Origin of the sequence: Tunturiibacter gelidiferens (assembly GCF_051013345.1) — a bacterium.
Taxonomy (GTDB): domain Bacteria; phylum Acidobacteriota; class Terriglobia; order Terriglobales; family Acidobacteriaceae; genus Edaphobacter; species Edaphobacter gelidiferens_A.
In genome coordinates this window covers 57,672-173,014 of the sequence record NZ_CP132940.1, presented here as the reverse complement: position 1 = coordinate 173,014, position 115,343 = coordinate 57,672, and the positions used below count along the sequence as shown (strand labels likewise).

The 115,343-nt window shown below is 55.4% G+C and carries 87 protein-coding genes and 27 pseudogenes (1 of these 114 only partly in view); 62 read left to right on the top strand and 52 right to left on the bottom strand.

The window, feature by feature from the left end:
• The 4 genes and pseudogenes from RBB80_RS34255 to RBB80_RS34240 all read left to right on the top strand — a co-directional run.
• Nucleotides 1-258, top strand: the 3' portion of a protein-coding gene (locus RBB80_RS34255) for a hypothetical protein (RefSeq protein WP_433970366.1). It extends 27 nt beyond the left edge of the window; 258 of the gene's 285 nt are visible here — the last part of the coding sequence; the start codon falls outside the window, past its left edge; it ends in the stop codon at nucleotides 256-258.
• Nucleotides 259-270: 12 nt separating this feature from the next.
• Nucleotides 271-465: pseudogene (locus RBB80_RS34250) on the top strand (IS6 family transposase); the annotation flags it as partial.
• A 497-nt stretch (nucleotides 466-962) separates the two neighbouring features.
• Nucleotides 963-2,699 (top strand): cytochrome-c peroxidase, encoded by a 1,737-nt coding sequence (locus tag RBB80_RS34245; RefSeq protein ID WP_433970365.1) that lies wholly within the window; start codon nucleotides 963-965, stop codon nucleotides 2,697-2,699.
• Between the two features lie 95 nt (nucleotides 2,700-2,794).
• The gene (locus RBB80_RS34240; protein ID WP_433970363.1) at nucleotides 2,795-3,208 is read left to right on the top strand and encodes a fibronectin type III domain-containing protein; all 414 of its coding nucleotides are present in this window, start codon (nucleotides 2,795-2,797) and stop codon (nucleotides 3,206-3,208) included.
• Between the two features lie 591 nt (nucleotides 3,209-3,799).
• On the opposite strand, the gene RBB80_RS34235 is transcribed toward RBB80_RS34240, so the two are convergent.
• The 11 genes from RBB80_RS34235 to RBB80_RS34185 all read right to left on the bottom strand — a co-directional run bounded on the left by RBB80_RS34235 (nucleotide 3,800) and on the right by RBB80_RS34185 (nucleotide 13,352).
• Nucleotides 3,800-4,000, bottom strand: coding sequence for a hypothetical protein (locus tag RBB80_RS34235; protein ID WP_433970361.1), 201 nt, complete (start codon nucleotides 3,998-4,000; stop codon nucleotides 3,800-3,802).
• The gene (locus tag RBB80_RS34230) at nucleotides 3,988-4,692 is read right to left on the bottom strand and encodes a hypothetical protein (RefSeq protein WP_433970360.1); all 705 of its coding nucleotides are present in this window, start codon (nucleotides 4,690-4,692) and stop codon (nucleotides 3,988-3,990) included. Before RBB80_RS34230 ends, RBB80_RS34235 begins: the two co-directional genes overlap by 13 nt.
• A gap of 14 nt (nucleotides 4,693-4,706) precedes the next feature.
• The gene (locus RBB80_RS34225) at nucleotides 4,707-5,078 is read right to left on the bottom strand and encodes a copper resistance protein CopC (protein ID WP_433970358.1); all 372 of its coding nucleotides are present in this window, start codon (nucleotides 5,076-5,078) and stop codon (nucleotides 4,707-4,709) included.
• Nucleotides 5,079-5,157: 79 nt separating this feature from the next.
• A complete protein-coding gene (locus RBB80_RS34220) occupies nucleotides 5,158-5,847 on the bottom strand; it encodes a hypothetical protein (RefSeq protein WP_433970356.1) in 690 nt (229 codons plus the stop codon).
• 304 nt (nucleotides 5,848-6,151) lie between these two features.
• Entirely contained in the window at nucleotides 6,152-7,195 is a 1,044-nt protein-coding gene (locus RBB80_RS34215) for a TolC family protein (RefSeq protein ID WP_433970355.1), read from the bottom strand.
• Entirely contained in the window at nucleotides 7,192-7,521 is a 330-nt protein-coding gene (locus RBB80_RS34210) for a hypothetical protein (RefSeq protein WP_433970353.1), read from the bottom strand. The genes RBB80_RS34215 and RBB80_RS34210 overlap by 4 nt, the downstream gene beginning before the upstream one ends.
• The gene (locus tag RBB80_RS34205) at nucleotides 7,518-10,562 is read right to left on the bottom strand and encodes an efflux RND transporter permease subunit (RefSeq protein WP_433970430.1); all 3,045 of its coding nucleotides are present in this window, start codon (nucleotides 10,560-10,562) and stop codon (nucleotides 7,518-7,520) included. The genes RBB80_RS34210 and RBB80_RS34205 overlap by 4 nt, the downstream gene beginning before the upstream one ends.
• Before the next feature lie 153 nt (nucleotides 10,563-10,715).
• Nucleotides 10,716-11,966 (bottom strand): efflux RND transporter periplasmic adaptor subunit, encoded by a 1,251-nt coding sequence (locus RBB80_RS34200; protein ID WP_433970351.1) that lies wholly within the window; start codon nucleotides 11,964-11,966, stop codon nucleotides 10,716-10,718.
• 143 nt (nucleotides 11,967-12,109) lie between these two features.
• Nucleotides 12,110-12,304: a hypothetical protein gene (locus RBB80_RS34195; RefSeq protein WP_433970349.1), complete on the bottom strand. Its 195-nt coding sequence runs from the start codon at nucleotides 12,302-12,304 to the stop codon at nucleotides 12,110-12,112.
• 368 nt (nucleotides 12,305-12,672) lie between these two features.
• A complete protein-coding gene (locus RBB80_RS34190; protein WP_433970348.1) occupies nucleotides 12,673-12,834 on the bottom strand; it encodes a hypothetical protein in 162 nt (53 codons plus the stop codon).
• Nucleotides 12,831-13,352 carry an RNA polymerase sigma factor gene (locus tag RBB80_RS34185; protein WP_433970347.1) on the bottom strand — a complete coding sequence of 174 codons (522 nt, stop codon included), beginning with the start codon at nucleotides 13,350-13,352 and terminating at the stop codon, nucleotides 12,831-12,833. Before RBB80_RS34185 ends, RBB80_RS34190 begins: the two co-directional genes overlap by 4 nt.
• Before the next feature lie 761 nt (nucleotides 13,353-14,113).
• Here RBB80_RS34185 and RBB80_RS34180 point away from each other — a divergent pair.
• The 7 genes and pseudogenes from RBB80_RS34180 to RBB80_RS34150 all read left to right on the top strand — a co-directional run bounded on the left by RBB80_RS34180 (nucleotide 14,114) and on the right by RBB80_RS34150 (nucleotide 19,437).
• A pseudogene (locus RBB80_RS34180) lies at nucleotides 14,114-15,510 on the top strand (YncE family protein).
• Nucleotides 15,511-15,619: 109 nt separating this feature from the next.
• The gene (locus RBB80_RS34175) at nucleotides 15,620-16,060 is read left to right on the top strand and encodes a DUF4136 domain-containing protein (protein ID WP_433970346.1); all 441 of its coding nucleotides are present in this window, start codon (nucleotides 15,620-15,622) and stop codon (nucleotides 16,058-16,060) included.
• Nucleotides 16,061-16,124: 64 nt separating this feature from the next.
• Nucleotides 16,125-16,322, top strand: a complete 198-nt coding sequence (locus RBB80_RS34170; RefSeq protein ID WP_433970345.1) for a hypothetical protein — start codon at nucleotides 16,125-16,127, stop codon at nucleotides 16,320-16,322.
• A gap of 240 nt (nucleotides 16,323-16,562) precedes the next feature.
• A pseudogene (locus RBB80_RS34165) lies at nucleotides 16,563-16,898 on the top strand (DUF305 domain-containing protein); the annotation flags it as partial.
• Between the two features lie 51 nt (nucleotides 16,899-16,949).
• Nucleotides 16,950-17,429: a DUF305 domain-containing protein gene (locus tag RBB80_RS34160; RefSeq protein ID WP_433970428.1), complete on the top strand. Its 480-nt coding sequence runs from the start codon at nucleotides 16,950-16,952 to the stop codon at nucleotides 17,427-17,429.
• Between the two features lie 321 nt (nucleotides 17,430-17,750).
• Nucleotides 17,751-18,725, top strand: a complete 975-nt coding sequence (gene msrP / locus RBB80_RS34155) for a protein-methionine-sulfoxide reductase catalytic subunit MsrP (protein WP_433970343.1) — start codon at nucleotides 17,751-17,753, stop codon at nucleotides 18,723-18,725.
• Nucleotides 18,726-18,756: 31 nt separating this feature from the next.
• Entirely contained in the window at nucleotides 18,757-19,437 is a 681-nt protein-coding gene (locus RBB80_RS34150; RefSeq protein WP_433970341.1) for a sulfite oxidase heme-binding subunit YedZ, read from the top strand.
• Nucleotides 19,438-20,070: 633 nt separating this feature from the next.
• On the opposite strand, the gene RBB80_RS34145 is transcribed toward RBB80_RS34150, so the two are convergent.
• The 3 genes and pseudogenes from RBB80_RS34145 to RBB80_RS34135 form a co-directional block, all read right to left on the bottom strand.
• Entirely contained in the window at nucleotides 20,071-20,730 is a 660-nt protein-coding gene (locus tag RBB80_RS34145; protein WP_433970340.1) for a PP2C family protein-serine/threonine phosphatase, read from the bottom strand.
• Nucleotides 20,721-21,767, bottom strand: coding sequence for a HAMP domain-containing protein (locus RBB80_RS34140; protein WP_433970339.1), 1,047 nt, complete (start codon nucleotides 21,765-21,767; stop codon nucleotides 20,721-20,723). The genes RBB80_RS34145 and RBB80_RS34140 overlap by 10 nt, the downstream gene beginning before the upstream one ends.
• Nucleotides 21,768-22,849: 1,082 nt before the next feature.
• Nucleotides 22,850-23,611: pseudogene (locus RBB80_RS34135) on the bottom strand (helix-turn-helix domain-containing protein); the annotation flags it as partial.
• A gap of 83 nt (nucleotides 23,612-23,694) precedes the next feature.
• On the opposite strand from RBB80_RS34135, the gene RBB80_RS34130 reads away from it, so the two are divergent.
• The 6 genes and pseudogenes from RBB80_RS34130 to RBB80_RS34105 all read left to right on the top strand — a co-directional run bounded on the left by RBB80_RS34130 (nucleotide 23,695) and on the right by RBB80_RS34105 (nucleotide 31,164).
• Entirely contained in the window at nucleotides 23,695-26,307 is a 2,613-nt protein-coding gene (locus RBB80_RS34130; protein WP_433970337.1) for an ATP-binding protein, read from the top strand.
• A 134-nt stretch (nucleotides 26,308-26,441) separates the two neighbouring features.
• The gene (locus tag RBB80_RS34125) at nucleotides 26,442-28,640 is read left to right on the top strand and encodes a hypothetical protein (protein WP_433970336.1); all 2,199 of its coding nucleotides are present in this window, start codon (nucleotides 26,442-26,444) and stop codon (nucleotides 28,638-28,640) included.
• A gap of 543 nt (nucleotides 28,641-29,183) precedes the next feature.
• Nucleotides 29,184-29,785: pseudogene (locus tag RBB80_RS34120) on the top strand (recombinase family protein).
• A gap of 67 nt (nucleotides 29,786-29,852) precedes the next feature.
• Entirely contained in the window at nucleotides 29,853-30,095 is a 243-nt protein-coding gene (locus tag RBB80_RS34115) for a hypothetical protein (RefSeq protein ID WP_433970335.1), read from the top strand.
• Between the two features lie 287 nt (nucleotides 30,096-30,382).
• Nucleotides 30,383-30,709: pseudogene (locus tag RBB80_RS34110) on the top strand (SOS response-associated peptidase family protein); the annotation flags it as partial.
• Nucleotides 30,710-30,741: 32 nt separating this feature from the next.
• Entirely contained in the window at nucleotides 30,742-31,164 is a 423-nt protein-coding gene (locus tag RBB80_RS34105) for an NUDIX hydrolase (protein WP_433970333.1), read from the top strand.
• Nucleotides 31,165-31,279: 115 nt separating this feature from the next.
• Here the strand turns inward: RBB80_RS34105 and RBB80_RS34100 are convergent, their stop codons facing one another.
• The 4 genes from RBB80_RS34100 to RBB80_RS34085 all read right to left on the bottom strand — a co-directional run bounded on the left by RBB80_RS34100 (nucleotide 31,280) and on the right by RBB80_RS34085 (nucleotide 36,653).
• Entirely contained in the window at nucleotides 31,280-31,675 is a 396-nt protein-coding gene (locus RBB80_RS34100; protein ID WP_433970332.1) for a hypothetical protein, read from the bottom strand.
• Between the two features lie 153 nt (nucleotides 31,676-31,828).
• Complete coding sequence (dinB, locus tag RBB80_RS34095) at nucleotides 31,829-32,875, bottom strand: DNA polymerase IV (RefSeq protein WP_433970331.1); 1,047 nt, start codon at nucleotides 32,873-32,875, stop codon at nucleotides 31,829-31,831.
• Nucleotides 32,876-32,976: 101 nt separating this feature from the next.
• Nucleotides 32,977-35,535: an alkaline phosphatase family protein gene (locus RBB80_RS34090; protein ID WP_433970330.1), complete on the bottom strand. Its 2,559-nt coding sequence runs from the start codon at nucleotides 35,533-35,535 to the stop codon at nucleotides 32,977-32,979.
• Nucleotides 35,536-35,651: 116 nt separating this feature from the next.
• Nucleotides 35,652-36,653: a hypothetical protein gene (locus RBB80_RS34085; RefSeq protein WP_433970329.1), complete on the bottom strand. Its 1,002-nt coding sequence runs from the start codon at nucleotides 36,651-36,653 to the stop codon at nucleotides 35,652-35,654.
• A 691-nt stretch (nucleotides 36,654-37,344) separates the two neighbouring features.
• On the opposite strand from RBB80_RS34085, the gene RBB80_RS34080 reads away from it, so the two are divergent.
• Nucleotides 37,345-37,551 (top strand): hypothetical protein, encoded by a 207-nt coding sequence (locus tag RBB80_RS34080; RefSeq protein WP_433970328.1) that lies wholly within the window; start codon nucleotides 37,345-37,347, stop codon nucleotides 37,549-37,551.
• A 405-nt stretch (nucleotides 37,552-37,956) separates the two neighbouring features.
• Here RBB80_RS34080 and RBB80_RS34075 read toward each other — a convergent pair whose 3' ends face one another.
• The 12 genes and pseudogenes from RBB80_RS34075 to RBB80_RS34020 form a co-directional block, all read right to left on the bottom strand.
• Nucleotides 37,957-38,340 (bottom strand): FUSC family protein, encoded by a 384-nt coding sequence (locus RBB80_RS34075; protein WP_433970326.1) that lies wholly within the window; start codon nucleotides 38,338-38,340, stop codon nucleotides 37,957-37,959.
• 13 nt (nucleotides 38,341-38,353) lie between these two features.
• Nucleotides 38,354-38,512: a hypothetical protein gene (locus tag RBB80_RS34070; RefSeq protein ID WP_433970324.1), complete on the bottom strand. Its 159-nt coding sequence runs from the start codon at nucleotides 38,510-38,512 to the stop codon at nucleotides 38,354-38,356.
• A gap of 208 nt (nucleotides 38,513-38,720) precedes the next feature.
• Nucleotides 38,721-39,263, bottom strand: a complete 543-nt coding sequence (locus tag RBB80_RS34065) for a DUF4136 domain-containing protein (RefSeq protein ID WP_433970323.1) — start codon at nucleotides 39,261-39,263, stop codon at nucleotides 38,721-38,723.
• Between the two features lie 536 nt (nucleotides 39,264-39,799).
• A complete protein-coding gene (locus tag RBB80_RS34060; protein WP_433970321.1) occupies nucleotides 39,800-40,459 on the bottom strand; it encodes an RNA polymerase sigma factor in 660 nt (219 codons plus the stop codon).
• Nucleotides 40,460-40,601: 142 nt separating this feature from the next.
• On the bottom strand, nucleotides 40,602-41,348 hold the full coding sequence (locus tag RBB80_RS34055) for an alpha/beta hydrolase (protein ID WP_433970426.1): 747 nt from the start codon (nucleotides 41,346-41,348) through the stop codon (nucleotides 40,602-40,604).
• 485 nt (nucleotides 41,349-41,833) lie between these two features.
• A complete protein-coding gene (locus RBB80_RS34050; protein WP_433970424.1) occupies nucleotides 41,834-42,109 on the bottom strand; it encodes a helix-turn-helix domain-containing protein in 276 nt (91 codons plus the stop codon).
• A 168-nt stretch (nucleotides 42,110-42,277) separates the two neighbouring features.
• Nucleotides 42,278-43,504: pseudogene (locus RBB80_RS34045) on the bottom strand (sigma 54-interacting transcriptional regulator); the annotation flags it as partial.
• Between the two features lie 144 nt (nucleotides 43,505-43,648).
• Nucleotides 43,649-44,491 (bottom strand): annotated as a pseudogene (locus RBB80_RS34040) (PAS domain-containing protein); the annotation flags it as partial.
• 198 nt (nucleotides 44,492-44,689) lie between these two features.
• Entirely contained in the window at nucleotides 44,690-45,079 is a 390-nt protein-coding gene (locus RBB80_RS34035; RefSeq protein ID WP_433970319.1) for a hypothetical protein, read from the bottom strand.
• A 72-nt stretch (nucleotides 45,080-45,151) separates the two neighbouring features.
• Nucleotides 45,152-45,784, bottom strand: a complete 633-nt coding sequence (locus RBB80_RS34030) for a response regulator (protein ID WP_433970317.1) — start codon at nucleotides 45,782-45,784, stop codon at nucleotides 45,152-45,154.
• Nucleotides 45,768-47,402: an ATP-binding protein gene (locus RBB80_RS34025; protein ID WP_433970316.1), complete on the bottom strand. Its 1,635-nt coding sequence runs from the start codon at nucleotides 47,400-47,402 to the stop codon at nucleotides 45,768-45,770. Before RBB80_RS34025 ends, RBB80_RS34030 begins: the two co-directional genes overlap by 17 nt.
• Nucleotides 47,303-48,757 (bottom strand): ligand-binding sensor domain-containing protein, encoded by a 1,455-nt coding sequence (locus tag RBB80_RS34020; protein WP_433970314.1) that lies wholly within the window; start codon nucleotides 48,755-48,757, stop codon nucleotides 47,303-47,305. The genes RBB80_RS34025 and RBB80_RS34020 overlap by 100 nt, the downstream gene beginning before the upstream one ends.
• A gap of 1,590 nt (nucleotides 48,758-50,347) precedes the next feature.
• Between RBB80_RS34020 and fumC the strand changes: the two are divergent.
• The 10 genes and pseudogenes from fumC (at nucleotide 50,348) to RBB80_RS33970 (ending at nucleotide 59,484) form a co-directional block, all read left to right on the top strand.
• Nucleotides 50,348-51,776 (top strand): annotated as a pseudogene (gene fumC / locus RBB80_RS34015) (class II fumarate hydratase).
• A 61-nt stretch (nucleotides 51,777-51,837) separates the two neighbouring features.
• Nucleotides 51,838-53,529, top strand: a pseudogene (locus RBB80_RS34010) (NAD-dependent malic enzyme); the annotation flags it as partial.
• A gap of 137 nt (nucleotides 53,530-53,666) precedes the next feature.
• Nucleotides 53,667-54,218: an FUSC family protein gene (locus RBB80_RS34005; RefSeq protein ID WP_433970313.1), complete on the top strand. Its 552-nt coding sequence runs from the start codon at nucleotides 53,667-53,669 to the stop codon at nucleotides 54,216-54,218.
• 2 nt (nucleotides 54,219-54,220) lie between these two features.
• On the top strand, nucleotides 54,221-55,012 hold the full coding sequence (locus tag RBB80_RS34000; protein ID WP_433970311.1) for a (Fe-S)-binding protein: 792 nt from the start codon (nucleotides 54,221-54,223) through the stop codon (nucleotides 55,010-55,012).
• A 14-nt stretch (nucleotides 55,013-55,026) separates the two neighbouring features.
• Nucleotides 55,027-56,426 (top strand): annotated as a pseudogene (locus RBB80_RS33995) (lactate utilization protein B).
• Complete coding sequence (locus tag RBB80_RS33990) at nucleotides 56,413-57,033, top strand: LutC/YkgG family protein (protein WP_433970310.1); 621 nt, start codon at nucleotides 56,413-56,415, stop codon at nucleotides 57,031-57,033. The pseudogene RBB80_RS33995 and the gene RBB80_RS33990 overlap by 14 nt, the downstream one beginning before the upstream one ends.
• A 39-nt stretch (nucleotides 57,034-57,072) precedes the next feature.
• Nucleotides 57,073-57,225, top strand: a pseudogene (locus RBB80_RS33985) (chloride channel protein); the annotation flags it as partial.
• A 155-nt stretch (nucleotides 57,226-57,380) separates the two neighbouring features.
• A pseudogene (locus RBB80_RS33980) lies at nucleotides 57,381-58,703 on the top strand (cytochrome ubiquinol oxidase subunit I).
• Nucleotides 58,700-58,807, top strand: a pseudogene (locus RBB80_RS33975) (hypothetical protein); the annotation flags it as partial. The pseudogenes RBB80_RS33980 and RBB80_RS33975, both read left to right, overlap by 4 nt.
• Nucleotides 58,808-58,860: 53 nt before the next feature.
• Entirely contained in the window at nucleotides 58,861-59,484 is a 624-nt protein-coding gene (locus RBB80_RS33970) for a reverse transcriptase domain-containing protein (protein ID WP_433970309.1), read from the top strand.
• 337 nt (nucleotides 59,485-59,821) lie between these two features.
• Here the strand turns inward: RBB80_RS33970 and RBB80_RS33965 are convergent, their stop codons facing one another.
• From RBB80_RS33965 to RBB80_RS33935, 7 genes and pseudogenes are all read right to left on the bottom strand, one after another.
• Complete coding sequence (locus RBB80_RS33965; protein WP_433970308.1) at nucleotides 59,822-60,883, bottom strand: WD40 repeat domain-containing protein; 1,062 nt, start codon at nucleotides 60,881-60,883, stop codon at nucleotides 59,822-59,824.
• 333 nt (nucleotides 60,884-61,216) lie between these two features.
• The gene (locus RBB80_RS33960; protein ID WP_433970306.1) at nucleotides 61,217-61,891 is read right to left on the bottom strand and encodes a hypothetical protein; all 675 of its coding nucleotides are present in this window, start codon (nucleotides 61,889-61,891) and stop codon (nucleotides 61,217-61,219) included.
• Nucleotides 61,888-62,331 carry an IS30 family transposase gene (locus RBB80_RS33955; protein WP_433970422.1) on the bottom strand — a complete coding sequence of 148 codons (444 nt, stop codon included), beginning with the start codon at nucleotides 62,329-62,331 and terminating at the stop codon, nucleotides 61,888-61,890. Before RBB80_RS33955 ends, RBB80_RS33960 begins: the two co-directional genes overlap by 4 nt.
• Before the next feature lie 215 nt (nucleotides 62,332-62,546).
• A pseudogene (locus RBB80_RS33950) lies at nucleotides 62,547-62,744 on the bottom strand (IS30 family transposase); the annotation flags it as partial.
• Between the two features lie 738 nt (nucleotides 62,745-63,482).
• Nucleotides 63,483-64,283 (bottom strand): DUF3300 domain-containing protein, encoded by an 801-nt coding sequence (locus RBB80_RS33945; RefSeq protein WP_433970305.1) that lies wholly within the window; start codon nucleotides 64,281-64,283, stop codon nucleotides 63,483-63,485.
• A gap of 162 nt (nucleotides 64,284-64,445) precedes the next feature.
• Entirely contained in the window at nucleotides 64,446-64,991 is a 546-nt protein-coding gene (locus tag RBB80_RS33940) for a phosphate-starvation-inducible PsiE family protein (protein WP_433970303.1), read from the bottom strand.
• Between the two features lie 930 nt (nucleotides 64,992-65,921).
• A complete protein-coding gene (locus tag RBB80_RS33935; protein ID WP_433964350.1) occupies nucleotides 65,922-66,953 on the bottom strand; it encodes an IS110 family transposase in 1,032 nt (343 codons plus the stop codon).
• Between the two features lie 689 nt (nucleotides 66,954-67,642).
• On the opposite strand from RBB80_RS33935, the gene RBB80_RS33930 reads away from it, so the two are divergent.
• From RBB80_RS33930 to RBB80_RS33900, 7 genes and pseudogenes are all read left to right on the top strand, one after another.
• A complete protein-coding gene (locus tag RBB80_RS33930; protein WP_433970302.1) occupies nucleotides 67,643-69,256 on the top strand; it encodes a hypothetical protein in 1,614 nt (537 codons plus the stop codon).
• A gap of 74 nt (nucleotides 69,257-69,330) precedes the next feature.
• Nucleotides 69,331-70,239: an aminotransferase class I/II-fold pyridoxal phosphate-dependent enzyme gene (locus RBB80_RS33925; protein ID WP_433970300.1), complete on the top strand. Its 909-nt coding sequence runs from the start codon at nucleotides 69,331-69,333 to the stop codon at nucleotides 70,237-70,239.
• A gap of 461 nt (nucleotides 70,240-70,700) precedes the next feature.
• Nucleotides 70,701-70,943, top strand: a pseudogene (locus RBB80_RS33920) (GlcG/HbpS family heme-binding protein); the annotation flags it as partial.
• A 74-nt stretch (nucleotides 70,944-71,017) separates the two neighbouring features.
• Nucleotides 71,018-71,104, top strand: coding sequence for a hypothetical protein (locus RBB80_RS33915; protein ID WP_433970421.1), 87 nt, complete (start codon nucleotides 71,018-71,020; stop codon nucleotides 71,102-71,104).
• Between the two features lie 26 nt (nucleotides 71,105-71,130).
• Nucleotides 71,131-71,930 (top strand): annotated as a pseudogene (locus RBB80_RS33910) (SDR family oxidoreductase).
• A 72-nt stretch (nucleotides 71,931-72,002) separates the two neighbouring features.
• Entirely contained in the window at nucleotides 72,003-72,656 is a 654-nt protein-coding gene (locus tag RBB80_RS33905; RefSeq protein WP_433970298.1) for an MEDS domain-containing protein, read from the top strand.
• On the top strand, nucleotides 72,604-74,973 hold the full coding sequence (locus tag RBB80_RS33900) for an FAD-dependent oxidoreductase (protein WP_433970296.1): 2,370 nt from the start codon (nucleotides 72,604-72,606) through the stop codon (nucleotides 74,971-74,973). The genes RBB80_RS33905 and RBB80_RS33900 overlap by 53 nt, the downstream gene beginning before the upstream one ends.
• A gap of 182 nt (nucleotides 74,974-75,155) precedes the next feature.
• Here the strand turns inward: RBB80_RS33900 and RBB80_RS33895 are convergent, their stop codons facing one another.
• Together RBB80_RS33895 and RBB80_RS33890 are read right to left on the bottom strand one after the other, a co-directional pair.
• Entirely contained in the window at nucleotides 75,156-75,617 is a 462-nt protein-coding gene (locus RBB80_RS33895; protein WP_433970295.1) for a DUF2127 domain-containing protein, read from the bottom strand.
• A 41-nt stretch (nucleotides 75,618-75,658) separates the two neighbouring features.
• On the bottom strand, nucleotides 75,659-76,639 hold the full coding sequence (locus tag RBB80_RS33890; protein WP_433970293.1) for a LysR family transcriptional regulator: 981 nt from the start codon (nucleotides 76,637-76,639) through the stop codon (nucleotides 75,659-75,661).
• 246 nt (nucleotides 76,640-76,885) lie between these two features.
• On the opposite strand from RBB80_RS33890, the gene RBB80_RS33885 reads away from it, so the two are divergent.
• From RBB80_RS33885 to RBB80_RS33850, 8 genes and pseudogenes are all read left to right on the top strand, one after another.
• Nucleotides 76,886-77,971, top strand: a complete 1,086-nt coding sequence (locus RBB80_RS33885; RefSeq protein ID WP_433970291.1) for an SDR family oxidoreductase — start codon at nucleotides 76,886-76,888, stop codon at nucleotides 77,969-77,971.
• A 191-nt stretch (nucleotides 77,972-78,162) separates the two neighbouring features.
• Nucleotides 78,163-78,902, top strand: a pseudogene (locus RBB80_RS33880) (SDR family NAD(P)-dependent oxidoreductase).
• A gap of 127 nt (nucleotides 78,903-79,029) precedes the next feature.
• Entirely contained in the window at nucleotides 79,030-79,470 is a 441-nt protein-coding gene (locus RBB80_RS33875; RefSeq protein WP_433970290.1) for a GlcG/HbpS family heme-binding protein, read from the top strand.
• A gap of 13 nt (nucleotides 79,471-79,483) precedes the next feature.
• Nucleotides 79,484-80,329, top strand: coding sequence for an alpha/beta fold hydrolase (locus tag RBB80_RS33870; protein ID WP_433970288.1), 846 nt, complete (start codon nucleotides 79,484-79,486; stop codon nucleotides 80,327-80,329).
• A gap of 171 nt (nucleotides 80,330-80,500) precedes the next feature.
• Nucleotides 80,501-81,239, top strand: a pseudogene (locus RBB80_RS33865) (SDR family NAD(P)-dependent oxidoreductase).
• 19 nt (nucleotides 81,240-81,258) lie between these two features.
• Nucleotides 81,259-81,652 (top strand): annotated as a pseudogene (locus RBB80_RS33860) (DUF427 domain-containing protein).
• Nucleotides 81,653-81,711: 59 nt separating this feature from the next.
• Complete coding sequence (locus RBB80_RS33855; RefSeq protein WP_433970286.1) at nucleotides 81,712-82,116, top strand: nuclear transport factor 2 family protein; 405 nt, start codon at nucleotides 81,712-81,714, stop codon at nucleotides 82,114-82,116.
• 305 nt (nucleotides 82,117-82,421) lie between these two features.
• Nucleotides 82,422-82,859: a DHH family phosphoesterase gene (locus tag RBB80_RS33850; protein ID WP_433970285.1), complete on the top strand. Its 438-nt coding sequence runs from the start codon at nucleotides 82,422-82,424 to the stop codon at nucleotides 82,857-82,859.
• A 1,439-nt stretch (nucleotides 82,860-84,298) separates the two neighbouring features.
• On the opposite strand, the gene RBB80_RS33845 is transcribed toward RBB80_RS33850, so the two are convergent.
• Nucleotides 84,299-84,550, bottom strand: coding sequence for a hypothetical protein (locus tag RBB80_RS33845; protein WP_433970283.1), 252 nt, complete (start codon nucleotides 84,548-84,550; stop codon nucleotides 84,299-84,301).
• A 377-nt stretch (nucleotides 84,551-84,927) separates the two neighbouring features.
• On the opposite strand from RBB80_RS33845, the gene RBB80_RS33840 reads away from it, so the two are divergent.
• Entirely contained in the window at nucleotides 84,928-86,019 is a 1,092-nt protein-coding gene (locus RBB80_RS33840; RefSeq protein ID WP_433970282.1) for a PDDEXK nuclease domain-containing protein, read from the top strand.
• A 642-nt stretch (nucleotides 86,020-86,661) separates the two neighbouring features.
• Nucleotides 86,662-87,963, top strand: a complete 1,302-nt coding sequence (locus RBB80_RS33835; RefSeq protein ID WP_433970280.1) for a M23 family metallopeptidase — start codon at nucleotides 86,662-86,664, stop codon at nucleotides 87,961-87,963.
• A 170-nt stretch (nucleotides 87,964-88,133) separates the two neighbouring features.
• Here the strand turns inward: RBB80_RS33835 and hflX are convergent.
• Nucleotides 88,134-89,632, bottom strand: a pseudogene (hflX, locus tag RBB80_RS33830) (GTPase HflX).
• A gap of 638 nt (nucleotides 89,633-90,270) precedes the next feature.
• Here hflX and RBB80_RS33825 point away from each other — a divergent pair.
• Nucleotides 90,271-90,796 (top strand): annotated as a pseudogene (locus tag RBB80_RS33825) (reverse transcriptase domain-containing protein); the annotation flags it as partial.
• Nucleotides 90,797-90,917: 121 nt separating this feature from the next.
• On the opposite strand, the gene RBB80_RS33820 reads toward RBB80_RS33825, so the two are convergent.
• Nucleotides 90,918-92,564 (bottom strand): alpha/beta hydrolase, encoded by a 1,647-nt coding sequence (locus tag RBB80_RS33820; protein WP_433970278.1) that lies wholly within the window; start codon nucleotides 92,562-92,564, stop codon nucleotides 90,918-90,920.
• A gap of 274 nt (nucleotides 92,565-92,838) precedes the next feature.
• On the opposite strand from RBB80_RS33820, the gene RBB80_RS33815 reads away from it, so the two are divergent.
• Complete coding sequence (locus tag RBB80_RS33815) at nucleotides 92,839-92,982, top strand: hypothetical protein (RefSeq protein ID WP_433970277.1); 144 nt, start codon at nucleotides 92,839-92,841, stop codon at nucleotides 92,980-92,982.
• A gap of 109 nt (nucleotides 92,983-93,091) precedes the next feature.
• Here RBB80_RS33815 and RBB80_RS33810 read toward each other — a convergent pair.
• Nucleotides 93,092-93,229: pseudogene (locus RBB80_RS33810) on the bottom strand (MFS transporter); the annotation flags it as partial.
• 543 nt (nucleotides 93,230-93,772) lie between these two features.
• Nucleotides 93,773-94,762, bottom strand: coding sequence for an aldo/keto reductase (locus tag RBB80_RS33805; protein ID WP_433970275.1), 990 nt, complete (start codon nucleotides 94,760-94,762; stop codon nucleotides 93,773-93,775).
• A gap of 167 nt (nucleotides 94,763-94,929) precedes the next feature.
• Between RBB80_RS33805 and RBB80_RS33800 the strand changes: the two genes are divergently transcribed.
• From RBB80_RS33800 to RBB80_RS33790, 3 genes are all read left to right on the top strand, one after another.
• Nucleotides 94,930-95,886, top strand: a complete 957-nt coding sequence (locus RBB80_RS33800) for an AraC family transcriptional regulator N-terminal domain-containing protein (RefSeq protein WP_433970273.1) — start codon at nucleotides 94,930-94,932, stop codon at nucleotides 95,884-95,886.
• Nucleotides 95,887-96,232: 346 nt separating this feature from the next.
• Entirely contained in the window at nucleotides 96,233-96,421 is a 189-nt protein-coding gene (locus RBB80_RS33795; protein WP_433970271.1) for a hypothetical protein, read from the top strand.
• A gap of 232 nt (nucleotides 96,422-96,653) precedes the next feature.
• A complete protein-coding gene (locus RBB80_RS33790; protein WP_433970269.1) occupies nucleotides 96,654-97,745 on the top strand; it encodes a lactate/malate family dehydrogenase in 1,092 nt (363 codons plus the stop codon).
• 303 nt (nucleotides 97,746-98,048) lie between these two features.
• Here the strand turns inward: RBB80_RS33790 and RBB80_RS33785 are convergent, their stop codons facing one another.
• The gene (locus tag RBB80_RS33785) at nucleotides 98,049-98,984 is read right to left on the bottom strand and encodes a LysR family transcriptional regulator (protein WP_433970267.1); all 936 of its coding nucleotides are present in this window, start codon (nucleotides 98,982-98,984) and stop codon (nucleotides 98,049-98,051) included.
• Between the two features lie 206 nt (nucleotides 98,985-99,190).
• Between RBB80_RS33785 and RBB80_RS33780 the strand changes: the two genes are divergently transcribed.
• The 6 genes and pseudogenes from RBB80_RS33780 to RBB80_RS33755 all read left to right on the top strand — a co-directional run bounded on the left by RBB80_RS33780 (nucleotide 99,191) and on the right by RBB80_RS33755 (nucleotide 103,585).
• A complete protein-coding gene (locus RBB80_RS33780; RefSeq protein ID WP_433970265.1) occupies nucleotides 99,191-99,700 on the top strand; it encodes an SRPBCC family protein in 510 nt (169 codons plus the stop codon).
• 157 nt (nucleotides 99,701-99,857) lie between these two features.
• Nucleotides 99,858-100,631, top strand: a complete 774-nt coding sequence (locus tag RBB80_RS33775; RefSeq protein ID WP_433970264.1) for an SDR family NAD(P)-dependent oxidoreductase — start codon at nucleotides 99,858-99,860, stop codon at nucleotides 100,629-100,631.
• An 88-nt stretch (nucleotides 100,632-100,719) separates the two neighbouring features.
• Nucleotides 100,720-101,592, top strand: a complete 873-nt coding sequence (locus RBB80_RS33770) for an NmrA family NAD(P)-binding protein (RefSeq protein ID WP_433970261.1) — start codon at nucleotides 100,720-100,722, stop codon at nucleotides 101,590-101,592.
• 403 nt (nucleotides 101,593-101,995) lie between these two features.
• Nucleotides 101,996-102,793: an aldehyde dehydrogenase family protein gene (locus tag RBB80_RS33765; protein WP_433970260.1), complete on the top strand. Its 798-nt coding sequence runs from the start codon at nucleotides 101,996-101,998 to the stop codon at nucleotides 102,791-102,793.
• Nucleotides 102,687-103,049, top strand: a pseudogene (locus RBB80_RS33760) (aldehyde dehydrogenase family protein); the annotation flags it as partial. The gene RBB80_RS33765 and the pseudogene RBB80_RS33760, both read left to right, overlap by 107 nt.
• A gap of 8 nt (nucleotides 103,050-103,057) precedes the next feature.
• On the top strand, nucleotides 103,058-103,585 hold the full coding sequence (locus RBB80_RS33755) for an aldehyde dehydrogenase family protein (protein ID WP_433970258.1): 528 nt from the start codon (nucleotides 103,058-103,060) through the stop codon (nucleotides 103,583-103,585).
• 117 nt (nucleotides 103,586-103,702) lie between these two features.
• Here the strand turns inward: RBB80_RS33755 and RBB80_RS33750 are convergent, their stop codons facing one another.
• Both RBB80_RS33750 and RBB80_RS33745 read right to left on the bottom strand, forming a co-directional pair.
• A complete protein-coding gene (locus RBB80_RS33750) occupies nucleotides 103,703-104,416 on the bottom strand; it encodes an IS6 family transposase (RefSeq protein WP_433970257.1) in 714 nt (237 codons plus the stop codon).
• Between the two features lie 202 nt (nucleotides 104,417-104,618).
• The gene (locus RBB80_RS33745) at nucleotides 104,619-105,095 is read right to left on the bottom strand and encodes a VanZ family protein (protein ID WP_433970255.1); all 477 of its coding nucleotides are present in this window, start codon (nucleotides 105,093-105,095) and stop codon (nucleotides 104,619-104,621) included.
• Nucleotides 105,096-105,348: 253 nt separating this feature from the next.
• Between RBB80_RS33745 and RBB80_RS33740 the strand changes: the two are divergent.
• A pseudogene (locus RBB80_RS33740) lies at nucleotides 105,349-106,105 on the top strand (IS110 family transposase); the annotation flags it as partial.
• 91 nt (nucleotides 106,106-106,196) lie between these two features.
• Nucleotides 106,197-106,382: pseudogene (locus RBB80_RS33735) on the top strand (hypothetical protein); the annotation flags it as partial.
• A gap of 21 nt (nucleotides 106,383-106,403) precedes the next feature.
• Here RBB80_RS33735 and RBB80_RS33730 read toward each other — a convergent pair.
• Both RBB80_RS33730 and RBB80_RS33725 read right to left on the bottom strand, forming a co-directional pair.
• On the bottom strand, nucleotides 106,404-107,093 hold the full coding sequence (locus RBB80_RS33730) for a DUF2490 domain-containing protein (RefSeq protein WP_433970253.1): 690 nt from the start codon (nucleotides 107,091-107,093) through the stop codon (nucleotides 106,404-106,406).
• 122 nt (nucleotides 107,094-107,215) lie between these two features.
• A complete protein-coding gene (locus RBB80_RS33725) occupies nucleotides 107,216-107,866 on the bottom strand; it encodes a carbonic anhydrase (RefSeq protein ID WP_433970252.1) in 651 nt (216 codons plus the stop codon).
• Nucleotides 107,867-108,016: 150 nt separating this feature from the next.
• Here RBB80_RS33725 and RBB80_RS33720 point away from each other — a divergent pair, with 150 nt between their 5' ends.
• Entirely contained in the window at nucleotides 108,017-108,262 is a 246-nt protein-coding gene (locus RBB80_RS33720) for a hypothetical protein (RefSeq protein ID WP_433970250.1), read from the top strand.
• A gap of 1,004 nt (nucleotides 108,263-109,266) precedes the next feature.
• On the opposite strand, the gene RBB80_RS33715 is transcribed toward RBB80_RS33720, so the two are convergent.
• Both RBB80_RS33715 and RBB80_RS33710 read right to left on the bottom strand, forming a co-directional pair.
• Nucleotides 109,267-111,294 carry a hypothetical protein gene (locus RBB80_RS33715; protein WP_433970248.1) on the bottom strand — a complete coding sequence of 676 codons (2,028 nt, stop codon included), beginning with the start codon at nucleotides 111,292-111,294 and terminating at the stop codon, nucleotides 109,267-109,269.
• Nucleotides 111,295-112,020: 726 nt separating this feature from the next.
• Entirely contained in the window at nucleotides 112,021-113,073 is a 1,053-nt protein-coding gene (locus RBB80_RS33710; protein WP_433968409.1) for an IS110 family transposase, read from the bottom strand.
• A 162-nt stretch (nucleotides 113,074-113,235) separates the two neighbouring features.
• Between RBB80_RS33710 and RBB80_RS33705 the strand changes: the two are divergent.
• Both RBB80_RS33705 and RBB80_RS33700 read left to right on the top strand, forming a co-directional pair.
• Nucleotides 113,236-113,486, top strand: a pseudogene (locus RBB80_RS33705) (IS30 family transposase); the annotation flags it as partial.
• Nucleotides 113,487-113,585: 99 nt separating this feature from the next.
• Nucleotides 113,586-113,819: a hypothetical protein gene (locus tag RBB80_RS33700; RefSeq protein ID WP_433970435.1), complete on the top strand. Its 234-nt coding sequence runs from the start codon at nucleotides 113,586-113,588 to the stop codon at nucleotides 113,817-113,819.
• Nucleotides 113,820-114,182: 363 nt separating this feature from the next.
• On the opposite strand, the gene RBB80_RS33695 is transcribed toward RBB80_RS33700, so the two are convergent.
• Entirely contained in the window at nucleotides 114,183-114,362 is a 180-nt protein-coding gene (locus tag RBB80_RS33695; protein ID WP_433970246.1) for a hypothetical protein, read from the bottom strand.
• 641 nt (nucleotides 114,363-115,003) lie between these two features.
• Between RBB80_RS33695 and RBB80_RS33690 the strand changes: the two genes are divergently transcribed.
• On the top strand, nucleotides 115,004-115,219 hold the full coding sequence (locus RBB80_RS33690) for a hypothetical protein (protein WP_433970244.1): 216 nt from the start codon (nucleotides 115,004-115,006) through the stop codon (nucleotides 115,217-115,219).
• Nucleotides 115,220-115,343 lie beyond the last annotated feature (124 nt).

The following is a 115,343-nucleotide window of genomic DNA, read 5'->3' as shown; positions in this document are numbered from 1 at the left end:
TGCGCGTTGATCCTCGGATGGATTGTGATGAGACGCCTGCGAGTAAAGCGCGACTTCGAGGAGAACAACATTGAGCCTGAGGCGTTGCATTTTCTTCTGAATGCAAAACAGGTTCTACTCTACGACGTGCGCCAGCCGCTCGACTTTCTGGCGTTTCCGCAGATCATTCCGGGAGCTATGAGAATTGCGGGTGCTGTTGCAAAAAAACGATACATGAAATGCGATGATGGAGTCCGTGAGCAGGTCGATTCCGGGTGAGAGGCAAACAGGATGAGTGGTGATTTCAAATGGCGGCATTTTGTGGGCGAGATTATCCTGTGGGCTGTGCGGTGGTATTGCAAATACGGCGTCAGCTATCGCGATCTGGAAGAGATGATGGAAGAGCGTGGCGTTGATCTGGATCACACCACGCTGTATCGCTGGGTTCAACGCTACGCTCCTGAGATGGAGAAACGCCTGCGCTGGGGGTTCGCCTAGTTGAGCGCGCCTTTGGACTCGGGCCATCCATCATGACTGAGGCCATGCAGCAGTTGGAAGCCGCATTCGCTTAAATTCCGCCATCTCTATGCAGACTCTCTCACTCTCATTTTCCCTTCAAATTTTTGCAACAGCGCCGTGCTGTGTTCTTTGTCGTAACGCTGTTCCTCCCTTTCCAGCTCGCTTCGCATTTTCGGAGGGCGTTTCCGTTTATATCGACTCTTATAACCTGGGACGTACAAAATTACCCAAAAAACTCTTGACATTTCGGCAAGACCAGGATCATCCTCTTTGGTAAGTTCGACAGGCCCAACGTTCTTGGTGTGTTGTTCGACGGATCCAATTCTCTCCCAGTGTGCTGAATCGACTCATTCGCCCCAGTTTGGGTAAATATACCAAGGCTCCATGAGATCGTTGAGGTGTTGCCGCGTTTGCAGAGCGAGCCGCCCACCTACCCGACCTTTGCAGTTCAAAGGAGGTTATTCATGAGACAAACAAGATTGATAGCACTAGTCGCCGCCTGTATGACCATCGCGGTCGCCATGTCCATCTCCAGACACATTGTGCACGGACAAACCGTCTACAACCCGTATCCAACTGGGATTCTGCCCTCCAACATCGATCCCGAGATAGCAAGGGTTCTGCGGGAAGTGAATTCCATCGAAGCTGAAGCGATCAGGCAGTGGCATGCACTCCCGCCCCCGGTTGTGACGGGCAACCCGCCAACACTTCAGAACACCGGAGTTGCCTCAATAGAAATACTCGGCAAGCTCATGAATTTCGACAGAACCATCTCGCCAAACGAGAATGAGGCCTGCTCGTCTTGTCACATGCCCTACGCCGGCTATAGCGGACCGATTCCGTCGGTGAATCTGACGATGATCGCGTATCCCGGATCGGTTCACTTCAGGGCCGGCAAGCGGACAGCGCAGAGATACACGTATTCGGCCTACTTCCCTCCGCTCCAGTACGACGCGGTTCAGGGCCTTTTCTTTGGCGGAAATTTCTGGGATTCACGCGCAACCGGGTATTTGCTGAGGAGTCCCGACGCCGAGCAGTCACAGGGGCCTCCTGTCGATCCTAACGAAATGGGCAACCCTGACACTGCCTGTGTCACTTACAAGCTTTCACTGGCTCCGTACAGGCCCCTCTTCGAGCTGGTATGGGGTGCTGGCTCATTCGACATCACCTGGCCTGCAAACATTGCGCAGATCTGCGCCACGCCAAATGGAGCTTCCGTGTTCAACGGGAACCCTACACCAGTTGCGCTAAGTTCGGCTGACCGCACCCGCTCGAATAACGACTACGATCATTGGGCGCAGTCCCTTAACGCATTTGAGCACAGTGAGTCTGTCAGCCCTTTCACCTCGAAGTTTGATGCATATCTGAAGGGAACGTATAAGTTGACAGCGAAGGAAGCGGCCGGATACGCGCTATTCCGGGGCAAAGGAAATTGCAATTCGTGTCACCTGGACGGCAGATCAACGGCGCCGGCCCCAACAAATACCGGCGCCGAAGATACGGGAGTAGCCGCTAATGTCACACCGGTGTTCACCTGCTTCGGCTCTGCCAATGAGGGCCTGCCCAAGAATCCCAGGGATTCCTTTTATTATGAGACCACGCCGGATTCCTTCGGATTTACGCCCAATCCGGGAGGCTTTACCTACACCGATTTCGGATTAGGAACTTTCCTCAGAAGCGGCTTCGGCTCCGCTCCCAATCCAAACTCCAGTTGGCGGCAGTTTGCATCAACCGTCGACGGCCAGATGCAGGTGATGACGGCGCGCAATGTGGGGCTTACGCCGCCATCGTGTCCCACCACAGAGGCTCCCGGCCCCTACTTCCAGAAGGAGTTCTTCCACAATGGCTACATCAAGAGCCTGAAGCAACTCGTCCACTTCTACAACACGCGGGACCTGTACCGGAATGCCGTGTCGTCCGGCAACTGCCCCGCCGGAACAACCGAGAAAGTAAACTGCTGGCCTGAGCCCGAGGTACCTCAAAATATCGATATGACCACCGGCAACCTGGGCTTGACGGGTGCGGAGGAGGATCAGATCGTTGCATTTCTACAAACGCTCAGCGACGGTTTCACAACACCGTACCCCGACGTCAACACGTATACAGGAGCCTGCATGACAGGCGGCACCGCTGCCACCCAGGGGAATTCGACGATCATTCCCGCCGATCTGCTGCGGCAATTCCAACAAATGCAGCGTTAGGACCAATCTATGCGGGGACGGGGTACATGGAGGCGACTCCATGCGCCCTGTCGCTGTTCTTCGCCGGAATATCCAATTCTCTTCGAGGCCTATAAATGAACGGTCTGCATATTCGCAAATTCCTTCTGTCACCGACGATTCTCTTTGTAGCCCTGCTTTTCTCCCTTACGATCTGCGCTCCGCAGCTTTCGCATGCGCAGCTGGTTCCTCCTGCGCCGGCAGCAGCGAGTGTCCATATCACAGAGGGACCGGCGATCGAATCAGATAAAGATGGCCTCGCGATCATCCGGTGGACGAGCAATAACCCGGGCGGATCGGCCGAGCACTTCGGCGTCGTGCATTACGGCATGGATGCCGCGCAGCTGAACCAGACCGCGAAGAACCATATCCAACTGAACCAAAGCCATCCCGAAACGGTCTTCCGGGTGCGCGTGGACGGGCTCAAGCCGAGAACGACGTACTACTACACGGTCGGATCGATGGGGGTACCGGCAGAGTCGATCCCGTGAAAAGCGCGGTCTACCACTTCACTACTCCCTAATGGTCCTGCCGGCGCGTCGCTTCTGTGCGACTGCTGAACGCTCCCATATTGGCGGTTTTTGCATAACGCCCCGAAAAGGTTCAATTCAGATTTCAGGCAGGTGATCGGCACTTGGCCGAGGTCATGCGGCGGCCCTGAGGATAGGGGACACCTCAAGAAAGGGAAATTTATGAATGCTCAGGAGCTCTGGAGGCGGTTCTGGGCTTCGGGGAGCATTGAGAGGACCGCTGCGCGTGAGGATTCAGCTGTCATATGGAACTCCGCTTTGGCGAAATTGTCTTTTGCATTGCTTGACCTCAGGGCAGACAGCACCCGTCAGTAATTGAGTGGGTTTTGAGACCGGAGAAGCCTTTGGTATTGCCGGACACAATCATCGAAAGTGTGATCGCTTATGCGCACTGGCTCTTCCTGAGCTTCCGGAACGCTGTCACTCATAAGAGTGGCGGCATCCGCTGGTTTTATTCCATCTGACGGCGCGATTGATGAACTTTTCCTGAGATTGTGGTGCCTCATTCTGTACTAAGCTCAGAAGTCGAACTGATAGCTCTAACGCTCTTTTTTACATGTCGGCGGGTGGCAAGTTTGCAAGCCATGCTGAACATACAAGAACCAAAAGAATGAAAAGAGCTTCCGCACGAACCCACTTTCGCATGATTGAGGTTCGACTCTGAGTCCAGGGATCCTGTGTCCTTAGCAGAAAACGCACACGCACCCCATGACCCAACGCGAGAAGCACAAAGGACAATTTCAGTAGCAGCATGCGTCCCCAAGCCGAATTTGGTAGCGGCGAAAGCGACCCCCAAGGCCTTCCCACGAGTTGTAGATTCCACTCAGAATAACGACTGCCAATGCGATGGTAACGGTTTCTGAAAGTCGTTTTCCAAACTGCACTATGTCGCCCAGTTCTGCTATGGATGCCAGATAGGGAATAGTGATCAGTCCCGCAACGAGGATTCCTCCTCCCCAAGTGGCAATCGCAGAGAGATGAAGGAACTGAATTCCTTCGCGGAGGGTGAAATCGCCGTTAGAAGCAGCGTGTCCGTGGAGAGCCCGGCAGGCGATGAAGCCGACTTCAAGAGCTATGCCGATGAGGACCGACTTCGTCCGCTTTAGAGAGGTGGGCAAGAATGAAAACAGTAAGAGACACGGAACGAAGCAAAAGCCCATGATTACCGCTCGACCGGAGTGCGTAGCGCCGACATCAAGCACGGCACCCCAGGCATCTCTCCAGGAAGTATCTCCGATCATCGACGCCGAGAGCAAAAGGAATTGAAGCGGAAGGTCCACCAACAGGATGGCGGAGCATGCAATCAGGCTTATCCGCAGCGGTCGGTCACAAATGCTGACTCTCCCCAGCCAGAGGCGATTTAGAAGGGCACCCGCCAAAGCTGTATAAGCGATGTCACAGAGCGCGTCTGCGTAAATTCTCATGGTTGGGAAGAGTGTCAGCATCCTTTGGTTCCGCTCTAACGCACTGTGAATTGGTAGCTGCCTTGCAGGCGATGTCCGTCAACGGAGACATCGACCCAGTGCACGACATAGGTCCCTGCAGGCAAGGAGGGAGCAGCAAGTGTGATCGTCGTTGGATCGCCGGGAACAGGAGCCGAAGTTTCGGGATCTGCCGGCTTACCTTCGATATTCGTTAGCTTGATCGAACTGAATTTCGGCTCAACGGCCTCAGAGAAGGTAATCGAAATCTTGCTGGGGGCAGGCCCCGTTGAATCCGGAGCTGGCACCATTGTTTTGGGGTGAGCGTGCGCGAAAGCCGACGGAACAACCGTCAGCATTAGGCTGAAAATGAAGACGACCGGTCGAAACGTCGCTTTGAGTTGATCCATATTTTCTCCTAAGTTGCAGTGGATTGATCGCATGAAGTTGTTTTTGCAGCTAGATTTAATACTCGTCTCTGCGTCCCTTTCAGAAGTGGAATCGATAGTTGCGGCCGCTGGCCGAATTCTGGACTTCATCGTTTTGAACGGCGACGGCAAGAGAGAGCCGGCTTCCCGCCACCAGCTTCACGTCGTCCTTCTTTGTGGAGACAAGCACGCCGGAGTTTGCGTCCGTGATACTGCTATGCAGATCCACGTCATGAACAGCGCCGATCTCATCTATCTGATAGGTCTGCCCGCTCCATGCCAGCAGATCGTCGCTGCTTTCCATATAGCCAACGTCCTCCGCCGGTCCGGTAATCTCGGCAATCATCGCGTGGATGGGAAAGGTCTTTCCGTCCTTCAGCTTCGCCTCAGTGAATCGCAGTGCCAGGGTTGAGGTGCCACCGGTCTGCATTTGATCGGTGGCCACGGTGCCGACGAGCACCGTTCCGTGCGGTAATTCGGTCCCATCCTTCAAGTGCACGGTGCCATCAACGACAGCTTCGAACTGCGTACCGGATTGTGACTCCTTCGCGTCGAGAGTTTTCACAAGATGGGCGTCCGCAGGAACCATCTGCGAAGCTTCCTGCTGTGCTGCGACGGGGTCTGTGGTTGAGCTCGCGGCCGAGTTGTCAGCTGCCTGCGCCTTCAGACTCTGGGCTCCGACAAGCAGTGGAGTAATGAAGGCAAGACAATTAATTGCCATCGAGAGAGATATTGGTTTTGCAAGCGTCATGGGGGATAAGCTCCTAAGCTTGGGTTAACTTCTGCCTCCCGCCATCATCGATCCGTGGGACAGCTTCCATACGTAAAGTGGCGGGGAGGGAATGAAATATTCCAAGCGCTCAGTGTTTTTTTCAGAGAATACGTGTCGATGCCCATCTTCGCCATGTAGCGCGCATCTCTCGGTCGCTACCGTTGAACAGCAGGACACAGGTCCGCCTTCCGTCAGACCAAAGACTCGCGCTGCCCGACGTCTCGTGCATTGGATGAAATCCATGCTGTTGCATCAAACGGGCATCAACGATCGAAGGTCTCACTCATGGCGCAAGTTGACCTCGGGCGTAGTCGAGTGACCTCAATGCAAGGAGATGATCGAACCGGGCATTGACGGCTTCGACTGTGGCTTGGGTACTTTGTAACTGAGCCTGGCTGAGTTCCACAATCGAGCCCAGGCCTAACTTGTACCGCGTCTGAGCCAGGCTCAGAGCCTGAGTCGTCTGGTTCTGGAATGCCTCGGCGACCCCAATCCGCCGGAAGGCGGTCTGTGCTGACAGTGTTGCGATGCGAACGTCGCGTGCGATGGCGTCTGAAAGTTCCTGGGTTTGCTTCTCCGACGCTCTTTCGCGGAGACGAGCTTCCTGCGTCTGCGCATTGATGCGAAATCCCGTGAAGACAGGCAGTGTCAGATTAACGCCCGCCGCGGCGTACCAGTTGGTTGTAAAGATTCCGCCGTCCGGTCTTACGGGGGTGACGCCACCTATAGCGAGCGCAGAGATGCTGGGCAGGCGTTGCAACTCCTGCGCACGAGCGAACTTCCGGTCGGCCTGGGTATCGAGACGCAGCGCCTGCAGATCCGGCCTCTGCGCCTGAGCCTCTTTGATGAGTGCCGAGGAATTGTCAGGGGGCAGCGGAGGTGCGGTGCTGCCGTCATCGACTGCGCGGTATTGCGTTTCAGGGGGAGCGGCGAGAAGCTCGGCTAACGCGACTCTGGCCGAAGCGACCGAGTTTTCAGCATCGAGCTGGAGCAGCTGTGCCTGCGAAAGATCAGCGGAGGAGATATTCAGATCGAGGTCACTCTTGAGGGCGCTCTTCGTCAGTGCCTGGGTCAGGTTTTGTACGTCGGCTCTTGCTTTCACTGTAGCAACGGCAACGTCGAGGAGGGATTGCGCATCCAGCAAGCGATAAAACGCCTGGTCTGTAGCGATCAGCACATCCTGCTCCGTAGCAAGAGCATTCTGTTGCTGGGCCTTCGCCTGCAAACGACTATTGGCAACGAGGTTTCTCGTGTGGCCGAAGTCGGTGAGCAGTTGCGTCAACGTGCCTCCGGCCCCGGCATGCGTGTAGAGGCGCGAAGAATTCAATTCCCCGAACCAATGCGGCTTCCATCTTCCGCCTTGACCGCGGTCACGTTGCCATTGATCTGCGGTAGTTCGTTCGAGCGTGTCTCCCTTGTTACCTGGCCAGCGGCAAGGGCAAGCAGATGACTCGCCGTGACACGGGGGTTGTTGCTGAGGGCCATGCGCTCGGCGTCGCTGCGGGTAATGGGTGTGATTTGACCATTCGGTTCCAGTGGAGAAGCCTGAGCCTGCGCCGAAGGCGCCTGGGGGATGGGTGCCATAGGGATTGAACTCTGCGCGCATGCCGCAAACGAGCAAGCCAGTGAAAGAATCAGGACTATCTGCTTCACGCCGTTGCCTCCTGAGTGAGCGCCACCTGGCGCGATTCGATGTGGCGGTGGATCAAAAGGTACGCGCTTGGCACCAGAAACACCGTCACGATACCCGAAATCGTGAGACCTCCCAGGATGGCTCGTGCCAGAGGGGCATACTGTTCACTGCCGGCCTCAAGTGCGAGAGCCATAGGGATCAAGCCAAGCACAGTAGCGAGCGTGGTCATCAGGATGGGACGCAAACGTACTTTGCAGGCGGTGATGATGGCTTCCTCAAGCTTGAGTCCCTGCGCGCGAAGCTGGCCGGTGAACTCAACGATCAGAATGCTGTCCGAAACAACGATGCCGGTCATCATCAGCACGCCCATAAGGCTCATGATGTTCAGCGAGGTATGCGTGGTCAGCAGGAAGAGGATCACGCCGGCGATTCCCGGAGGGATGGCCAGCAGGATGATGAAGGGGTCGACGAACGAGGCGAATTGCGCCATCAGGATCAGGAAAACGAGCACGATGGAGAGAACGAGGCCGATAGCGAAAGACTTGAACGAGTCGTGCATGTTATTGACCGAGCCGCGAATCGTCAGAATCGTTCCATGCGGGGGATGGGTGTCGTTGACGATCTGACTGACCTGCTTGCTGATGCTGTTCAGGTCTTCCGCCTTGGGCATCACGTAGACGTCGAACACGCGGCGAAGCTGGTAGTGATCTACCTCAGTCGGCGTATTGATGGCTTTGATCGAGGCGACCGTTTCGAGCGGGGTTGTATTCTTGCCGTCCGCTGATCGAAGCGGGATTTCCTTGAAGTCCTTCAGGGTTTGAACCTGCGTCTCAGGGTATTGGACGGTCAGCAGGTAATTGTTTCCGGTCTTCGGATCGATCCAGTAGCTAGGATCGACCACGCCGTTCGACGTCATGGCCGTGATCACGTTATCGACAATATTCTTGGGCGTCAGACCTTCGAGGCTGGCCTGTTGACGGTTGATGTTGAGGGCAAGACCGGGGTAATCGACGTCCTGCGGAATCAAGACATCGCTGACGCCGTGCACTGCCCGTAAGCGCTCGGCAAGCTGCTGGGCTACCGCGTACCCACCGTCCATATCGTTGCTGCTGACCTGGATGTCAAAGGGCGCCGGCAGACCCTGATTGACGATCGAATCGACGAGACCGCCGGTCTGGAAGTAGGTTTGGATCTCGGGCAGGTCAGCCGCCAGCTTGGCCCGCACACGTTCCATGTAAACAAAACTGCTCAGGCTGTGATCTTCCTTCAAGCTGACCTGCACAAAAGCGGTATGCATGCCCGAGTTCGGCGTGTAGATCGCCGACAGATCGGGCGTTACACCGATGTTTGAAACGATCATGTTCAGGTCTTTCGGTGCGACCACCTTCCGGACATCGTCTTCGACATGAGCGATGTACTGGTCGGTGAGTTCAATCCGGGTGCCACTTGGCGCTTTCACGCTAATGACAAACTGACCTGGATCGGTGCGCGGAAAGTAGGCCTGACCCAGAAAAGGAGACAAGGTAAAGCTGAGGATGACGAAGGCAGAAAATGCGATGACGACCAAGCCGGGTCTGCCTAAGCAGTAATGGATCGCGCTGTCATAGCGCCGTTGCAGCCAGCCGAACCCTTGATTGAAGTGGTAGACAATCTTCGCGAAGATGTTCTTCTGCCCATGCCCTCCGCGCATGTGCTCCGACACAGGATCGTCCTTTTGGGCGGCTTCATGCTCGTTGCCGTGACCGGTATGCTTGATAAAGCGGGAACAGAAGAGCGGTACGACCGTCACCGCCACGAAGTAGGAGCAAAACAATGCGATGACCACCGCGAGGGCGAGCGCGGTAAACAGATACTTGCTCACGCCTGTGAGCAGAGCCACCGGGAAGAACACGATGGCAGTGCTGCAGGTTGCCGCCAGAACGGCCAACTGGACCTCTTTGCCGCCTTTCTCTGCCGCTTCGACGCTGCTTGAACCCATCTCGAAATGTCGAAAGATGTTCTCAAGCACGACGACAGAGTTGTCGATGAGCCGTGACAGCGCCAGCGCCACGCCGCCGAGCACCATCGTATTGATGGAATCTCCAAACGCATTCAGGATCATAAAGGTTGCGATACAGGAGATCGGGATCGACAGCATCACCGCGACCGTCGCCCGGACATTCCCGAGAAAGAGCAAAATCATCAGGCCTGTAAGACAAAGGCCGATGGCGCCCTCGCTGATGACGTTCTTGATCGCCGTCTTAACGAAGACCGATTGGTCGAAGACGACGCTCGCTTTCAGGGCCTCGGGGATGTCGAGCAAATGGGCTGTGGCCTTGCGGACGCCATTGACGATTGTGATCGTATTGGAATCGCCGCCCTGTTTGAGGATCGGGATATAGACCGAATGCTGACCGTCTACGCGGACGATGTTGGTCTGCAACTGGCCTCCGTCCACGGCATGTCCTATGTCTCCGACGAGGATCGAGGAATTGCCTACAGTGCGTAGCGGAATGCCGTTGACATCATTTGGCGTAGGCACCTGGCTGTTTGCGTAAATGTTGTAGTCTTTGGGTCCGATGCGGACGTCGCCGGCCGGCAGAATGAGGTTCGAATCGTTGATGGCATGCACCACATCGGTCACGCTCATCTGCGACGCTTGCAGTTTAATAGGATCGACATAGACCATGATCTGCCGATAGGTTCCGCCATACGGCTGCGGGACAGACGCGCCCGGTACGTTTGCGACCTGGTTGCGCACGCTGAACTGCGCCAGGTCCTTCAACTGGGTTTGGTTCATTCCGGCGCCCTTGAGAGTGATGAGGCACACCGGAAGATTAGCCGCGTCGAAGCTCAGCACGACCGGCGGCAGCGTTCCAGGTGGCAATCGCCGCAGATTGGCTAGCGCGAGGTTCGAGATGCTGCTCACCGCCGCGTTGGGATCCGTGCCGGGATGAAAGTAAATCTTGATCAGGCTGACACCGGCCAGCGACCGTGATTCGATGTGATCGATGTCGCTTCCCAGGGTAAAGAATCTCTCATCACTGTCCGTGATATCGGACTCGATCTGTTGTGGCGGCATGCCCGCGTAGAATGTGGCAACGACAACAACCGGAATCTTGACGGGGGAAGAGATCGACAGGCATCCCGACAATGGCTGCCACACCAACGACCACTACAATCAGGCACGCTATCAGAATGAAAAATGGATATCGAATCGCAAACGACGACATGGCTACTTGTCTCCCTTATGTGTCTGCTGGTGGTAGGTAACGAGGTCGGGTGAGGCGTCCTGTGGCGTAACCCTCTCGCCAGGTTGCAACGTGGACAATTCGCCGATGATGACTCGGTCTCTCTCGCTGAGACCTCCTGTAATCTCCTGCTCGTTTGCGCCAGCAATGCCGAGCACAACGGACCTTCGCAGAACCCGGTTACTGCTATCGACCAGCATCACGGATGGTTCATCGCCCTGGATAATGGCGGACGCCGGCACGATCAGAGCGCCGGTCTTTTGCTGCAATGCGAAGGTGACATCGGCGTACATCCCCGGCGTGAGCGTCAGATCCGGATTTGGGACATCGACCTCGGCAAGCATGGTCCGGGTTGCATTCGAAACATCCCGGCTGAGACGAATCACCGAGCCTGGAAACTGTTGTCCCGTCGCCTGGACATGAATCGTTACCATCGATCCGACATGCACCAGTGGGACGTCCTGCTCCGGGATGGGCATACGCAGCCGGAGCACATCGCTTTGGGCGAGGCGAACGACGGCCTGAGCGTCATTTTCCGACGTTCCTGCCGGGATGAGAGAGCCTGTATCGGCGTAGCGCATGGTCACTTCGCCACTAAAGGGCGCTGTGATCGTTGCGTAATGGACGAGACTGGTCACATGCAAGTTGTTGGCGCGCGAGACGCCGAGCTGCCCCTGCGCGGCAGCTACCGCGGACTTCGCTGCGTCCACTTGCGCCGCGGCCGAGCGGTCACGTGCCAGGGCGTCGTCCACCTCCTGCGCTGCCACCAGTCCCGGTTGCTGATCGGACGCCTGCTTCAGGCGAACATAGTTTGCATGCGTGGCGGCGTAGTTCGCCTCCTCCCCTGCGACCTCGTTCTGCAGCCGCTCGATGTTCTGTTGCGTCTGGGTTATACCGGCTTGTGCGCCCGCGACTTCGGCATCCAGCTCCGGTACCTCCAACACGGCCAGCGTCTGGCCCTCGTGCACACGATCGCCAATATCGACATAGATATGCCGGATATAACCAGAGACCTTGCCGTGGACATCCACGTCCTGAAAGGGCTGGAAGATGCCCGCTACCGAAAGCTGATTTTCAATCGTGCCGACACGCGCTGCAACCACGGCGACGGTTGGCGGTGATGGCTGCTCAGCGGCAACGCTTTCATGTCGACGATGAGCGTGGAGAAAAATGAATACCGAAACGATCGCGATCAGCAGACAAGGCACGAGGATGCTTAGGCGCTTGGAGCGCATGGGATTCCTTTCTTCTAAACAGGGCGATTTTTGGAGGCGCGACCGGCCATTCCGCGGCCCACCTGGTTGTCGTGGGCGCACGAAGTCCGGGGTACCCGATTTCTATCGGCGGGCGCCAGTGTTAACGAATCGAGTCTGCAGTTCTATGTAACGATGCCCATTTGGGTCATATAGGCGTGCATATCCTGCTCGCTCCCTTGAAAGAGGAGCACGTAGGTCCTTCGTCCATCGGACCAGCGACTATCGCTGCCTGCTGTCTCGTGGAAAGATTTGATCTTGTTCTTCGCGGTCAGTCGGGCATCGATAATCAGCAGGCTGGCACGTTGCTCGTTCATCATCTTGAGCAGGACGGCTTTGTGGCTGGCGACCTTGAGTGAACTTGCGGCGCGAAACTCTACTCTACTCAGCTCGGGAGGCAGCTCCGCATCTCCCGACAGAGCGCCTGCGCTCCAGCCGAGAAGCTGCTTTTGATCGGTGCTGTTGATCTCCGCAGAGGGAGGCTGGCTGAGAAGAGTCGCTACCTGTCGGCTCAGACGCGCTTCCTGGAGCCAGGGGCCGAGCCCGAGCGTGACGCCAAGGAGAAGAGACGCCGCAACGGGTAGCAGAAACCAACTCCTCCATGTGGACTTCCGAGGCGCTTTCTGAAGACGCTCATAGGCCAGGCCTGCGAAGATTTTCGCCTCCAGCGAAGGGCTCTCCGGGACCTCTAAAAGGTCTGGCGAATCCTCTCATCGCCCGCGCTGAAGTTCGCGAACCACTGCGCGCATTCGGGGCAGGTTGCAAGATGGTCAAGGAGTGGCTTGGAGTCGGGAAGATCGTCGCCCGGCCGCCACGCGTACATCTCCAATTTGTAAAGTTCGCAACTCATAGGGATTCCGCCTTCTTCATCAGAACCAATTTCGTGGGTGCCTTCATCAACTCGTGTAGTTGTTGTCTTGCGCGGGCGAGTCTGGACATGACCGTTCCTATCGGGAGTTCCAATGCTTCGGCGATCTCCCGATAGGAGAGATCCTGGAAGTAGAACAGGACGACCGGGAGACGATGCCGTTCCTCGAGCTTTTCCAGAGACTGATGAAGGGCAAGAGCATCGGCACTGAGAGTCGGCCGGCTCTCCGGCTCATGCAACATCTCCTCGAAGGAGACTTCCTGTCTCGATTTCGTTCGCCGCCGCATCTGGCTATGACAGTGTCTTAAGATGCCAACAAGCCATCCTTTTACAAGTTCTACATCGCGAAGACTCGAACGAGAACGATAGGCCTGTAGGAAAGCCTCCTGGGTCAATTCTTCCGCGTCCGTCCGCGAGCCAGTCCACCAGTAGGCGATCCCGAAGAGGAGCCTCTGGTGCTGCCTTACCCAATCGTTGAACATCTGGTCAGTGATCTGCACCGTAACCCTCTTTTGACTGCCTGCTCTGCTGTCACCAATAGAGTGTGTTCTGCCTTCCGTTTTATTCCAATATCGTTTACTTTTTCTCGCAAATATTCTTCTCAAGACCTAACTCCATAGTTTCACGTGGGTTGAGTCGCATGAAATCAGAAAATGAGCTAACCACCCCGAAGGTTTCGTAAAGAAAAGCGAAAAGTTTCCGTCCTGGGGAATAAAGCGGCTCTCACTCGACACTTCATTGACAGCAAAGACGAGTCGTATGGAGATCGTCACGGCACGTATAGAAGGAGCAACTCAATGAAGCTCAAATGTACGCTACCCGTTCTACTGGTTACTTTGACGGCGGCTGAGCAAATACCCTCTGCCATGGATCAGTTCATGCAAGTGATGGAAACGAGCATGACAAAGATGGATAAAGCATGGCTGCAGCGCCCATGACCGGAGAGGTCGATCACGATTTCGCCACGATGATGATGCCCGATCATGAAGGCGCCATCGATATGGCCAATGCGGAACTGAGCTACGGGAAAAGACCCCGTGATGCGCCGGCTCGCAGAAGAGATCATCGTCGACCAGCAATCCGAGATCGATTCGATGAACCTTTGGCTCAGCAAGAAACACTAACCCTTACCTACGAAAGAGAGACAACGATGCGCTTCTTAGTGATTCCCGCACTCCTGACCGTTTGTGCGGTGTCCGGTCTTGCCCAAACCGCAGACCGCATCTACACAGCCGACCCGACCTCAAATACGGTCTCGGTTATCGATCCTGCGACAATCAAACAGGCACCCTTCGACCAGCCGGACATCCCGATCAGCTCTCATGACCGCGTCTACACAGCTGATCAGTTCTCCAACACGGTCTCCGTGGTCGATCCGTCTAGCGACACGACGCTCGGCGTCATCCGCCTGGGCAATCCCTCTCCGAACAATTTCAGCCCACTTTACAAAGGCCAGGTCCTGGTCCATGGCATGGGCTTCTCGCCGGACCACCGCACGATCGCTGTTGTTTCGATCGGGTCGAACTCAGTCGCATTCATCGACACCGCGACAAACGTTGTGAAGCACATCACTTACGTCGGCCGCGCTCCGCACGAGGCTTTCTTCACCCCTGACGGTAAGGAAGTCTGGGTCACGGTCCGCGGCGAGAACTATGTCGATGTCCTCGACGGCAAGACCTTCATGGAAAAGACTCGCATCATCACCCCTGCAGGCCCCGGCATGCAGATCTTCTCGCCGGATGACAAGTACGGCTATGTTTGTTCTTCCTTCAACCCCGAGACGGACGTGGTCTCGGTGGCGACGCACAGCATCGTCGCTCGGGTCAAACAAGCGAGCCCGTTCTGCCCCAACATCGCGGCGACGCCGGATGGAACCCAGGTCTGGATCACCCTGAAAGACACCGGCAAGACTGAGGTGTTCGACGCCAAGCCTCCCTTCACCGTCCTCAAGGTGCTCGAGACGGGCGCGATCACCAACCACGTCAACATCGTCCACAACGCGAACGGCACTTTTGCCTATGTGACCATCGGTGGCCTGAACGAAGTGAAAGTGTTCCGGACCAGTGATTTTTCGCAAGTCGCGACAATTCCGGTCGGCGCGCTGCCGCACGGGATCTGGCCGTCTGGCGACGGCAACCGCGTTTATGTCGGACTCGAGAACGGCGACGGCGTCACTGCCATCGATACGCTTACGAACAAGGTGATCGCGACGATTCCCATCGGCCAGGCGCCGCAAGCTATCACCTATGTGCCCGATGCGGTGCCGTCGGGTCCCGGAACGCAGAACCTACAATCACTCGGCGTCTCGGGCCAAGTCGCACATCTTGCCCTCGCGGCTTCCGCTGCGGAGACGAGCAATGCGCCCACCAGCGTCTCTCTGTTCGATCAAGGCCTGATCCAGGTGCTGGAAGCCGCGGTGTCCGGATTGCAGCCGAAGCAGCCTTACGTGCTGGCCCTCGCCGAGAACCCGGATGGCACCGGCGCACTGCAGCCGCTGCAATCCTTCATGACAAACCCGCTGGCGCGGCGATCGTCAATGCTATCGGTCCGATTCGGCAGCTCGTGGAGAGCGATGTGAAAGCACAGCGTCGCTATCTGGCGATCGTGCCAGCAAGCGGTACGGAGCTTGGCGCTCCGGTGCAGGTGCAGGTCCCATGACGAACGGCCGCCCGCCTGCGATCAACGGCTCCACGGCGCTTGGCGGGCGGCTCCCCACACTCATTCGAATCCGGCTAAGTCATCAGGACAAACGATTCAAGGAGGAATCATGAAAATGCAAACGAAAGTGGCTCCTTTTCTGGCGAATGCGTCGTTCGCTCAGCAAGTGAACACGGACTACGATCGCGCCGCAAATTTCAGTCAGTACAAAACCTACAGCTGGGAGAAAGTCCAGACACCTGATCCGTTGTCGGTTGACCGGATCAAAGCCGCGGTGGACGCCGCACTGGCAGCGAAAGGCTGGACCCAGGTGGAATCTAGCGGTGACATCTCAATTATCGCAATCGAGATCAACCGAGACCACCAGACTCTGAACACGTACACAGTTGGCACGCTTGTTGTCGATCTCTTCGATGCAAAGACCAAAAACTTGGTCTGGCGAGGCGTGTCCAGTGGCATGCTTTCCGACAAGTCCGACAAGAACATCGAGAACCTGAACAGGGGAGTGCAGAAGATGTTTCAGCACTTTCCTGCGCTCAAGAACTCTTGAGGTCCAAAATGACCCGCCACTTCAGCACTTCACTCAGCCTGGTCCTTTCTCGGCAGGGAGCCATTTGCGTGCCGCCAACAAGCCGCACGCAAATGGAGCTTTAGAAGGGAAGGGGATATGGACGAACGACGATTCCGAACGGCTGAGTGACCACCGCCCCGTTTCCATCGTCGGCCAGATCACGGAAGAAGTAACCGATGCTGCCGCGGCACCTACGCCACACATCGTCGGTCAGGGGTTGAAGAGTGCGCCGGAGCGCTGAAAACGAGATGCGGATTGTGGCACGAGAGCGACTCCGAGACGGAATATGCTCTTGAACCGAGGAGAACCTATGGAATATTTCGGCCTGGTAGAGCCACTATGACTAATGACAGAGTGTTCCGTTGACGATTCGGCGGCGATGTCTCGCGGTGTCAGAAGGTCGCCCAAGTAAGTTGCTATCGACATCACACAAAGTTTCAGATCCATCGTTAACGTCAGCGCCATTCCGGAAGGAGAAACAATGAGATTCAAATGGCTAGATTCAAAAGCCCTGATTTTGAAAAGCAGAAAGGAATTAGTCACTTCGCTTGTTGCAGCCGCCGTGGTCACAGCCGCGGGGTTCGCTATCGGTTCGGCCTCTCTAGCTTCGGCCCAGGACCTCTCGCGACGGCCCAGCGCTGCGGAAGCCGCGTTCCTGAAAGAGAACGACGCCGCCATGACGAAAATGATGAATGACATGGTCGTGAAGCCCACGGATGATGTCGACCATGACTTTGTAGCGATGATGGCGCCGCATCATCAAGGCGCTATTGACATGTCCGAAGCGGAGCTCCGCTACGGCCACAACGAGCAACTTATCCGCATTGCCCAGAACATTGTTGTTGAGGAGCTCCAGGAGATCGCGGCGATGCGCGGCGCCTCGGGCGAGAAGCTGACACCGACGGAGGCAACGCTTGCAGCGAGCTTCGCGGGCATCGCGGCGGGACCAGGTTCCTCTTCACCCGTACCAGCGGACAATGTGCCCCCGTCCCTTAAGACGGAGCGCCCCTTCCTGGCAGAGAACGACGCCGCCATGGCAAAAATGATGAATGACATGGCCGTGAAGCCCACGGGTGATGTCGACCATGACTTCGTAGCGATGATGGTGCCGCACCATCAGGGTGCGATCGACATGGCCCAGGCGGAATTGCGCTATGGACGCGAGGCGCAGCTGAGGCGCATCGCCCAGGAGATCATCGTCGATCAGATCCAGCAGATTTCCCTGATGCGCCTTGCCGTGGGGGAACCCCTGTCGCCGTCCGTCTCGTCGCCCACTGATCCGCTGCCCCAGCCGCTAGCTGGACGCGGTTCCGCTGCTATGTCTACTGCGCAAGGAGGTGGCTTCTAACGGAGGGAGTTGGCTGCCAGTCGTTTTGGCCTTGAGGGCGATTGCCGCCGTAGCATATGCAGATCATACCTGAAAGAACTGGCGGTGCTGGCTTACGAGATCGGCCAGCTGCCCAAGCACTCGTTTACGTCCCCGAGCCCTGCAGCAACTGAAGCCCAGGGTGATACTTCAGGAGTCCATTCTAGAAACTCCAGAACGTGAGCCGCTGAGTCCACGATTCGGAGTCTCTAGGTGTGACGACTACGAGAGCCTAATTTCCCACGTGATTTTCATCGCGAAGTGCCACAAGAAAGACGGTCTAGGCACTGGCGGAGGACCAAGATGCTGATCAAGAAGAGCGGAAGTCTGGAAGGGAAGATTGCGTCATCGGAGATTACTCCGAAGGATGCATTCTTCAATCGTCGCAACTTTCTGCGAGGCGCGGTGGCTGTGGGCGTGGGCGCGCTGGCGCTGAAGCAGGTGCTGGGGCTGATCCATCCGGAGCCGGTGCATGCGGATCAGCAACTGGTGGTGGTGCCGTCGAAGTACACGGTGCCGGATGCGCAGACACCGTTTGCGAAGGCGACCACCTACAACAACTATTACGAGTTCGGCACGGACAAGTCGGACCCGGCGAAGAACGCGCACACACTGCGCACGCGACCCTGGACCGTGCAGGTCTCGGGGATGGTGAAGAAGCCGCAGACGCTCGATATCAACACCATTATGAAGTACAGGCCAATTGAGAGCCGCGTCTACCGGCATCGCTGCGTGGAGGCGTGGTCGATGGTGATTCCGTGGGACGGGTACTCATTCAGCGAGTTCATCTCCGCGATGGAGCCGTTGCCCAGCGCGAAGTACGTGCAGTTCATTTCCGACAGCAAGAACAGCGATATGCCGGACAAGCCGGGTGGATTCGACTGGCCCTACTCGGAGGGGTTGCGCATGGATGAGGCGATGAATCCGCTGTGCCTGCTTACCTTCGGTTGCTATAGCGAGGTGCTGCCGAACCAGAACGGCGCGCCGATCCGCATCGTGAGTCCGTGGAAGTACGGGTTCAAGAATGGCAAGTCGATCGTGAAGATCGTCTTCACCGATAAGCAGCCGCATACGCTGTGGAACGAGATGGCGGCCAATGAATATGGCTTCTACTCGAACGTGAATCCGCGGGTGGACCATCCGCGGTGGTCGCAGTCGCATGAGCGGCGGATCGATTCCAGCCCGTTCCCGAAGACGATTCCAACGCTGATGTTCAACGGCTACGGCGACCAGGTGGCAAGTATGTACGCTGGGATGGATTTGAAGAAGTACTACTAAGGACGATATGCAGACACGATGGATTCCGTATGTGAAGGTGCTGGTGCATGCGGTGTGTCTGCTGCCTTTTCTCAAGCTGATTATGTTGTACCGGTCCGGCGCGCTGGGTTTGATGGCCGATCCGGTGCTTTACATCACGCTCTTAACCGGGTATTGGACGTTGTACCTGCTGATCACGTCGCTGGCAGTTACTCCAGTGCGGCGGCTGCATCCGAAGCTCGGGAACCTGATCCGGTTTCGCCGGCTGCTGGGGCTGTATGCGTTCTTCTACGCGACGCTGCACCTCTCGACATATCTTTTTCTGTTCTCGGGCTACGATCTGCCGACAGTGTGGGCGGGGTTGCGCGCCGGACATCTAAGCGCCATTTCGGACCAGTGGAGGGCGGTGTGGCCGACCATTCTCGATGACCTGAAGAAGCGCCGGTTCATCCAGGTGGGGCTGTTTGCGTGGACGCTGCTGTTGGCGCTGACCGTGACCTCGCCCGCGTTTGTGATGCGCTGGATGGGCGGTAAGGCCTGGCGGCGCGTGCACTACGCCGTTTACGTGGCTGCGTTAGCCGGCTGCGTCCACTACTGGTGGCTGGTGAAGAAGGGTGTCAGGGAGCCACTGCCGTTTACGCTGGTGCTGGCCGTGCTACTACTCGCGCGCATGATCTTGGCGGCCAACAAACGGCTGCGCAGGCCCACTCCAGTTGCTGGGATACTGGGATAGTTGCGGCCACGGATTGAACAGAGGACGGAGATCAAGGAGGTCCACTCAAACACCGGCTTATCTGTGCCAGTCCGAGGGCCAGCATCCTCACGACGGTCGAATGCAGCTCGCTTTCGGAGTTTGCCAAGCCCTCGACAACCATGAGGTGGTTGGCGCCTGGAACTTTCAGCACATCGGGCTTAAGTTGCGCCCATGTGTTTGCCATCAAATGGCTTTGGCGTTGAAGCTTTGAAGTCTCTAACTCCCCTGCGGCAAATGTCACGGGAACCCTATCGAATTCCGTCGACATTGCCCACTTGGCTCTAAAAACTGCCGAATCTACTCCCGGCATTGATCCCGGATGAGCTTGCCGAGTCCAAGGCGAGCGACAGCACCATCATGTCGATTGCGGGGCACGTCTCGCGCAAGATGCTCGCGCACTACTCGCACGTGCGGCTAGACGCGAAGCGAAACGCTCTGGACGCGCTGACGATGGGAAAAGGGAAAGAGGTCGATTCTGAGCGCACATCGAAGGGTTACGACACAAAGAGTGACACAAAAGTGTCGTCCAGTCTGCCCTCTTCGGCTTCATAGTGTGTGAATCAGCTGGGTCAGCGAGTCGGAGTTGGGAAGCTTAGTCCTATCACTTTCGGATCACTCAACCGTCAGCGCGAGAATGGTCGTGTCATCGAATTGCTCGACACCGGCCGACCATTCGGCGAGTTTGCTGGACAGCAGCGTGCAGATCGCCTCTGCGTTAGCTCCTTTCGGTAACGATGTGCAACAACTCAAAAGTCTGTCTTCGCCAAACTCCTCTCCCTGCGAACTCAGCGCGTCGGTCACTCCATCGGTGTACACAACGATCACACTACCCTTTGACAAAGTGACTTGACGTTCTTGATAAGTGATCTCGGGAAATAGACCTATGGGCAAATCGCCTCCCGGGAGCTTCGTCGCCTCGCCGATCTCGGATATGAGTAATGATGGACAGTGTCCTGCATTGATGTACCGAAGCACGTTATTGTTGGAATCAAATTCGCCGTAGAACATGGTGGCGTATCGATTATTCCCAAAACGGCCTTGAAGATCTCGATTGAGCGCGGCGACAAACGCAGCAGGCGTGGGGCGTATTCCGACCTTGTCCAATGCGAGAAGATGTCCGTGCACGAGCGCCTGCAGATGCGCCATCATCAACGCCGCGGACACGCCTTTTCCACTCACATCGGCGCATAACAGGCCGACTTCACTGTTGTTGAAGGTGAAAAAGTCATAAAGATCTCCACTAACAATGCGAGCTGGTATGTTTACCCCCATACATCGGCCGCCGCCGAGAGAGCCGCGGCTCTGGGATAAAGATGTTGCTGAACCTCGCGAGCAAGTGCAATGTCTCGTTCCAAAACTGCGGCCTGTTTTTCTTGTTCGCGCAGAGTTTCAAGATCGCTTGTCATCTTATTAAATGACGAAATCAACATCCCAATTTGATCCTTCACAGGCACCGCGACTCTGACGGAGAAATCGCCTTTGCCCACCTTAAAAGCAGCGTGGCTCAATCCGTCGACCGCAGCAACAATGCGTTGACTCAGCCTAAGAGACAAAAGCATGCCGCACGCATATACGAGAACAAGTGCAAGTGAAATACTTCCGAGTGGAGCGACCCAGGATGAGGTTCGCAATCCCATGTGACTCAGGTCCGTTACTGTCCGGGTATAGCTGGGCCGTACTTGACAGACTACCCAATCCTCGAATCGCCCGGTTTGCAAATTCCGGGCGACAACGACGACGGGAACCGGCTGTTGCGATCCAGGAATGAAATTCGCCACAATTTCACCTTTCACTCCTTGCTCAGCGCGGTAGGGGAGAAGGCGCGTGGGGCGGGTGTTCACTATCTGCAAACCTGAAGTCCTTGACAAATGCTGCAAAAAAGACCCACTGAAGGGTATCCGTACAAGGATGCTCATAGAACATTTCTCTCGCTCCGAAACGTCAAACGAGCGGATCTCGATAGCGCCGCGGTCTTCAACGATGTCAGCAAAGGAATCAGTGTCTCCCCATGTGGTTCCGTTGCCAAAGGTAACTCCCTTCGGCATAGCTGTAATCGAGAAGTGGCTATCCGGCCACTGGGCGCTCAGATAGTCGGTGATGAGAGGTGAGTTGGTTGCCGGTGCAACGCATCCTGGAACCCCATCGAGCAGCGCGTAAGTAACTTTCCCGGAGTTATAGATGATAGCGTTTAGCTGTTCTTCAACAAGGTAGGCACTTTCACGCCTGATCACAACATTCAGCACTGCAACCGAGAAAGCTCCGATCAAAAGCAAAGAGGCGACGCTGAAAAAGGCGAAGAGAATGAGCATCTTCCCGCGAATCCCTCCCCAGAAATTCGTCAAGTTCCTGAACAATCGCATTGGTCACCATGGAATACGGACAGCAGCGGGCGTCGTTCCTGCAGTTTGTCGAGAGCAGCGCGCCACGCTGGAATCGACGTGGGTCCCTCGATCTGCACGGCCATGGCGAAGTGCACCGTCCGGTGTCGGTCAATGAGGGAGAAGAGGTGCTCCAGCCCGCCAAGCGGTCTGGCAAAATCAATTGGGCATGGTTCAGGCATAGTCGTTGTCATTTCGAGATACTCCTTTGAGACGCTACTTTTTCGTTTTTATGGCGCTAGCGGCTGCCTGCACTATAAGAGTGAACGATGCCGGGAACTTGGATCGATCTCCATTAGCCCTTTTGTGAATCCATCGGTGCGCTTGCCTGGCCAGAGCGCGGATAGATTGACATCTGAAGTTCTCTTCTTAGTCGTTCGTTCTTCACGAGCAGTTCGCACACGACTATCTCCAGATTTGCTACGCGGCACTTCCAATATGCCAGTTCCGACTCGGGTTCACTTTCGAAGGATTCAACTGCCATATGGAACTCCGCTTTGGCGAAATTGTCTTTTGCATTGCTTGACCTCAGGCCAGACAGCACCCGTCAGTAATTGAGTGGGTTCGAGACCGGAGAAGCCTTTGGTATTGCCGGACCCAATCATCGAAAGTGTGATCGCCAATGTGCAATGGCTCTTATGGTGCTCCCGGAACGCTGTCACTAGTAAAGTGGCAGCATCCATCGGCTTTATTCCATCTGACGACGTGATTGACGAACTTTTCCCGAAATTGTGGCGCCTCATTCCGCGCTGAAAGGGTGAAGCTGCAGATGCAAGCCATGCTTGCATAAGGGATTAGCATGGCGCGAACGGCTTCTGGCGATCCACAGAACGTCCAGTCCGGGTGATTGAGCCGGTCTTCGATTCAAAGAGGGTTGGTCTACAACTTTTGCTCCGGTCTTCGATCCTGGACATCGAGAACGGAATACTATTTGAGGTGCCCCCTTGAGAGACCCGAGTTACCAACTTAAGGGCCATCGCATCGGCAGGCGCGCGGGACTTCCAGGGTTTCCAGCGCGGCTGATGAAAGCTTCTTCGCTGCTTGCGCGACAGCCACAACCCATCTTCGACCATCCACCGGCGCAGCGTCTCTCGCGAGACCTTGACTCCGTCCTTCTCGAACAGAACCTCCGCCGCCAGGCTCGGGCCGAAATCGACATAGCGCGACCGAACCAGTTCGATCACATACTCGCGGATGGCAGGAATAAGCCGGTTGTTCGAGCTGCGGCCACGAGCCTTGTGGATCAGCGCTCCGCCGCCACCATCGCGATACGCTGCCAGCAGCCGACGCGTCTGCCTCGTGCTCAACCCCAGAACCCGGTATTTGATCGTAGCGAAGGGATGCTCAACCGTGGATCGACGCATTCTCATCACCGCTGGTGTAACCCGTTCCTGCATTCGGTTCAATGCGTCTTCATACAAATGGCGGGCCAGGCTTCGCTTCGACGCCACCGTGCAACGAGGCTTGAGCGAGCATCCGGCACAGTCGGTCGTCGCGGCTTCATAAACCGTATAACGGTCCTTACGATGAACTTTCTTACGACGCAGGGCCTTGTTTCCGGGACAGACATAAGTATCGGTGGTGGAGTCGTATTGGAAGTCCTTGCGCCCGAATAGGCTGCCATCGCCTTGGTTATTGACAGTGCGCATCACAGGGAGGTACGGCAGCATCCCTGCCGCTTCGCAGTTTGCAGCCTGCTCTCCGTTGGAATATCCGGCGTCGGCTACGATGTTAAAGCTATCGGCGCCCAGCGCCTTCTTTGCTGCCTCAGCCATCGGTTGCAGGCACCGGTTACCCGATGTTGTTCTAAATGATATTGTTCAGATTGAATCTAACGTCATTTACTCCAGGAATTCGAATGTCGAGCTCTGCTTTGCCTGGTCAAGTTGTAGACACTACTTCGTTCGCTAGTTTTTTCCCTTGCGTTGAAGGGGTTGAGATCGCAAGAGACAACATCTTGCAAACTCTAGAGACAATGCTCGATGGGCGAAACGTTCGCTCAGTTCACATCGACGGACCTCCCGGAGCTGGCAAGACTATTCTTCTCAGCCAATTTGCGAAGCGCTATAGGAGCCGTACGATCTCGTTATTCCTCAAGCGTGGAAGTTGGTTCACATTCGACGCAGACTTTCTGCTACGCGATCTAGCGGCCCAAATTTATTGGCTTTTGGAAAATCGCGAATTGCAGCTTGACGGTGACGTGAATGAGCCGTTGATGCGGCGGCTTGTGTATAGCTTGAGATCCTATGCTCTACGTTTTGGCAAACCAATCATTCTGATAGTCGACGGGTTAGGCGAGATTCCCATAGAGCAACGTGATCTAAAGAACGTTCTTCTCAGTCGGTTACCTTTAGGGCTTGACTACATAAAACTGCTAACGTCTGCAAAGAAAGAAGATTTTGACCATCTGACTGGTGCCAAAGAATGGCTCGTTCCAATGTTTTCGTTTGAAGAATCACTTTCCTTTTTCGGAAGCACTCTTACGAGTGAGGGAGTCAGGACTGTTAACGCAACATGTAATGGTGTCCCCGGATACCTCGCCAGCATCAAGAGACTGCTGGAAACAGGCAATAGCGAAGATTCGCTGCTTGCAGACCTCCCTAAGAGTGCCCCTGATCTATTTCGAATGGAATGGCAAGCGGTAGACGAATCATCTGGGACGCTGATCGAGAGCCTCGCGCTGCTAGCCCACGATTCGAACGTTCATACACTGGAAGGCTTGGCCACTCTCCTTGCCACAAACGTAGCGGTTCTTAGAAAAGATCTCAATAGGCTCCGTTTTATAAATCTTCCCTTGGCAGATGATGGATCAGTAGAGTTCGTATCTGAACCCTTTCGCCAATTTGTTGCGAGCAAACTAGCGACCTACAAAGATTCTGTAAACCAACGCATGATCGAGCTGCTCTCGACAAATGAGAACAGCGCTGATGCCATCACACTCTTGCCCGCTTATTTACGGCAGGCCGGTCAAAACGCGAAACTGCTTCAATATCTATCGCCGGAGCGCTTCGCAAAACTACTGGACCGTTCACACCAAATTCGCCCAGTTAAACAAACTGTTTTACTTGGACTCGAGACCGCAATTGAGGTCGGAAGCCACAGTGAGATGCTGCGCTTTGCAATTCAGTCTTCTGCATTAGCGGAATATGCCGGCTTTACAGTTTCCCGCATCGAGATTGCTGCCAGAATGGAGTTGCAGGACTTGCCGTCATGCATTGCTCTTGCTCAAGCTGCCGTGTTGCTAAATGATCGCCTGCGACTTTTTGCGGCGATCGCACGAATCAGATGTGAACGAAAAGAATCTATAGAACCTCAGTTTCTTACCGAACTTCAATCACTATTTGATCGAGCGGAGTGGATGGAGTTTTCTCCTGAGTCCCTAACTCAGCTCGCGTCCGACCTAGTTTTCGTGAAACCGGAACTAGCCACACTTGCTCTCGATAAAGCTCATGTTCATTCCCCTCAAGGCGGAGCCAGACTGGACATCGCGCTGGCAAGTGCTTCACTGCTTGCGGATTCAAGTAGTGACCAAAACGTTCAGGCCAACGCCGAAATGTTTAGGGCAAAGATCAGAAATCCACGTCTATTATCTTTATTTACCGCATTATCCGCTCTAATGAAAGATATCGACGCGGAAGAAGTCATAAGGCGTGTCTCGCAACTCGGTAAGCCGAAGGAGCAGATATTTCTTCTACGGCAATGGTCTTTGCACGCACGAACCAATAAGGATGTCGCGAAAGTTGCATCTTACGCCCTCGACTTGGCTATCAGGACAACGGAATATACCCCTACAGCTACCGACTTTCGAGAGCTGTCAGAGGTATTCCGTCGGATCGAAGATCAAGAAGACGCGTCAGAGCTGATCCAAAGATTGGACGCCCAGCGTGCAGCGATTGAATCTGTTGGGCCAACTAATGATTTCATTTACCTTCAACTGCTGCTTGCTATGGGAGACAGCCTCGGGGATGAAGACGCGGCGGCAAATAGACTCATTGACATCTACGGCACGATTGCACAGCTTCGAGATCTGGCCGTCAAAACCGCATGTTTGGCGCGTTTCATCGATATGTTACCCCTAGTCGACAAGGGCGGAAGAATTCGTGCCAAAGAGGGTATCGAAGAATTAGCGTTAGCAGACTTCAATATTTCCCTAGAAGGGCTATTGAACGCAACGGCCGATCATAAGCATGCGACGCGTGACATCATCGCAGCCCTTGCAACTCGTTTTCAAGAAGTTGCAATCAGAGTAGCTGTCAGTCTCAACACGGCCACGCGTCGCGACGACGCGCTATCCTGGTTGCTTGAGAAAATAATTTCAACCCATGAAGAGGAACTTAACTCGTCGTTCATAAGGCAAATCTGCGAGTCATTTTGGGATCAAGATGATGCCGAGGAAGCTGTAACAAAGGTTCTGGAGAAGCTCAGTGAGATCGCTTCACCCGAGCTGATAAAGGACATCGCGCCGCGGTAATCTATTGTGTTGGCAGAGCTCTCAAATTCGCCGACGGCAAATTGCAGGTGCGCGGGTCATGTGCAGGATTTATCTGTCTGCAGCGGCTTGCAGAAGATGATTTGACGGGTTTGACTGGAGCTGCCTCCCAGAAGATGGAAGAGTCTTGGGCTTTTCTGGACGCAACTATTGAGAAAACAGACCTAGCTTTTCACGTTGCATCGCATCTGGCTAAAGCGGACCGCGAACAGGCCCTAGGATGGCTGAAAAAGGCTGAAGAGTCACGGGCCACACATCTTGTTTCAACATCGTCAGATGCCTACAGACACTGTCTACTCTTGGCATGCAGAGGCTACGCTGGGCTTGTGAAAAGACGCATTGACGATGTTGAGGATCTCCGCGAGCTAGGCGACCGTATCAAGCGTATTCCTTCTGCTCTCGAGAGCCTTTCAGTATGGTCTGATCTAGCCCTGCGAATCCTCAAGTTGGGAAGGACAGAAGAAGCTCGGCAGATTGGAACAGATTACATACAGAAACTAATCGCTCAATTTCGCCCGGCGACGACAGACCGGTACCGTGCAATCGCTTTAGCAATGCCCCTTCTGTTCAACACAACCAGAGCAACAGCACGCGAGCTGCTCTCGGAGCTTCCCATTTACTGGAAAGATATTGCCATTGGACAACTTGTAGAGTTCATATGCAAGAAACTTCCACCGTGGGAGCCTTACGAGGCCTCCTACCAGCAGGCCTATCGTCTCACCATTGATGAGATAACGGACCTCTGCGAGCTCGCCGAGGTAGCGGAAACTGATGTCGTCGCATATTGGATTGTGAGCACGATTTGCACAAGCCTAAAAGCAAGGGGTTCTCGTAAGGTCGTTACCGAAAATCAGCGCGCAGACACAATTGCGAAGTTAAAACGCATCGCAGCAAATAAATTTCCGAATCAATATTTCATCAAACATGACGGATACAAAGTGATGAGCGATGCAGATATTGCACAATTATCCAAGTACATACGAGGTACATGGGAAGAGCTCTTGGTAAAAGCGTTCGCTATTCCAAATGTGGCGGATCGCTGTCTTGTGCTGACTTGCATAGCCGGCAAGATTGCAAAGAACGATGCGGAGTGGGCAGCCGAGATCTTTGATAAGTGTGAAACCGAAGCGCAGACGATTCCGTCAGCTCTAGATAGGGCAGGCCGTTTTCACACAATGGCCAGAGAGGTGTACCCGGTCGATCGTGATAGGGCAACCAGATTTTACAAGCAGGCACTACTGCTTGCCAGAGACGATGCCAATCCAGAGTATGAAGCAGTTAGAAAAGACATCATAGATTCGGCATACCAGATCAGCCCAGAATTGGCGACGAGCTTAGCCTCTGCGACGGACGAAGATGAAGCCAGGAGAGATAAGCGAGGCATATCTAGTCGGATGGAAACACTGCAGCTCAGACGGCAGCTCGCTGCAACACGAGAGGACAATGATGGACTCCCTGAAGCAGCGAAGACTCGGTTGTCTCAAGCTACCTGGGAGTTACTTGGCTCGTTAAATGCAGGGAGGATAGTTCCGATTCGTGTGCAACAAACTAGTTCTTACATCGCTCACGCGGCTGCGCTCCCATTTAGGGCGGCGTTCCCTGTTTATGCATACGTAGTGGAGAATGCTATTGAGCGCATTCAAGACAAGAGCGAGGCGACCCGAACCATACGAGGCGATTACAGAGCTGTTTCGACCGCCGCCGACCTCTTCTATTTTCTGGCTGAGCGCAGCACCTGTGGCGTACCGGGAGAGCGGGGATACGGAGCTATAGAAACTGAGGAGTCCTGCTTTGTTGATGCAGGTGAGCGCGAGCGCGGTATCTCATTCATAGAGCGATGGATTACCACGGCGCCGGGGCCTTCCCTAGATATCAGCGATCCGTTTTTGTCGCCAGTAGACATGGTCGAGATACTAAAAATGGTGTTGTTAGCAAATCCTGCTTTGGAAGTAAATATAATAACAAGTCGACGTGCCCTGCTTGGAGGCCATGTAGCTATTCCGTTCAAAGACAGCTTCTCAAAAGCCTGGGCGGAAGCTTCCTCTCAAAATCCTCCAATTACCCGCATCATTGTCGTTTCTGTGGGCGCAGACGGAGACCCTTTAATCCACGATAGATGGTGGTGCTCAGGCTCGTCTTCAATTGACACGGGTACATCGTTCAATGGGATCGGCATAGGAAAAAGCTCAAAGATCACCCTTATGCCCGCTGAGCAGAGCGCCCAAGCGTCTGAGCGCATGACGGCTTCACTGAAGATGGGTGCTAGGTTTATCGAGGGCCGACGAGTGGTATACGAGAGCTTTGATCTCGAGTGAATTCGTTGTTGCTGATGACCGACAACTTCGGGGGCAGCTTGATGCTTTATTTCGAAATTCCCTGCACTATGCTTTATCACTCTCTAGCGTCACTCTGAGTCTCGGCACAATAAAAAACTTAGGAGAGTTCAAAGACGGCCAAGCTATGCTTTATTTCGGCAATATTATCTTTTATTTCTTATTTTTGTCATTCCGAGCGTAACCTGGCAAGTGGCCACTTTATACTCTGAAATGTAACAACACTGTAGGAGGCTCTGAGGTTGCCGAGGGCTGGAGTGATGTAGCGCCTGACACACTCGGCGAGCAGCTATGGACCGGGGTCTGTCAGGTGAAACCATAGCTGCATCTACAGTACAGCACGTTAAGACAAGGCGCCCTCCAGGATATCGGAAGAGGGCGGGTGTCCAAAGATGCTTGTCGTATTAAGGTATAGCCCAATCCTACGTCCGAGATCCGGTGAAATAATGTCGTAATAGAGTCCGTTTTTGCTTTATCGTACAGGTAATGACGAAGGTCAAAGAGTCTATTCGGACGCGTCGCCCCATGCGGACGCGCAAGCCGTCCAAAGGGCAACAGGTCGGCTACCTGCGCGTCAGCTCCCTGGATCAAAACGAGGTTCGGCAGCTCGAAGGGCTGGCCCTGGACAAAACCTTCACCGACAAAGCCTCCGGCAAGGATGCGAAGCGGCCCCAACTGGAGGCCATGCAGAGTTTCGTCCGTGAGGGAGACACGGTGTTCTGTCACTCGATGGACCGGCTGGCCCGCAACCTCGACGATCTGCGGAGGATCGTGCTGGGTCTTACTGAGCGGGGCATCCATATCGTCTTTGTGAAGGAAAACCTGACCTTCACCGGCGAGGATTCGCCCATGTCGAATCTGCTGCTGAGTGTCATGGGGGCGTTGCTCAGTTCGAAAGAGAATTGATCCGTGAGCGCCAGCGTGAGGGAATTGCGATTGCAAAGCGGGAAGGGAAGTACAGCGGCAGGAAGCCATCTCTGACACCCGCGCGGGCCGCCGAGTTGCGGCGGCGAGTTGCTGATGGCGACTCGAAGGCTGCGCTTGCTCGCGAGTTCGGCATCAGCCGGGATACGCTATATCGGTACGTGCCTGTCAAGAAGCGCCGGGCCGGGAAGCTTGCAAAATGAATCGTGAGCAGGGAAGCTGGGCTGGATCGACGTGGACATAAATGGGAACGATCGGAGGAAGGAAACGATGAGTGAATTGGATATGCAAGCGGAGCTGGAGCGCCTGCGGGCTGAGAATGCCCAGCTCAAGAGCAAAGACAAGGGTGGCCTCACTTTGAAGGTGAGCGAGAAAGGCGGGCTCTCTCTGTACGGCATGGGGCGCTTTCCGGTCACACTCTACAAGGAACAATGGCTCCGTATCCTGGCGAGTGCGCCGGAGATCGAGGCATTCATCCGCGAAAACGACTCCAAGCTGAAGGCGAAGGAGTAGGGCTTTGAAGAAAGTGGGCTCTGTTGCATTAACTAGCTGAGGAACAGGCTCCGTTGCATTAACTCAAAAACCGATCTTCGACATACCAGATGTTGGGTGCAATATGGGCCGCTAACCCCAACATATTGGGGTGCGAAAAGTTAATGCAACAGAGCCCTAAATTTTCACCCCAGTCGGGCCTATGGGCGGAACAATGCAGATTCTCACAGAATCTCAGATCGGCCTTATTCCCAACGTTGGCGACTTTGTGAACATGGCGGTATACGCCGAAGGGTGACAAATACGAGTTCGATAGTCCCGGTCGAGAAGTTTTCGGAATGGCAGGTATATGGAAGCTCTGGAAACATCCAGGGACGGGTCAATGGGAATCGACATTCGCAGTTCTCCCCGGAGAACCCAACGAAGTCATGCAGCCGATTCACAATCGTCTGACGACTGTGTTGGAGCCGAAGGACTATGCAGAGTATCTCGCGTTCTCTGAGAGGCCACCGGTTCATCTGTTACGTATTCTGCCGTCCAATGAATTGCGTGCGATGCGGTTAGAGAAGCCCACGCCAAAGCCACGGGCGAAGCCAAAGGCAGACCCACAGATATCTCTTTTCGGTTCGGAGTGATCACGGATGCCAAAACGCAGTGCGGGCCTATAATGTTTCGTACATCAAATGATCAGTTGGAGGTCTTTCTTGTTCATCCGGGAGGACCGCTCTGGGCAAAAAAAGACAAGGGTGCGTGGACGATACCCAAAGGTGAATATGAGCAGGACGAGAATCCGCTTGTCGCGGCGCGGCGCGAATTCGAAGAAGAAACGGGCTTTCAGGCCGTCGGCGAATTCTTCGATCTAGGCTCGATCAAACAGAAGAGCGGCAAGGTCGTGAACGCATGGGCATTCCAAGGTGATTGCGATCCGGCCAAATTGGCGAGCAATACGTGTGAGATCGAATGGCCTCCTCGTTCCGGACATCGCCTCGAAATACCTGAAGTTGATGGTGGGCGCTGGTTTTCGATGAGCGAGGCAGATGAATATATCCGCGAGGAACAACGTGAGTTCCTGCGCAGCCTCTTGCAATGACTCAACTAGAGTTCAATGCCCTTTGGCAGGCGTCTCCGGGTGTCGACTTCGAACTTTCAGCGTGCGATGAAGGGATGTTTCATCAGTTGCATTGTTGAGTTCGCCTGCTTCGGTGTTACGCTTTTTCTATTGGAGATCGGATGAGCATAATTGGAGCAGTATCTGAATTGGACAAAGAAATATCAGCGTTGAACAAAGAGATTAGTCGTCTAACGCAGATCCGAGAATCTCTCTTAAAGAGCCCTGCTGGAGAAAGTCGATCCGCTCTAAACACAACCGGTGAAACCCAGAAACGAAAGTATGTGCGTTCTGCCGTTACACCTGCAAAGACCTCCTCGCCGGCTAAAAAGTCCAGCACTATGAAGAAGGCTGCGTCGGTGAAGGCATCCGCTTCGGTGAAAGCGACAGCTCCGGCGAAGAAGAGAGTGATATCCGCAGCAACCAGGAAGAAGATGTCTGACGCTGCCAAGGCGCGGGCAGCGGTTAAGTCCGAACCTGCGAAGTAGTTCAATTGAGGTGAGAGAACGCCCTCACCTCAATTGGGTTATAACCTGGCTTGCGGACGCGAGTGCGGCGATCACTTCGTCGTATATCGTGTCCAGAGCGATGCCCCACCCATTGAGTAATGACTCGTACGTGTCGTGAGCATATCTTGGGCCGCGAACTAAGTCGATAACTCGGCACTTGCCGTGCCGTCTTCTACCTCAAAGAGGGGAGATGGCGCATCAAGTTGAAAGTTGCTGAGCCCGACGCCGACTAAGCGGAAGAGCTGTTTTGGCCCGAGTTCGACTCGTTCTCGTAAAGCGAGCGCAATCGTCGTCAGTTCGTCACGCGACGATGGTGGGGCGGGAGGCGTGAGACTTCGCGTGAGCGAGTTGAATTCCTTCGTCTTGAGCTTGAGTACGACTGTCTTCGCTCCACGAGCGTTATCTCGGGACGCCCGCCATACCTTTTCTGCGAGCTGCCGAATCTGGCCCTCGGTTTCCGCGAGAGGTATGTCGACTTGAAACGTATCTTCGGCAGAGATTGATTTGCTCACTCGGTTCGCAACAACAGGATTGTGGTCGATGCCGCGGGCGAGCTGGTAGAGGCGAATGCCATAGCTACCAAAGTGATTTTCGAGATCGGACAACTCCAGACGGTATAGATCATCTACTGTAGCAATACCGACTGCTTTCATGCGGCTCTCCGTAACCTGACCGACCCCAGGAATGCGTCCCACCGGAAGGGGAAGAAGAAAGTCCTGTACTTCGTGGGGTTGGATGACGAAGAGTCCGTCCGGCTTGCGCCAGTCGGATGCAATCTTTGCGAGGAACTTGTTTGGAGCGACGCCCGCCGAAGCGGTCAGATTGAGCTCCTCGCGGATTTGCTCACGGATCGTCTTCGCCACGCGAGTTGCCGTGAGTAGGTTGGTTTTGTTCTCCGTTACGTCCAAATAGGCTTCATCGAGCGATAGCGGTTCAATGAGATCGGTATGGCGATGGAAGATTTCTCGCGCTCCTTGAGATGCCTCTGTTGCTGGAGTCCTTGCTGTGCCGGGATTGCACGTGAAGATCGCCCTTGAACCACACCCCATCGGTAAGGCTGGCGATGGGGGCAGTGGGCCGCCCTCAGTGGGCGCCCAGGGAGGGCTATGGCTTGACTGCCCAACGGTCGAACTGCTGATGCAACCCGCCATGATCAAACCGGCCACGAAAACATGCACACGCATACTCAATTCCTCTCAGAAAATACCAAGGGTGGGATTCTGCCATCCTTTACCTGCGTTGATCACAGCAGGCAAAGGCAGCAGCGAATCATTCGTCGTGGTGATTAATCGTCGTCTTTCACTATCATGTCGCCTGCATCGATGAGAGGACGGAAGCGATGTACCGGCGGCGGCATAGGAGAATCCGCGCCTTTGATGCTCTTCCATATGATCTCGTTCAGGGCGTGCATCGGAGCTCGGTCTAAGTCGGAAAAATCCATCTTCCGACTCTCTTCCGATCCGTAGTCTCCCTTCTTGTTTTTGGCGTTGACGTCAATCCTTGGCCCAATCACATCGAACGGAGTTGCCTGAGCCTCCGTTCCGAAGGACGCATACATCGGCATTGCGGCCGCATCGTATTGGCTCATCGGCGGCATGCCAAGGAGCAGTTCGATGGATCTGACCATCGAGCTGGTCGAGTACAGCGTGCTGTCCACAACGCCGCGCTTTACATAGGGACTCAGCACGAGTCCTACTGTACGGCGGGCGTCCACGTGGTCCGGGCCATCCTGTCCGTCGTCTTCGATGATAAAGATCGCTGTATTCGGCCAGTACCGGCTGTGGCTGACCGCGTCGACAAGTTGGCCGATAGCGTAGTCGTTGTTCGCCACCATCGCCTGCGGCGTAAACGCGCCGGGAGCGGTGCCGCGTGTATGGTCTTCGGGCATGCTCATCACGACAAAGTTCGGGAACCGCTGGTTCGGGTCGGGACTGTCGTAGTTCTTCTCGTACTCCTTGAACTCTCTCAGGAAGACCGCGACATTCGCCGTATCTCGCTGGCGGGATCCGAGATAATCACTGGCGACGTGACCGACGAGTCCTCCCGATCCGGGAGCGGCGTCCATCGTCGTGCCGGTGCTGGCGCGCGAGGCATACTCGCCGTAAGACCGGTATGTGAGCCCTTTCCTCGCGGCCAAGTCCCACAGGTGTCCTGCCGATGGGATATACGCCCGCGTCCGCTCCGCGTCGCTGCGACCCGCATATGTCGGCGGCCAATATCGTTCGTTGAAATCCGTTGCATAGGCCGAGTCCGACCACGAATGGCCATCCACGCTAACCTCACCGTCGCAGTAGAGATTGTCGAGAACCACATATTGCCTGGCGAGTGCGTGTTGGTTGGGTGTTACCTCCTCGCCAAAGATGGTCAGCCTGGGATCGCCGTTGGTTCCTTTGAGGTCGCCGAACTCCTGGTCATAAGTACGGTTCTCCTTGATGATGTAGATCACGTGCTTGATCGGTGTTTCAACGCCGACTTCACGTGGCAGGATCGTCGGCTGCTTAGGAGGCCGCGCCTCCGACAACAGAGAATCGTTGTAGGGCGTATTCTCAATCACCTCGTGCGTCCATTTAGGTAGACTCTGCCGCAGGTTTGTCACGGGCAACGCCTCGATGCTGGTCTTCTGGAGGGTCTTGACGGTTTCGTCGCCATACCACTTGGAGGCAAGCGGACTTCCGACGCCCTTGAGATCCGGATGTCCCTCTTCGCCCTTGCTGTTGCCAATGAAGAGCGTATTGTTGTTTTCCGCGAGCGCCAGCGCCGAGGGATACCACCCTGTTGGGATGAATCCGATAACAGCGCTGTGCCCGCGTACTGCTATCCGGATCACGGCAATCGAGTTGTTGTCGGCGTTGGCCACGTACAGAAGCTTGCGCTTGTTATCGATCTCGATCGCATCCGGCGTCGAGCCTTCAGGCGCGAACGGAGTCAGCGTTGTCGAGAGCCGTTCTACGACTTCGAGCGTGTTCGTGTCGATGACATGAATTGAATTGTCGTTCGAGCAGGCTACAAACAACCGACCATCAGCTGCCAGCTTCATGTCATTCGGATTCATTCCCACATGCAATGTGCGGATGACCCTATTGCCCCCTGTATCGATGACGCTCACGCTCTCGCTCGCCCAATTTGAGACAAACAGCCTGCGTCCGTCCTTGCTCAACACGGTTGCATAGGGATTGATCTCCACAGGAATTCTCGTCACGATCTGTCGTGTTTCGGCATCGAAGACGACCACATTGCTCGGCCCCGTCCCGGTCCCGCGATTTGCGGCGTAGATCCTATGTTTGCCGGGCAGGTAGGCCACACCTGACCACCACACTTTCTTTGCATCGATCGTTTCGACAAGACCACCCGATGGTTTTTCGCTCAGGCGGCCGTCTTTATAGGCGAATTCATAGATAGGTGCCATGCTCCCTGCGATGTTCTTGGCGCCTGTAGCATTGCCTCCCGAAACGTACAGAGTATGACCGTCCGAGGACCACGCAAGGCCAAGCCAGGTTGTCTTCAACGGAATCTGCTGGACGAGCTTCCGTGTCTTCACATCGATCACATCGATGCCGTGCGGCAGGTAGCCGGAATGTGTCGCAACAATAATCTTTCCGTCCGGCGATACGACGGTGTTGAGCACGAGATCTTCGATCGTCGCAATGGCCTTTCCAGCCGGCGTGATGCGCCATCCATTCGGCAAGTCGAAACCGCCCGGGATGTACTTCGGGTTCTGCTGAGTCGCGTCACCGACCGTGCGCGCGGGAACCTGCGCATCCGCAGGCGGAGAAGTTTGACTCCGGGCACACAGGGAGAGGCTTGCAGAGAGCAGGACAATTGAGAGACTACGGTTGATCAGCATACTTCGAACTCCTTCTATCGGTTCGCTTCAGTCTGCGACGCTAGATACGCGGCGGGACAACCTGGGTTTGGAGGCCATGTCGAAGACCAGCTAGCCTCCGACCTATGCCGAATTTTTCAGAAGTTGAACTTCGCGGCGAACTCGATCGTGCGGTTCTCATTGACAACCGATGAGATCACACCGAACGATGCAGGGTTGCTGATGGCCGCGCTGGGAACCCCGAAGTTGGGATGGTTGGCGATGTTGAACACCTCGCCACGAAGCTGCACCTTATAGCGTTCGCCGATGGCCGTGTTCTTCTCCAGGTTCATGTCCCAGTTCTGGAAGTTCGGGCCCCGAAGCATGTCATAGCCGGAGTTTCCGAAGGTGTAGGGCGTTGGTACGGCGAACGCCGCTGGGTTGAACCACTCCGCATTGGTTTTCTTCGCAGGATACAGTGGTATCCCGGGAACGCGGTCTGCGCGCCCACTGGCACCGTACGTCTGGCTACCCGGAGCGGTAAAGGTGACTGAGAACGGCTGCCCAGTTTGGAATGAGGTGAGGCCGGCGATCTGCCAGCCGCTGATGAGCTTGTTCGCGAAGCCGCCGACGGCGCCGAACAGCATCTTGTTGTGCCCGAACGGGAGCTCGTAAGCGTAACTGACCTCGAGCGTCTGCGGAGTAATACTGGAGATAGGACCGTAGGAGTCGCCGATGGTCGTCGGGTTCTGGTGATTTTCGACGCCCAGCACCCGAATCCACTGGTACTCGGCGTTGATCATGAATCCATGTTTGTACTGCTTGTGCAAGCCCACCTGCAGTGAGTTGCCGGTGGTGTGATAGATGGGATCAAATGCCTCGGTGATCGTCGAGAAGGGCTGATAGGGGCGACGCGACTGCTCGACTGTCGCGCCAGGAGCTGCATAGTTGATATCCGGTTCGGTGTTGCCGGGACCGCCGTGGTTGTTCTGATGAATCGTGCGTTGGCCGACGTAGCCGATGCGGAGGTCCACTGCGCCAGGGAGTTGCTGCTCGATCGCGAGGTTGTACTGCTCGGTGTAGGGCGTGATGGTTTTGTGCTGCGCGATGGTCGAGGGGTTGGCCGGAACAGAGGCGGTCGCGGCAAACGGCGCGTTCATCGTGATGGTTGGCGACGCACTGTTCGAATACGTGACGCTGTTGACGAACGGGAGGTTGCCGAACCCTCCATCGACATAGGACGAAGGTAGGAGATTGTAATACTGACCTGTGGCGATCTACTCGTGCTCTTTCGCATTTAGATATGCAGGCATCATGCCAATTGCTAAGGCACTGAAAAGAGACAGCGTCACCATCAGATTCATGCTTCAGGCTCAGCAAAATGACGAACGCTCAGCAGAACGTGCCTGCCTCAAGAACTCAGCAGCAACGTATGGACCCACCTTTCGAGGTGCGTTGGTCTAGTCAGGGAGGGAAAGGGAATTGATGGCAGGGGCCGCTCGTTGGAAGCGAGAGCCGTCCCAATTAGGGGTTGACGTTTCAGACCGTAGCTCTTGATTCTCAAGCGTCTGATTTTCGATTCAGGCATCGCGGTCGGGGAGGAGATGTTCCGTGGGGCGGGCAATCATGAGTAAGCCCCCTGCGCGGATCTCGAACTACTGGCGACCACGGCCGCCTGGGCCATCATCTTCGGGGCAGCACGCAGGTGGTTTCAGACACCTGACCATATTCCGGCTGAGGATATGGCTTCAAAAATCGAAGCGATGCTCAAGCCAATCTTTATTCGCGCCTCTAAGTCTGTGCCCCTTCGGCCCGCTCGCGAATAATCCATTCGCGCACAAAGAGAGGGCAGTGCACAAGTACAATGCCCCCATCCTCGCAGTCACTCAAGAATCGAACAACCTCAACGTCCACAAGAGTGACTTCATCCAAGTCCAGGATTATGCGAATGGCGTCATCGTCCATTTGAGCCCGTATGTCGTCGATATCGGTCGATTGAATTCGGCCACTGAGCCGCAGCCTTGTAGTGTCTCCGGCCGATTCCTTTTCAATCCGTAACATTGATCGACCAGTCCTCTCGGGCGGGGTCTCAAGCCACCAATGCCAGATCGGGATCCTGCTTGCCGAAGTGGGCGGCCATCTGAGACCTAGCCACTATGAGATTGTCCATTTCTCCCCTCGCCTGTTGATGGGCGCATTGCGGCGGCGCGCACTCTTATGCACTAAGGTGTAGCTGGCGTTTCCATGATTGATCTATTGCCGTCGTTTACGTTCGGGCAGCCGACTGCACTGGCGGCAAAAAGAATAGGTTCAAGGAACGAGTCCCTTGGGCACCGTGCACCAGAGTGGCCTCAACATCGGCGGTGGGCGATGGCCCCATCATGAAGCATCCGAATGCCGTTTCATCGAGTCGCACTCTTAGTCTTTTCTGAGTCGAACCGTTTGTCGCTGAGATCGGAGAGGTCAGTTCCATTCTCGCTCCTGTCTGAGAAGGGCAATTCCCACCCGTGAAGCAAGAAGCCCGACCACGATGCCAACGGCAGTGTCAGCAAGTCGGAGAATGGGCTGTATCCAGGCTGGTCCCGGACTTATTCCGGCTACAACGAACACCACAGCGGTCGTAATGGCTGTTGTACCGATGGCCTCGGAATGGCCAATCAGACACAAAATGACGGTGCCGATCCAGATGAGCGCGACCATCCCGAAGACATTGAACGGGAAAATGAGAAAGTATAAGAAGCAGAGTGCGAAACTAAGGAATGTCGCCAGCGTCCGCGATATCGCCGCGCGACCGCTCTGGAGAATTCTGTATCGAAACACAAAGATCGTCGCGATCACTGCCCACATGCCTCCAAGCAGGTCATTCTCGCGAGATACAGAATACTCGCGCAAGGATGTTCGTGATGAGCCAATAGCTGATGAGGCAGGAGATTGCGAGCATGGTTCCAAAGCCTACCTCCCGGCCTATACGCGACAGTCCAGTTCCAGCGACGACAGCCTCATTGTGTGTGGATTCCATCGTTTTACTCCTCATTGGATCCAGATGTAGCGCAGATGGCCACATCTGGCGTAATGGCTAGGCCTCTCACAAATCGTCACCCTTAGTGAGTTCATGGGAAGAGGCCTCTTTCTGCGAGCCAGGAACTGTGTCTCCTGTCATAGGAGGCAGTCGTTTCTACAGCTAGTTCGGCGACGTACTTAGGGCGCCCTCTCGCAAGCACCCTTGCTTATTGGCTCTTGGCGTTCGGAAGAAAGGAATCGAACATTTTGTTTACGCCCTTATCGAGATTCCTGATATTCTTGTCGGATTTATCAGACAAGGTGTCGCTTGCCGATCCTCGCCACATCAGACTTTTTGTTCTTGAGTCGAATAAGTCGACGACCAGGGTTCCGACCTCATAGGTGTTCGTAGTTGTCGTAGCTTCACCGAATTGGTTTCCCCACCCTCTCCAGCGCCAACCGCCTCCGTAGCCGTCGTAGTACGTGTCGAGAGTCTGATGGCTCCGAGTCATTTCCATCCCCACGATGGAAACGCTCCCGCCAGATTCGACCTCGGTCCATCCTTTTGCTGCCAGCGCTGAATTGACCGCTGCTTTGATTCGATCGACCCACAGAGGGTTTTGTGTGTGGACATGTTCCCATGTATAGGTTTTGTATTGCCTGAAATCGACGCTCCGATCGTAGTCAGTCTTTACGTGCTGAGCGAAAGATGCAGTCGCACACAGAAGCGCTATTCCCATCAAAAAGAGGTTCCTGCGTAATACGTTCATAAGTGTCTCCTTGCAGCGTTTGAGTTTGGGTGAGCCGGCGACTCCGGCGAAGTAGAAAATGCCGTGTGGCGGCGATGAAGCGTAGAGCCTTCTGTTGTTCACAGGATGCCGTGTCTGCTTGGGATCGGATTACCGTAACTGCTGAAATGGCTCTGATCGAGCGGTTGCCTATTGCACCTTGCCCGTTCGAAGAGCGCAGCTCCGTCGCCGTTCCCAAGTCAGTTGAATATCTCGCGAACACTGTCTGACGTGATCGCCACCTGAATCGCTCCTTATTCTTGGCGGTTTTTCTCCTGCGTTTTCACAATTGGACATGCAGGCATCATGCCAATGCTAATGTGTTGAAAAGAGACGGCGTCATCATCAGAGGCATGCTTTAGGCTCAGCAAAATGACGAGCACTCAGCAGAACGTACCGAAATCGAAGACCGCCGGCGGCGGATGGACATAGATTTCGAAGTTGCTTGAGCCAAGGAGGAGAACAGGAATCTGATGACACATTCGGTTTTTGAGCAACTCGACATCTCCGTGAAGGTGTTACCCCACTGGGCGCTTACGCTTGCTCTGACACAACTTCAGGTTGTTCTGGTGCAGTGAGGTGCGCAAGGACAGCCTCGCACGGAAGAGTCGCGATTTGAGGGCCGCTAAAGAAATGCCGAGAGAATCCGCTAGCTGGTGCATTGAATGCTCCTGGGCATATCGAAGCTCAACTACATTGCGGAGACACGGGCGCAACCGTCGAATTGCTCCTTTGAGCATTTCCGATCTTTCGTGCCTTGCATAGAAATGCTCAGGGTCTTCCTTGAGGTCCCGTAATTCCCATCTGTCGTCGGATCCGCAATAACATTCGTCATCGTCGATCGATTGGAAGTTCTTGGCGCGTTTCTTTCTCAAAATAATAAGAGACATGTTGATTGCGATTCTTGTGACCCACGACGAAAAGCTGGACCTACCCTCAAAACGATTCAGGTGAGTGAACGCCTTGAGGAAAGAGTCCTGGAGTGCATCCTCAGCGTCTTCCCAGTTTCTGGTGATCCGGTAGGTCGTTCGCAGGATTGCACGGAAATGACGGTCTCTGAGTTCTGCGAATGCGTCGATATTTCCGCCTTGTGCGGCCACAACCAACCACTCGTCGCTCATCTCTTTTAGACTGAGGCCGATTTCGGCATCGCTGTTTGCCTGCATTGGTTGAGTCATTGGGACCGTCCGTTCTCACGAGGCAACCGCAGCGATAGCATCTTGGGCGTGCGGGTTGTGCATGGGTGCCGACTGAAAGCAGTAGCCAAATCAGCCATTCATTCTCTATGCCCCTGGAAGATGTCTCCCTGCCGAGCAGGTGCTACTTCGAGACAGCATGTGCTGCACTTTCGATTACATCTGCAACTTCCTTGGGGTGCGATAGATAGACGCAATGACTGGCGCCGGCCACTTCGACCGTGTGGCTATGAGCTCGCTTGGCGTACCATCGCTCAAGGTCAGGGTTGATGGTTCGATCGCTTCCCGCCACGAGCATCCAGCTCGGTTTAGTTCTCCAGGCAGCCGCGGTGATTGTCGCTGAGAAATTGTTTGCAAAGTTGAGCACCTGCGAGCGCGCCATAAATGCGGCCTGGTTGCTGGGAAGGTCAGCTGCGAATAATTCATGAAATTGCGCCGGGTCGATATATGTGAACCCGTCAGGCGTTTTCTTGATGGCGCCCGATTTGGCGAGGTCGCTGGGAAAGCGCTTCCCGTCGTCTCCTTCGTTTTCCCCAGCGTCTGGCATGTGCGCTGCAATGTAAACCAATCCGGCAACTGATGGATCCGTGCCCGCCTCCGTAATCACTGATCCCCCATAGCTGTGCGCGACAAGAATGCTCGGTCCGTCTTGCAATGCGAGGGTCCGCTTCACTGCGGTCACATCAGCCTGGAAGGACGTCTCTGGCTCTTGGACAATGCTGACGGTGTAGCCGTCCTTGACAAGAATGTTGTAGACGCCTTTCCAGCCCGAACCGTCCGCCCAGGCGCCGTGAACGAGGACGATATTTTTCACTGCTGACTGCTGAGCTTGTAAGTGTGGTGTGCTCGATAATGCGGCAGCACACAACATCGTGGCGAATACTGCACATTTATTGACCATACCTATTTCCGATGTCCTTTTCTGTTCAGCTTTGCAGAGCGTTTCAAATCCCCGGGACTGTCCTTGCGGTGAGGCTTTCGTCCAGCGAGCTCGACTAATGCCTTACCCCATCGCTAAACGCAACTTCATGGCCGCTCTCAACCCCTTGAAGATCTCGCGGACGCTGTCTGATGTAATTTCCATCTGAATCGCTCCTTAAGTTTGGCCATCTTTCTCCTGCGCTTTCGCCTTTGAATATGCAGGCATCATGCCAATTGCTAAGATATTGAAAAGAGACAGCGTCACCATCAGACTCATGCTTCACGCTCGGCAAAATGACGAGCGCCCGGCAGAACGTGCTGGAAACGAAGACTGACCGGCGAAGGGTGGCCTTACATTTCGAAGTGGTCTGGTCTAAGAAGGGGAAAGAGAATCCGATGGCAGGAGCCACTCGTCGGAAGCGAGAGCCGGCCCGATTAGAAGGTTTGACGTTCCCCGTACTTGTTGATTCCGAAACGCCTGATCTTCGATTCAAGGGTCTGCCGCGGAATTCCGAGTTTTGCAGCAGCGCCTGAAGGTCCGGAGATACGGCCATGGCACTCAGCAAGAGCAGCTTCGATCAACTCTACTTCAAGATCCGACAGCGTCGAAATCCCTTCGCGTGGCTGCCGAGACTCTGGCGATTCGGGTTTCAACCAGCTCTCATCAACGAAGAACGTGTCCGTTTCACTGAGAATGACTGCCCGTTCCACGACATTTTGCAATTCACGGATATTCCCCGGCCAGTTGTAGGCCGTTAACCGCGCCAGCGTTTGTCTACAGATATGTCGGATCGTCTTGCCGGCCGCCTTGGCGTATCGCCCAACAAAATATTCGACGAGCAATGGAATATCCGCCGTTCGCTCGCGAAGTGGTGGAACGACAAGCGGAACAACATTGAATCTGTAGAAAAGATCCCGGCGGAAGGTTCCGGCAGCAACGGCAGCAGGAAGATCTGCATTTGTGGCTGCTATTAGTCGGACGTCTACTGAGATCGGATGATTACTTCCCACTCGCTCAAACTCGCGCTCCTGCAGCACACGCAGGAGTGCGATCTGAGTCTCCATTGGAAGATCGCCGATTTCATCAAGGAAAAGTGTCCCGCCGTCAGCGGACTCAAACCTCCCCACACGTCTCTGTAAGGCGCCCGTGAAGGCGCCTTTCTCGTGCCCGAAAAGCTCAGAGGCAATCAGCGATTGAGGGATGGCGGCGCAGTTCACGCGGACGAAGGCTCTCGCCGCGCGGTTCGATCTCCGATGGAATGCGCGAGCAATCAGTTCTTTACCCGTTCCGGTTTCGCCGAGGATCAGAACGGTCGAATCCGATGGCGCAACTTTTGTCACTTGCTTCAATACCTGACGCATGGGTTCGCAAGAACCGACAATCTCCTCAAACATTGAGAAGCGATCGACGTCTTCGCGCAGCGCAACGTTCTCGTTTTGAAGGCGCTGCTCAGCCAGCTTGCGATCATCGATGTCGATTGACGTCGAATACCAGCGCACGAGACGTCCCTGTTCGTCGCGGAAGGGGTTATAACGAGTGAGGAACCAACGATACTTGCCGTCTTTTCGCAAAACCCGCTGTTCGATCTCAAACGGAACACCATTTAAGAGCGCGTTTTGCCGCACCTCTTTGAGCCTCTCAATGTCCTCGGGATGAATGACGCGATCGCGGAGACTTTCCGCCCGCACCTCCTCAATCGACAAACCGTGGAACTCGAGCGCTACTCGATTTACATCGATCACTTCGCCATCGGGATTGTGGACGCCGATCACTTGCGGTATAGAGTCGATAATGCACCGAAGTTCATGCGCATCTTGCCGGATCTTCTCCTCCGCCTGTTTTGCTGCCGTCACGTCCGTTACGGCACCCACAAATTCATGGTTCCCAGATCTGGTCGTCACCACGCGAAAGGAAACGTGTAGGTGCTTGACTGAACCGTTCGGCATCAGCAAACGGTGTTCGAGCTCAAAGTCGGCTCTTGCCTCAGACTCCCGGTCGAGGGTCTGCAGCACAAGATCTCTATCGTCGGGATGAGTTCGCCGCAGTATCATCTCCAACGTAGGCTTTACTGCTCGATCGTGTTCAAAGATATTGTAGGTTTCCGCCGACCAGTAGATCTCTCCGCTGGCAACGCTCCAGCCGAAACTGCCGGTGTGGCTTACGCTCTGCGCTCGAGCCAGGAAAGCTTCGCTGCGTCGCAGTTTCTCCTCTGCGCGTTTCCGGTCCTCAATGTCAGTGTTTATCCCGAACCATTTGACGATGTTGCCGGATTCATCGAATAACGGGTTAACGCGGAACAGAAACCATCGATACTCGCCGTCGAAGCGGCGCAGTCGCGCTTCAGCCTCTCCTGCCTCACCAGAAGCCATCATGGATTTCCACGTACCGGTCAGACTGGGGAGGTCGCCCGGATGAACCGCAACCGTCCAGCCCCAATCTTTTAGCTGTTCTGCGGAGAGACCCACATATTCAAGGTAATGCTGGTTGAAGAATTCGGCCGAACTGTCTGGACGCGCCGACCATACCAGCGCAGGAATTGTGTTGATGATTAGGTTAAGATTGTGTTCGCTCCCCCGCAGTGCCTCATTCCGCCGCTTGATTTCCTGCAAAGCTTCCTCGAGTGCCGTCTCAGTCTTTACTTGTTCCGTCACGTCCGTGACGGCCCCTACGAATTCAAGGTCCCCAGAAGGCGTCGTTAGCGCCCGGGCTAAAACGTGGAGGTGCTTGACTGAGCCGCCCGGCATCAGCAAACGGTGTTCAAGATCGAAATCTGCTTTTGTCTCAATCCCCCGGTCGAGGGTTTGCTGTACAAGATCTCTGTCATCGGGATGAATTCGTCGCAGCACCATCTCCAACTTAGGCTTGACCGCCCGATCATGTCCAAAGATATTGTAGGTTTCCGCCGACCAGTGGAGTTCTCCGCTGGCAACACTCCAGCCAAAACTGCCGGTGTGGCTTAGGTTCTGCGCTACGGCCAGGAAAGCCTCGTTCCCAGAAGGATCTGTCCCAAAAGGTGTCCTCGTCGCCACGGCTGCAGCGCCCGGACTCGGCGCGTCCTGCGAGAATGGAGTTTCAAACGGCAAGGTAGTCATGTTGATCCCAGAGTAAGTTGAGTCCTTTGATGAACCGTGGAGTCCGCGGACGGCACTGAGCGAACTAGGTACAGTGTTGTCATTATTAGTGAAACTCTGTAAGTCCTTGAGTTGCAGTTTGCAATAAAACCCGTCATGCAAACAACCTCAAATGGGGGCCAGGCCGCCCATTCCGCGGAGGGGACAACTCCCGCGAACTCAAATATCGAACCGCTTCCTGCCAAAAAGGCGGGCGTCGATCGACAGAGCGCCAGGTCCCAGGAATGCGAAGGCGATACCTAGCGTTGCCATCAAGATCGTGCCCCGCGGGTGGTCAGTGCCTGTGAGAACAATCCAGATTTCACTCAGCGCGACAATCGCGCCGGCGATTGGCGTCCACAAACCGACGAGTAGAAAAATTCCTGGGATCGCAGCGATTTCCTGCATCGCAATCGATTCACGTTGTGGCACCCCCATCAATGCGCCGATGCCATCGTGAATCAAAATTAGTCCGACAACGAGCCGTACCAGGAGAAGCCCCCTGCCGGGACAGCCGTAAGGAAACATGGGAAAAAGGCGTTGCAGGAACCCCCTTATGTCAAACATCAAGATAGTAGTCCGCGTCAAGGACGATTCGACACTCCAAATCTGGGGGGATGGCCGCCCCCTCTATCGTGGGGGTTACAAGTCAATGAATCCACGCTTCAGCGCGATTGTTACGGCGTGCGTTCGGTCGCTTGCGCCAAGTTTGGAAAGGATGTTCTTGACGTAGCCCTTGACTGTTTCCTCGGTAATCGAGAGCTGATCGGCAATCAGCTTATTTGTATTCCCGCCGGCAATTAAGCGCAGCACATCGATTTCTCGTGTGGTCAGGGCATCATCGATCGCGTGGTCTGCGAGTTCAGCAGCGACCTCAGGAGGAATGCGCTTTTGACCGGCTTGTACAGCGCGAATCGTCTCGAGGAGTTCCTTCCGCAAGAGGCCTTTTAACAAGAAGGCCCGCGCGCCGGCTTTGAGAGCGCGTAGAACCTTGACGTCTCCCTTGTAGGTTGTCAAGACAATGATCCGGGCGTCCGGAAATTCGCCGCAGATGGCGACCATCGCCTCAACACCGTCCATGTCTGGCATCTGCAGATCCATCAATGTGAGGTCTGGCCGGTGCTCTCGGAACTGCTCGAGTGCCTCACGTCCTGTAGAAGCCTCGGCGACCAGCTCCATATCTGATTGACTAGCGACCAGTGATGCGATGCCTTCAAGCAGCATCGGATGGTCGTCAACGGCGAGAATCCGAATTAAGCTAGGACCGGTGCTCATGATCTTGTTCCATTCTCTTACGGAAAATCCGGAAACGCGCCTTGGTCGGGAATACCTCATAAGCGATCGACCCTGGAATGCTCAACTCTACCTCTGTGCCGGCTCCGAGTTCACTCCAGACCTCCAATTGCGCTCCGATCTGCCTAGCTCGTTCACGGATTCCTGGCAAGCCCCAGTGCCCCGGACGTCCGCCGTGTTCAACGATGCCTGGGTCGATGCCCTTTCCATCGTCGCGGAAGCGTAGACGAAGAGATTCGCCATAGGTGATTTCCGTCTCGATTTGCCGGGCCTGTGCGTGGCGGAAGGCATTTCCTAACGACTCCCGAGCAATGCGATATATCTCGCCTTGGAGAGTCGGACGCACAGTTCGCGGCGCGCCTTCTACAAGCATACGACACGTTACTGAGCCCCTGTTGCCTGCCGCAAGCTCTTCATTCAAAGTAGTCATCAGCGCGATGATCGATTTCGCTAGGTCGTGACTGGCCAACGCGGGAGCACGTATGTGCGTTATAGCATCTCTTACTTCGCTGATTGCTTGATCCCCCCGATCGAGAGCGCTTTCGAGTGTCTTTTTCGCGTCCATTGGGCGTGCTGGAAGCATTTCGTCTACGGTTTGAAAGCGGAGCATCAATCCCTGAAAGCTTTGCAGTAGGGTATCGTGCAGTTCCCGCGCGATGCGCGTCCGCTCGTCGACTCGTGTTTCCAAAGTCATGTTGAACTGCCGTCGTAGCTGTTGAAGACGGAATTGATAGAGCGCCCACAGCAATAGAACGAAACCTCCCGCACACGAAACGCGGAACCAGACCGTCTGGAACCAGGCTGGCGCGACGCTGAAGTCTAGAGTTGCACCTTCTTCGTTCCAGACGCCGTCGTTGTTACAGGCGATCACGCGAAACTTATATTTTCCTGGCCGAAGATCGTTATAGAATGCCTGTCGCCGAGTCCCGGGCTCCTGCCATTCCGTATCGTGGCCCTCAAGTTTGTAGCGAAAGCGTACCTTCTGTGACGCCATGAAGCTCAATGCTGTGTAGTCGATTTCCAAATCTCGAGTGATCGGCGGAAGACTAAGATTGCGTGCTACGGCATAGCTCCTGCTATCTGCGATGATTTCTTCGATATGCACTGGCGGCGGAATGGTGTTCATTGACAGGTGGGTCGGGTCAACTACCTGCAATTCATATCCATTGACGAACCATAACCGCCCATCGGGAGATCGCGCCGCCGCATCAAAAGCGGCCTGTCCTGGGCGAACTCCGTCACGAGCATCCAGCATGCGGAAATGCACGATGGCGTCAGGTTTTTGCCACCACTTCTGTATCTCCGCCTTCGGGACCTCAACTAGGCCACATTGCAAGTACAGCCAGAGATCTCCCTGATTGTCGGAAATAAGCGCATCGACTCCATCACAGGGAAGGCCGTTCCGGACGGTGAGGGTTTGTTGAGTTCCGTTTCTCCACGCGATGACTCCAAAATGTGTAGCGCCCAATACAGCGTCATCGGAAGTCACGAGCAATTGATTTACTTCAGTATCGAAGCCGGGAACTCCGCTGTGCTTAAAGGGAAATATCTCGAGCTTGTCGTTTTTGTATCGGGCCAGATTGCCTTGAAGGAGACCCAACCAGATGCCGCCCCCGGGGCAGGCGCAATCCTCCGAGCAGCAGGCATCTGAGGTGCAGGAAACCCTTTCTGGATCTTGAAGTCCTGAATGCGAAAAAGTGTCCTCGGCGCATCTCTGGTTTCGGCCCAGATATTGTGGTCCACATCTTCGGTCATTCCAACAACGAACCCAATTGGCTTACCGTCAGGCCTGTCTATCCTACGGAACGTTCCGTTCTTATATATCGTCAAGAAATCATCGACACCCACCCATAGTTGACCGGCATGATCTTCCAGGAGCGACGTAACCTGATTTCCGGGCGCCCGATGCGCCTCAATGACGGGAGTTCGTTCCTGTCGAACTGCGACCAGGGATGGAGAAGTGCCTGACCATATTGTGCCATCGCGCGAGGCGAGGACCGAATCGACTTCGCCCGATGGGAGCCCCTCGCGGATTGCGTACGTCGTGACAGGTAGATTGCTAAAACAGTCGAGGCCGTGGGACGTGGCAACCCACATGTTGCCTTCACGATCCTCATACAGCCCCGTCTCACTCACAGAGTCACTTGACAGACCGTCTGAACTCCCAAAGTGATCCACCCGCCGGCCGCGAATACGGTAGAGTCCTTGGCTTGCGGTACCAACCCACAACGTATTCTCCCGGTCTAACAACAATGCGGTAAGCGTCAAAGTACTACTGTCGAAAAGCTGGGCAATAAACGGCTTCCATGCGCCATTTGTGAATTGTTGCAAGCCTGCGCCGTGCCCACTAGAAGTCATTCCGACCCACATCGAACCATCTCTTGCTAGAGCGAGATAAGTTATACCCGTCGCCCCCACCAGTCTCAGCCCCTGCTGAGCGTAAGTAGTGGATAAACCCGGGTTCCAGCGCTTGAGCGTTGCCCCGTAGCCAGTCCAAAGAAATCCAGAACCATCCTCGACCAGCGGTACACCATTGTTCTTCCCGTAGTAGCATTGCGTTTGTGCTCCGGTGACTTTACATATCCCCCATGCGCTATCGATGGGTTGAATGTACGAGAACCAAATATCCCCATCGGCGCGCTGCATAATTGAAGCGACTCCTCCTGCCCGATCGGGATATTGGATCAGTTTGCCATCGACCAAATGGCTCAAGCCCGAGTCCGTTCCGATCCATAGGCTCCCATCGCGAGCGCCCAGGAGTGCGCTAATGTGGGCTGACGACAACTCTTTCCCACTCGTCGGCTTCCATGGAACAAATCGGACGCCATCGAAACGCAAGAGGCCAGCCAGAGTTCCAATCCATAGATAACCATCCGTAGTCTGAGCAATTGCGGTTGGCAAGCCGTTGAAGAATCCGTCCTGGATTCTCCAGCCGGCATGTGCATATTGGGTCATCTGCTTGCTGGGATCGACTGCGAGACATGACTCTCCAGTCAAGAGCAACAGCAAGCAGAACGGAATTGATAACAGCTTATTCAACTTGCAGCCTCGGCAACGGACGTTCTCACCACTTCTTCAGTGGCATCGCGATCGGGTCCCCATCTGCCAAAGATAATCGCACGAACGGGAATACCGTCACATCTTGTTTCGCCGCGAGACACAAATGTCTATGAAATCAGATGTGCATCCCGCTCGGTTTTGACATAAAGTAGACGTCGGCCCGCGCACCACGCACGACGTGTTACAGGTCGCCTTTGCGGAAGTTACCTGCTCGACGGGCGCGTCGTCCACATACACGTATCAACAGCTAGCCTCAGGTTCAGCGAGTCAGGCAACTGGCTGAGTCCTCGTCATTTTGCCGAAAACGCAGCTCTAGGAATCGATGTCGTCCATTTTGCTTCAGTTGTTTACGAATGGTGCTTGCCATGCATACCCGGATACTGTAGGACCGTGGACCCTCGAATCCAGCAACCGACGATGAGTTGATAAAGAGGAGCCATAATGACTTCTATCCCTTCCGTCGGGACCACTGGCGGTTCCACTGGGATTGGCTCTGTCTATACCGACCTCTTCGCCAAGCGGATCCACCATCACATTAGCAGTCCGCGATCGCGCCCGAAAGGAATGGTCGACCAATGTTGAGGATTGAAAAGGAGTCGGATGGAGGTACTACGAGCCTGCGGTTCAGCGGCCGAATTCAATCGTCCAATATCGGCAGCATACGGGCTGAAATGGACGATGACAGCGTTCGCATATTCCTGGACTTAGCAGAGGTCACGCTTGTGGACGTTGAGGTTGTACGATTCCTGAGTGACTGCGAGGACGGGGGTATTTTATTGGTTCACTGCCCTCCCTATGTGCGCGAGTGGATTCTTCGCGAGCGAGCCGAAGGGGCACAGCCGCAGGTTTCGGATAACACATGATTCCTTAATGTACGTCCGAACAATTGAACTAGGCAAACGTCGTCCGTTGGTATGGAATCAACGCCGATATCGATGACCGGAAGCGCGCCAAGCCGAAACCTCAAGGGGTGGTTAGACATCGTCGCAGCAGGAGGGTTAGACGCTTTCAGATCGTGAAGTAGAGATGATTGAAGCTGCTCTGGCTGAGTGCCATGGCACCATCTCCGGACCTTCAGGTGGGGCTGCGAAATTCGGGACTCCGCGACAGACGCTTGAATCGAAAATCCGAGGTTTGGGAATTAACAAGTACGGGAAATGTCATCCTCCTAGGGACGGCTCTCGCTTCAGACGAGCGGCTCCTGCCATCAGATTCTCTTTCCGCCCACGTAGGCCAACCTACCTCGAAAGGTGAGTCCATCCGTTGCTGGTCAGTTTTTGATTCCAGCACGTTGTGCTGAGCGCTCGTCATTTTGCTGAGGGTGCAGCATGAATCGAATGATGGCCTATCTCTTTTCAGCACCTTAGCAATTGGCAGGATACCTGCTTATCTAATTGCGAAACCGCAGAAGACAGATCGCTATCGAGAGGACACGCCGATTGCGATCCTTGAATACGAGAGCTGACTTGGACACAAGGAGAATCGATGGAAGCACCCATTGACTTACTGCAATCAAGCTTCAGAGTTGAATCCGACAGCATCGGCGAGGTGAGGGTGCCGAGCACCGTGCTCTGGGGGCACAGACCCAGCGATCGCTCGAGCATTTCAGCATCGGGAAAGATCTGATCCCCGTGAAATGATCGCAGCCTACGCGATCCTGAAGAAGGCCGCCGCCAACGCAAATCACGAAGGCGGCAGGCTTGATCGCGAGCACTACACGCTCATTGTTCAGACCTGCGATGAGTTCCTTGCCGGTAAGCATCAGGATATGTTTCCTCTGCACGTCTGGATGACAGGCAGCGGCACGCAATTCAATATGAACGTGAATGAAGTGATTTCCAACCGCTGCTGCGAACTCGCGGGGACGCCACTTGGCAGCAAGAAGCCCGTGCATCCTAACGACCACGTCAACATGTCGCAGTCATCTAATGACTCTTTTCCCACGGCGATGAACATTGCGGCGGCAGTGAACGTGAAAGAGAGACTTATACCCGCGGTGATTGCGCTGCGCGATGCAATCGCGGCGAAAGCCGAGGAATGGAAAGACATCGTAAAGATCGGTCGGACGCATATGCAAGATGCTACGCCACTCACGCTTGGGCAGGAGTGGTCGGGATATGCTGGTATGCTCAGCGAAGATCTCGAATATATTGAGGACGCGCTGAAGAGCGTGTATCGCCTCGCTCTGGGCGGCACAGCCGTAGGGACAGGCATCAACACCGCCCCAGGATTTGGCGAGGCAGCCGCAGGCGAAATTGCGAAGCTCACGGGCCTTCCCTTTGTGAGCGCGCCAAACAAGTTCACCGTGCAGGGCGCTCACGATGCCCTCGTTCAACTCTCCGGCACGTTACGCACTCTGGCAGTGTCGCTCTACAAAATCGCAAACGACATCCGGCTGTTATCCTGCGGTCCGCGTGCCGGTTTCGCTGAATTGGTGATTCCGTCGAATGAGCCGGGCTCGTCCATCATGCCCGGTAAGGTGAATCCTACCCAGGCCGAAGCACTGACGATGCTCGCGGTGCAAGTGATGGCCAACGATGTAGCGGTTGGATTCGGGGGCGCCGGCGGCTACCTCGAGATGAATGTGTACAAGCCTCTGATCATCTTCAATATTGCTCACTCCATCACGATCATGACTGACGGGTGCACAAACTTCCGGAAGTTTCTTATCGACGGGACACAGCCAAATTTGAAGAAGATCAAGGAATATGTTGATCGCTCCCTGATGCTGGTTACCGCTCTTGCGCCTGTCATTGGTTATGACAAAGCGTCGGAGATTGCACACTATGCCCTCGACCACGACCTGACACTCAAGCAAGCCGCACTGAAGCTGGGATACGTGACAGAAGACGAGTTCGACCGGGTCGTCGATCCGGCGAAGATGGTGCATCCATACGTTGCGAAAGCCAGCTGAACGGACCCAGATCTTCTGATTCGTTTACAAGCCAACGAAGTAAACAACACGAAAGGGACGGAAAAACATGTCGACCACCAAACGCGGAATCGATCTACTCCGAGATTCATCGCTCAACAAATCAACCGCATTCATGGATACCGAAAGGCAGACTCTTGGAATCGTGGGTTTATTGCCAGACGTGACAGAGTCGATCGAGACGCAACTCTCCCGCGTAATGCTGCAGCTCGAGACAAAAACTACCGACCTCGACCGTTTCATCTACCTGATGAGTCTTCTGGAAAACAACGAGACGTTGTTCTACCACACATTGATGTCCGATCCTGCCCGCTTCCTCGAGATCGTCTACGACCCGACGATTGCCGAGGCCTGCCTAAAGTTCGACCAGATCTTCCGTCGCCCTCGCGGAATGTATCTTTCGATGGCCCGGAAAGGCCATGTCAAGGAAGTGCTCCGCAACTGGCCCGTCAAAGACGTGAGATTTATCTGCGTTACCACTGGCGGCCGTATTCTCGGCCTTGGAGACATCGGCGCGAACGGTATGGGCATTCCGATTGGAAAGCTGCAGCTCTACACCGCAGCCGCGGGAGTGCCGCCGCAGGGTCTGTTGCCGATCATGCTCGATGCGGGTACAAATAATGAAACCTATCTGCAGGATCCGCTATATCTGGGGGTGCGCCAGCACCGCCCGCCAACCGAGGAGCTCTACGCTTTCGTGGACGAGTTTGTGGATGCGGTCCAGGAAGTGTTTCCGAACTGCTGCCTGCACTTTGAGGACTGGAATGGCATCGATGCAGTCAACCTGCTTGCACGCTATCGCGACAAGGTGTCCTGCTACAACGACGACATCCAGGGAACAGCTAGCGTAACCCTCGCAGGACTGATCAATGCGCTGAAGATCACCGGCGGCCAGCTCAAGGAGCAACGAATCCTGTTTGTTGGCGCAGGATCTGCGGGCACTGGCCTTGCTAACTTAATCGTTTCTGCACTTGTCGATCAAGGTGTTGCCATCGACGACGCTCGCAAGCAGATTCGCCTCTTTGATTCACACGGACTGGTGGTTGCGGGACGGACGGACCTTGCGGCGCATAAGCTTCCCTTCGCTCACAAATTACCGCCGACCAAACCCTTCAACCATCTCGATCCGGCAACGGAGTATCCAGTGATCATCGATGCGATCGAGGATTTCAAGCCCACCATTCTCATTGGTACGAGTACCATCGGAAAGCTCTTCTCGCGTGAGATCGTTGAAGCGATGTCGGCTCTCAACGCTCGCCCGATTATCTTCGCCATGTCCAATCCGACCCAGAAACACGAGTGTGTGCCTGAAGATGCCTATGCGTGGTCGAAGGGCAAGGCGATCTACGCGGGCGGAGTGCAGTTCCCTCCCGTTCACTTTGAAGGTTGGACGTTCTTGCCGTCACAGGCCAACAATCTGTATGTCTTTCCGGCCGTCGGGATGGCCATTTACGCCACAAAGGCGAAGCGAGTCACAGATGCAATGTTCATCGAAGCGGCACACGCCGTCGCCGACCAGGTTACCCCGGATCAATTGAAGCTCGGCATGCTGTACCCGCCGCAGTCGAACATTCTCGAGGTCGAGATTCAAACGGCCGCGCGAGTTGCCAAGCTCGTCTTCGACGCAGGACTGGCGAGAGTCAATCGCCCCAAAGACATGGTCGCCTTCATTCGCGGGCACGTGTACAAGCCGGAGTATGCCGCCGAACTAGCTGTTGAAACGGCCGCCGATTAGGACAGCAAGACACAATTCGTGCTTGTAGACAAACAGGCCTCTTCCCATAAAGACATTAAAGCTATCGATTTGTGAGAGGCCTCCCCACTGCACCAGATGTGGCCGTCTGCGCTACATGTGGACTCGATGAGGACTAAATGATGGAATCCACACACAATGAAGGTGTCGCCGTCGGAAGCCGCATGTCACGAATGAGCCACGGGGTTGGCTTTGGGACCATGCTGGCAATCTCCTGTCTCATCAGCTATTGGCTCATCACGAGCATCCTTGCGCGTGAGTATTCTGTATCTCACGACAATGACCTGCTCGGAGGTATGTGGGCAGTAGTAGCGACAATCTTTGTGTTTCGACACAGAGCTCTCCAGAGCGGTCGCGCGGCGATATCGCGGACGCTGGCGACATTCCTTAGTTTCGCACTCTGCTTCTTATACTTTCTCATTTTCCCGTTCAATGTCTTCGGGATGGCCGCGGTTATCTGGATCGGCACCGTCATTTTGGGTCTGATTGGCCTTTCCGAGGACATCGTTACAACGGCCATTACGACTGCCGTAGTGTTTGTTGTTGCCGGAATAAGTAAGGGCCCAGCCTGGATACAACCCATTCTCCGACTTGTCGACACCTCCGTTGGCATCATAGTCGGGCTTCTTGCTTCACGGGTGGGGATACTTCTCGGACAGGAAGGAGAATAGAAATGACCTCTCCGATTTCAGTCACAAACAGTTCGACCATTCAGAAAAGACTAAGAGTTGGTCTCTTCATTCCCTGCTATATCGACATGATCTTCCCAGAAGTGGGAATTGCTACCCTGCAGCTTCTAGAGAGATTCGGGCTCGATGTGCACTTCCCGCTCAACCAAACCTGCTGCGGACAGCCTATGTCGAATAGCGGCGATGAGGCCAATGCCGCTGCTGCCGAGAATCTCTTTGTTCGGAACTTTAGGAGCTATGACTACATCGTCGGCCCGGCAGGTAGCTGCGTCAAACAGGTCAGATGCCATTTCGATACCATCGAACAGACAGATGATGTTAGGCACGTTCGGCAACATACGTATGAGTTAGTGGAGTTCCTCCACGATATTTTGCAAGTCGACTCCTTCCCATGGGCGGAGTTTCGACAGTCCGTCGCTTTGCACAATAGCTGCAGCTCCATCCGGGGCCTCGGAATCGCGAAGCCATCCGAAATCATGGGGGAACCATTCGACAAAACAGCATCGCTGCTTTCTAAAGTCAAGGGCCTAGTCATTGTTCCCGTAGATCGGCCGGATGATTGTTGTGGATTTGGAGGCACGTTCTGCATAACGGATGAGGCTGTCTCAGCAAGGATGGGCCTGGATAAGGTTCATGATCATCTTCGGCACGGGGCCGAATACGTAGTCTCGCCTGACATGTCGTGCCTGATGCACCAGCAAGGAATCGCGCGGCGCGCCGATCTGGATCTCAAATACATTCACGTCGCCCAAGTCTTAAACGGTGGCCCATTTTAAGAGGAGATCCTGCCATGAGTAACGCGAAAAAAGCTGAGCCCGCAGCGGCAGCTGAGCTATTTATCCTCCATGATCAAGTGCATGAACCGATGCACGATCGCTTCTTGTGGACAACAATGCAGCGGCGCGACGCGCAGGCAGCAGCCCTCCCGGAATGGGAGGAACTGCGCGAGCTTGCCTCGAAGATCAAGGAACATACTCTCACTCACCTCGATCATTACCTCGAAGAGTTCGAGGCCAATGCCACAAAGCGCGGCGCGCATGTGCACTGGGCTATGGATGCCGCCGAACACAACGCGATCGTGTACTCGATTCTCGAGAGTCACGGAGTGAAGGAACTGATCAAGAGCAAGTCCATGCTCCAGGAAGAGTGTCAGATGACACCATTCCTCGAAAACCGCGGAATCAAAGTCATCGAGTCCGATCTGGGTGAGCGAATCCAGCAACTCGACGATCAGCCGCCCAGCCACATTGTGTTTCCCGCAATCCACAAAACGCGCCAGGACGTAGCTCAATTGTTCGCACGCAAGATAGGCACGGATCCAAATAATGATGATCCGCATTTCTTGACCGAGGTCATGCGAAACAACGCTCGTCCGAGATTTCTATCCGCGGGAGCGGGCATGACAGGCGGAAATTTCGCCATCGCCGAAACGGGAACCTTCATGGTTTGCACCAATGAAGGGAATGCAGACATTGGTGCGTCCGTGCCCCGCTGCACATCGCGAGCATTGGCATCGAGAAGATGATTCCGCGGGTGGAAGATATGGGCGTCTTCTTGAGGTTGCTTGCTCGTAGCGCGGAAGGAGAGCCGCTCACCCAATATTCTTCTCATTTCAGTGGACCCCGCAAAGGTGGTGAGCTTCACATTGTTCTGGTCGATAACGGACGGAGCCGACGGCTTGGCATGCCCGATTTCTGGCATTCATTGAAGTGCATCCGCTGCGGAGCCTGCATGAACACCTGTCCGGTCTATCGTCGCAGCGGCGGTTTGTCCTACGGTGCCACTTATTCCGGACCAATCGGCGTAATCCTCGATCCTACTTTCGACGAGTTCAAGTACAGTGAGCTTCCGTTTCACTCCACTTTATGTGGATCGTGTTCGGACGTCTGCCCCGTGAAGATCGATATAAGCGATCAGATTTTCAAGTGGCGTAGGGTGATGGCGAAAAAGGGATATCTTCCATTGGTAAAACGCCTGGCATTTGCGGCAGCCGGTCACGCCTTCGGACATCCGGAAGAATTCCGCCTGATAGAAGAAGTAGGTGCTCCCGCGCTGGACTATGCTCCGGACTTCCTGTTGTACAACCACTCATTGAATCCATGGGGACGCGAGCGGCAGCTCCCTGAACCAGCAAAGCAGACTTTCCGCGAGTGGTATCTCGCAAATCGGAGTGAGCATGGAAACGACTAGGAGTCGCGCAGCAATTCTGAATGCGATCCGATACAGCAACCTCTTTCTCTCTAAGCAAGAGGTAGAGCTTCCTCAGATCCCGGTCTTTCATCGAGCAGACAACCCTCTCAAACCGGAGTTTGAAGTACATCTCCAAAAAGCCGGAGGAGCCGCTCACGATGTTGGTAGTGTGGCGGTGGCCGAGGCGACGTTGAAGGCGCTTCATCCAGGAGCGAAGGTGATTTGCTCCGCCGTACCGGAGATCATCGGCACGCGTAGAGCAAGCGAAGTTAACGATCCACACGAACTCGCCGACGTCGATGTGGGGATCGTTCGCGCGCAATTCGGCGTGGCGGAGAGTGGCGCCGTCTGGCTGACGCAGGAAGACCTTATTGTCGATGCTCTAGGCTTCCTTTCGCAACACCTCATTGTTCTTCTAGATCCGAATGAGATCGTGCCGGATATGCACGCAGCTTACTGTCGCGTCCGACTCAATGAAACAGCATTCGGGTGTTTCATGATGGGGCCGTCTGCAACCGCGGATGTGGAGGCCACTCTGGTGCACGGCGCTCAGGGCGCTCGTTCTTTAAACATATTCTTCTTATCGCCTGTGCAAACGGCTGACTGAACGCTAGCGACGTTAGTGGATCAAACATGGAAACACGAGCTGATCGGAAGCGCGGCATTTCTGGCATCTTCGATGAAGATGCCGCTGACCGTGATCGTTCTGATCTTCGAGTTTACCCGTGTCGGGCACGACTTTCTGATCCCGATTTCGCTCGCTGTTACCGGATCAGTCTCGGCGTTTCATCTCTGTGTGGAACGCAAAACACAACCCACCTGGAGAGCGCACCATGAAGATATCCCGATTGGCACCCGAGATCCAGTTCTGAATAGAGTAAGGACTGCTACGCGATTCTTTAGTGCATAAGATTGCACGTCGCTCCGCACGCCCATGAATAGGAGAAGAGCGAAATGGACAATTTCATAGCGGCAAGATCCCAGATGGCGATGTCGCTCGCGTTCCACATCATCTTTGCAACGATTGGTGTTTCGTTGCCCTTGATGATGACTATCTCCGAATGGCGGTGGAGGTCGACTGGCGATCCGGCCTACCTCTTACTGGCAAAGCGCTGGGCGAAGGGGACAACCATTCTCTTCGCAGTCGGCGCTGTCTCCGGTACTGTCTTGTCCTTCGAACTCGGACTCTTATGGCCGAGGTTCATGCAGTATGCAGGTTCAGTCATAGGCATGCCGTTTTCGCTCGAAGGTTTCGCCTTCTTTACCGAAGCGATCTTTCTTGGAATCTACCTGTATGGCTGGAACCGAGTGCCAGGGTGACTTCACCTTGCCTCGGGCATCATTGTCGCGGTCAGTGGCGTCCTCTCGGCGATATTTGTCACGCTGGTGAACGGCTGGATGAATACACCGGCAGGCTTCGACATCGTGGCTGGAAATTTCGAGAACATCCATCCGCTTGTTGCAATGCTGAATCCGGCAGGAGTTCCAGAAGCCGTGCACATGGTCCTGGCGGCGTATACCGCAGCGGGCTTTGCGACAGCCGGTATCCATGGGTGGCTTCTCCTGCGCCGCGGAAGGAATCGATTCGATGAGGCAGCCATCGGAATCGCACTGCTGGTTGGAGGTGTGGCCGTAATCCTTCAGAGCGTGAGCGGAGATGCGCTAGCCCGCATGGTAGCGGACAAGCAACCGATGAAGCTGGCTAGCTTGGAGGGTCAGTTCCACACCGAAATTGGCGCACCGCTGCGCATCGGTGGGATTCCCTTTCCGGAGGAACGCGAGACAAAGTATGCCATTGAAATTCCGCATGGGCTGAGCCTGTTGGGGTTTCATAAATACAACGCGCTGATCAAAGGACTCGACCAGGAGCCACAGGCCGACTGGCCAAATGTGCGGATTGTTCACATCTGTTTTCAGATCATGGTCGGTTGCGGCAGCCTTTTATCTCTCTTCGCTCTTGCGTCAAGCTGGATTTCCTGGAAGAAACGCCCTCTGCACACACTCTTTCTGAAGGCGCTCGTTCTCGTCAGCCCACTTGGTTTTGTAGCTCTGGAAGCAGGATGGATCGTGACGGAGTTGGGTCGTCAGCCCTGGATCATCTATCACCTCATGCGCACGAAAGATGCAGTGACTTCGATGCCGAACGTGACGCTCACCCTCTCGGTGATGATAGCGGTGTACGTGATTCTCGGAATTGTCGTTGTTTGGCTATTGAGCCGGCACGTGATCGCAGCGCCGGAGACGAAGCAAATCGAACATCCGGAGGTTCTCGTATGAACGCATGTGTAATCCTAGCGGCGATCATGCTGATCTCGCTGGTGATCTACTCACTGCTCGGCGGAGCTGACTATGGCGCGGGCTTTTGGGATCTAGTCTGCTCTGGACCGCGAAAGCAGGGTCAGCGCGACTTGATTGCGCAGGCGATCCAGCCTGTATGGGAGCAGTGGCATCGCCGCTGCTTGCCAACGTGTACCTGCATTACGTCTTCGATCTATGGGCTGATGTCTGGCGCAGGAAAGTGGCGAGTGGCGACGTTATCGTCGTCCGTTACGCTGACGATCTTGTGGTGGGTTTTCAGCACCGGATGGATGCCGAGCGGTTCCTGCCGGAGTTCCAGGAACGGCTGGCGAAGTTCGGCTTGGATTTACATCCTGACAAGACACGACTGATCGAGTTCGGGCGGTTCGCCGCTCGCGACCGGAAGCTGCGTGGAGAGAGGAAACCGGAGACCTTCACGTTCCTGGGCTTCACCCACTACTGTGGGCAACGCCACAAGAGCGGGACCTTCACCGTAGGTCGGATCACTGCGAAAAAGCGAATGGTTGCGAAGCTCAAGGCATCAAGGTCGAGCTTCAATGCCGGAGGCATGATCGCGTGGCCGAAGTCGGGGGATGGCTTCGGAAGGTCGTGCTGGGCTACTACCAATACCATGCAGTTCCTGGGAACACGACACAGCTACGCATCTTCAAGCTTCGCGTGTGCAGGCTATGGCAGAGTGTTCTGGTCCGCCGCAGCCAGCGCGCAGAGATGCGTTGGGAACGTCTCACTCCAGTCTTGAACCGGTGGATTCCTCCGCCCCGCGTTCTGCACCCCTATCCTGATGCACGCTTCTACGCCACTCATCCTTCGTAAGAGCCGTATGCGTAGACGCGCTCGTACGGATCTGTGCGGGGGCGATCAGCAATGGTCGTCCCTACCGCGACAGTTATCCCTAGCGCCCCCAAAGTCGGGTTATCGGCAACTTCGTTGACGTTTCCCATAACTCCGTTTCACGAACGCGGATCATCCGGGTGGAAGCACTCAGTGGAGCTGAACGATGACCGCGTCGAGTGAGGGCACAGGATCTGCGGAGACATGACAAGCGGACAATAAAAGAAATTGCGGTCACGGGCCCGTCATGGAGCCGAGCCGCCACAAGCACTTGTAATGTTTTTGAGATTCCAGATCGCTACATCCGTACCACCGTCCACCATCGCCGCAGCTAGCCAGCGGCCATCAGAACTGATTGCGGCGGTGCCATTGCCGAGACCTTCCTTGTGGCAATACTGTTTTCCACTGGTATCCCAAACACCGAAGCCGCCACCCGTGTAGGTGAAAACCAAAGTCCCGTCTTGATTGAATGCGGCAAAATTCGTGTACCCCGATCCCACCTTTGCAACGTCTTCTCCCGAACTGACATGGATAAGGCGGGCACTGTTCGGGCCTCCTACAATTGCGAGGTCTTTCTCGGGGAAAGCAGCAATTTGCGTGACGTAGTCGGGGCCATTCGGCACATCGCTAACCTTGCTCCAATCGTTCGTACTCCATGCAATCAAGTGTTTTCCGTTGCCGCCAACAAAGACCGTCCCGTCCCGTGAGAACTGCCCCTGCTGCGTGCTTGTGAGAGTGGCTACCAACTGGCCGGAGGAAACACCGAAAACCAAATCATTTTCACCGTTTGAGGAGACCTCCAACTGGCTTCCCGCAGCATTGAACTCCAACTTCTTGATCATTCGCTGAACGCCTGGAGTTGAGGTTGTGATGGACCACGGAATTCTCCTGATCAGTTTGCCCGTCGCCGCGTCGCAAATCTCGATTCCGTTTCCATCCTTCGCAAGCAGGCGACCATCCGGACTCAATGCAACCGTGGTGCCTCCGTCTAATGAGAAAAGCTTTGTTCGCTTTTCAATGTCCCACACGTCTACATGCCCGGGCGTACTTCCAACCGCTAACATCTTTCCGTCGCCACTGAACGACAGGCTTCCAACTTGAGTCATGGGTGCGCCTCCATATACCGCGAAGGAGCCTTTAGTTCCTCCCTTGCCGTCGCTTTCCATTGGTCCCAGCACGACCCTACCTTTCTGTGGTTTCACGCCGTGGTCGCGGAGCGTGAAGTCCGAATCGGGGAACGAGTTGATGGCGGGTGGCCCCACAGGCTTCTCCTGCGCTATTACAAGAAGGGACGAAAATAAGGCCATGATGCAGATCGCTCGACTCATGAATAGAAATTACCCTTTCAGACGATCTTTTATGAAGCGCCCGTAAAGTCAGGCGGGCTCAACCGGTCGATGCAACACTATCTAATCAGCTGATCCACAGATGCTTACTCTGAAGAATCGATCTGTTTGGCTGATGTGGCCAAACCTAGCCAGGGTGAGGTTCCGGCTGATCTAACTCTAGCCAGCGCATTTAGCTTTTGTTTTCAATGAATGCGGGTCTGAGCTGAGTGTTGCGTCGACCCATTGAGACCACCCATGTTTTCGGCAAGTTCGTTCAAGTTTCCGATACTGCTCTTGATTAAGCAGAATTTATCAGCGAAGGAACGTTGAGTAGGCCGGTACTGGAATACCGAACTGAGCCAGCAGCCCCTGAAGTTTTTCGGTGATGAGGGGTGTCTCGAAGTCGAAGGACTTCCCGGCGACTACTTCTACGGGCTTCCCGAACACAGCTAACGCTTGCACCAAATCTGGATTTTCCAGCAACGCCTGACCGGCTCTTCTCCGGAACTCATTTGCGAAAAGAAGATTCTCGAATGCGAGCACACGATAATGCCCGGGCAGGATTCCATGGAACGATGCCGTATACAAAGTCCCCGTCTCCCTGCCCTGCTTTATCGGAAATTGCGGATTGGGAGACGCCATGGGATCAGGGATCAGGAGAGCAGAATAGGCGGGTGCCCCGACGAAATTCGCGCATAGATCTCGGAAGGAGTCGATTGGCGGGTTTGAGGGTGCGCTGTGAACGCTTCCCTGACTCGTCACCGTGGTGACGTCAACGACCATATGAGCAACCTGGCCATAGGACAAACGGATGTCGTCTGGGCTCACTTCGTTTCCGTCGATAGTGATCTTTCTAATGGCATAGTCAGGCCAAAAATAGTTGAAGAGAAAGGAATGAGATTCGGTTCCGAGAGCAGGAAGCGAAAAGTGCCCTTGTTCGTCGAGTTTAGCGCTGTCCGGCGGTTGGCCGTGTTGGGAGCTCATCAACCATGGCGACCAGTCTTTCCAATCAGCGAGCGCCGCAGAGTCGCAGGGAGTTTAAGGACGTGCCTGCTCAGCGCGGCGACGACTGTCTCTGTATCTTTACTGGGCACTTTGATGAGCATGACGAAACGCGAGTGTCGTTCTACCAGGGTTGCGATGTGAGTGTTTTTGCTGCCTGCGAGCAGATCGCCCTCCCAGTGACCGGGAACAGCGCGATCCTCAACCTCCGCAGGTCTTTCCCGGATGGAGATGGCATCGACGATCTGACCCTGGGATTTTCCGTCAGCCCGCGAGTGCCGTGAGCGACGTATAAGCCGTTTGGACCTGAGGTGCTGAACCAGCTCTTTTTCAGCACTCCACGGGCCTGGATGAATAAGCTGCGGTAGATGGTTTCGTGAGACATGCGCATGCTCTCGTTCCTGGGATAGCTTACCTTCAACCACTTCGAGATCTGTTCCGGCGACCAGTCCAGGATCAGTTTACTGGCCACGATCGTCCGCAGTTCCTCATGGTTAGCCAGAAGACACGCCTTAGGTCGCAGAGCTGACTCCCAGGCCTGACGATCAGCTTCACTGGCTCGATAGAGTGGCCGCCCGCCGTGACGCGCCACCTCCCGGCTCACCGTCGACACAGGCCGTTGCAGCCCGCTGGCTGTCTCCCGAATCGACGAACCGGATGCGATTCCACGTGAGATGTCTTCCCGCTCGGCCAACGTCAGCGTCCGCGGTGAACGCCGACGAGCAGCAGGAACGATCCCGCCGCGCTGCGTCAACAGGAACCGAATAGAACCATGCCCCTTGCCCAAGGCACGCCCAATCTCATGCAATGACTCGCCAGCCTTCCAGCGCCGCCACATCTCGATCCGCTGTTCAGTGGAAAGTCTGTTTCGTTTCCCTTGTGCCATAAACACCACCTTTAGAAAAAAGAATTCATATCAGATGGTGTTGCATTGACCGGTTGAGACCACCCACCTTTTCGGCAAGTTCACTCTGTAGCGGTCGTAGTTTCCCAAAACCAGATTCGGGGGAATCGCACGCTATCGATCCGAGCAGGGAGTCTAAGAATTGGTTGGCTATAATCTCGCAATGTATGCGCGGCTTATGATCTCGAGGGACTACAAGACTTACAAAGTGCGAGTAGTTGCTCCGGGTCCACCTCGGCGAATTTGGTTGGGCGTTTACGAGAGCAAGTCACTGTGTGTATCGGAACTCACGGAACTCGGACTAATCACCTCAATGGACGCAAAAGAGATAATAATTGACGAATTTGATTTGAGAGGCTGTTTCTTTGTACTTGAAGTTGATACAGAGGCGGAGTTCCTCCAGGCACAAGGCTTCGCGGAGCAAGTCCAACGGCGAAGCATTCCGAGCGAACAAGCTGCGTCGCGCAAACCAATTCGAAGTAAGAAGAGGGTAGAAGGTTCGGTCACTAACGGAGACTGACCTGTCTCATCATGATTTCAAAAACGTTTGATGAGGTAGGGCAATCCTGGAAGTAATCCCGTAGTGCCCGCAACGTCGTGCCAGCTCAACCGGTCGATGCAACACTATTCCCCGGACCATCTCTCGTTATGGATCCGCCAGATATGGTCTACCTACTTTTTCAACCGATGTACCTCCACGCGCGGCGCTACCGGTCGCACCCATGGATGCGCGTAAGGATGAACGTATCCAACTCGGTCGACCCACGCTCGAGTCCATGGACGGCGATCGATCAGGATGGTGTGTGAAGGCCAGAGAAATCCTGAGCCAAGCCACCATCCCCATCCACCGAATACCGCACCAATGGTGATTCCCGGGCCGAAGTGGATTGCGCCCGCAATCGCGAAGCCAGGCCGCGGTGGCGCGAAGACCACGAGAGGGTCGTAATACGGAACGTAAACCACATTTGGATCGACGGGAACGATCTGGATATACCCTCCGGTCGCGATGACATTGATGTAGCTATTCGGTGCCAGATAACCGTAGCTCCTGGCACGCTGGCGCATCCGCTGCACGGCATCCATAACCTCCGCGTCCTGCGTCAGGACCGCATTACCGAGTTGCTCCGTCCATGCCGGGTCCCGTGCCATCATGTCCAGAACCGAAGGGAAGGGCAACAAGGCCAGGATGCTGGGGTCCCACTGCAAATGGTCCGCCTGCATGGCCTGAGCCAGCGCATCCCCTTTCAGATAGCTGTGCTGATCTGCCCAGGATGCTGCTTCAGGAATCTCGCTCCAGTAGGTCGAAGCAGTGAGCATATTTGCCAGGAGGGGATCAGGATACAGTGCGATGCGCTCCACGAGTTGATCCAGCTGGGTCGGACTCAGTGCTACCGGCTGTGCAAACGATACTAGGGGCTGCCCCCAAGTATCAGGATCAGGCACACCAGGAGCAGCAGGCGGATTGAACCCCATCTCTCGATCCATGGTTCGAGATGACCAGAGCAATGTGGGAGAGATGCATAAGATGCATGCGCTTTATCTGGACGCCCATGGTGGGACCCGCCCGGGCTCTTGCGGAGAAGCATGCTGACAAATTGTTGAGGTGTTCGAGTCCGTACCTGACCTTAGCGTTGTTCATGGTCTCTCCCTTCGTTGAAGCCTGAATTCGTGAGAACAAATCATGCGGTTGAGCCCGGTTTTTGCCCGCCAGGTATCGCGATGGTCACTCCTGCAACACATCTTCCTCCAACGGGGTGCGCAATTGGCGACGAGCCAAAATACAATTCCGAGCGCGAGGGCGGCTCCGGCCAAGGCTGCGACCACAGTCGGAGTGGTCTGATAGAGATCGAGGATGATGAACCTGCGAACCAGTGCGAGCAGAGCGATCAACACTACGGCGCGTACCTGGACGATGGCGCGGCGATGATGCCTGACGACCAGCAGCGTGTGCTTGAATTCGAGAGCGATCAGCACCGTGAGCACCATGCCAAAGAGACCCTGAAATGCCTGGGAATCGGCAGGGTTTACCGCATGGGTTTCGACCAGGCTTAGTGTGTGCAGCAGCAATTGCCAGGCGGCGAGCGCTACGATGATGGCTATCACCAGCGTGAGTACCGAGACGACCGTCTGCTCAAATCGCTCATAGAGCGACAGGGTTTTCCATTTTGAGCGCAGGTCCATGAACTCAGATGTCAGAGTAAGTATTTTGTTCGTCACCGATCGTCCGCCTTTCAACGACACTGGATTAGTACCGATATGTCTTAAGTGCCGTATCTGGCCCGCCCATTGTGGCGCTGGTTTTGTCACCGCTTCTGTGCGGGCGGTTCGGATACAGCGACTTGAAGGGAGCCGCTGGAGTTTGCGGGGGATGCGGTCAGGCTATGGGAGTTGAATCTACTTTCGCCTGCAACATGCTGAAGGAAGATGAGTTAGAAAAAATAGGCCAAAGTCGATTCAGAACGATTCGGCAGCCCCATGATGTCCGGAGTATCGCACGCGCAGCATCCGCCGCGCCAGCGGCTTAGTTGTGTGCCGGGCATGTTCGACAGCTTGGAGGTGCAAGTCCTCTACCCGACCTGATGGAGGTATGGGTTAGCAATGACGCAAGGGCTATTGGGCTCCTCTGAAATATCCGCTGCAACAAGCCACACGCGGTTAGCTGGTTCGTCAGACTTTCTATCGTTGCTGAGACTGACGTGAGCTCCGAGCCAGCCGCTGCCTTCGAGCGAAGCACGCGCAACCTGGCGATCGTTGATAGAAAGTGAAAGACGCATGCTTCAAATTCTACGTCCGGTTCGTGCCATCGTTCCTCGAAAGTCGCATTTTGGGCAAGTTCGATTGAAGTTGCCGCAATGTATGGTCCGCCGTCTGACTGCAAGGGAAAAGTTGGTGGATGAAGAAAGTCTGCGTCAATGTATCCGACCTGTTGTGTGGAGAGGTGTCTCCTGGCCATGATGAGATACGCCGCGTACCTGTCCTTCGAAACCCCTCGGCCGTGTAAGGGCCATTTGAGCAAACAGGCTTCAGGTGCGCCGTTTTGACTGTTCTTTCATCCTTACTTGTCCGGTGCAGACCTCGGTGGGAGAACTTGATCTTGATGGTTACTCTTGCCTACGCAGCAGCTGGCTCTTGAACTGCCCGATAGTCCTGGCCACTCGATAGCACCGCCCATGCGATCCGCGCGAGCTTGTTGGCTGCCGCGACGATGAGCACGTTGCGTGGGGCTCTCGTTTCAAGAGCCGTCATCCACGCTCCCATGGGAATCCGCTCTCGCTTGCAGCGTAAGACCACGGCGCGTGCTCCATGGATGAGGATCTTGCGTAAGTAGCGATTGCCTCGCTTACTGATGCCGTAGAGCTTTGCTTTGCCGCCAGTCGAGTACTGCTTCGGCACCAGTCCCATCCAGGCGGCGAACTCTCGCCCCTTGTGGAACGCAGCGCCGTTGCCGATCGAAGCCACGATCGCTGTTGCGACCAAAGGGCCGATGCCTGGGATCTGCCTGAGCCGTAGGCATGCCGCATCACTGGAAGCGATCAGCTCCACTTCATGGTTCAGATCGACCACCTGCTGCTCAAGATCCTTCCACTCGTTCCAAAGCAGAGCGAGCAGGTTACGCATCCGCGGAGTGAGATCTTCTTCGGCGTTCTCAAGGATCTCAGGCATACGCTCGCGCAGCTTGGCCGGGCTCTTCGCGAACACTAGGCCGCGCTCCAGCAGGAAGGCACGCAACTGGTTGATCACGGACGTTCGTCGTGTGATCAAGCGGTCGCGCACACGATGCAGCGCCTGCAGATCGAGCTGGTCATCTGTCTTGATCGGCACGAAACGCATGTTCTGTCGATCGACAGCCTCCGCGATAGCTTCTGCATCCAGGAAGTCGTTCTTGTTGGACTTCACAAATGGCCTCACGAACTGAGCCGGAATGAGCTTCACGTCATGGCCCTGTTCACGCAGAGCACGACCAAGAAAGTGCGCTCCGGCACATGCCTCCAAGCCGATCAGCGAGCTCTGCAGGTTCGCCGTGAACGTGATCAGCTGCTTCTGGGTGAACTTCTTCTTCAGCAGCACCTTGCCGTTATCGCCGAGCGCCACCAGGTGAAAGGTCGTCTTGCCAAGGTCAATCCCTACCGAACGAATCTGCATATCGATGATCCTCCTTGAACCTGCCTACAAGATCTTCCACCCTACGGTGAAGTTCAAGCGGCGGACCATCTCAGTAACCCCTGCCAGCTCAACCGGTCGATGCAACACTATCTGATCAGCTGATCCACAAATGCTTATCCTGAAGAATCGATCTGTTTGGCTGATATGGCCAAAACCTAGCTAGGGTAAGGTTCCGGCTGATCTAATCCTAGCCAGCGCATTTAGCTTTTGTTTTCAATGAATGTGGGTCTGAGCTGAGTGTTGGTCAGCCCATTACAATAGACTCCGTTACAGTTCGAGTTGATGGTTTGCACCCTGTCAATGCTCAGTTAAAGTCGAATCCTCCCCAGCTGTCCGTCGTCAACTATTCGGCCCAGGACACGATCACATCTGCGGTGTCAGCCATCCCTCTGCGTTGACAGGAAAAATTGCGGGGTTCATACTCCAGGGCTGTAGTGAGATGTCCCTTACTTTCCCGGGTTCAGTTGAATCGATCGGTACGAAGGTTAGAGGCTATCCGGTGAATTGACGCGTGAGGATCTGTCCGGTCTTTGGGAAAAGCAGTGACTCGCAACGAGTGACTAGGGCTATAGGCAACCCCGTGAGGTTGCCGACCTGAATTTGCACTGGGCCTGCATGGGACCTGAATTTGGGCTCGTTTCGAAAAAATAATTTCTGGAGTATATGAGATGACGCGCATATCTACTGCTTTGTCGTTGTTAGCAGGCGCGCTGGTGACGGTAGCAGCCGCCGCGCAGCAATTCCCTCAATTTCCTCAACTGAATGGCATACAGGATATTTCCCAGCTGGATCTGGACAAGCTGGATCTGAGCGGCATTGTGATCCCCATTCCACAGATAAATTTTGGCAACCCGCCGCCCGAGTTCGTGGGCAGTCCTGCGATTGCCAATCCATTCCCGGCAAAGCCTGTGCCGCAGAGTCCGTTTATGGCGCCCAACGGCCTTAGCGGGGTACACCTGGACGCATACCAGAGCGATACGTACCCATTTGGAGGGCCCCTTGGTCGTTCACTGGAGGTGACGTCGACGTTTCGGGCAGGTCTTTGCGGTACGGTGACCTTCGACTCGAAGGGTCGGATCATCGTGGTCTGCGTTGGGCGAAGGCCGATTGTTTATCTGATGGATCCAGTGACGCTAAGGGTGATGTCGAGATTGTTGATGCCGGTCGCCAGCGCCGGCGACACGCCTGATACGTTTGGCGCGGGCGGCTACTTTTTCCTGGATCAGCTGAGCCGGGCAGTGATTCCAACGCGAACGAATGATCTTTGGAGGGTTAAGGTCGTTGAAAGTTTTCTTGGGCCGAGGCTGGAGAAGGACCATACCTGTGAGGACGATCTTCCAGCGGCGATTCCAACGGACCAGTCGATTCTCTCGACGTTTCCTGACTCGCATGGATTGCTCTGGTTTACGACGAGCGGAGGAAACGATCCCAAGACGGAGCCAGCGATGGTAGGGACTGTTGTGTCGAGTCCGACGGTGGCAACATCATGCACGGTCAAGCTAGCAAAGCTGCCCAGCGGTGAGATTATCCGGAAGTCGTTTGGGGTCGATCCTGATCCGGCGCGCGGCGGCGTCTTTGTCGTGTCCGACAAGCATCTGTACCGGTATGACGCGATGGCGGATGGAACTCCGGGTGAGACGTGGAGTGCGAATTACGATTTCGGAACAAGGATCAAGCCGGGGCAGCTCTATCAGGGATCGGGGACGACACCGACGTTGATGGGAACGGACTATGTTGCGATCGGGGACAATGCGGACCCAAGGATGCATGTGGTTGTGTTCAAGCGAACGGCGGCGCCTGTTGTTGACCGACAGGTGTGCGCGGAGGAGGTTTTCCCACCGATCTTCGGCGACTCCTTTAACTCGTTGATCGCGACGGATACGAGCATCAGCGTCGAGAACAACTACGGCTACGATCTGCAGCGAACGCTCTTCGGCCTCACGACGGTGCCGGGTATTACGAGGGTCGATCTGGACAGCGGCGGGACCGGATGCCACACGGTTTGGGAGAACAAGACGCTGAGCGTGCCGAATGTGGTATCGCAGGCTTCGCTGGCGAATGGTCTGGAATACACCTATACGAAGCAGGGCGATCTTGGGCTTACCGACGCGTGGTACTTCACCGCTGTTGACATGCGGACGGGCGAACTGGTGTATAAGCAGCTGGCGGGAACGGGTGTTTTGTTCGATAGCCACTACTCGTCGGTTTATCTTGGGCCGGATGGCAAGACAGCGTATGTTGGAGTGCTCGGAGGGTTGGTGAGAATTCACGACAGGCGCTGAGAGTTTGTCGGCAACGGTATTCGATACCAGCGAGGAAGGAATCGAAAGGCTGACTCGCAACGAACTTGCAGGGTGTGGACGTCGATACTGTGCAGGTCGTGACTGGTGCCTCTGAGGCACTGCTGGTTCTCATGTGGCTGGCGGCGGAGCCAGGCGCCAACGTAATCCTGCCCCAACCAGGCTTTCCGACCTTCTCGGCGCTGCCCGAGTCCCTCCAGATCGAGACCCGCTACTATCCCGTTCGCAAGGAGAATGGGTTTGTCATCGATATCGAAGAGATCAAGAAACTCACAGATAGAAACACGAAGCTGGTGCTAATCAATAGTCCGCACAATCCCACCGGCGCCACGATAAGCGATGCGGACCTGGACATCCTGCACGAGCACACGTCATCACGCGGAATTCAACTCATCAGCGACGAGGTCTATCATCCTATCTATCATGGACAACCGACACGATCGGCCTCCCGTCTGCCCTACGCCACGGTCATCCATGATTTCTCCAAGGCTTTTCCCTTATCCGGCGTCCGAACTGGATGGATGATTGAGCACGACCCCGAGCGCCGCAGGCGCTACTGGACTGCACGCTCCTATTTTTCCATCACCAACAACTCTGCTGGAGAGATGCTGGCGGAGATCGCAATGAGACATCGCGATACCGTGCTTGGGAAGACGCAGCAGGTCGCTGCCGAAAACCTTCGCCAGCTTGATGCCTTCATGTCCGAGCACCGCGAAACGATTGGCTGGGTTCCTCCTCGTGGCGGAATGACTGCATTTCCCTGGCTGCTAAGCGGAGAAAACAGCCGCGCCTTTTGCCAGGCCGCTGCGGAGCGGGGCATCCTGCTCGCACCTGGGGATTGTTTCGAAGAGCCATCGCATTTCCGCTTTGGCTTCGCAGCAGTCGGCGAGAAACTTCCCGACGCGCTGAACCGGCTTGGGGAGCTCATCACGAGTTGGTCGGCAGCGAACATGACAAGGGCATAACGCAATGGGCTGTGAAACGTAATAGCGCTCACCGTTTTTGGCCAGCCTGAGTAAAGGCGAGACGCGAGATGAACGCGCTTCGCTTCAATCCATTTCCGTTTTCATGGGACTCGATTCTCAACGAGTGATAAATCGCCAAGGCACTCAGCGAACCCGATTGTGGCTTTGTTGGTGAGTAACGGGCAACCCGCACCTTACCCGTCGTTGGCCGTTCGGGCGCGTAACGGAAGGGTTGCCGACAAACCAGAAATCACGCGTCAGAAGTGAGGCTGAAGGACGGAGAGATGTCGGTCACAGAGTGTGCCAGATATTCGCTTCTCGCTAATCTTGACAGACATCCGTGAAGCGCCGTATGGCCCCACCACCGCATTCTGGATTCATGGACATTTGAAGCCTCCATGGGGACCTCCCTTGATACTATGGTCGCCAAGTCATCGAGTTGATCCAAAGGAGCAAGGAGCATGCAAATTACGGCGGAGCAAGCGGATCGAGTCATGAAGGCTTCCATACTAAAGGCGCGCGAGCTCGGAATTTCAGTTTGCATCGCAATTCTTGATTCGGGAGGCCACCTGAAAGCATTTCATCGTATGGATGGAGCTTGGCTTGGTGTGATCGATGTGGCCATTAAGAAAGCGAAGACATCGGCCCTATTCGAAATGGAAACGCAGACGCTTGACAATTACAGTAAAGCAGGGGCAGATGCACATGGAATTGAGCTCACCAATGGCAACCTCGTAACGTTTGCCGGTGGAATTCCCTTAAGGACGTCGATGGACAAATCATCGGTAGCATCGGCGTATCTGGAGGCCAGGTGGCTCAAGATTATGCAGTCGCCCAAAGCGGTGAATCAGCATTGAAGGCCTAGCTAAAAGAAAAGGGGATATCACTCACATGCAGGAAATACTGATTACCGGAGCAGGCTCCGGATTTGGTGAAGGAACCGCTCTCGGATTGGCGCAAAAAGGGCACAGCGTAATAGCAGCTGTTCAGAGCTGGCCACAAGTGACAGCTCTGCGGGAGAAGGCTCGCTCGCTCAGCCTCGAAACACTAAGAGTCGAGAAGCTCGACCTGCTCGACTCTTATGATGTGGCGCACGCCCTCAAATTCAAGTTTGAAATTCTGGTGAATAACGCCGGCATCGGTGAGGGGGACCCATGTCTGAAATCCCCGTTGATCTGGTGCGGAAGAATTTTGAAACAAATGTCTTTGCGGCTTTGGATTTTACACAGCGCGTGGTGAGGAATTGGGTAGCCACGGGTATTCACGGAAAGGTGGTATTCGTCTCCTCAGCTGTTGGCCTTCTCACGGTCCCGCCAATTCCCGCATATGCCGCGAGCAAACACGCCGTGCAATCGATCGCGGAAGCGATGTACGAGGAGCTGAAACCCTTCGGAATTCAGGTCCAAACGATCAATCCCGGCCCCTACCTTACCGGTTTCAACGAGACTGTGGTGGAAGCCGGTCTACGCTGGCTCAGCGATGACGTGAACTTTATCAAGCGCGAAGCCTTTCAGAAAGTGGTCGACGGGCTGCTCGGCAAACCAGAGGGGAGACTCGATCCAAAGGACATGATCGCAAAGATGGTTGAAGTGATCCCTTCCCGCGAAGGAAAGTTTCTCAATATTTTTCCTCCTGAGACGGAAGACTGGGTCAAAAGTTACCAGCAGCAACTCTACGATCGCACTATCTAGCAGGCAATTGTCGGCGAACGATGACGATCAAGCTTACGTTATCGTTCGCGGTATGCTATCGAGGGAGATGCTATGAAGAAGATCGCGGCGCCCATTCCTTTTGCTGGTTCCCAGATCGACCAACCGCGTCATGTCTGCGCTTTCTTCCACAGCCCTGACGAAGAGTACCGGGTCTTGCTCCCATTCATAAAAGACGGATTCCAGTGTGGCGATAAGGCAATTCACATTGTTAATCGGGATAAGCGTCAGGACCACCTGCAACGCTTGACGGCCGCGGGCATTGATACCGCAGTTGCGGAGCAAAGCGGACAGCTGGAGATTCGGACGGATACCGAAATCTATCTTCCGGAAGGCCGTTTCGATGCAGATCGCATGATTTCGACGTTCGAGCAGTTGGTCAGCGACGATGGCACCGGAGAATTCCCGCTAAGGCGCATTTGTTGTCGTATGGATTGGGCTGTTGAAAGCGGATCGCATGTGGATGATGTGATTGAGTTCGAGTCGCGGGTAAACGAGGTTTGGTGTCGGCACGAAGACGCAGTTATCTGTACCTACGATCTCGGCAAGTTTGGAGGAGACGCCATCGTTGACATCTTGCGGACCCACCCGATGGTCGTCATCGGCGGCGTCCTTCAACACAATCCCTTCTTTGTGCCGCCAGACGAATTCCTGCGTGAATTTCGCGAGCGTCGGTCTCGTCGGAGCGGCTCACCAGCGGTGGCCTGACGTGGAAGTGCAGCTCGAAGATCCAGCCCAGGAAATCAAGCGCCTTCAGCGCTGCATCAACGATCTAACGAGCCTGCTCGCTCTGCCTGCGATCTGGCGCGGCAGTGAACCGTCGCAAGTTGTTCAAACACTTCTGGATGTACTGCTCCGTATGCTCAGCTTGGATTTCGCTTACGCGCGGTTGAGCGACGCATTTGGCGTGATGCCAGTGGAGATTCTCCGAGTCGCCGAGAACAGCAAAATCAACCTGTCTGCCGAGGAAGTCCTCAATATGCTCGGCGACCCATTGGCTGCCTACGCTCAAGGGTCTCTCCCGCAAATACGGAACCAAATGGCAGTAGAAGGCATTGCGATCGTCCCCGCGCAGTTGGGCGTACATGGTGAAATCGGCGTGATCGTCCTGGGTTCTAACCGGACCGGCTTCCCTGAGAAAACCGAAAGCCTTCTTCTGAACGTAGCGGCCAATGAGGCATCTATCGGATTGCAAGAGGCAAGACTCCTAAGCGAACAGAAGCGGATCTCTGCTGAGCTCAATGCCGAGAACCAGATGTGGCCGGTCCTTAGGGAGGGCGAAATAGATCGTGCGCGGCCGTACGGACGGGTGCGCAGAGTGGAGATTGGCGAGATTCTGTATCGGCCGGGAGAGGTGGGAAGGCCGTGCTTCATTCTCTTGTCCGTCAGCTTGGAAATCGTTCAGCCAACTATCCACGGCGAACGGCTGGTCACGATCTTACGCCCAGGAATGTTCACCGGGGAGGCGGGCTCGATCGCAGGGCAACGAACCGTAGTGCAGGCCCGAGTTATACAAGCAGGTGAAATCCTGGAGGTTCGACCCGAAGACCTTCGCACTCTTGTGGCGCACGATGCAAGTCTGAGTGAGATCCTCTTGCGCGCGTTTATGTTGCGAAGGCTGATGCTCATAGACCGACAGCTGGGCAATATCGTTGTCATTGGCTCGCGACATTCTGCAGACACTCTGTGCCTTCGGGAATTTCTGAGCCGAAATGGTCATCCATTTTCTTATATCGACTTGGATATAGACGATGCTTATCGGAACCTTCTCGACCGCTTTGGAATCGCTGTCTCCGAAATCCCGATCGTGATAGGAAACGACGGGACGATGATTCTGCTAAATCCGTCAACCTCACAGCTGGCGGATTCCCTCGGACTTAACGACAATATCGACAATAGTTCGCTTCACGATCTGATCATCGTGGGCGCGGGCCCTGCAGGCCTGGCAGCAGCGGTATATGCGGCCTCGGAGGGAATAGATGCTCTCGTTATAGAAAGCCACGCCCCCGGAGGGCAGGCGGGCTCCAGTTCAAAGATAGAGAATTATCTGGGATTTCCAACCGGGATCTCCGGTCAGGAGCTAGCTACAAGCGCCACCAAGCAGGCACAGAAGTTTGGAGCGAAGATGGCGTTGGCACGCGCGATTGTTCAACTTAGGTGCCAACGTCGCCCCTACGAACTTGTCATGAACGATGGTACTGTCTTCTTCGCGCGGACTATTGTCATTGCGACTGGCGCCGACTACAAGAAGCCAACCGTTGTGAACCTGGACCGCTTCGTGGGGCACGGGATCCATTATGGCGCCACATTTCTTGAAGCTCAGTTGTGCGAAGGCGAAGAAGTCATTGTTGTGGGCGGCGGCAACTCGGCAGGTCAAGCTGCAGTCTTCCTTTCGCAGCACGCACGCAAGGTATATATGCTTGTGCGAGCCGCCACGTTGTCCGAATCGATGTCACACTATCTCATCGCACGAATTTCCGGAAATCCGTCTATCGAACTGCTGTGGAACTCAGAACTAGCCGACCTTGGGGGCGAGAGCGCTCTCGAAAACGTGAGTTGGGTCAACACGCTGAACGGAGAGGTGCGTTCGGTCAAGGCACATCACCTTTTCATCATGGCTGGCGCCTCACCTAACACAAGCTGGCTTCGTGGCCGTGTCGCTCTTGATGAGAAGGGCTTTATCCTCACCGGACGTGATCTGCCACTGGTTGTTGATCCGGATCGGAGTCCTCTCTGGCCACTTTCGCGCCCACCTTTCATGCTGGAGAGCAGCCTACCAGGAGTATTCGCAGTGGGCGATGTCCGCTCCGGATCGGTGCCAGTAAAGATGACGGGCGTCCGTGACGAACAGGAGAAGTTTCTATCGACTCAAAAGATCACAACAGCCGTGATGGATTTTCCCGGAATCATCGCCGGCACCGCTCCTGGATGGACGGAACTGCCCAGGGTGGAAGATCTGTCAATAAGAGCGACGATGACTCTCACGACGTTCGATGCGATGACCCCTCCCGGCGAAGAGGATTGACCACACCTACTTGGCCCTATTTTTCCGGCCCGGTACCGGCAAACGCCGATTGCGCCGGTAGTCATCCGTTTGCGCGGTGCGCCTCGACATCGAGTCGACATAAGCCGACTTCGAACCCTGCTCTTCCGAAACGCGCTTCTCTGCATCAACGGCGCCGGATCGAACGTCCTCATGATCCTTCATTATGCTCGACTGTCCCTGCGAATCCGCACGATGAGATAGGCAACGATTGCAATATTGAGGAGAAGCACGATGACCTTTGCGACCGTGGGATGCCGGTGGATCTCAAAGATCTCCAACGGAATCAGGGAGCCGGTAATGATAGCGGTGAACCACTCGGCCCAGCGTTTCGCGAGCCACAGACCAACCCCTTCGGTTAGAAATAGCGCGGCGTAGACGAAGCTGCCGATGCCCAGGTCCCTGAAATCCCTGGGAGGAAGGTTCGCTATCTTGGCGAGGAAATGATCCAGGTAGCGGGCTCCCGGGTTGAAGCTGAATTTTCCAGCGAATCGAGTGATTGTGTCAGCAGCGTTATTCGTGTGAATCAAGCGTAGCGCGCCAATGCCCACCACTATAAGAGTTAGCGCCTTTACTAGCTTGAAGACGGCGATCAGGCGGAGGAGCCCACTGTCTTGTCTTTTCATGAGGGCGTGTTTACCTTCTGCACGAATGTTCTACGCAGCGGCTATGCCGGACGTCTCTCGATGGTAATCGAATCGGTCACTACAAGCCGACTTAAGGTTACTAATCTTGACGCCGGAGCATCGCGCCGCAGTTTAGCTGGGTCGTGGATTGAACTGTTCTCCAGATGTTCGATGAAAATGCGTACTTTAGCGGACATGCGGCGGCTGGCAGGCCGCACGGCAAGGATTGGCACTGTTCGTTCAAACGGCGTGAGAAGACGTACAACCGTACCTTCTCTGAGTTCTGCGGCGAAGAGCCATGCTGGTGCCTGGGCAATCCCTAGATGTTCAAGAACACCCATCCTCATCTGTTCAATATCGCTGGTTCGAAAAACTCCTGTGGGGATAACACGCTTCGCGTCTTGTCCAGAGCCAAAGCTCCACGGCTGTACGGAGCCCTGCTCGACAAAAACGACAGATCGAAAGCGATTGAGATCCTCCGGCGATTTCGGTGCACCGTAGCGTGCGAGGTACTGAGGAGTTGCGACGAGAACGGTCATCGTCTGCCCTAATCTTCGCGCAACCAGAGTGGAGTCCGGGAGATCACCGGAGTGGATCGCCAAGTCGAAGCCGTCTTCGATGATCGTTGTAGGACTTTCCGATGTGGACATCTCGATTGCCATATCAGGGTAGGCAGCAAAGAAAGCAGGCAGCTTTGACACCATATGGTGGCGGGCAAATGTGGGAGGAACGGTCACACGGATGAGGCCTTTCGGAGCGGTCTGGCCTCGGCCGATTCGTGAAGTCGCGTTTTCAAAATCATCGAGAATGCGCAAAGCAGACTCGTAAAAGTCCCGACCTGGCTCAGTCAGTGCGATGGAACGAGAGGTGCGGTGAATTAGTTCGGTGCCGAGTTCATCTTCAAGGGCGGAGATCTGTTTGCTGACAGCAGGCTGACCAATTCCACGTTCTTTCGCGACAGCGGAGAAGCTCCCTTTCTCAATTACTCGGACGAACGCTTGCATCGCATCCAATCTGTCCATATAGCCTCCCTATTCCTCTACGGAATGGATTCTATTTGCTGGAGAAGGATTCACTCTTTGAGGGTGGATTATTCGTAACCCCCCACTAGTCCATTCCCCCAACTCCTTAGCGGCTATTTCATACGCCCGAGAGCATTCCCATTGGGAATGGCCTGTATTCCTTAAAGTGCCAGGTCTCCTTGCAGGAATGACACATCACATAAGCGTCAGTTAGAACTACTCAACGCGAAATGGAAGGAAACATCGATGACCGCGACTCCTAAAGAGTCTACTTCGGACCGTGAGATCCTGCTCGTTGGTCCATATGGCGTGCTTGGCACAGGAGTGATCGACGCTGTTGCCGCTAACCCGGCCTGGCGCGTCACAACAGCAGCGCGCCGACCCGCGCCGACATATCGCACCCAAGCCCCACCGCGCCACATTAGCGTGGACCTCATGGACCGTGAGGGCACGATCAAGGCTTTCTCAAATCTGGATACCGTGACCGACCTGGTTTTTGCCGCCTATGTTGAGAAGCCGACGATGGCCGAAACCGTAGAACCCAATGCCAGGATGCTAACCAATACACTGGAAGCCCTCGCGACGCGCAATGTCCCTCTCAGACGCATCGTCCTGGCCGGTGGAGCTAAATCCTACGGATTTAGTTTAGGCGCGTTCAACGCTCCAGCGAAAGAAACGGATCCCCGTCTCATCGCGCCGATCCACTATCACCAACAGGAGGACATCGTAGTCGATTGGTCGAGCAAACATGGAGCGAGCTGGACGGTTTTGCGCCCGCATCTCGTGATGGGTCCGAGCTTGAATTCGCCAATGAATCTTGTGACAAGCCTCGCTACATACGCTGCGATGAGCCGCAAACTTGGGCTCCCGCTGCGGTTTCCAGGCCGCCGCGAAGGGTGGAACGCACTTCAAGAAACCACCGATGCAGAACTATTTGGGCGTGCCACCCTGTGGGCGCTCGGCGAGGATAAGGCGCGCAACGAGATCTTCAATGTGTCGAACGGGGATGTCTATCGCTGGCGGCAGCTTTGGAACGAATTGGCTGCTTTCTATGGCCTGCCTGTCGCAGAGCCTCTGGCCATGTCGACCGTTTCGGAGATGAGTGAGAAGGGCCCACTGTGGGATTCGATAGTGGCTCACTATGGGCTGCATGCAACGCCATACGAACAGATTGCGAACTGGTCTTTTGTGGACTGGATGCTTAACTTCGGCGAAGAAACAATCTTGAGCACAATCAAGATCCGCAAGGCCGGCTTCGCAGATTGTATCGACACGCATGAGAGTTTCAGACGGCAACTCACAAAGCTTCGGGAACTTCGGATCATCCCGTAGATGCACAGACCACAAGAAGGCTTCCTCTTCTGCGCTATGCATTACTTCTGGGAATAGATGGTATTCCCAGGAGCGCCAAATCTGATTGCAGGGATGCACATCAGATAGGAGTCTGGCAGCCCCGAGCAGGATGGCGGTCAGTTGAACCAATGAAGCGATCGAGCATTTCATCGAAAATCAAAAGGAGATCTATGTCTAACTTAGCCAATAAAGTGGCACTCGTTACCGGCGGTTCGCGGGGCATCGGCGCAGCGATCGCGAAGCGTCTGGCGGCGGACGGAGCGAGCGTGGCCATCACGTATGCGAAAGACGCCAGCGCGGCTTCCGCCGTGGTGAAAGCGATTGAACTGGGTGGCGGAAAGGCTGTCGCGATCCAGGCGGACGCCGCCGACGCCGATGCCGTGAAGGGTGCGGTCGAAAAGGCCGTCGCGACCTTCGGCCGGCTGGATGTGCTGGTGAACAATGCCGGCACGGCCATTCCGAAATCGTTCGAGGAAACCACGCTGGAGGAGATGGACCGCGTGATCGACATCAACATCCGCGGAGTATTCGCCACGACCCAGGCTGCGCTGAAACACATGAAGGATGGGGGCCGCATCATCATGGTCGGTTCGGCCGTGGGCGAGCGCGCCGTTGCGCCAGGGCTTGTACCCTACGCGGCCACGAAGGGAGCCGTCAAGATGTTCACCCGGCGCTGTCCAGAGAGGTCGGGAGCCGGGGTATCACGGTCAACAACGTCCAGCCGGGTCCAATCGACACAGATCTGAATCCCGCCTCGGGTGATTGGGCGGTACCGCAGAAGGCGGCCACAGCGCTCGACCGCTACGGGCGCGTAGAGGAGATCGCCGCAATGGTGGCGTTTGTCGCCGGTCCGGAGTCCTCGTACATCACCGGGACGAATCTTACCGTGGATGGCGGAATGAATGCCTGAACCGACGCACACGAAGTCACATTGCGAATCTCGGCAAGGTAATTCTGCAGGACAGGGAAGGCCGCCGCGATTGCGAAGTGCGGGGATGATCAACACGCAATAAATATCAAATGGAGGAAGGTGTCCAATGGCAAACGTGGTGAAGAAACACAGCATCTCTTCTGAGCTAGCACAGAAAATGGTGGATCGAGCCGTGGCGAAAGCCAGAGAACTTGGCGTTAGCGAGAACGTAGCGATTCTCGATGACGGCGGCAATCTCAAAGCATTTAGCCGGATGGATGGGGCCCCGATCCTTTGCATCGAGATTGCGCAGAATAAGGCGTATACGGCTTTGTTCGGCGTCCCCACGCATGACTTGTTCAACTTTATCCAAGCCGATCCGTCGCTTTTGGCCGGCATGCCCACGCTTCCGCGTATGGCGGCGTGGGGAGGAGGATTTCCCATTAAGGTGGACGGAGAAATTGTTGGGGCGATCGGGCTGAGCGGGGCGCCCACGGTGCAGAACGACATCGATTGCGCGAGAGCAGCCCTAGCGCTCGTGTCCGATGCCGTGCCAACTAAACGGTAAGGGAGCGACCATAATGATTCATACCCACCAGACCGCGCCGACACAGTTCGTAGAGGCTAACGGAATCCGCTTCGCCTATCGCCGATTCGGCAAGGCCGGCGGCATGCCTATCGTCTTCAACATGCACTACCTGGGCACCATGGATTACTGGGACCCGGCGGTGACGGATGGCTTGGCTCGCGACCGTGAGGTGATCTTGTTCAACAACGCCGGCGTCTCAAGCAGCTCCGGCGAGGTCCCGACTACGTTCGAGCAGATGGGCACCAACGCGGTCGCCTTCAGCAGAGCACTTGGTTTGAACAAGGCGGATGTGCTCGGCTTCTCGATCGGCGGCATGGTCGCGCAGGAAATCACGCTACAGGCGCCCGATCTCGTCCGCAAGCTGATCCTGGTGGGTACCGGTCCGCGCGGCGGTGAGGGCATGGAGTCGATGACCCAAGTCGCCAAGCGGATCTTCGGCGCCGTCTATGATCCGCCCGAGAATATGTGGCTCGCGGTCCTCTTTAGTCCGTCCGAAGCGGCGCAGGCGGCAGGAAAGGAATTCCTGAAGCGGAAGCATCTTCGCCAGGAAGGTCGTGATCCCGAGGTGAACGACAAGGTTTCGGCCGCCCAGGTTGAAGCGATGGACAGATGGGGCGTCCAGAAAAAGGGCTCCTATGACTATCTCAAGATGATCAAGCAGCCAACGCTCGTGGTGAACGGCAGTAACGACCTGATCATGCCCACGGTCAACTCCTTCATCATGCAGCAGAACATCCCGGACGCGCAGCTAATCATCTACCCCGACTCCAATCATGGGTCGCAGTTTCAATATCCCGAGCTGTTTATGCAGCACGTCACGCAGTTCCTGAATGGCTGAACATGAGCAGAAAGAGCATGGGAGCGTGGAAAGTTTGTTACAAGTCGGCAACACAGGTGCGAGTATTCCAGTCGATGGCGGGATGAATGCCTCATGAGAAATCCAGGCTGATAACGTCGAGAAAGAGCGGACCAGTACGGTCGTGCTTCAGAGGAATGGGAGGTATTTAAAATGGCTGCACTTCAAGGCAAGACTGCGCTGGTGACTGGGGCGTCACGAGGAATTGGGCGCGCCACGGCATCGACGCTTGCTGAGGCCGGGGCGCATGTCCTGGTCCACTACGGCCGGTCCGTTCAGGAAGCGGAATCTCTTGTCGCCGCGATTCAAGCGAAGGGCGGAAGCGCAACTGCAATTTCAGCGGACCTGGGAACTCCGAACGGCGCGGCGCTGCTCGCTGGACAGGTGCGCTCCATCGTCGGCGATCGGTTGGATGTGCTGGTGCTCAACCGCCGGAATCAGCAAGGCGGCACGCCTTGCTGATTACACGGTAGAGGATTTTGACAACCTGTTTGCGATCAACGTCCGAAGCCCGTTCTTCCTGGTGCAGCAACCGGTGTCCGTTCTTGGCGAGGGGTCAAGCATTGCTATGATCTCTTCCGCCACAGCGCGCACGGTGGTGGGCAAGCCCGGTTTGGAAAACCCTTCTGTGATCGCTTACGCCTCTACCAAAGGAGCACTTGAGACTCTGGTCAAACACTGGGCTGCCATCCTTGGGCCAGGGGTCATCGACACGGACATGTCGAATTTTACGAAGACAGAAGCGGGACGCGCGGTTGCGCTGGAAATGCAGGCGCTGCAGCGAATCGGCAAGCCCGAGGATATTGCGGACGTCGTCGCTTTTTTGGCGTCCGATGGGGCGCGTTGGATTACGGGTGCGAGCATCCCGGTCGATGGCGGCTCAAAGCTGTAGCCGGCACGCGAGGAGAGACATGGAAATCAAGTCGAGCAAGGGCAAGGAGATCAAAATTCCAGGGCCGGACCATCCCATCACAATTTCGCCGGTTGAAGGCGAGGTCCGTGTAACGGTTGCCGGAAGGATTGTCGTCGATTCGACGCGAGCGCTGCGGCTGGAGGAGAAGGGATATCCGCCTGTTTACTACTTGCCGCGCAAACGATGCAGATATGTCGCTGCTCGTTCGGACGACTCATTACACCTATTGTCCGTACAAGGGCGATTGCACTTACTACAGCATTCCCATCGGCGGCACGAAATCGGAATATGCGGTCTGGACGTATGAAAAGCCGTATGAGGCAGTCGCCAGCATAAGAGACTACTTGGCGTTTTATCTCTCGCGGGTCGATGCAATCGAAGTCATGTCCTAAAAAAATTGCTCGGCGCATTTGCCTGAGTTGGACCAACCGAGTGAGAGAAAGGAATGAAGATGCCGAAGACTACACCCGAACAAAACAAGGCCCTCGTATTGAAGGCGTTCGACACACTTTTCAACCAACGCGATTATGCGGCCGCAGAACGCTTCTGGTCCCCTGACTACATCCAGCACAGTGCGCACATCGAACCGGGCCGTGAAGGGCTATTCAACCTGATCAAGTCGCTCCCAGCCACTCTAACGTACGAAGCCGGCGCGATTGTCGCAGAGGGAGACTTCGTGATCGTGTACGGCCGCTTTTCCGGGTTCGGAGCACCGGTGAACTGGATTGCGGCTGATGTCGTTCGCATGCAAGACGGCAGTCTCGTAGAGCACTGGGATGTCATTCAGGACGAAGCCACTGAGGAGCAGTCGAAGAGTAAAGCCCCTATGTTCGGTGACAGATTTCCGACATCTTGATCTCAGTTGATTTGAATCCAACCCAACATAAGTAACGAGAAACACGCCAGTGTCTTGTAACCACAACGCACCGATGTGCAACCGGCCTCTTCATCGCAACTCGTCCCTGCCAGAGGAGTCCTCGGCCTAGTGGGGGATCTAGTGCTCGAAACTCTGATTCGGGGTGGATTGTCGAAACTCGAACACGCTGACCCGCTAACCCAGCGATCGCCCGTTTGACTGAGCTTTCTATCTACGGGACAACATTACCCATGAGATAAGGCGAAGCTTGATTCGAATATCGGCATCTCCTTTGGAGGAAAGCGATGTACCTTTGTCAGCCATTACTTGAAGTGCTTGCCGGGCGTGGCATTGAGGACATTGATGCATTCCTGAAGGTACCATCCTGGAACGATCTTCCAGATCCTTTTTCGCTTCCGTCGATGGAAAAAGCCACGACTCGTGTGCTTTGCGCCATCCGGGGAGGCGAACACATCACCATCCACGGGGACTATGACTGTGATGGGGTGCTCGGAGCCCACATCCTACGCAGCGTACTGAGTGGTCTGGGAGCAGCAGCCAGAACATCTCTGCCTCACCGGGATGAGGGCTACGGGATCAGCTCGTCGGCTGTCCATCACTTCTCCCGCAGCGGAACGGACCTACTTATCACAGTCGATAACGGCATCAACGCGCGGGCGGCGGTGCGATTGGCTCAGCGGCTGGGAATCGACGTCGTCGTGATCGATCGCAGTACTACGTGACTGGATTGTAACGCCGACTGAGAAATATCGAGATACCGAGCACCGAAAATTATTATTTGCGCAATGAACCAAACGGCATAGCGAAATGCCTTATATCAGTATGGGGGGACGAGCAGTCGAGGCCGGCGTCCCTTGCGTTCATTGCTAGAAGGGCTCTCATCGGAATCACAAAAAACTTAGAAAAATCTCTATACCCCTCTTCTTTTCTGCCTGGTTGTGTGTATATGGATGACTGAGGTGCGGTATGGCTACAAATGATGTGCCTCCCAAGAAACCCACAAAGTATCTGTGGCCCGCGGAGGCGGTGAAAATCGCGCAGAAGAAGCAACACGCGGTCCGGCGATGCGAAGAACTGATAGCTCTGACTGGTTACGACAAAGCTGCTTGCTGGCGGTTCTTGAAAAAACACGGCGTCGAGAGACCAGGGTCCGGGTCCAGACGAACGTTCGATCCGACTACCGTTGAATCGGTCATTGAATATGTGTCGGAGCACGGTGTACGGGCCGCGTCCCAACGCTTCCACTGTGAAGCCAAGACGCTTTACAACTTGATCCATCGCCGCGGCTACTCGCGCTACGGCAAAGACCTGCTCAGCTTGCGTCAGATCTGCTCACATTTTTGTGTGCGATACAGCAAAGTCATGAGTTGGATCGAGCAGGGACTCCTCAAGGCAAAACGCGAACAAACGCGCACGGGCAGACCCATATATTCGATCGAATTTGAGGCTCTGCAGAAGTTCTGCAAGGAACACCGGAACCTCTTGATCACTCGTCGCTGGCCACCCCAACGGATCCGGTTCCTGGAAGAATAAGTGTTTGCTCCGAAGCATGCGGAATTGCTGCGTACTCGCGAAAGCAAGCGCGAGAATGGTGCATTTGATCGCGGCGAATACATAGACCCCGATGAGAACTTTCAACGCAGGGCCTGATCACACTTGTCAAGCACACCGCATCCGGAGCAGCGACCGCGTTGGTTGTGATTCCGCTTCGCCTGCTTTCGAAGCCGAGCTGCTTGAACAGCAGCGATCGTGTCCATGAGCCATTTGCGATTGGAGTCTGTAAACTCCACTCGTCGAACTTGCTGCCCTGCGTTAAATGACCAAGCCATACGGAACCTGCTCCCCCAGCTGTTCTTCAACGAGTGCACAATAGGCCAGGTTCTGGATCATGTGATTGGGATAGACCTCGCCTCGAGCCGGCGGCCGCTTCGATTTCTTTAATTCAACCGGTACAATCCCATCTGCGGTTCGGATCAAACAGTCTGGTTTACCGGAGATGCCCAGCTTTAGAGACCGCAGATTCCGTGCTGTGAATGGCTGCCCGACGAGATCCTGATAGAACACCTCTCCAGCGGGTATTCCGGTCTTCCTACGGACCGAGCGCTCAACCAAAAGAACAGGAGAGCGAGGACCATCGCGGTGGCTGCCATCAGCAATACGGTCATTTCGCCCATCCCAGCCAGCAGAAGACAATGAGAATAATCGCCAGCATCAGGGCGGCGAAAGCTGCCCAACGGTAGCTGTCACCGCGAGCAAGCGATCTGCCCTGCTCGATATGCCATGCATTTGCCTCAGCCTGTAATTCGCGAGCCACAGGTGATACCTCAGCACCATCCAGGTATTTCAGATGCCATGCTTTCGAGCAGTAGACAAACTCTGCCAATTCTGTGGCGCGAATCAGTTTTTGTTTCATCAGTTGCCTCGTTCTGAGGAATGAGACCAGTTTTTCAGCGATTGGTGCAAACGAGCGAGCAAAACGACCGTCGAAGTACGGAACGTTGCGGCATGGAACGTAGGCAACCTCGCGCAGTCGAAAGAGAGGGTAAATACCTAAGCCGTTAAAAGAAAAAAGTGTGTACGTCACTTTTGTAATGGAGAAGCGTCCCGCAGACGGCAGAGGACCTTCGAGCGGAACACGGTCAGAAGAGAAAGGGCGGGTACTTCACTTTTGTAACCGACCTGGCAGGCGTGAGGGTTATATTGACGTGTGTTGGACACATGTTTCCCACCTTGATTTCTCCGATAATGAGGAATGAGGTATTGATCAGAGCATGAGAAGTGGATTCGACCATGACGGATAAGATGGGGGCCCTCCAAAACTACGGTGCCATTCGCACAGAGATTGTCGCATTGCTCCATGCAGCTCGTACCGCCTCGGTTCGAAGCGTCAATGCGTTGATGACCGCTACATATTGGGAGATCGGGCGCCGAATCGTCGAGTTTGAGCAGCAGGGTCAGGAAAGAGCTGAGTATGGAGAAGCGCTTATCAAACAGCTTGCGGACGATCTTACGCGCCAGTTTGGCCGGGGCTTTGGAGCCGTTAACTTGAGCCAAATGAGACGCTTTTACCTAGCATGGCCGCCTCAGCAGATTTTTCAGACACTGTCTGAAAAATCTTTGGCACTGCCTGAACTGGCTGCGAAGTTCCCTTTGCCGTGGTCCGCCTACGTCCGTCTGCTCTCTGTCAAGGCTCCAGATGCCAGAGCATTCTATGAAACTGAGGCTCTACGTTCCGGCTGGTCGATTCGGCAACTCGACCGTCAGATTGGCAGTCAGTTCTACGAGCGCATCGCACTCTCGAAGAATAAGGCCGCCATGCTGGAAGACGCGGGGCGCGCCGAACCGACCGATGCCATTACTGCAGAAGAAGCTGTTAAAGATCCATTCGTACTGGAATTCCTCGGTCTAAAAGATGAATACTCCGAGTCTGATCTCGAAGCGGCGCTCATTTACAATCTCACTGATTTTCTGCTGGAGTTGGGTGATGACTTCGCTTTTCTAGGCCGACAAAAGAGGCTTCGTCTCGATGACACCTGGTTTCGTATCGATCTCCTCTTCTTTCACCGACGCCTGCGATGTTTGGTCGTTATAGATCTAAAGGTGGGCAAGTTCAGCTATGCCGATGCCGGGCAGATGCATCTATATCTAAATTACGCCCGCGAACATTGGATGAAGGCGGGAGAAAATCCTCCGGTCGGACTTATTCTCTGCGCAGAAAAGGGAGCCGCGGAAGCCCACTACGCTCTCGATAACCTGCCGAACAAAGTACTTGCTGCCGAGTATCAAACCGTGCTCCCGGACGAGAGGCTCATCGCGGAAGAGCTGGAACGGTCACGCCTGCAACTTGAAGAACGGCGGCCAAGGCTGAATCAGCAATTTTGACTTCCCGTTCTGTTCACACCGAAACTGGCAATAAGAGTGACAACGGAAGCGCATGGAAAACAACTTCAAACGAATTGGTTCGATAAGCAACACACATGTGGGGCGGGAGTTCGAAGAGGCTGCGCGTCTCTTTTTGCGGATAACAGGAGTTCATTTTGCAGTCGAATTTCGTCGCATTGGCTGGACATTCGATCAAGAAGCCGCATCGCTTCGATCTGGGAAGCGATGATCCGCCGATCCTAGTGGAGTGCAAGTCGTTCACCTGGACATCGGGCGGCAACTCGCCGAGTGCCGTAAATCCAGTACATTCGTGAGCACATTTCGAGAGCGCCTGGTTCATAGCCCTAAGTTGTTTGCTGCGGGTATTCTCTACCAGGATTATTTCGACGCGGCTATCTACCAATTCAATTAAGTGCGGCGAGCGGCATGGTGATATAAAAACAGCTTTCAGCCGCACGAGCGGTATGGATATGAACATGCCACGCGAACGAAGACGCAAATGGGCCTACCAGCCAAACCCGTAGAACGAGAACCGTACCATCGCATCGCTGATTTGTAGCGAGATTACCCTGCTTACGATGGAGTTCTGGAGACTTGCGAACTCATAAATAAGGCAGACATGCTATGGACTAGAATCGACTTGTGCGAACCCCTATCATTGCTGCAAACCTCCTCTTACTGCCTCTATTCCTGGCTCTGACCGGCTGCGGCAAGCCCTCTTTGGATGTGGTCCCATCCCCGACCACCATCGGGCAGGCGACACCCATCGCCGTCCACGTTCACGATACCCACGGCGTCAGCAAGCTCACCGCCTCCTTGGCGCAGAACGGTGCACAGTATCAGGCCTGGCAGGCTCCCGCTGTCTCGAAAAACGCCGACACCACTTTCAACTTCGAGGTCGGTGTCAAGACCACACCCCAGTTGCTTGATGGCCCTGCCCACCTTATCCTTGAAGCCACGTCCGGCGGCATGTTCCACGGCACTACTCGCTGGGAGCGCGATGTCAACGTAGTTACTCAGCCGCCTCTCGTCAGCGCGGATTCGGACCAGCACTACCTGTACCTCGGCATGGCCGATTTGGCCACCATGAACGTCACCGGTCGCTACACATCCGCGGGCATCCGGGTCGGTAACCAGACCTTCCGTGCGTGGCCGACGCCCGGCGGCAAGCCCGGTCTCTTCTCTCTGTTCGCTTTTGCCTGGAACATGCCTCCCGGTACGATGCCTCTGGCCTACGCTTCGAAAGCAGCCGGCAACGAAGTGACGACGCCGTTGACCGTCGTCTTCCCCAAGAAAGAACAGCCCGTCTACACTCAGCACGAGATCCAGCTCACCGACCAATTCATGCAGAAGGTCCTGGGCGAGCTTGATCCCAACGGCACTGGCGATCCCGTGGAACGCTTTGTCAAGGTCAACACCGAGATGCGTCAGGCCAACAACAAAACTCTAGCCGACCTGCGCTTCAAGACCGTCGATCGATTTCTCTGGCATCAGCCTTTCACACGCCAGTCGCACTCCCAGGCCGAGGCCACCTTTGCTGACGTGCGCAGCTATATCTACCATGGCAAGAAGATCGACCAGCAGGTACACCTCGGTTACGATCTCGCCGTCACCCAGCATGTCGGCGTCGAGGCCTCAAATGACGGCCGTGTCGTTTGGGCTGCTCCTCTCGGCATCTACGGCAACTGCATCGTGGTGGACCATGGCTATGGCCTGCAGACGATCTACGGCCACCTGAGCCGGATCGACGTACACGAGGGCGACCTGGTCAAGCGCGACCAGATCATGGGACTAAGCGGTATGACTGGGATGGCCGGCGGGGACCACGTCCACTTCGCCATGCAGCTCGATGGTGTTCAGATCGACCCCAAAGAGTGGTGGGACGCGCACTGGATCCAGGACCATGTCGTCCGCCGCGTCGATCTGCCCGGTTTCGGCAAATAATTGGGAGGCCAGTTAAGGGATAAATGGTATGGGACCTAGAAGCCGAGATCGGTAGCGACAATTCGGCTCGCAGCGACCAGCCTCATCCGGTGATGGAGTGGGGGGCGGTAATTGGTTTGAGCCGCGGGGCAAGGCAAACGTGCCTGAATTCCTATGTCCGATGACAAAACTCATGCCTGCTTCGTTCGTATCCGCTCGTGAGCAAGATCATGTTTCACATGGAAGCGACGGTAGCGGTCAAGAAGGGATGCTGGTCCGCGGGCTCGGAGGAAGACGAGGTTTCCCGCGAAACGCTTCTCGTCGATGATCGCTCCGCCTTCGAGCGAGGCGAGGATGGCACCTTCGGATTGCGGGAGTCTAAAGCTGGATTCGACGAGCGGGTCGACCACGAGCGCGGCATCGATGGCAATTAGGAGTTGTTCAAGGCCGGTGTGCTGAAGCGAGGAGACGAGGATAGCTTTGCGTTCGCTCGAGAGGTGGACTAGTTCCTGGGCTGGGACGAGATCGGCCTTGTTCAAAACCTGGATGACGGGCTTGGTCGAGACCGCAAGCTCGGTCAGGACCTTTTCAACCTGAGCTTTCTGCTCTTCACGGATAGGGCTGGCGGCGTCCTGGACGTGGAGAAGAATCTCGGCTCGCTCAACCTCTTCAAGCGTGGCACGGAAGCTCGTAACGAGTGTGTGGGGAAGGTTGCGGATGAAGCCAACCGTATCGGAGAGTAGGATCTTGCGGCGGGAAGGAAGCTGCAGCTGCCGGAGTTTGGGGTCGAGAGTAGCGAACATGCGGGCCGATTCGAGCACGCGAGCCTCGGTGAGCGCATTGAAGAGCGTGCTCTTGCCGGCGTTGGTATAGCCGACGAGGGCGACCACGGGGACCGGGACTGCCTCGCGGCGCTGCCGCTGCTGGTGGCGGATTCGGCGGACGGCATTGAGCTGGGTCTTGATGTGGTCGAGGCGCAGGTTGATTTTGCGGCGATCGGTCTCAAGTTGGGTTTCGCCTGGGCCGCGGGTTCCGATACCGCCACCAAGTTGCGACATAGCCCGGCCGCGTCCGGCAAGACGGGGCAGCTGGTACTCAAGCTGCGCGAGCTCTACCTGGAGCTGGCCTTCACTGGTCTTGGCATGACGGGCGAAGATGTCGAGGATGAGCTGTGAACGGTCGATGACGTGACAGGGTAGTCGTGCCTCGATGTTGCGGAGCTGCGAGGGGTGAGGTCGTGATCGAAGAGGACAAGCGACGCATTGGTGCTGGCCACAACGCCAACAATTTCGTCGAGTTTGCCGTGGCCGACGAGGCTGGAGGGATCGGGCTTTTGACGCCGCTGGACGAGGGTGGCGGCGATGGTCGCACCGGCCGATCGGGCGAGTTCTTCGAATTCTGCACGGCTGGCATCGAAGTCGAGGGTAGATGCTGTATGGACCGGGAGGTCTTCTTCTCCGGCCACGACGGCGGCCGCGGTGCGGGCAAGTCGAGCGGCTGCGGTAAGCTGCTTGCGCTTGCGGAGTTCTCCGGTGAACTCAACCACGACAATTACGGCAAGTTCCTGCTGCGTTTGCGAGGTACGGAGTTCGCGGGCGAGGAGTGCCGCGTCCTGGGCCTCACTAGCTTCGACGAGACTACGACGGAACGTCTTTCCGCGATTCCGGCGTGATGGCGCTTGATCCGGAATAGCTTCAGGCGAAGACTTCTTGCTGGTCAAATTTGTCTCAATTCAGGGCTGCGTTTCCGACCGACTCTCCTGATGATACTGAATGATTAGCCTCCGTAGGGCTCATCGCTACCGTGCGCGAGCCGCCTGGAGAGTCAAACAAAGCCCCATTCGCCGATATGCACCGCCATCATCGAGGTCGAAGTTACGCTCTGGTATCAATTTCAAAGGTCTATTCGTACGCAAGAGAATGGTCAGGTTTCTCGTGGCTCGGCACGCAGATGTGAAGGGCCATTTCGATTCATTAAGAAGGGAAGCAATCATGACCGGTATCGAAGCCAAACACCTCGCTTACTGGTACTGTGCCCAAAGGACTATCGCGGCACCGGCAAAACGCTAAGCGGCGGATTGAATTTGGCAGCAAGCTGTTGCCAAATTGAGCCCTCGTTGGGAGCAGTAGTTGGCAGTCACTCCCCAACATGCGGCCTTCCTGCTGGCCTCACGACGATGGCGAGGCGCGCTAACTTATTCCACGGCATATGGTTATGGAACTCGCACCGGTGGTGCGAGTTTTGTACTTGCAGCATCCTGATTGACAACGCACCCGCGCGGCGGCAGAATCGTATTTATCTGAAGACGAATAAAAGGCGAATACGGACATGGGTAATGTTGCACTTTTGCGGTCCCAAATTGAAGCGTCTCTGGCTGGCCGCATTCCTTCCGCCTTGACTCCACGTCCCAAGCGCGAACAGGAATCCATTTCCTGTGGGATACCTGAGATAGATTCCCTCAACGCATTTCCACGAGGAACCTTAGTAGAAATATGCGGATTGAAAAGCACAGGCGGAACCAGGCTGGTGCACGGCCTCTTGGCTTCAGTAACCCAGCTGGGTGAAGCTGCGGTGCTGCTTGATGTACGCGACGCTTTCGATCCCGTTTCAGCTTCGCAAAACGGAGTGGTTCTGAGCCAACTGCTGTGGGTACGTCCCGGTGGCGGAGCAAGCGCCACATCAACTCGCCGGCGATTCGCAGCGCTTGATCAGGTCCTCAGCCCGAGCGTGGAGGGGACTCCGCAGGGAGGTCCTCTCTCGCCCTTGCTCAGCAACCTTGTGCTCGACTCGCTGGACCGGGAGTTGGAGCGTCGGGGACATCGCTATGTTCGTTACGCAGACGACAGCAGTATCGGGCAGCGAGAACGCTCTGGAAGACAGAGAAGCTTGCTGCCTGAGAATGGGGTTCGCCGTGGCGGCAAGCCCTATCGGCTGAGCCTTCACTCTCGACAGGATGGTGCGACGCGTCCCGGTACTCAGGACTCAATCGCCCACGCTGTTCCGCCCGGAGCGTCAAGTGGCCGTAGCCCAAATCGTTTACGCGGCGGTTTTCCCTCAGCGATGAGCGCGGAGAGATCGCCTAGTACCGATCGGGTCTTTGCGAAGACTGAGTGGCCCCAAAAGTCCGTCTTCACATTGCTTGCGTCGATGCTATCCATCCCTTCGAGGACGTAGGGATAACCGTAGACCTTTCCAAGCCGCTCATAGTCATGCCTGGCCTTGGAAAGACCAAGGGCCTTATCTTTGCTCGAAGCGTAGAGAGTCACTCGTTCTGCCTTGTCGCTCGCGGCCTTGATCAACGACTCCACGTCCTTTCTCGGAACATCTGGAGCAGTGAGGACCACCTGGCTGAAAGGCTTTTTGCCGAGATCTCCTTGAAGAGCTAAACGATCGAGTGCGTTAACCAGCGCTCGATTTCCCATGCTGTGCGCGATGAGGTGTATCTGTTCCGCGCCCGAAGACTGAACGAGCTTGGTGAGGAATGCGGTCAGCCTCTTGATCGTCAATCCAACCGTCTCTTCGTCCTTCGAGTATCGACCACCATCAGCTGCGGAAGCCCAGCTATACAGAATTGGCACCCCCAGGAACTTCAGATCGCATGACAACTGTGCGGTGCGCATCGCCGCGTCATCAAAGGAGACGTTGTAGCCATGAATAAAGACAAAGCAGGATTTTCCCTCGCTTCGTCCGACCCGATCATGCAGCAAGTTGGAGAACGTGCTCCAGCTCAGCGGTTCATAGCCTTTAATGTTGAAATACTTCTGTGGATCGGTCTTGGCCCAGAAAGTCCAGACAGAAGGCAATTCGATCTTCCCCAACGAACGCCTCTTGGGAACGCTGACATGGCAGATTCCATAGCTCAGATCGGCCTTATCCGGTAAACGGTTGAGAAATCCGGGTAAGGCTCCAGTCGTCGTCGTAGCCTTCGACTCGCGGTCCGTGGCAAAAAGCACGTCAATCACTTCAGAGGTGCTTATCGGCTTTTCAGTCTTCGGCTTCGCGGCGCCTGTAGACGGGGCTCTTCCAAAACCAAGAGAAAATGACCTTGGAGGGCCCTCCACCCCGCGCAGTCTTCCTGGGCTTCTGTAAACCGCTTTTTTCGCTGCTGCCTTCTTTGCGGGAGCTTTATGGGCCTTCTTCACGGTCGATTTGCGGGCGACTCCTCCAAGAGTGCGGTTCGGCCGTCCTGGAGCTTGCTTAATGCCGGAGCGGACGGTCGTAGATGTCGTGTTGACCTTTCGAACGATTGCCGCGACCAGCCTGCCGGCCGAGTATATGGCATCATCGCCGTTACTAACCCTTCGAAGGACGATCGCGCGTCCCGCCGGTTTCGAATCGTCTGGTTTCTGCGCTAGCTCAAGCGCTGCACTCGCACTCGAAAGGACATGGCTCGAATCGAATTGATGCAGTTTCAATGCCTCCAAAAGGAGCGTTGTAGGCTTTTTGGGTTCCAGCATCTTCCGAAGTTCTGACGACGAAAGAACAAAATACTTATCGTTCTGTTGGAGTACAAACCATGAGGCACGACTGGTCCGCAGCAACAGATTTGCCCGGCCGACGTTGATCTTGGACGTATCCAAAACCAAAAATGTGCCGGTGCCGGACGCCAACCTATATTTCATATTTTTCTCCTTGCGGCGCTTCCAATTCAGAATACAAAAGAGTTCAAGAAAGGGAACCCAACCGAGTGGACCCTTTAGTCTGCCGTTTCTAACCTCTTGAGTTCAGCTGCGCGGTAATAGCGAAATGGAAGAAGAGATCGGTCCATGCGAAAACGAGCGCGTTCCATACGGAGCATCTCGCGACCCACTGCGGTCTCGACGGGGCGATTCAAGAGGTGATTTGCGAAGTCCGGGAAATAATGCATCAGCTGCGCCTCGAGGCTGGAGGGAGGAAGTGAATCGCTCCTGGGACTCCAATCGGACTGAAGAACTGGCTGAAGTACTTTTTGAGGAATTCGTTCATCGAGTGGACATCCTCACCGCTCAACGTGTGCTGACCTCCACCCTTCGAGTCATAGCGAATATCTTCCACAACTGAGTACGCGCGCAAGCACTCTCCAAAAACTGTGAAGGCTCGTGTAGCTGGAAGGGGATGGGTCTTGCTGCTGTTCCCAATAATCTTCCGACGCGCCGACTCGATCCTCCGGATGACCAGCCACAGCGACGCCACGACCAGGCGGAAGGCGAGTATAGGGGGCGAGCGACGCGCCTAGAATACCGGCCACGCTAAATGCGAGTGAACTGCCGGTATAGCGGACGGGGGTAGGGAAGAGCTCGGACACGACTAAAAGACTTAGCTTCTCGGAGGATTCCGAGAAGCATAGGATGGCTGATCATCATTCTGGTGGTCAAGTAAAAATTGCGACTGAAGTAATGACTCACGGGTAACTTGGCATTGCCTAATCCTTGGCCATCCCGTTGCCTCGATCAGTTGGCCGACGCCTTCCGTCACCAGGCCAGCGGATTCCATTTCGGAAAGGTCGCCGTCGAATGGTGAAGCCTGAAACGCCCCGCAGTCGCATCAGCAGGCAATATGAATCTCTCGCATGATGCAGGAATTCTGTTGTCCGCCCGTTGGCGAGGCCCGCTGCTAAGTAAGGAGAACAGGCGCAAGGACTCTTCGAGGCAATAATCCGGCATCTCGGAAGCGGCGTTAGCTTCCGAGATGCACGTATTTCGGTGCTAATCCATATCTCACCGAATTATTGCGGTCACAAGCAAGCGTCGATGAGTGCGTCGGCCTGTTGTCGACAGTTGGCCTTGTGACCCATTTACGCAGGAGAACAGTCTCCATTAGCGTCCAAATGGTTCGGACAGTAACCCTGCCCTCAGCGATCAACCCCCGCCATGATTTTTTCGTTGTAGCGCGATCCGGACACGGCTTCAGGGCGTAATGCGGCCTCCAGGCGAGCCACGTCGTCGTCGCTGAGTTTGAGATCCACGGCGCCGGCATTCTCCTCAAGGTAGACGCGGCGTTTCGTACCGGGAATCGGCACGATGAAATCGCCTTTGCCCAACAGCCAGGCGAGGGCCACCTGGCTTGGCTTGGCGCCGATGGCCTCGGCGATGTTCCGCACGATCTCAACCGCCTTCCTATTGGCCTCGAAATTCTCGCCATGGAAACGGGGATCGAATTGGCGGTGGTCCTTCGCTGTATATTTCTCCGCACGCCTGACACTGCCCGTCAAGAACCCCCGGCCAAGCGGGCAGAAGGGAACAAGACCGATCCCGAGTTCCTGTAACACGGGAATTATCTCGTTCTCCAGATTGCGCTCCCACAGCGAATATTCGCTCTGCAGCGCACTGACGGGATGGACGGCATGGGCTCGGCGAATGTTTTCAACGCCCGCTTCGGACAGACCGAAGAAGCGTACTTTGCCTTCACGCACGAGATCGCCAACGGCCCCGGCGACATCCTCCATCGGCACGGCCCGGTCTACCCGATGCTGGTAGAACAGATCGATGTGATCGATGCCGAGCCGGAGAAGCGATGCGTCGGCGACCTCACGGATGTGTTCGGGCCGACTATCGGCTCCGCCGGTCGCGCCCCTCGAAAGGTCTATACCAAATTTCGTCGCGACAATGGCGTTGTCCCTGCGCCCTTTGAGCGCCCGACCGAGGAGTTCCTCGTTGACATAAGGGCCGTATACCTCCGCAGTGTCGAAGAAGTTGATAGCAAGATCAAGTGCGCGGTGGATCGTGGCGATCGACTCCGCCTCATTCGCTTCCGCTTCGCCGTAATACTCGCTCATTCCCATGCAGCCGAGGCCGAGAGCCGAAACTTCCAGGCCGTTATTTCCAAGTTTGCGCTTCTGCATTGTTTCTCCTTGGGGAACTGGTTCCCTCATCTCCAAAGCTAAGGTCGAGCGTCGCGAAACCGGTATCCTGATCCTTCCGATTCATTGCCTATTCCTGTCGCTGTTTACGATTTCGTGCAGATCTAGTCACCATTCAGCGCTATTCTTGATCCACAAAGGAGCACTTCGTGGTAGGTGCGGGAAATCAGAAGATTACAAACAAAGAGCAGTCTCCACGCGTAGCTGAGTTGAGGGAAGAACTCCGTCGCAAGATTGCCGCCCACACTCTGAACGCAGGAGTCCATGCAACCGCGATACTAAGCCTCACCCTATACCACCGAACTGCACCGAGTGCTTGCTATCCCGCAATGTTTGAGCCCAGCCTCACCGTCTTCGTTCAAGGACGAAAGCGCATAACCCTTGCCGGAACGACTTACCGATGCGACGAATCGACATTCGTCCTGAGTTCCGTTGACGTGCCTGTGGTCAGCCAAATCGTCGCAGCAAGCGAGGACGTTCCCTTGCTGTCGTTGCATCTCAAACTCGATATGGCAGTAGTGCGGGAAATTCTCAGCCAGGAAGAGTTCCATGCACCTGACGGTTCATCCCCAGGTCGTGGCATCATGATTGGGAAAACGACCGTCGATCTGCTGAAGCCCTTTTGTCGGCTTATGGACCTTCTTGACGCTCCAGAAGACATACCGTTCCTTAGCGACCTGATCCAGCGTGAGATCATGTATCGCTTACTTCGAGGACCTCACGGAGAGCGGCTGCGCACGATCGCCACGCTGGGCGATCAGAGTCACAGAACGGCGAGGGCCATCGCTTGGCTCAGGAGCAATTACACGAAACCTTTGCGTGTAGAGAAACTCGCGGAAGTTGCACGCATGGGAATGTCAACCCTGCATCATCATTTTCGCGCGTTGACGGCGATGAGCCCACTTCAATACCAGAAACAGCTTCGATTGGTTGCCGCGCGAGAACGAATGCTCATTGAAGGGATCGATGCCGCGAGCGCGGCGTTTGAAGTCGGCTATGAGAGCGCGAGTCAGTTCAACCGCGAGTACAAGCGCTTCTTTGGTCAACCGCCGATGCGGGACGTCAAAGTGCGTCGACTCGCCGGCTCCGCAATGGTCAGCGACTAACCACCGTGCAGATTATTTCCCTGTATGAGGTGTCCCTCTAAAGATTCTGGCGATCCCCAGGACGCTTCTACGTTTTGGGCATGTTGCTTCCCCTCGGTCTTCATGCCAATTCACGATTCATGGATCTCATTCATTTTTGCATCTTCATCGACTTGCAGGTACTTAGACCACAAAGGGAGAGTTTCTCAATGAACGCTACATCTGAAACATAGTAGTCGGAATTGCGCAGTATATCGTCGGCGCCCATCATGCGCCATCGTGTCAGTGCGGAACACGATCCTCCAGACTTCCTCTGCATACATGTTGCTTAGCAAAACTGTGCCCATAAGGAAAGAGGTTAGCGCTCGTGGCCGCTTTCGTCATTGGCACGATGGGCGTGGCCTACGCGCAGAATGCAGTAGAGCAACAGGATCCGAAAAGTGAAAATGGGGCGTCGATGAGAAGGGATTTACTGCGCTTCAAAGGTGCTGCCGAACGCCTCATCGATGCGCCGATGAAAAAGCATAGAGGTGAACTGGGGAGCCATCGCGCATAAGTGGTCGAGGCTGTTCGTTATTTCGCGGCGTTCTTCTGTGCCGCCCTGCAGGGTGGGCCGAATGGCACGTATCGAAAAAAGGCGTCAACGACAATTCATGAAACGGAACACTTCCTCCATCATCTAAACAATTAATCAACGGAGTGTGCGGCAGGGCCGTACACGATCCCTTGCTAATTGATCGGTATTCGATCGCTAATTTACTGTAACCATGCCAAGACGAATTGCCATTTTGGGTGCATCCGGAGCCGTAGGGAGCGCCTTAGCCGTTCATATTCTACGAGCCAGGCTGCTGGAGCCCGCCGATCAGCTTTTGCTGGTTGGGCGTGGCGCACTGGCAAATGAACATAGATTGCTCAGCATGCGCGTCGATCTGCTGGATGCATTCGACGACCAGCGGGTCCACATCGAGGTAGTTCCCGACATCCCCGACGTTGAAGCGGATATCGTACTGGTCGCCGCGGGAACGAGGTTCTCTTCAAAAGTACCGTCTCGGCGTGACTTCGGCGCTACCAATCGCGCCATTTTCGAACGGATCGCCGGTCAATGCGTACCACGTCTCTCTCGTGCGCTATTTATCGTTGTCAGCAATCCCGTTGAGTTGGCTGTCAAGATCCTCTCCTCTGCAATCGATCGAGAGCGCGTGATCGGGATGGGAGCACAGCAGGACTCTCTTCGCTTCGCCCGAGCCATAGCTGTGGATCTTGAGATCAGCCGCCACGACGTACGAGCCAGCGTACTCGGCGAACACGGCATTGGCATGATTCCCCTCTGGCGGAGCGTGGAACTCATGCAGGACAATCCCCGGGCGGCAGATCGCCTCGCTGATCTGCGCGCCAAGAGCGCGGAATCGCCCATCGAGGGTCGTGTTGCCAACCTGCTTTCTGCAGTACAGCAACTTGTCTCCATGGATCGCATCGCTGAGGCATATGAACTCACACGAAACGCATTGCCCGATGCACGCATCGTTGTAGAGCCCTACATCACCTTTCATAGCCTACGCTCGACACCCAACGCGACTGCGAATGCAGCTGTACAGGTCATCGCAGCGGCGGCGGCAAATGATCGCCGTCGCATCCATGGCCAGGTTGATGTGAAGGGTGAAGTCGCCGGTATGCACGGAGTATGCGGAGTACCGGTCACGATCGGACTGGATGGCTGGCGTCCCGAACCGCTCGACTGGCTGAATCCGGAGGAGATTCGCGCTATTCAGAAATCTACGCAATCGACTGAGGAGTTTATATCGAAGACTTTGATCGACGCGGTGAGAGCGACCCTGACACCTGAGGCGTTGTTGGCAATCGATCTGACCGCAGCCAGATAGATACTGAGAAGTAGGGTTTCTCGGAAGTCACGATTAGTGACGAGAATCGCGATCAGGACCTATCCGGATCTAACCAAATTGCCGGATAGCCGGTTTTACGGCCAGATGGACTGATGAGGATCGGTAAACAGAAGACTTCCCGTTACCGATCGGATCCTGGATGAGCGCAATGGCGATTTCGCGTCAATCGACCATCACTCTTGGTGATATGCGGGTTCTCGTTCGGAAACTGGTGGAAGTCGAACCCACTCCGTCGAGGTCAATTCTCCGGAAATGTCTCACCGAACATAGGGGACTTCGGAATCAGCCTGGAATTGCTCTGCGCGAGTGCGAGGCCTGAACCGTCGTAGATAGGAACTCAAGAAACGCACGCGTCTTCGGTGCGAGGTATTGGCGCGAGGGATAGTAGGCATAGAGGGGGAAACGTTCCTCGTCCCAATCCGGAAAAAGGGTCACCAATCGTCCACTCGAGAGATGGGCGTCCACGCCGAGTTCGAGAACTTGAGCGATCCCATATCCAGCCAGGCACACTGCGTGCATTGTTGCGACGTCACTCAGCATGAGCTGGTTTTGCGTCTCAACCTTGATCTCCTTTCGACCTTTACGGAATGCCCACTCGAAGGGTCGGCCCGTCTCCGGATCTCGAAAATCGATCATCTGATGCCGTTCCGCGACCAGTTGCTGGGGGTCGGTAGGGTGGCCGTGTTTCTTCAAGTAGCCGGGCGAGGCTACGGTAAGAACTCTGGTGTCCAGCAATCTTCGAGCGACAAGAGTGGAGGGGCGCGGTTCGCCAAAGCGAATTCCCAGATCGTATCCATCCGAGATCAGGTCTCCGAGGCCCTCCCGCGTGATCAGGTCTACCTTAAGCTCCGGATATGCTTTAAGAAATCCACTGAGTTGCGGTCCGAGAATGAGCTGCGAGAAGTAAGGGTCCATGTTGACGCGGAGTCGCCCCCGGACGGTCACTTTACCTTCGGCCAGAGCGGAGGTGGCGTCTTCGAGCGCAGACACAATCGGGCCAATGGTCTCGTAAAATCGCCTGCCTTCGTCCGTAAGGGAGACGGAGCGCGTCGTCCGCTCCAGCAGTCGGATTCCAACCTGGGCCTCCAGCCGAGCTACTGCACGGCTGATGCCCGGTTGGGAGACGTTTAAGGATCTCGCCGCGGCCGCGAAGCCGCCCGATCTCACCACGGCTGCAAGGGCGGTCACGCCATTCAGAAGGCGGTCATCGAAACTCATGCACTTATGCTAATTGGTTATAAGTGAAATGCCACGAAGATTAGTTCCGAATCAATCCCCGTGAGTCAGATAGTTGGAAGCACTAAGAGGGAAGGAGAAGAACAGTGAAGATACAACAAATGACGAAGTACATTCTTGGAGGCGTGATCACTGTGGGTCTCACCTTCTTTTGCGCTTCGTCGAACGCACAAGCGAAGGAGAAGAAGATGAATGAAGCACTGACCATCGACGGAGACGGCGCTCAGCGCGATCCAGATATCCATTGGCCCAAAGGACAGCACCCGGAAGACGCTGACCTCTATGCCCACAACGAGATTATGGTGAATGCGAGTTGCGAAACCGTGTTTGCGAATATCGTCGATGCGCAATCGTGGCCGAGCTGGTATCCCAACTCTCACAATGTCGTCGTTCATGACAGCCCGGACAACAAATTGCACGAAGGGACGAAGTTCTCCTGGGACACGTTCGGTGTACACATCGAGAGCACCGTTCACGAGTTAGTGCCCAACAGCCGAATTGGCTGGTGGGGTTTAGGCACGGGAATGAAGGCTTATCACACGTTCCTGTTGGCTAAAACTGACCAGGGTTGCCACATCATCACCGAAGAGGTCGTGAGAGGTGAAGGGGCTATCAAATTCCGCCAGGAACAGCCGAACGCAATGCACGAAGGCCACGATCTTTGGCTAAAAGTCATCAAAGAGCGCTCTGAAAAGTAGAACTAGGGGTGGCGTCTTGGGGGCGAGCCCGCTTGGCTCGGCCCGTCACCCTTCGATAGCAGTTGATCTCATCCGGATTGGCTGACGACCTTGAAGGACCGTTCGGAGAAGCGCTGACATTACAACAAATCATTTCCAGATAGGAAGGAGCAAGACTATGGCACGCATATTCATCACCGGATCTGCTGATGGCCTCGGCAGGATGGCAGCAGAGCTGCTGATTGAGCAGGGTCACAGGGTCGTCCTGCACGCCCGAAGCCAGGCCCGAGCAGAGGAGACGAAGAGGAACGTTCCGCAAGCGGAGGCAGTCGTTATCGGCGATCTCGGCACAATTGCCCAGACTCGAAAGGTCGCAGAGCAGGTCAATGCGCTCGGCGCGTTCGATGCCGTCATCCACAATGCTGCCGTCGGCTACAAGGAGCCGAAGCGAATCGAGACGGAAGATGGTCTCTCGCATGTCTTTGCGGTCAACACCATTGCTCCCTACATCCTGACAGCCCTGATCGCGAAGCCGAAGCGACTCGTCTATCTCAGCTCCATGCTTCACCAGAACGGCGATCCGACCCTTGAGGATCTGATGTGGAAGGCTCGCGCATGGGACGGAGAACAAGCCTACTCCGACACGAAACTACACGACGTGCTCCTCGCCTTTGGTATCGCACGACGTTGGCCTGGAGTCCTCTCGAATGCACTGGAGCCAGGCTGGGTCCCGACGAAGATGGGTGGCACCAAGGCAACGGATGATCTGGACGAGGCACATCGCACCCAGGTTTGGCTTGCTGCAAGCGATCAACCCGAGGCACACGTAACTGGAGAGTACTTCTATCACCTGAGGAAGAAGGGCACCCTTCCAGCTGCCCACGACGTTGTCACGCAAGATCGGCTCCTTGTGATCTGCGAGCGCCTGAGCGGTATCGCTCTGCCCGAGTAGCAAGCTTGATATGAATCTTTTGGTGACAGACGCCGCTTCGGTTGGCCGATGTCACCCATAACGATGATAGAAACTAGGAGCCATCAATATGTATGCAGTCATGGGAATCACAGGGAAGGTAGGCGGTGCTGTTGCGAGCACGCTTCTTGCAAAGGGCGAGAAGGTCCGAGGAATCGTAAGGAATCCCGAGAAAGCCGCAGAGTGGCAGAAGCAAGGTGCGGAGCTCTTCAACGCCGACTACGACGACGTGGATGCGCTTACGGCTGCGTTCACCGGTGTCGCTGGCGTGTTCGTAATGGTTTCTCCAAACTTCGCGCCGGCACCGGGCTTCGCCGAGACCAAGGCGACATTGAAGGTCCTGCATGAGGCACTATCAAGAGCTCTGCCGTCGAAGGCGGTCTATCTGTCATCCATAGGAGCGGAACGGGCTAGTGGATTGGGTTTGATCACAAGCTCACATCTCCTCGAAGAGACGTTGGACGATCTTCCGTTCTCTCATGCGTTTCTTCGCGCCGGCTGGTTCTTTGAGAACTCGGCGGGCGACGTAGCGAGCGCGCGGAATGAAGGCAAGATCCGGTTTCAGCTCCATCCGCTTGACCGGAAGTTTCCTCTGGTTGCGACCGCAGACATCGGCAAGGTGGGTGCAGAGACGCTCACCCAAAGCTGGACCGGAATCCGCCATATCGAAGTTGCGGGCCCGGAGGGCTACAGTCCCCTCGATATAGCAGATGCATTCGCGGATGCTGTTGGGCGCCCCATCGAGGCGATCGCCGTTCCCAGGGTGGAATGGGAGACGCTATGGGTCTCACAGGGGATGCCGGAGGGGCGGACGGCGCCCCGGGCGGAGATGGTCGATGGATTCAATTCCGGTTGGATTCACTTTGGCGTACCCGGAACAGAGCATGTTGATGGAGCGACACCGCTTCGTGAGGTGATAACTCAGCTCGTGACTCGCAGCTAACTTTATAAGAGTGTGAGTTAAGGGGCAGCCCTGTCGATGGGCCGCCTCTTCCTTTTCCGAAGGACCTGATCGATAGTTGCTGAAGTATCTATCTGAGTGCCTGAGCCAGTCGGGTAGGGAGTTCCTCTGGAGCAGATCGCACCACCGTCGCAGAAGTTTCCAGATGAATTGAAACGTAACGGATAACTGCGAACACGGGATACCGCCATATGGATTCTGATGTTTTTAGGACGATTGGCCAGCCAGCAATCGCGACGAGATGTAAGCAAGATTCGTTGGATGCTGAGTGATCTCTTCTAACACCGAGGAACTCTTTCCACGCGTTGCCAAAGCTTGTCCAGAACTTCAGAGTTAGCCACGCAAGAAGACGCTCCTTCATAACGGCTTGACGAAAGGATTTTTTATGAAATCAAATGGAGCTTCCCCATCTATACCCCATCCCAATCGCGAGCAAGCGTTAAAAAGGGCTCGCCTGACCGCGGGGTTTCCGAATATAGTGGACGGCAAAAGGATCGACGCTCTGAAGTCGATAAAGATCTCCGATCCTGTGACCGGAGAAGAGCTTGCAAGCGTGACCGACACGCAGAAAGATGGTCTCGACCGGGCAGTCGAGGCTGCAAAGGCAGCGTTTCCCATTTGGAGCAGCAAAACCTGGAGCGAGCGAAGGGATCTTCTTCGAAATGCCATGGAAGAGCTCGAGGCTCATACCGATGAGCTTTGCACGATCCTGACAGCGGAAAACGGCCGGCCGTATAGCATGGCGCAATGGGAGATCACTTGGATCTTCGAGACCTATGTCCCGGCGTTACTCCAGATGGAACTGCCAGAGTCGACATGGAATGAAACCGGTGTCGGACAGATCACGAAACGCTATGTCCCACTGGGTGTTGTCGCCGCGATCAGTCCCTGGAATCTTCCGTTCTTGCTGTCATTCACAAAGGTGTTGCCATCTCTGCTGGCTGGCAACACCGTTGTCCTGAAGCCTGCGGTCTTTACCCCTCTTACGGTGCTTCGAGCTGCCGACTACATTCGTGAAATGCTTCCGCCCGGCGTTTTGAATGTGATCAGCGGAGGGGATGACCTTGGCCCCCTGGATGACGTCGCACCCGGACTTCCAAAAGGTCTCCTTCACAGGATCTACGGAAACCGGACGCAAGGTGTTCGCATCCGCCGCTCCAACCCTGAAACACCTGACCCTTGAGCTGGGCGGGAACGATCCTGGAATTGTCCTTCCAGATGCTGATCCTCAGGCAATCGCCGAGTACCTGTTTCGAAGCATGTTCCTGCTCAGTGGTCAGGGGTGTATCACCCTCAAACGCCTTTTCGTGCACGAGAGCATCTATCAAGCTCTTACGGAAGCCCTCATATCGTGTGCTCAACATCAGAAACTGGGCGATGGGTTTGATCCGGAGACCACACTGGGCCCTATACAGAACCGCCCCCAGTTCCTTCGCCTCCAAACAACATGGGAAGAAATTCAAAAGGCGAAGGCTCCGATCCTCTATCAGGGGAAGTTCCATCGGAGGGTGCCGGCATGTTTTTTCCCGTCACCCTCCTGGACAATCCGCCTGCGGAAGCGGCTTACGTAATCCGGGAAAACTTTGGACCATTGCGGGCCGTTATCAAGTACAACGACCTCGACGAAGCCGTCCGGCTGGCCAACGGTACCCCGTATGGCCTTGGAGCCTCCGTATGGGGTACAGATCCTAAGTCACTGGACGCCGTTGCACGTCGGCTTGATGCCGGGACGGTTTGGATCAATCAACACCTCAATGCCCATCCCAACGTTCCATTCAGTGGTCATAAGAATTCAGGGATTGGCATTGAATTCAGTGAAGAGGGGCTCAAAGAATTCTGCAACGTGCAGGTCATTGCGAACAACCGACAGGCGATAAAGCTGGTTCTGCGGGCGCAGAACCAGCTTGTCCCTTGTCTCAGCCAAAAGCGGCGCATTCGTTACTTGCATCCTGCAGATTACGAACGATTTATTTGATCATCGTTCCTCCCGATATCCAGATCGGCGGTGCGACAATCCAATACGAATCATTACCAAGGGAGACCATCGAATAGTTGGCTCTGTTGCATTAACTGGGGCACACGCAACTCGCTCTTACCGATGTTGCACATCAGGCAGCAACATTGAACAGCTTGTTGATGAATTGAATTTCGCCGGCGACCTCGGCTTGCAGAGGAGGCAATGGCGGCGGCGGATCATCCGCATGACTTCAAATCCCTTGATGGTGGCAGACGCTGTTCTCATCGTCTGAAAACCGCGGGTGGGACGGATCACCCGCTTGAGGCCACCGTGGTCTGCCTCAATGATGTTGTTTAGATATTTCGACGTGCGGTGCTTCGTGTCCTGTGGCAACTTGCCTTCGCGCTGCAGCCGGCGAATCGCCTTGGGATAGGAGCCCAGCTTATCGGTTGTGATCGAGTGCGGTGGCCAATTACGCATCGTCTTCAGTGCCTTGCCCAAGAAGCGGTGTGCCGCGCACGTGTTACGGCGGTCCAGCAGCATGAAGTCGATCAACCGGCCATGCTTGTCGACGGCGCGGAACAAGTACTTCCACTGTCCACCGACCTTGACATAGGTTTCGTCCACTCGCCAGGAGCTCGAGCGGTAGCCTTGATACCAGCGGATGCGCTTTTCGAGCTCAGGCGCGTAGCGCTGCACCCACCGGAAGATCGTCGAGGCGTCGACCTCAACTCCGCGCTCTTGCATCATCTCCGCGAGATCGCGATACGTGATGCCGTACTTGCAATACCACCGCACGCATACCAGGATGATCTCGACCGGAAATCGGCGGCGCTTGAAGATGGACATCTGCTGGACTCCTCGACTCACCTCTCACCATACACGGCCTTAGTTAATGCAACAGAGCCCTTGGATGTCACCAAGTGCTCCTCAACTCCGCGACTTATCCATCCAAACATTTCGCCTATGTGTCAAATTGCGAGTTGCCGACAATGCAGAATTTCTCAATTGACGAGGTGCGCGTTTCTCGGTATTCATGCACAGTTCGTCGCTACGTTGCTGTACTGATACGATCCGATAACGAGTCCTGTCGTCTCCAACTACGCGACCACGTGAGAAGAAGGAGCTGCGCCGCAATGGCCCCGCAGAGGTCAATGCAGACATCGATTGGGGAGCTCGTCCGGCTCGGCAAAAAGCTCTGGTGGTACTCATCTAAGATGGCTATCAAAAGCGTGCATGATACTGCCAGGAAGGCGGCACGCAGCCAAATGGGACGATACCTGCCGCACCTGCGGTGTAACGTCCGAAGCCAGCCATAGAGAAAGGCTACGCTGACACCTCCATAGCCGACGAAGTGGCCGGTCTTACGGATGAGGTGGTGCACTTCTGCCCAGTGCGGCGTACTGATCGGGCCAAACAGGCGCGCCCATAACGGATAGAGCCACCGACTGGTGTTTTCCGCCGACATGGTCGCCGTTGACTCAGCGACGATCACCGCAACGCTCAGCGCAGCAGGGAGCCAATCCATGGCACGGGAAAGTCTGGAAGAGCGCGAAAGTCCCATGTTTGCATTGTAGCGGTCGCAGAGAACCTCCTAGTGAGCAATGAGGTCGTCGATTGGCTTTCTTGCCTTTGGAGCAGCTCGCTCATAGTCCTCATCCAAGAGCGCAGCCACGGTCGCCGCCGGCAAGTGGCTTCGTTCAAGTCCGGATTACTAAGATGGTCCGCCGCTTGATCTTCCCGGGGAGATCTTGTAGGCAGATTCAAGGAGGATCATCGACATGCAGATTCGATCGGTTGGTATTGACCTTGGCAAGACGACCTTTCACCTGGTGGCCCTTGGTGATAACGGCAAGGTGCTGCTGAAGAAGAAGTTTACCAAGAAGCAGTTGATTGCCTTCACCGCGAACATGCAGACCTGCTTAATCGGGATGGAAGCATGTTCGGGGTCGCACTTCCTCGGCCGGGCTTTACGGGCACAAGGCCATGATGTGAAGTTGATTCCAGCCCAGTTCGTGAAGCCGTTTGTGAAGTCGAACAAGAACGACTTCATCGATGCTGAAGCAATCGCCGAGGCAGTAGAGCGCGAGAACATGCGCTTCGTGGCGATCAAGACAGATGACCAGCTCGACCTGCAGGCTCTCCATCGCGTGCGTGACCGGCTTATGACGCGAAGAACTGCTCTGATTAACCAGATTCGTGCGTTTCTGCTGGAGCGGGGCATCGTGTTCGCCAAGAGCCCGATTCGGCTGAGGGAAGCTCTGCCTGAGGTGCTTGAGAACGTCAACGAGAACCCTCACCCCGAGAATGCGGAACCTGGTTGCCACGCTGTGGAGCGAGTGGAAGGACCTGGAGCTTCAGATCGCGGAGATGAACGACGAAGTGGAACGGATCGCTTCGAGCGATGCTGCGTGTCGGAGACTGCGGCAGATCCCTGGCATCGGACCGCTAGTCGCAACCGCGATCGTAGCTTCGATCGGCAACGGCGCAGCCTTCCGCAAGGGACGAGAGTTCGCGGCCTGGTTGGGGCTACTACCGAACCCTTCATTCGAAACTTTTCCGTTGCATTCACACGGCGGACCATACATTCGGCAAGTTCGTCGCGAAGTTTCCGAGAACCCCGTTTTACATCCTTTTCTACGAATACTTCCATGGCGACAACGGCGCTGGACTGGGAGCAAGCCACCAGACCGGTTGGACCGGAGTGATCGCCCGCAGCCTCGACCTGTTCACGCGGCTGACTCCTGAAACTGCGCTCGAGACCCCCAAGACGGCGATGGCCGAGATCACACGACGGCGGGTGGCAGGTCAGTGAGCGAAACCTTCCGGCGGTATCTCACTCCTCGGGGGGTTCACTGTGGGAGAAGTTCCAGAAGGCATTTATGGAGAAGATGTGGTCGACCCGGTCGGGCCCGTTGTTGTTGAAGGTGTATTGATTCATGTAGCCCATCTCTGTGCGGATCGATCTGCTGAGGTTGATGCCCGGGCCGACGAAGGCCCGATTCCTGTCCGTTCCTGACCTGGCTCCGAAGTTGGTGCTGTTCAGGTTGACGAATATTTCGTCGTACACCGCAATCAGCCAGATCTTTTTCGCACCCAGCGGCTGTATCAGCTTGCCCATCTCGCGGAGACGCACGCCAGTGCCGCTGCCGGCGCTATGGAATCGCTGCTCGAGACGGGTTCGCGACGAAAGGTCCGTACTGCCGACAAGACGCTGCCAACTGATCTGTTCCCAGATGCGGTTTTCAGTCGACGATTTTAGCGCATATGGCCGGTCCGTGCGGACGTAGGCATAGCCAACCCAAAGCGACCAGGCTTTATTCAGCGAATAGCCGAAACCCGGTCGCACCAGTCCCTGTGAAAAACGGCTCGAGTCGTCTCCAAACCGCAACTGTCCATCCATCCATAGCCGCCATGAAGCCTTCGCATTATTCATCGACTGCGGAAGCTTCCCCGTCATTGAGCCCGCGAACCACGTCCCTGAGTCAACGTACTGTGCTTCAAGAGTTGGAGCAAAAACGAGCATGACTGCAATGGACAAGAAACCGATTACGAGGAGATGGTGCAGGCGTGGCCTTTTGGCTATGCGCTCCGCCTTCAGTTGAGTTTTCTGTCCCGGGATAGCATGCAAACCGGCGTGCGGAACCATTACGCAGCGGCGTCCGCGACCGTAACCGGATGGAACGCCCGCTCGACATTCTCCGAGGTCAGCACCTCGCCGGTGCCGATGTTGTATACCCATCCCGAAAGGGTCAGCTCCCCACGTGCCATCGCGCCTGCCACGGAAGGATGCGTGCGCAGATGCTGAAGCTGCAAAAGGACATTCTCCTGGGTCAGCCGTCTAAGTCGCTCGTCGGCCTTATCGGCAGTCTCACCCCGGGGCTCCGCCGCACTCAATGCAGCGTGTGCGTTAGTTAGCCAGCCCTTCACCGCAGGCAGTCCGTCTGTCGACCCTGGCGTAAGCAGTGCCTTCATCGCGCCGCAGTCCGTATGGCCGCAGACGGCGACGTGCCTGACCTTCAGCGCGCTCACCGCATACTCCACAACGGCACTAACACCGCCCATCATCTCTCCATACGCCGGAACCAGGTTGCCGACGTTTCGCGTGACAAACAGCTTGCCCGGCTTCGACTGTGTAATCAACTCCGGGTCAATCCGTGAATCGGCACAAGTTATGATCAACGCTGCCGGCTCCTGCGGCACACTGGCCGCCTTCACATACAGCTGCGCGTTTGCCGGATAAATTTCAGTCTGAAATTTCCGGATTCCTTCCTTCAGCTCGTTTAGTACGCTGTCCACAGAAGCCTCCTCTTCCTTTCATTTGATGCAGCAGCATCCTACGTCAAAATCTTGACTCGTGTATAGACGCTTGCCATATTGGCGCTATCCCAAATACGCCCATTCTGGGCTATACTACCGCCATCCTGAGTCCGTAAAACGGGGTCGCTCGTGTCCGTCCCAGCACCCCAGCCATCTATCGATATTCATGCCAAAGCTTTGGCCATCAATCTGGACCCCTCCTTCTACGGGACCCATCATGTGCCGATCGCCACGTCACGAACACCCGCGCACCGTATTGAACGAGAGCGCTTGCGCGATCCGCAGCCAACGCCGAAGGTTCCACCGGTGACGGCAGCGATTTTGCCGTTCAAATTCTTCATTAGGAGATCCTCGCACGGCTTTATGGAAGAGTGACACGAATAAACAACACAATTAAGGCGGTAATACGGGCTTCTCGGAATGTTGATTCCGAACCTCCTTCGAAGTCCTGCCAGCTCAACCGGTCGATGCAACACTATCTAATCAGCTGATCCACAAAATGCTTACCCTGAAGAATTGATCAGTTTGGCTGATGTGGCCAAACCTAGCCAGGGTAAGGTTCCGGCTGATCTAACCCTAGCCAGCGCATTTAGCTTTTGTTTTCATTGAAATGTGGGGTCTGAGCTGAGTGTTGCGTCGACCCATTGAGACCACCCCGCTTATCGGCAAGTTCGAGATCAATCTGGTGACGCAACGAACTGCAGGGGAAGATCCAACGGGAAACCTTCCCCGACGGTTATCCACCAAAGCCGATTGAAGGGGACTTCAGACGCCCTCTCCACCCCAAAATTTGGCCATCTTATCGCGTCACAATGGGATCCCGGCCAGCTTATGACGTTTTCCGGTTGGCCCCCGCGAAAGGTCGGTGTTGAAAAGGAGCAGGATAGGTTGGCCAGCTTACCGTGTTTCTGGCCGCTTTATGGTGTCTTCGTCAGGGGTGTAAGTTTCGGCATAATTTGGCCACCGTGGCCAAATTATGCCGAGGAGCTGGAAATATCTCTCCTTTTATTCCTGTCGAATAAAGGATAATTTGGAGCACGCGCCATTTTTGGGTACCTACCAAAAGTTGTAGAACTTGGAAAAGTAAGAAAATAACCCATAATTTGGCCAAATGGCCACTTTATGGGTTATTGAGTGTGCACAGTATCATCACGCCGAACGCGTGCGGTGCGACGGTTGCGGTCCGATCAGGACGATGTCCGGTTCGAGCCAGAACAGCGGTGGCCCGCGGAAAAATCCGTGCATCCCGCATCCGAAGGGCCAGGATGAACGTTAATGCTTCCGGGACCGTCATCGATGGCGAGCTGGTAGCCCATAGCTCTGACGGTCGCCCGAACTTCAATCGTCTCTCAGTGCGTGCCATTCAGTCAGCTCGTTAGCTATTTCGTCGCGGACTGCTCTGTCGGCTCGCCGGATGTTTCTCCAGGCTCTTCGGTGGCAGGCTCCTTCTGCTTGATGGGAGCGAGAAATTGCCATGGCGAGCGAACGATCTGTTTGAGTACATAGCGCAAGATCGATAGGTGCTCCTCGCGTCGCACATCGTAGGCACGAAACGCCACGTAGGAGGCGACGCCAAAGCTGACTCCGAGATTGAGTACGAACATGACTGCGATGCCGACTAGCGCGGTGTAGAGCCATGGCCGTTCGAATGCCGACGAACCAAAGTGGGCGACGGAGAAAGCGAACATGCCGGTATTGAGCGTGACGTGGCGGATATCGAGCGGCAGGCCAAAAAACTTCGAAATCGCAGGCGTGAATCCCATGAGATAACCCAACGCGATGCTTGCGCTCCAGGCTGCGACGTTGTGATCGAACCAGTTGGCGAGCCTCTGCATTCTGCGGACACCGATTCTGTTTCCCAGCGGGTGCTGTGCGATCGCAGCAGGAACATGATGGTAGACCGCGAAGTTTTCGCACCATCCTCCAATAAGCCCGGCGAGCCAAAGTATGATGCCTGTCAGCACAGCGTCGATGGCTGTTGGCGAGGCTAAGGGACGCAGCGATTCGTAGATGTGCTCCGCCTGGTCCGTCGGCAGGTACGGGGATTGAAAGGCCTTGCGCCAGAGCTGATCGAAGATGAAGACCCCGAAGCATACAGCGATGATATTGCCGAGCGCCGCAGCGAACTGTGTACGGCTGATAGATGCAGCGAAATCGGTTATCTTGTCGCGGCGGGAGTCGCCGCGGTTGCGGCGAATGATATCGGCGAGCGTGGCACCTGTCATTGAAGGCTGTTTGGTGGCGAGCGCCAAACCAAAGATCAGCAGCAACAGGAAGCTGATTGCGTAGGTCGTTCCTACGAGAAAAGCTTCGACGAAGGGTGGCCAGTGGTGGCCAATGATGTGAAGTTTAATTGCAGCCGTAAATACCGTGAGGAGGCCGCCACCAATGGCCGCACCCCACATGCGCCAGTACTCCCGGCGATTGTGGGCGATGTAATGTTCCCCGCCGTGTCCTGTGCGCTCGACGGTCTTGCGGGCCAGCATGTTTACGTTCTGCCGAATAAATGAGGAGACTCGCGTGTCCTGGAGCCGGCCGCTGACGAGAGTGTTGAGCAACATGCGAGCGGCAACTAGTGGCTTGCGTGTGTGCTCCACCAGGGTCTCGGTGAGCAGTTCCATGCGGTCGAGGGCTTGATCCATGGCGCTGAGATCGAAGACGAGCGCAGTACTCACGCCGGCGTCTTCCATGTGGAGCCGGACGAGCGCGAGTTCTCCCCGACAGGCGTAGACGGATTCGAGCCAGCGCTCGATGCGAGCGATGGGAGGCTCTGAGCCTTCGGACTGAATGAACTTTTCGGTGGCAAAGACGAAGGAATAGAACGGAGACTTGTCCACCCGCTCGGCTTCGGTGCGTTGGCGGACGACGACGCTGGTGCCTCGCGCGGAGACGCGGGCGGCCAGAAGGCGAAGTGCTTCATAGAGGTCATCATGCACGTGCGGAAAGACAGCAAGGCCTTGCGGATCCCAGAGGGTTGTAGCGAGGCGCGAGAACGATGGTGCATCCAAGTCGAGAAAGCGCTGGACAGCGCGGGGCGAGGTAAAGATAGCGGCGAAGAGGCGGGTCACGTCGGAGTCCTCGCGTGGTGGAGGCAGCACGCGCTGGAAGAGGCGTTCCATAATCTCCGGGAGCAGCGCACGCTGAGCAGGCAGGCCCGTCTCCGCGAAGAAGGGAACGAAATCGAGGGAGCCGAGCATCGCCTTCCATGTGTGCTGCAAGCGGGACCGAAGGTCGTGATCGTGATCCAGGAGATCGAGCCAACTGATTAAGGTGGATTTGAAGGCATCGTCAGAAGGCTGCTGCCAGATCCAGGAGAAAAGCCCGATGAAACGGTTGGTTTGAGTGCAGAGGGTAGTCGCAGCACAAAACAACTCAGTAGATTGGCGTAGCTTCGTTTCCGTCTGCAAGCGACTCTTGGACTTTGCTGATGCCGACCGCAAGAGCCTTCGAAGTTGAGAGTCGAAAGCCATCTAAGCTTCCTTTACTTTGGTACTTCTTCCCCATTCTCGTTCTTCTTCCCGATTCCTATAGGGATGCCCCTCGGGATCACTCTGGGTTGAGGTAACGGGATGGTACCACTCCGACGGCTTTGCATTCACTTTGAATGGCGAGACGAAGATACGCGCGAGATGGCCTAACGGGCACTTCGCAGCGAAGCAGTGGACAGATTAGGATGGCGTATGCCGCGCTGAGTCCTTCTGCTCGCCGCGATGCTATTCGCCTTACCGCCGTTAGATTGACGCGAAATCGCCAACTCGCTCACCGAACAGTGCGGACACAAGACTTTCCAGATTCTGGGTTCTGGGCGGATTACGGGCAACCCGGAATGTATGGTCCGCCGCCTTGTCGCAAGTGAAAAGTGAGAGTGACAGGTTGGTCTGCGCAAATGTATGCGGCCTTCGTTGGAGCAGTAGCTCCTGGCCAGGATGGAATGCGCTGCGCTCTTGTCCCCATTAGTAATGCAGCCTTGAAGGGCTTCTTCCGGTTACGGGTTTTTAGAGCGCCGGGTTCGACCGTTGTGCCATCTCATTGTTCGCCAGCAGACCTGGCAGGAAAATATAAGTGCGTAGTAGTAGCTGGGCTGGGGTTGTGGGAATCGCATACGCGATTTCCAAGCCAGGTTTAGCCGGGCGTCATCTGCAGGCCAGAGGAGCTGAACCGCTGCCGGCAAGCAAAGGAGGCCGATAGACTTCGCCCTTCGCAAGCACGGCCCACGCCATGCGCGCCAGCTTGTTCGCCAAAGCGACACCTGCGACGTTGTAGTGAGTGCGCGAAGTAAGCTGTGCCAACCACGCACTCAGGCCAGGAGACTGCTTGTCTCGAAACTGCAGGACTGCTCGTGCCCCTTGTACAAACAACCGTCGCAAATAGGAGTTCCCGCGCTTGCTAATACCGAGTAGCTTTTGCTTGCCGCCAGTTGAGTGCTCGCGCGGAACTAATCCAACCCAGGCTGCGAACTCACGACCCTTGCGAAAAGCTGCCCCGTTGCCAATGGCTGCGATGAGCGCCGTTGCTGTAAGCGGGCCGATACCGGGAATCGCATCGAGACGTCGGCAGACTTCGCTCTCCTGCGCAGTCTTCTCAACCAGCACCTCGGCCTCTTCCAGCCGTATAGCTAACTGATCCAATTCCAGCTTCAGTTGAGCCAACAGCAACCGCACTGAGCCCGACAGCTTCATCGAGGCGTCTTCCAGGAGTCCTGGCAACATGGCATCCAGATGGCACCGTCCCTTCCGCACCGTGATCCCGCGTTCCAGCAGCAAGCCGCGAATCTGATTGACGACTGCCGTGCGACGCATCACCCATCGCTCCCGCACCCGATGCAGGGACTGAAGATCCAACTGATCATCGGTCTTGATCGGCACGAACCGCATCCTGGGTCGACCCACTGCCTCGGCAATCGCCTCGGCATCGATATAGTCGCTCTTGTTCGTCTTCACGTACGGCTTCACATACTGCGCCGGGATTAGCCGAACTTCATGCCCCTGCTCTCGTAAGGCGCGGCCTAGAAAATGGGAACCACCGCAGGCTTCCATGCCGATTCGTTCCACTCGTAGGTTCGCGGTGAAGTGCAGTAGTTGCTTGCGGGAAAACTTCTTGCGCACCACAACCTCGCCGCGCAGGTTAAGGCCAACAAGATGAAATACCGTCTTGCCGAGGTCAATGCCAATCGTGTGTAGTTCCATGGGACGCCTCCTCCGTGTGCCTCTTATATCCCAACTGCTTGCTGGGTAATGGCGGCGGACCATCCCATTAGTAATCCTGTTGTGCCCGAAAAGTCCGGTGTGGATTCGATAGGTCGCTGCAACACCATCTAGTAGAAGTTCTTCTATAGAGGGATGGTGTTTATGAGCGAAGGGAAGCAGTCGAGACTATCTGCTGTGCAGAGAGCTGATGTCTGGAGGCGATGGAAGGCGGGGGAGTCGTTGCATGAGATTGGGCGTGTCTACGGCAAGTCGCATAACTGCATTCGCTGTGTGTTGTTGTCGCGCGGAGGGATTGCTCCAGCCGCTCGCCAGCGCTCTGGCATAGCGCTCACCTTGGCTGAGCGAGAGGACATTTCCGAGGAATCGCTTCCAGCTCATCGATCCGCACGATAGGCTTTCTGGACGTCGGGAACTACCGTTACCGGGTCCTAAAACCCCTGGCCGACAAGCTAGGGATTCCGAAGCTGAACTTCCAGGTCCTGCGCCGCACGATGGCCACCCAAGCGCAGAATATGGGGTCGGTGAAGGACATCCAGGCGCACCTCCGGCACGCGAAGGCGGACACCACCGCTAACGAGTACATGCAGGCTCTGCCGGAGAGTGTTCAGGGGATGGTTGGGTCGATGTACCTAATGCTCGAAAAAGGAGAAGAAGAAAAAATGATTCTGGCGACTTGCAACAAAATCCAACAAAGCCTCGAAGCAAAACCACCGCTAAGTTGTTGAAAGGATTGGTGGGCACAGCAGGATTCGAACCTACGACTTCCACCGTGTGAAGGCTCAGTCTAAGTGTAACTCATTGATTCTAGGAGCACCGATGGCTCGGCTAAGCATCCTAAATGATCCAAAGTCAAACACATCGTACCGTTGCGTACTGTCGACTTCATCAGAGGTCCGCGTTCTCTCACGCTGGTCACCTCGGCTGGCCAGTTAGGCATTTTCAACCGCACTAGAGGCTTACCGCTCTCGGGACTACGCCATAGCAGGACACTTCTATGGCTATATGTTTGTTAAAAAGGATAGTCAGTAAGCCACTCCGACGGTGATCTATCAGAGTAGAAGGGAATCAGACCCATCGTAACATTCGGATTAGGGAGCAGACTGGATGGAGGTGAGGTGGTATTTGTGGGTCAGCCAACCGGTGAGTGGGACTTCGATGAAACGGTGGAAGAGTAGACCTACGGCCACGACGAGGAGAAGGGCGAGGAGTACGTTGGCGTCCGGACCTATGGGGTCTAGGAAGTGATAGGTAATGTTGTAGCCGTACAAGACTATGCCGGAGACGAGGTAGATAGAGTACGAGGCGTTGCCTAGCGAGACGCCAAGGCGAGCGCGCGGGGAGTGAGTTCGGGAGGGCCGTAGGGCTACGCCTGCGGTGATAAAGGCCGCGGGAACGCCCCAGACGCCGACGCGGTACTAGCTGAGTTCTCCGGTAAAGATGAAGCTTGCGATACCGGTGTTGAAGCTTTCGCCCGAAGGCCGCATAGACGTGTTTCAGGGGCGGCTTGCACTCGGAGCTTCAGTAATGCAGCGGCCAGAAGAGGAAGTCCTCCTCATACTCGCGGAGAGCGTTATTGACTGCCCTCCTGATCATTGGTGCCCTTCTGCTTGCATGCAGCGTCCTCTGGGCAAGCCCAGCAACGGCAAAGGCGGGGTGTTCCTGAAACTTTCACCTGACCCATATAGGAAGTTGATCGGAAAATGACCGACATGCCACGCAAAATCAAATTTACGAAGCAATACAAGCCGATGGGATTTGGGGACAGAGACGACCGTGGTTCAGTAGAAGCGCATCTAAGGGCTAAGGAGCCTTCAAGGCTGGATTCAGACGTCGTCCGAATGACGACGCCAAGAGTCAGGCGTGGCAGCTGGGCTGAGGCGCAGGAGTAGCAACGGACTGGAGATTTCTGATGCCTGATCCGAATCATATCGACCTCATGCAGCAAAACCTCATGCAGCAAATACGTCTCTCCGAAATTGAGATCACCGCGCTCGCGAAGAAGATAGAAAACGCAGGTGAAACAATCGACCGAGCGGAATATAGGGTCATACGACGCAAACAGGAAGAGCATCGTCTCCACATCCTAAAGTGTAAGTCGGCGTTGCTCAAAAACAAGTGGTCATAGCAGACCAATGTGATCTGCTAGCCGGTGTCCACAATGGCAAAAGCGCGTAAAAAGGCCATACATTCTACGCTGTACCTTGCTCCGTCCATTCCCCCACCGATGCCACAAGTCGGAGACAGGGTCA

Coding starts and splice junctions, on each gene's coding strand:
- RBB80_RS33855 (WP_433970286.1), top strand. CDS start 81,712: ATGCCGAAGACTACACCCGAACAAAACAAGGCCCTCGTATTGAAGGCG.
- RBB80_RS34140 (WP_433970339.1), bottom strand. CDS start 21,767: ATGCTCATTCTCTTCGCCTTTTTCAGCGTCGCCTCTTTGCTTTTGATC.
- RBB80_RS34225 (WP_433970358.1), bottom strand. CDS start 5,078: ATGGATCAACTCAAAGCGACGTTTCGACCGGTCGTCTTCATTTTCAGC.
- RBB80_RS34245 (WP_433970365.1), top strand. CDS start 963: ATGAGACAAACAAGATTGATAGCACTAGTCGCCGCCTGTATGACCATC.
- RBB80_RS34235 (WP_433970361.1), bottom strand. CDS start 4,000: ATGCTGCTACTGAAATTGTCCTTTGTGCTTCTCGCGTTGGGTCATGGG.
- RBB80_RS33750 (WP_433970257.1), bottom strand. CDS start 104,416: ATGTCCATCTTCAAGCGCCGCCGATTTCCGGTCGAGATCATCCTGGTA.
- RBB80_RS34085 (WP_433970329.1), bottom strand. CDS start 36,653: ATGAACGCGCCGTTTGCCGCGACCGCCTCTGTTCCGGCCAACCCCTCG.
- RBB80_RS34070 (WP_433970324.1), bottom strand. CDS start 38,512: ATGGAATCCACACACAATGAGGCTGTCGTCGCTGGAACTGGACTGTCG.
- RBB80_RS33940 (WP_433970303.1), bottom strand. CDS start 64,991: ATGGACCTGCGCTCAAAATGGAAAACCCTGTCGCTCTATGAGCGATTT.
- RBB80_RS33875 (WP_433970290.1), top strand. CDS start 79,030: ATGGCAAACGTGGTGAAGAAACACAGCATCTCTTCTGAGCTAGCACAG.
- RBB80_RS34105 (WP_433970333.1), top strand. CDS start 30,742: ATGTTTCGTACATCAAATGATCAGTTGGAGGTCTTTCTTGTTCATCCG.
- RBB80_RS33935 (WP_433964350.1), bottom strand. CDS start 66,953: ATGCAGATTCGTTCGGTAGGGATTGACCTTGGCAAGACGACCTTTCAC.
- RBB80_RS33730 (WP_433970253.1), bottom strand. CDS start 107,093: ATGCTCGTTTTTGCTCCAACTCTTGAAGCACAGTACGTTGACTCAGGG.
- RBB80_RS33765 (WP_433970260.1), top strand. CDS start 101,996: ATGAAATCAAATGGAGCTTCCCCATCTATACCCCATCCCAATCGCGAG.
- RBB80_RS34090 (WP_433970330.1), bottom strand. CDS start 35,535: ATGCTGATCAACCGTAGTCTCTCAATTGTCCTGCTCTCTGCAAGCCTC.
- RBB80_RS34075 (WP_433970326.1), bottom strand. CDS start 38,340: ATGTGGGCAGTGATCGCGACGATCTTTGTGTTTCGATACAGAATTCTC.
- RBB80_RS34200 (WP_433970351.1), bottom strand. CDS start 11,966: ATGCGCTCCAAGCGCCTAAGCATCCTCGTGCCTTGTCTGCTGATCGCG.
- RBB80_RS34175 (WP_433970346.1), top strand. CDS start 15,620: ATGAAAATGCAAACGAAAGTGGCTCCTTTTCTGGCGAATGCGTCGTTC.
- RBB80_RS34230 (WP_433970360.1), bottom strand. CDS start 4,692: ATGCTGACACTCTTCCCAACCATGAGAATTTACGCAGACGCGCTCTGT.
- msrP (WP_433970343.1), top strand. CDS start 17,751: ATGCTGATCAAGAAGAGCGGAAGTCTGGAAGGGAAGATTGCGTCATCG.
- RBB80_RS33970 (WP_433970309.1), top strand. CDS start 58,861: ATGGGAGCAGTGGCATCGCCGCTGCTTGCCAACGTGTACCTGCATTAC.
- RBB80_RS33745 (WP_433970255.1), bottom strand. CDS start 105,095: ATGGATTGGCTCCCTGCTGCGCTGAGCGTTGCGGTGATCGTCGCTGAG.
- RBB80_RS34190 (WP_433970348.1), bottom strand. CDS start 12,834: ATGAGTTGCGAACTTTACAAATTGGAGATGTACGCGTGGCGGCCGGGC.
- RBB80_RS34125 (WP_433970336.1), top strand. CDS start 26,442: ATGGAAGAGTCTTGGGCTTTTCTGGACGCAACTATTGAGAAAACAGAC.
- RBB80_RS34115 (WP_433970335.1), top strand. CDS start 29,853: ATGAGTGAATTGGATATGCAAGCGGAGCTGGAGCGCCTGCGGGCTGAG.
- RBB80_RS33700 (WP_433970435.1), top strand. CDS start 113,586: ATGGCCACCCAAGCGCAGAATATGGGGTCGGTGAAGGACATCCAGGCG.
- RBB80_RS33755 (WP_433970258.1), top strand. CDS start 103,058: ATGGGAAGAAATTCAAAAGGCGAAGGCTCCGATCCTCTATCAGGGGAA.
- dinB (WP_433970331.1), bottom strand. CDS start 32,875: ATGCGTGTGCATGTTTTCGTGGCCGGTTTGATCATGGCGGGTTGCATC.
- RBB80_RS33930 (WP_433970302.1), top strand. CDS start 67,643: ATGACGCGCATATCTACTGCTTTGTCGTTGTTAGCAGGCGCGCTGGTG.
- RBB80_RS34195 (WP_433970349.1), bottom strand. CDS start 12,304: ATGATGAACGAGCAACGTGCCAGCCTGCTGATTATCGATGCCCGACTG.
- RBB80_RS34130 (WP_433970337.1), top strand. CDS start 23,695: ATGTCGAGCTCTGCTTTGCCTGGTCAAGTTGTAGACACTACTTCGTTC.
- RBB80_RS34145 (WP_433970340.1), bottom strand. CDS start 20,730: ATGGGGGTAAACATACCAGCTCGCATTGTTAGTGGAGATCTTTATGAC.
- RBB80_RS33805 (WP_433970275.1), bottom strand. CDS start 94,762: ATGCAGAAGCGCAAACTTGGAAATAACGGCCTGGAAGTTTCGGCTCTC.
- RBB80_RS34060 (WP_433970321.1), bottom strand. CDS start 40,459: ATGACTCAACCAATGCAGGCAAACAGCGATGCCGAAATCGGCCTCAGT.
- RBB80_RS33770 (WP_433970261.1), top strand. CDS start 100,720: ATGTATGCAGTCATGGGAATCACAGGGAAGGTAGGCGGTGCTGTTGCG.
- RBB80_RS33885 (WP_433970291.1), top strand. CDS start 76,886: ATGACCGCGACTCCTAAAGAGTCTACTTCGGACCGTGAGATCCTGCTC.
- RBB80_RS33785 (WP_433970267.1), bottom strand. CDS start 98,984: ATGAGTTTCGATGACCGCCTTCTGAATGGCGTGACCGCCCTTGCAGCC.
- RBB80_RS33775 (WP_433970264.1), top strand. CDS start 99,858: ATGGCACGCATATTCATCACCGGATCTGCTGATGGCCTCGGCAGGATG.
- RBB80_RS33850 (WP_433970285.1), top strand. CDS start 82,422: ATGTACCTTTGTCAGCCATTACTTGAAGTGCTTGCCGGGCGTGGCATT.
- RBB80_RS33990 (WP_433970310.1), top strand. CDS start 56,413: ATGGAAACGACTAGGAGTCGCGCAGCAATTCTGAATGCGATCCGATAC.
- RBB80_RS33845 (WP_433970283.1), bottom strand. CDS start 84,550: ATGAAACAAAAACTGATTCGCGCCACAGAATTGGCAGAGTTTGTCTAC.
- RBB80_RS33690 (WP_433970244.1), top strand. CDS start 115,004: ATGCCTGATCCGAATCATATCGACCTCATGCAGCAAAACCTCATGCAG.
- RBB80_RS33945 (WP_433970305.1), bottom strand. CDS start 64,283: ATGGGGTTCAATCCGCCTGCTGCTCCTGGTGTGCCTGATCCTGATACT.
- RBB80_RS34030 (WP_433970317.1), bottom strand. CDS start 45,784: ATGAGCACCGGTCCTAGCTTAATTCGGATTCTCGCCGTTGACGACCAT.
- RBB80_RS34065 (WP_433970323.1), bottom strand. CDS start 39,263: ATGAACGTATTACGCAGGAACCTCTTTTTGATGGGAATAGCGCTTCTG.
- RBB80_RS33890 (WP_433970293.1), bottom strand. CDS start 76,639: ATGGACAGATTGGATGCGATGCAAGCGTTCGTCCGAGTAATTGAGAAA.
- RBB80_RS33820 (WP_433970278.1), bottom strand. CDS start 92,564: ATGAAATATAGGTTGGCGTCCGGCACCGGCACATTTTTGGTTTTGGAT.
- RBB80_RS34005 (WP_433970313.1), top strand. CDS start 53,667: ATGATGGAATCCACACACAATGAAGGTGTCGCCGTCGGAAGCCGCATG.
- RBB80_RS33840 (WP_433970282.1), top strand. CDS start 84,928: ATGACGGATAAGATGGGGGCCCTCCAAAACTACGGTGCCATTCGCACA.
- RBB80_RS33965 (WP_433970308.1), bottom strand. CDS start 60,883: ATGGCCTTATTTTCGTCCCTTCTTGTAATAGCGCAGGAGAAGCCTGTG.
- RBB80_RS34000 (WP_433970311.1), top strand. CDS start 54,221: ATGACCTCTCCGATTTCAGTCACAAACAGTTCGACCATTCAGAAAAGA.
- RBB80_RS33905 (WP_433970298.1), top strand. CDS start 72,003: ATGAAGAAGATCGCGGCGCCCATTCCTTTTGCTGGTTCCCAGATCGAC.
- RBB80_RS34055 (WP_433970426.1), bottom strand. CDS start 41,348: ATGTTGTGTGCTGCCGCATTATCGAGCACACCACACTTACAAGCTCAG.
- RBB80_RS34220 (WP_433970356.1), bottom strand. CDS start 5,847: ATGACGCTTGCAAAACCAATATCTCTCTCGATGGCAATTAATTGTCTT.
- RBB80_RS33710 (WP_433968409.1), bottom strand. CDS start 113,073: ATGGAACTACACACGATTGGCATTGACCTCGGCAAGACGGTATTTCAT.
- RBB80_RS34205 (WP_433970430.1), bottom strand. CDS start 10,562: ATGCCGCCACAACAGATCGAGTCCGATATCACGGACAGTGATGAGAGA.
- RBB80_RS34160 (WP_433970428.1), top strand. CDS start 16,950: ATGCGCGGCGCCTCGGGCGAGAAGCTGACACCGACGGAGGCAACGCTT.
- RBB80_RS34020 (WP_433970314.1), bottom strand. CDS start 48,757: ATGACCCAATATGCACATGCCGGCTGGAGAATCCAGGACGGATTCTTC.
- RBB80_RS33895 (WP_433970295.1), bottom strand. CDS start 75,617: ATGAAAAGACAAGACAGTGGGCTCCTCCGCCTGATCGCCGTCTTCAAG.
- RBB80_RS33870 (WP_433970288.1), top strand. CDS start 79,484: ATGATTCATACCCACCAGACCGCGCCGACACAGTTCGTAGAGGCTAAC.
- RBB80_RS34240 (WP_433970363.1), top strand. CDS start 2,795: ATGAACGGTCTGCATATTCGCAAATTCCTTCTGTCACCGACGATTCTC.
- RBB80_RS33780 (WP_433970265.1), top strand. CDS start 99,191: ATGAATGAAGCACTGACCATCGACGGAGACGGCGCTCAGCGCGATCCA.